Raw genomic sequence first — 94,922 nt, 5'->3', positions numbered from 1 at the left:
AGATGATCGAAGCACCTCCGATACTACCTGAAACATCCAACCTTTTGATTAACAAAAGGTTTTTCGTTTCGACTACGTCGGAAGTGGGGCGCATTATAAGGGGATCTGAGAGGGCGTCAACCGTTAATTTCATCAAATTGAAATATCGGGGGAAAAGACCGCGTCAGGGCCTCAAGGTGTTCGCCACGACCCTTGCAGCGCCTGTGAGACCGAGCGCCGCCCGCGCGGCGCATCGCGGCACAAGGCCGCTCCTACATTTGTTGCAACGTGCCGAACCTGTCAGGCCATGGTTGCCAGCCTTGTTGGTCCGGCGCGGTTTCGGCGTGGGCACCACTGCCGCTCCGCACGACTTGAGGCATGCACCAAGGCTGGCGCCGCCTCATTCACAGGAATGATTGGCCCGAAACAGATGTAGGAGCGGCCTTGTGCCGCGATGCGCCGCGCGGGCGGCGCTCGATCTCATAGGCGCCAGAGAATCTTCGGCGGACACCTCTGAAACACAACACAACCCCAAGGCAGGCACCTCCCAGCCCTCACACCACCCACCAACCCTATCCCAACCTTGCCAACCCACCCTCCCGTTGCGCACTATATTGCGCACCCTAGCGCGCACAATAATCGGAAACCCCCATGAACACCCCAAACCGCAGCCTGACCGCCACGCTGTTCCCCATCGGTCTGCTGCTGATCGCCATGGCCTCCATCCAGTCCGGGGCATCACTGGCCAAGAGCATGTTCCCCATCGTCGGCGCCCAGGGCACCACTGCCCTGCGCCTTATCTTCGCCAGCGTCATCATGCTTCTGCTACTACGCCCCTGGCGCGCACGCCTGGACGCCAGCACCCTGCGCAGTGTGATCATCTACGGCATGGCCCTGGGCGGCATGAACTTCCTCTTCTATATGTCTTTGCGCAGTGTGCCACTGGGTATCGCCGTCGCCCTCGAGTTCACTGGCCCACTGGCCGTGGCGCTATGGGCCTCGCGACGGGCGCTGGACTTCCTGTGGATCGCCCTGGCGGTCGCCGGCCTGCTGCTGCTGATTCCTGTCGGCCAGACCGGTGGCGGGCTGGACCCAGTCGGTGCCGCCTATGCCCTGGGGGCAGGCGTGTGCTGGGCGCTGTACATCCTCTATGGACAGAAAGCCGGTGCCGAGAACGGCATCCAGACCGCAGCCCTGGGCGTTGTGATCGCCGCGCTGTTCGTCGCCCCCATCGGTATCGTCCACGCCGGCAGTGCCCTGCTGACACCCGCGCTCCTGCCAGTGGCCCTGGGCGTGGCCATTCTGTCGACAGCCCTCCCCTACAGCCTGGAAATGGTCGCCCTGACCCGCATGCCCGCCCGTACCTTCGGCACGCTGATGAGCATCGAACCGGCCTTTGGCGCGTTGTCCGGCCTACTCTTCCTGGGTGAGAAACTCACCCTTTGGCAATGGCTGGCGATTCTTGCCATCATCACCGCGTCGGTGGGGGCGACACTTTCCATGAAACGGGACACAGCACCGCCCGTTGCCGCCGACTGATTTGAGAAATATTTGCATTTAGCTGACCTGCAACCTTGTACCACCCGGCCTGGCTGATTAAGCTGTCACCCAATCATCATCTTGACGCTATCTACTGGGCGGCACATGGACGCCGGGGATCATCAGGGAAGAGGCAAAGCGCAAACGACAGGTCCGTTAAAGCAGTCGGGCCGATAAGGACAGGAATGAAACGTATTTTGCTCATTCTGGGCATCCTGGCCATCGCGGGATGCGCCGCGACAGCCAACACCGAGGTGAAACGGGGGAAGAAGGGCCTGCACATCAACTGCTCGGGGCTCTCCTCGTCGTGGGACAAGTGTTATAGCAAAGCCGCCAGCGCCTGCAGCAGCAAGGGCTACAAGGTCATCGCCCGCTCCGGCGACACCGACGAAGAGCCTGGCGACTATGTATTCGGTATCAACCCCGCCGGTTACACCAGCCGCAGCATGATCGTGATCTGCAAATAACGAAAAGGGCAGCCAAGGGCTGCCCTTTCGCTTTCAGGCCCGCCTGTTTCAGATCGGCGCAGTACGCTGCTCCAACCATGCCAACGCGTCCCCAGCCAGCAACGGGGCCAGCCGTTCGCGCACCGTCTGGTGATAGCGATTCAACCAGGCAATGTCCTCGCTACCGAGCTTCTCGACGAGCAGGCAGCGCGTATCGATCGGGCACAGGGTCAGCGTTTCGAACTCAAGGAACTCACCGAACTCGCTGCTACCCGCCTGGCGGTTGACCACCAGGTTCTCGATGCGCACGCCCCATTCGCCCGACCGGTAGGTCCCCGGCTCGATCGAACTGATCATGCCCGGCTGCATCGCTGTCTGCGGCGCCGGCGCAGCTTGGTAGGCAATCACTTGCGGGCCTTCGTGCACATTCATGAAGTAGCCGACACCATGACCGGTGCCATGACCGTAATCGACCTGATCCGCCCAGATCGGCGCTCGCGCGATGGCATCCAGCAACGGCGAAAGAATGCCTCGCGGGAATCGCGCGCGCGACAACGCGATCATGCCCTTGAGCACCCGCGAGCAGTCGGCCTTCTGTGCCTGGCTAGGCTCACCGATCGGCACCATACGGGTAATGTCCGTAGTGCCCCCCAGGTACTGTCCCCCGGAGTCGATCAACAATAGGCCATTACCCTCGATCACGGCATGGGACTCGTCCGTAGCTCGGTAATGTGGCATCGCGCCATTAGCGTTGTACGCGGCAATGGTCGAAAAGCTCAACGACACATAACCAGGACGACGGGCCCGGGCCGCGCTCAGTTGCTCGTCGATGGTCAGCTCGGTGATCCGCTCCTGCCCCTGGTTCGTCTCGAACCAGGCGAAGAACTCGCACAGCGCCGCGCCATCCTGCTCCATGGCCTGGCGAATATGGACGAGGTCCCCCTCCCCCTTGCGCGACTTGCTCAGGGTAGTCGGGTTGATGCTCTCGACCAGCCGCACCTGCTCGTGCAGGTTGTCCAGCAGGCCACGGGTGACCCGCGCCGGATCTACCAGCAGACTCGCCGCAGCCGGAATCGCGGCCAGCGCGTCATTGACCCCAACGTAGTCGCGAACCTCGATACCATCGGCCGCCAGTACCTGGCGCAGGTGGCTATCGACCTTGTCACGCCCGACAAACAGGAACGCCTTGTCCTGGCTGACCAGGGCGAAGGAAACGAACACGGGGTTGTAGGAGACATCGCTACCCCGCAGGTTGAACAGCCAGGCGATGTCGTCGAGGGTGGCGATGAAATGCCAGTCGGCGCCCTTCTCCCGCAGTGTGCTGCGCAACTCGGCGAGCTTTTGCGCACGGTTGACCGTGGCATGGGGTGGCAGGTGCTGGTACACCGGATTGCCCGGCAGCGAGGGGCGCCCCCCCCACACCTGGTCCAGCAAGTCGAGATCCGTGCGCAATGTCGCGCCACGCGCCTGCAGACGCTCGCCCAGTTGCCGCGCCGAGGCCAGGGCCATGACCGCGCCGTCCACCGCGACGGTGCCGGACACTTGCGCACCCAGCCACTCCAGCGCCCCGGGCTCCCCGGGGCGCAGTTTCATCAACTCGATGCCGCTGCCGGCCAGTTCCTTGTCCGCCTGTTCCCAGTAACGACTGTCAGCCCACAGCCCGGCAAAGTCCGCCGTCACCACCAGCGTCCCCACCGAACCAAGGAACCCGGACAGCCACTGCCGACCTTGCCAATAGCCCGGCAGGTACTCGGACAGGTGCGGGTCGGCCGAAGGCACCAGCAGGGCATCCACGCCCTCCCGGGTCATGACCTCGCGCACGCGGGCAAGGCGCGCCGGGACGGATTCGTGAAGGGGGGACTGACTGTTCATGCGCACTCCTGCGGATAGGTGTCGACGGGTCCAGGGCGTTGATAATGGAACAGCCGGCTGGCGCCCGCAATCTCCACGACCGTAACAAGGCATGCATTGCCCCAACTGCCCTGACGACCGTCGATCCATCCTCCTGAACTAAACCGGCTGCGGGCCTTCACAACCCTTACATACCGTGCGTACGCGAGGCCGAGCATGCCCCACTCACGCGAACCGAAAAGCGCCGTCGTGCTGCTCGACACCCGCGAGCACACACCCGAGCATGAACGCGCAGTCCACCTGAAGATCGCCGATCACCTGGCGCGTCTGCTGGATGTCGAGCGGGTCGAGCCTTCGCCCACGCAATCCGATGCGACCGGCTACTACTATGTACCGACCCAGACCCTGGTCGATCAGGAGCGTCACGCAGCGCTGGGCATTCACGACGAACAGGATCTGTTCGGTGGCATGGTCAGCCATCCGCACATGGCCACCAAAGCCATCTCCCACCCGCTGCCGGCCGACGCCAGCTTTCCGCCCGGCTGGACCGATGCCTTTGCCCAGCATGCCAGCGACGCCCTGCTGCGCGGCTATACCGTGTTCTCCAGGGCCGACGCCCGCCGCGCCGCCGAACTGCTGCTGCGCGATGGGCCGGTAAGGATCAAGCCGGTACTGGCCTGCGCCGGCCGGGGCCAGGAGGTGATCATCGACAGGCTGGCCCTGGAGCCGCTGCTGGAGGCGATGGATGAACAACAACTGAGCTTGTGGGGATTGGTACTGGAAGAAGACCTCGACGAGGTCGAGACCTTCAGCGTAGGGCAGGTACGCGTGGCCGGGCTAACCTTGAGCTATCACGGCACCCAGCACCTCACCCGCGATCATGCGGGCACCGAGGTGTATGGTGGCTCCGACCTGGTGATCGTGCGCGGCGACTACCAGCAACTGCTGCAACTGCCGCTCGAGGACCACCTGCGCCTGGCCATCAACCAGGCCATGACCTACGAAGAGGCCGCCGAACGCTACTTCCCGGGCTTCATCGCCTCACGTCGCAACTACGACATAGCCCGCGGCCAGGACCATCACGGCCATCTGCGCAGCGGCGTGCTTGAACAGTCCTGGCGCCTGGGCGGTGCCAGCCCCGCCGAGGTCCTTGCGCTGCAGGCCTTCGCCGCCGATCCGGCGCTGCAACGGCTACGCGCCTCGACTCACGAGGTATTCGGCGACACGCAACTGCCCGCCGACGCCACCCTGTTCTATCAGGGCCATGACAGTGAACTTGGACAACTCAGCAAATATGCACGGATACGCGACCATGACCATCGAGAGTGAAACCGTGGAACTGCACGTCGAGGGTGACAGCATCGTCGGCACCCTGGTCAGCCCGGGCAGCCGCATGCCGGGGATCCTCTTCGTCCATGGCTGGGGCGGCAGCCAGCAACGCGACCTGGCCCGTGCCCGGCAGATCACCGGGCTCGGCTGCGTGTGCATGACCTTCGACCTGCGCGGACATGAAAAGACCGAGAGCCAGCGCCTGACCGTCACCCGCGAGCAGAACCTGGCCGACCTGCTGGCCGCCTACGACCGGTTGGCCAGCCACCCGTCGGTCGATCCCGGCGCCATCGCCGTGATCGGCAGCAGCTATGGCGGCTACCTGGCGACCCTGCTCACCCGTCACCGGCCAGTCAAATGGCTGGCGTTGAGGGTACCGGCCCTCTATTGGGACGATGAATGGGAGGCGCCCAAGCAGGCCCTCGACCGCCAGCGGCTCAACGCCTACCGCCTGCGTGACCTCGGGCCGGCCGACAACCGCGCCTTGGCCGCCTGCGCCGAATTCGCCGGCGACGTGCTGCTGGTGGAATCCGAACAGGACGACTATGTGCCGCACAGCACGCTGATGAGCTACCGCTCGGCCTTCGTCGGCGCCCACTCGATGACCCACCGCCTGGTCGACGGCGCCGACCACGCGCTGTCCAGCGAGGAAAGCCAGAAAGCCTACAGCGCCATACTCACGGCGTGGATCAGCGAGATGGTCATCGGCGCGCGCCTGGACCGCTACCCGCACTACGCGCCCTGGTATGCCTGAGTGCTACCCAGCTGACAATGCAGGCCGCCATCGGCGCCACGCACCAGGCTGCGCAGCGTCTGGTACGCGGCGAAGTTCACCCCGCGGGCCTGGTGCTCGCCCAGCAGGTCGAGGAACGGCTCCTCGATGAAGCAGCCGGCGGCGGCGACCCAGGCCTGGCGCGATTGCCAGCGCAGGTGCTGGAGCACTCGACGACCGTCGTCGCTGACCTGGATGCTGACGCTCAGCAGACCATCGCAGCGTTGCGCGAGGTGCTCGCTGCGCACCACCAGGGCCTCGGCCAGGGCGTCCTGGCGCAACGGTGGCACGTCGTACTCGATCATCTGGGTGAACCACAGGGAATGGGTGTTGGCCGCCATGACGCATCTCCTCGTTTCGGGCTCTTGCAGCAGATGGTCGTGGAGGGTAAAACCTCCAGCTAACTCAAGGTCAAGGATTTTATTGCCGATGAAGCCCCCTTCCGCCCAGGAGCGCCTGCTCAGCGTCGGCCAGCTGGCCGCGCGCAGCGGCGTGGCCGTGACCGCCCTGCACTTCTACGAGACCAAGGGACTGATCCACAGCACTCGCAACGCCGGCAACCAGCGCCGCTATCCACGGGCCATGCTGCGCCGGGTGGCGGTGATCAAGATGGCCCAGCGCCTGGGCATCGCCCTGGCCGACATCGCCAGCGCCCTGGAGGCCCTGCCCTGCGATCACACCCCTACCGCCGACGACTGGCAGCGCCTGTCGGCGCGCTGGCGCGACGACCTGAGCCGGCGCATCGACGAGCTGGTGATGCTGCGCGATCAGCTCGACGGCTGCATCGGCTGTGGCTGCATGTCGTTGAAGGAATGCCCGCTGCGCAACCATCACGACCGCCTCGCCGATGAAGGCCCGGGGCCGCACCCAACCACCAGCGAAACTCAGCCGCTGATGACCGCGAAACGCCGACGGTAATCGCTGGGGGTCATCCCGGTCAGGCGCTGGAACACCTTGCGAAAGGCGCTGGGGTCCTGATAGCCGACGCCCCAGGCGATCTGGTCGACGCTGCGCCGGGTGAACTCCAGCAAGCGGCAGGCCCGGCCGACCCGCACCTGCTGCGCGTATTCGGTGGGGCGCAGGCCGGTGGCGGCGCGAAAGCGACGCAGGAAGGTGCGCGGCTCGAGGCCCGCGCAACCGGCCATGTCGGCCAGGCTGGCATCCCGGGCCTCCTCTGCCTGCAACCAGTGCTGCACCTTCAGCACCGCCTCGTCACCATGGTCCAGGCGCGGCTGGAACAGGGCGCCGGGCAACGGCGCCGGCGAGGGCTCGACCGCAAGATAGCGGGCCGTCTCGCGGGCCAGGGTGTGGCCGAGGAAGCGCTCGATCAGGTGCAGGCCGAGGTCGGTCCAGGCCATCAGCCCGGCGGAGGTGACGATGTCGCCGTCGTCGAGCAGCGGCTGGCTGCCCTGTACCCGCACCCTGGGAAAGCGTTCGGTAAGGGCCTGGGCATAGTTCCAGTGGGTGCAGGCCGCCCGACCATCCAGCAGGCCGCTGCCGGCCATCAGGAACACACCGATGCACACCGAGGCCAGCACGGTGCCCTGGCCGTGCACCTGGCAGAGCGCGGCGCGATGGGCCTGCAACACCTCGGCCGAAGGGGTCGCCGCCAGGCTCGGCGGAATCATCAGCGCCCGCAGCGCATGGCCGTTCGCCGGCAGGCTGTCATGCACCACCTGCAACTGACCCGCTCCATCGAGCTGCCAATGGGTCACTCGCAGTACTGGCAGATCATGGGCGCCCAGCTGCGCGGCGACCCGGTTGGCCACCGCGAACAGGTCGGTCAGGCCGTGCACCGCCGCGCTCTGCGCGCCGGGATAGATCAGCACGCCGATTTCCAGGCTGTCAGTTTTTGCCGTCATTGTGTCGCTCGCGCCTATCCTCGATCGGGTCGCCCAAGCCTATAACTATCGGCAGTTCATCACTACTGCCGCAGGAGGCACCATGAGCAAGCGCGCCCTGATCATCATCGATATCCAGAACGACTACTTCCCCGGTGGCAAATGGACCCTGGACGGCGCCGAGGCGGCGGCCGACAACGCCGCCCGGTTGCTGGCCGCAGCCCGCGAGCGGGGCGACCTGGTGGTGCATGTGCGCCATGAGTTCGAAAGTGCCGACGCGCCCTTCTTCGTGCCAGGGTCGGTCGGCGCGCAGATCCATCCCAAGGTCGCGCCGGCGGCCGGCGAGACGGTGGTGCTCAAGCACAAGGTCAACAGCTTCCGCGACACCCAGCTGAAGGCGCTGCTCGACCAGCACGACATCAAGGCACTGACTATCGCCGGCAGCATGAGCCACATGTGCATCGATGCCGCGACCCGCGCCGCCGCCGACTTCGGCTATGAAGTCAGCGTGGCCCACGATGCCTGCGCAACATTGGCGTTGGAGTTCGACGGCAAGCGGGTGGCGGCGGCCGATGTGCACGCCTCAGCAATGGCCGCGCTGGCGTTCGCCTATGCCAGGGTCGCCAGTACCGACGAGCTGCTGGCCGTTTGAGGGCTCAGATCACCACGTTACGCACGAAACGCACCGGCTCCTGGCCATCGTTGCGGTAGGCGTAGCGGCAGTCGCTGGGGAAGACGAAGAACTCGCCCTTGCCCAGTTGCCGCTCTCCTTCTTCTATGATCAGGGTCAAGCGGCCTTCGCTCACATAGATCTGCTCGCTCCAGCCGGCGGCGTCGGCTTCACTGGCGTAGCACTCGCCCGGGGCCAGGGTCCACTCCCACAACTCGACCTCGCGGCGCGCCGGGCTGCTGCCGAGCAGCACGGCGCGGCTGGCAGGGTGCACACCTGCCCAGGCCAGCTCTTCGATGCGACTGGGGTCGCGCCGGTCCGGCGCCTGGATCAGGGTGCTGAACGCCACCCCCAGCGCTTCGGCGATCAGGTCCAGGGTGGTGAGGCTGACATTCTTCTCGCCGGCCTCGATGGCCACCAGCATCCGCCGGCTGACCCCGGAACGCTCGGCCAGGACGGCCTGGCTCAGGCCGGCGTCGCCACGCAGGCGACGAACGTTCTGGCTGACATGCTGCAGCACCGATGCCCGGTGCTCGGAATCTTTGTGCACTATATTGCTCACTGGTAGGGGATGCGCAGTATACTGCCCACTTTGCGGCGAATTGTGCGCCGCCCCTTCCGAGTGCGCAAGACCATGAGCCAGGCCCCCACCCGCAAACCCACCGTCAGCTTGCGCCTGAGCAAGGCCGAACTGGTGCTGGTGTTCATCACCATGCTCTGGGGTGGCACCTTCCTGATCGTACACAACGTCATGACCGTCAGCGGGCCGATGTTCTTCGTCGGCCTGCGCTTTGCCGCCGCCGCGCTGTTCGTCGGCCTGGTGTCGGCCCGTTCGCTGTCGGGGCTGACCTTCATCGAGCTCAAGGCCGGCGTGCTCATCGGCGTGTCGATCATGCTTGGCTACGGCTTGCAGACCATGGGCCTGCAGACCATCAGCAGCAGCCAGTCGGCATTCATCACCGCGCTCTACGTGCCCTTCGTGCCGCTGCTGCAATGGCTGGTGCTGGGCCGGCGCCCGGGCCTGATGCCGAGCCTGGGCATCGGCCTGGCCTTCGTCGGCCTGATGCTGCTGGCCGGCCCCGAGGGCGGCGCGCTGCACTTCAGCGAAGGCGAACTGGTGACCCTGGTCAGCGCCGTGGCGATTGCCGGCGAAATCATCCTGATCAGCCGCTACGCCGGCAAGGTCGATGTGCGCCGGGTCACCGTGGTGCAACTGGCCACCGCCTCGGCGCTGTCGTTCCTGATGATCGTGCCGACCCAGGAGCAACTGCCCGGTTTTTCCTGGCTGCTGCTGGCAAGCGCGGTGGGCCTGGGGGCCATGAGCGCGGTGATCCAGGTGGCGATGAACTGGGCGCAGCAGTCGGTTTCGCCGACCCGCGCTACCCTGATCTACGCTGGCGAGCCGGTGTGGGCCGGTATCGTCGGGCGTATCGCCGGCGAGCGCCTGCCGGGCGTGGCGCTGATCGGCGGGCTGCTGATCGTGCTGGCAGTGGTGGTGAGCGAGCTGAAGATCCGACGCCAGGATGAGGCCAGCGCCTTGCAGGATGATGAGGCGCGCGAGCGCGAGGCGGGATTGTAGGCAAGGCAACCACCCTGTGTAGGAGCGGCCTTGCGCCGCGAAAAGGGCTGCAAAGCAGCCCCGGCGATTGAACACTGAATCCCCGGGGCCGCCATGCGGCCCTTTCGCGGCACAAGGCCGCTCCTACACAGGGAACGCACAACCCCACGGGCACACGATCAGCCGCTATGCTCTGAAAGAAACTGTTATAAAAAAACAGCTTGTCACAGCACATTTGTAGGATCCTGCAAACCCTTGCGTGTTGGTGATCAACCGTCCGGCACGTATGATCCTTGGCAAACTTCTCAGAACAGAACGCTATGTCATTGATTGTGCTATTGCTTCTGCCCTTCCTGGGCAGTTGCCTGGCGGCTGTACTGCCGCACAACGCACGCAACGCCGAGTCCATTCTTGCCGGGCTCGTGGCCCTGGTCGGCACCGTCCAGGTGGCGTTGCTGTACCCCCAGATTGCCGATGGCGGGGTGATCCGCGAAGAGTTCCTCTGGTTACCGAGCCTGGGCCTGAACCTGGTTCTGCGCATGGACGGCTTCGCCTGGCTGTTCAGCCTGCTGGTGCTGGGCATCGGTACCCTGGTGTCGCTGTACGCCCGCTACTACATGTCGCCCCAGGACCCGGTGCCGCGCTTCTTCGCCTTCTTCCTGGCGTTCATGGGTGCCATGCTCGGCCTGGTGATCTCCGGCAACCTGATCCAGCTGGTGTTCTTCTGGGAGCTGACCAGCCTGTTCTCCTTCCTGCTGATCGGCTACTGGCACCACCGCGCCGACGCCCGCCGCGGCGCCTACATGGCGTTGATGGTCACGGGGGCCGGCGGCTTGTGCCTGCTGGTCGGGGCCCTGCTGCTCGGCCATGTGGTCGGCAGCTATGACCTGGACAAGGTCCTGGCTGCCGGCGACACCATCCGCCAGCATGCGCTGTACCCGGTGCTGCTGCCCCTTATCCTGATCGGCGCCCTGAGCAAGAGCGCGCAATTCCCCTTCCAGTTCTGGCTGCCCCATGCCATGGCGGCCCCAACCCCCGTCTCGGCTTACCTGCACTCGGCGACCATGGTCAAGGCCGGGGTGTTCCTGCTGGCCCGCCTGTGGCCGGCGCTGTCGGGCAGCGAGGAATGGTTCTGGATCGTCGGCGGCGCCGGCGCCGCCACCCTGCTGCTCGGCGCCTTCGCCGCGATGTTCCAGAACGACCTCAAGGGCCTGCTGGCCTATTCGACCATCAGCCACCTGGGCCTGATCACCCTGCTGCTGGGCCTGAACAGCCCGCTGGCGGCGGTCGCTGCGGTGTTCCACATCCTCAACCACGCCACCTTCAAGGCCTCGCTGTTCATGGCGGCGGGGATCATCGACCACGAGAGCGGCACCCGTGACATCCGCCGCCTGAGCGGCCTGTTCCGCCTGGTGCCGTTCACCGCGACCCTGGCGATGGTCGCCAGCGCCTCGATGGCCGGCGTGCCGTTGATGAACGGTTTCCTGTCCAAGGAGATGTTCTTCGCCGAGACCGTATTCATCACCTCCACGGCCTGGGTCGAAGCGGCCCTGCCGGTGATCGCCACCCTCGCCGGGACCTTCAGCGTGGCCTACGCGCTGCGCTTCACCGTCGACGTGTTCTTCGGCCCACCGGCCCAGGACCTGCCGCACACGCCCCACGAGCCGCCGCGCTGGATGCGCGCGCCGGTCGAGCTGCTGGTGCTCACCTGCCTGGTGGTGGGCATCTTCCCGGCGCAATCGGTCGGTCCATTGCTGGCAGCAGCCGCGACACCCGTGGTGGGCGGCGTGCTGCCGGAATACAGCCTGGCCATCTGGCACGGCTGGAACGCGCCGCTGATGATGAGCCTGATCGCCATGACCGGCGGCATCGTGCTCTATCTGCTGTTGCGCAAGCAGCTGCAGCGCGGCCGCTTCCCCCACCCGCCGCTAATCGAGCGCTTCAACGGCAAGCGCCTGTTCGAGCACGGCCTGGTGCGCCTGATGCTGCTGGCCCGCCGCGTCGAGCGCCTGCTGACCACCCGGCGCCTGCAGACCCAGCTGTTCATGCTGGTACTGGCAGCCTTCGTCGCCGGCCTGGTGCCGCTGCTGTACAGCGGCCTGAGCTGGGGCGACCGGCCGAAGATCCCGGGCTCCGGGGTGTTCGTCGCCCTCTGGCTGATCGCCATCGCCTGCGCCATCGGCGCCGCCTACCAGGCCAAGTACCATCGACTGGCGGCCTTGATCATGGTCGGTGTCTGCGGCCTTATGACCTGCATCACCTTCGTCTGGTTCTCCGCGCCGGACCTGGCGCTGACCCAGCTGGCGGTCGAGGTGGTCACCACCGTGCTGATCCTGCTCGGCCTGCGCTGGCTGCCACGGCGTATCGAAGGCGTGTCGCCGCTGCCCGGCAGCCAGGACCGCGCACGCCTGCGACGCCTGCGCGACCTGGTGCTGGCAGTGCTGGTCGGCGGCGGCATGGCGTTGCTGTCCTACGCCATGCTGACCCGCCCGACACCCAACGACATCTCCTCGTTCTACCTCAGCCGCGCCCTGCCCCAGGGCGGCGGCAGCAACGTGGTCAACGTGATGCTGGTGGACTTCCGCGGCTTCGACACCCTCGGCGAGGTCACCGTGCTGGTGGCCGTGGCGCTGACCGTGTTCGCCCTGCTGCGCCGCTTCCGCCCGCCGAAGGAGAGCATGCAGTTGCCGGCCCAGCAGCGTCAGCTGGCGCCGGACGTGGTCACCGACCTGGTCAACCCGCGCCAGGCCACCGACACCGCGCTCGGCTTCATGATGGTGCCGGCCGCCCTGGTGCGCCTGCTGCTGCCAATCGCCCTGCTGGTGTCGATGTACCTGTTCATGCGCGGCCACAACCAGCCGGGCGGCGGTTTCGTCGCCGGCCTGGTGATGTCGGTGGCGTTCATCCTGCAGTACATGGTCGCCGGCACCCAGTGGGTCGAGGCGCAGATGAGCCTGCGTCCGCTGCGCTGGATGGGCACCGGCCTGCTCTGCGCCACCCTCACCGGTGCCGGGGCGATGCTGCTGGGCTATCCGTTCCTGACCACTCACACCGCCCACCTGCACCTGCCACTGCTGGGTGACGTGCACGTGGCCAGCGCGCTGTTCTTCGACATCGGCGTGTACACCGTGGTGGTCGGCTCGACCCTGCTGATCCTCACCGCCCTGGCCCACCAGTCGGTGCGTGCCTACCGCCCCGCCAAGTCCAGCCAAGCAGGAGCCGCCTGATGGAAGAAGTCATTGCAGTCGCCATCGGTGTCCTGGCCGCCTCCGGGGTCTGGCTGGTCCTGCGCCCGCGGACCTACCAGGTGATCATGGGCCTGTGCCTGCTGTCCTACGGGGTCAACCTGTTCATCTTCAGCATGGGCAGCCTGTTCATCGGCAAGGAGCCGATCATCAAGGACGGCGTGCCCCACGACCTGCTGCACTACACCGACCCGCTGCCCCAGGCGCTGGTGCTCACCGCGATCGTCATCAGCTTCGCCATGACCGCGCTGTTCCTGGTGGTGCTGCTGGCCTCCCGCGGCCTGACCGGGACCGACCACGTCGATGGCCGGGAGCGTGAGGAATGAGCGGGATGAACCAACTGATCATCGCGCCGATCCTGCTGCCGTTGATTACCGCATCGTTGATGCTGTTGATCGGCGAGAAGCACCGCTGGCTGAAGGCGCGCCTGAACCTGCTGTCCACCGCCCTCGGCCTGGGCATCGCCGTCACCTTGCTGATGTGGGTGCGCACCCAGGGCCAGGCCGAGTCCATCGGCGTCTACCTGCCGGGCAACTGGCCGGCGCCGTTTGGTATCGCTCTGGTGGTCGATCACCTGTCGGCGCTGCTGCTCACCCTGACCGGCATCGTCGGCCTGAGCGCCCTGCTGTTCGCCCGGGCACGCTGGGACGGCGCCGGGGCCAGCTTCCACGCACTGTTCCAGATCCAGCTGATGGGCTTGTACGGCGCCTTCCTCACCGCCGACCTGTTCAACCTGTTCGTGTTCTTCGAGGTGCTGCTGGCGGCCTCCTACGGCCTGCTGCTGCATGGCTCGGGGCGGGCGCGGGTCAAGGCCGGGCTGCACTACATCGCCATCAACCTGTTCGCTTCCTCGCTGTTCCTGGTTGGTGCGGCCATGCTCTATGGCGTGACCGGCACCCTGAACATGGCCGACCTGGCGCTGAAGGTGCCGCTGGTGCCGGAAGCCGACCGCGGCCTGCTGCATGCCGGCGCGGCGATCCTGGCCATCGCCTTCCTGGCCAAGGCCGGGATGTGGCCGTTGAACTTCTGGCTGGTGCCGGCCTATTCATCGGCCAGCGCGCCGGTGGCCGCGCTGTTCGCAATCATGACCAAGGTCGGGCTGTACGCCATCCTGCGCATGTGGACGCTGCTGTTCTCCGGCCAGGCCGGCGCCTCGGCGTTCTTCGGCGGCGACTGGCTGGTGTACGGCGGCCTGGCGACACTGGCCGTGGCGGCCATGTCGATCCTCGCCGCTCAGCGCCTGGAGCGCCTGGCGGCCCTGAGCATCCTGATGTCCGCCGGTACGCTGCTGGCCGCCGTCGGCTTCGGCCAGTCGATCCTGACCGGCGCCGCGCTGTTCTACCTGGCAAGCTCCACGCTGGCCCTGTGCGCGCTGTTCCTGCTGGCCGAGCTGGTGGAGCGTTCGCGCTCGGCCAACGAGGCGCCACTGGACGAGGAAGAGGATGCGATGCCCTCGCCGCTGGAGTCGCTGCATCCGCCCAAGGGTATCAACCTGGACGACGAGCAACAGGTGGTGATCGGCCAGATCATTCCCTGGACCATGGCCTTCCTGGGCCTGAGCTTCATCGCCTGCGCCCTGCTGATCATCGGCATGCCGCCGCTGTCGGGCTTCATCGGCAAGCTCAACCTGATCAGCGCACTGTTCAATCCGCAAGGTCTGGGCGTTGCCCCGGAGCAACCGTTGGGCGCCGCTGGCTGGACCTTGGTCACCCTGCTGGTGCTGTCCGGCATGGCCTCGCTGATCGCCTTCGGCCGTGTCGGCATCCAGCGCTTCTGGAAGCCCGAGGAGCGCCCCTCCCCGGTGTTGCGTCGCTATGAATGCGTGCCCATCGTCATCCTCCTGGGCCTGTGCATCTTCCTCAGCCTCAAGGCCGAACCACTGCTGCGCTACACCCAGGACACCGCCGCCAGCCTGCGCACGCCGGAAGCCTACATCAATGCCGTGATGTCGACGCGGCCAGTACCTGGCCCGACCACCGCCGGCCTGGAGGTGCAGCCATGAACCGACTGTTCCCCGCGCCATTGCTGTCCGTCGCGCTGTTCGTGCTGTGGCTGCTGCTCAATCTGTCGGTCAGCCCGGGCAACCTGCTGCTGGGCGCCCTGCTGGGCATCCTCGCGCCGATCCTGATGGCGCCGCTGCGCCCGCAGCATGCCCACGTGCGTCGGCCCTGGGTGATCGCCAAGCTGATCGGCCGGGTCGGCCTCGACGTGATCCATTCCAACCTGCAAGTCGCCCGTGGTGTCCTGCGCGCCGGCAGCACGCCACCGCGCTCGGCATTCGTGCACATCCCGCTGGACCTGCGCGACGCCCACGGCCTGGCGGCCCTGTCGATGATCACCACCGTGGTGCCCGGCACCATCTGGTCGGAGCTGGCCCTGGACCGCAGCGTACTGCTGCTGCACGTGTTCGACCTGGACGACGAACCAGCATTCATCGAGCACTTCAAACACACCTATGAACGCCCGCTGATGGAGATCTTCGAATGAGCGGCCTGCTTGCCAATGCCGTCCTCGCCAGCCTGTTCATCTTCGCCCTGGCCATGGGCCTGACGCTGATCCGGCTGTTTCGCGGTCCATCCGCCCAGGATCGGGTACTGGCACTGGACTACCTGTACATCCTGGGCATGCTGATGATGCTGGTGCTGGGCATCCGCTACGCCAGCGACACCTACTTCGAAGGCGCCCTGCTGATAGCCCTGTTCGGCTTCGTCGGCTCTTTCGCCCTGGCCAAGTTCCTCCTGCGTGGCGAGGTGATCGAATGAACGAATCCGTGGTATTGCCGTTCTGGCTTGAGCTGATCACGGCAGCCCTGCTGCTCATCGGCAGCCTGTTCGCGCTGATTGGCGCCATCGGCCTGGTGCGCCTGAAGGAGTACTTCCAGCGCATGCACCCGCCCGCGCTGGCCTCGACCATCGGCGCCTGGTGCGTGGCGCTGGCCTCGATCCTGTACTTCTCGGTGCTCAAGCAGAGCCCGGTGCTGCACGCCTGGCTGATTCCGATCCTGCTGTCGATCACCGTGCCGGTGACCACCCTGCTGCTGGCCAGGGCCGCGCTGTTTCGCAAGCGCACCTCGGGCGAGGACGTACCGGAAGAAGTCAGCAGCGGGCGTGATCGCGGTAACTGAAGTGGCCTCAAGCCACGCACGCCCGTTGTAGGAGCGGCCTTGCGCCGCGAATGGGCCGGAAAGCGGCCCCAGGGTTTCAGCGTTGACGCATAAATTGCCGGGGCTGCTTTGCAGCCCTTTCGCGGCGCAAGGCCGCTCCTACAGGGGAATGCGCAACCCCAACCGTCAGGCCTGGCTCAAGCGCTGCAGCTCGCGTCGCACCATGGCGACGAAGGGCGGTGAGCTCATCTGGTAGAGCTCGCCGGCCACCCAGCCCAGCCACGCCCCCTGCAGTTCATCCCGGCGCGCCAGCAGGCGCTCGGCCTGCTCGAGGGCCCGGGCCTGATGCTCACGGTGGAAGTCGGCCCGCGAGGCGGGCGTGTCCTCGTCGCTCACTCGCTGGCCTTGAAGGTGGTCAGCTCGCCCTTGCGCCACTTGGCGACCTTGCCGGTCACCGCCTTGAGCAGCTTGCCCAGGCCTTCCTGGACCTGCTGCTGGGCCGCGAACACCAGCATCACGCCCTGCCCTTCACGGAACACGATGGCCTCGCCTTCCGGCACCGAAACGAAGGCGTAGTCGCCCTGCCCGTACACATTGAACTTGATCTCGCGAAAACGCAGTTCGAGCTTGCCGCCTTCGCGGCTGGGCAGCACCGCGGCGCGGAAGTGGTCACCCACTTTCAGCTCAAGGCGCTGTTTGTCATCGACCACCATGGCGTCATCGGTATCGATCTCGGCCATGTACAGGCCGTCGGGGTTCTGCTCGGTGACATACACGAAGCGCCCCTGGAACAACTTGACCAGCTTGGCGCGCAAATCGCCCAGGGCAAACAACGCATGGGTATCCAGAGTACTGACTGCCAATGAAAAGCTCCTCACATCAATTACAGCAAGCCGCACCGCACACGCCGCTGGGCGTTGGGGTGGCAGCCACACAAAGTCGAAGTCCAAAGGACCATGGATTCAATAAGCGAAGATCCACGCACACGAACGATACGCCAAGCAGGGAACACTTCCCCGCTGGAACATCCGGCGTGCTTCGGCAAACTATCCGCAAATAGGAAACGTATAACCTGACGGCAAAGGGGTCAGGAAGATGCGACTACTGAGGGCGACACTTCAGCATGAGTGTGCCCCAACCCTTCGTCGCGCATTACAGGTACAGGAATATGCACGAAAACACCGAATTCCGTCGAGAGGCAAGTAACATTTCTTGGCGTACGGCTATGCCAGGCACATCCCGATACAGCGTTGTGGCCGCCGGTATCGGCTTCTTTCACATCACTGAAATCACCTCTGGCAAGGTCCGCGGATTCCGCCAGCGCTACCAGGACGCCTGGGAGCTTGCACGCCACCTGGAGCGCTGAAGCTTCACGCCGCCTGGCTCCTGCCCAGTTGCTGTTGCCATGCAGCCTGGCACTCCAGGGCCTCATCACGGCTGGCGAAGGCCGTGCCACGACGTTCGCCGTCAACCAGTACCACCCAGCACGCCCTTTTGCCCAGGGCCTGCAAGGACCGTGGCACACCACTGCCGATCATCACGGCCACATCGACTCGGCTAGTCATCATCCCCTCCGGAATTTAATTAGCAACCTAACGATGTGCGCATGATACGACCTGGGTACCCCACGAATAAAGCGCAAGGCGGTACAGCAGTGTTGCACTCCAGGCAACAAAATCGCCTCAATCGAGCCCGGGTTCAGGCCGGTACCCCAGGCGCAGGCCACCCCAGTGTCGTCCCGCGACGAAGATCGGCACCGACAGGTCGTGCATCAGCTCACCGGTGTCTCGCGTGTAGGTTTGCAGCAGCACCCGCTGCTGGTGACTGCCGCAGCGAGCGCCGGTACGATCATCGAACATGCGCTTGCTGCGGTTGTGCGCCGTGTCATGGGCGGCATCGCCGGTCAGCGGCTGGTTGAACGCATTATTGTGGGTCGGCACGTAGCCCTGCTGGGTACAGGCAATGGCGTAGACCATACCGTCGTGCTGCAGCAACGGTTCCTGGAGCTGCGGCAACACCGTGTCGGTGTAGTGGTCGAAGCGCGTACTGAAACGTGGTGGCTGCATGCCGGCAATCGGCCGGTACTGGCGATCGAACAGATCGTCCAGGCCGATGCGCCCCTGTTCGATATCCGTCTCGAAACATTCGCCGATCTGCCGCGCGCCCGCCTGCGCCAGTTCGAATACCCGCTGGTGGTAGGCGTCCAGGCCGACCTCGGCCAGCCGTTCGCTCAGGCTTTCCACCTGGCCCTCCATCTGCACCGCCGCCTTGGCCAGGCGCCGGGTCTGCTGGTCGCTGACCTCCAGGTCGCCGCGCACCTGGGCCACGGCCTGGAACAGGGTGTCGAGCTGAGCCTGGTTGACCTGCGTGCCCCCGGCGATCTCGCTCACCTGCCCCTCGACACTGGCCGCCAGGCTGGCAATCTGCGCCAGTTGCCCGCCAGCCTGCTCGACCTGGCCGACCCCCTTGCCCAGGTCCTCGGCCAGCGTGCGGATCTGCGCCACCACCTGGGCGGTGCGCGCCTGGATGTCCGCAACCATCTGGCCGACCTCCTCGGTGGCACTGGCGGTACGCCCGGCAAGGCCGCGCACCTCGTCGGCCACCACCGCGAAGCCACGGCCATGCTCGCCGGCCCGCGCCGCCTCGATGGCGGCGTTGAGCGCCAGCAGGTTGGTCTGGCTGGCAATGCCCTGGATCACCAGGGTGACCCGGGCGATATCCTCGCTGCGCTGATGCAGGGCCTCGATCAGCTCGCGACTGGCCGAAGCGCGCACACTGAGCTCGCGCATGCACTGGATGGACTCGGCCAGCACCTCGCTGCCGACCACGCTGCTGCCGTGGGCGGAACGAGCGGCTTGCAGCGCCTGCTGGCTGAGCTGGGCAGTCTGCTCCTCGGTGGTGATCATGATCTCGGCACTGCCGACGATCTCCTGGGCAGCCCCCAGTTGCGACTGCACCCGGGCCGCCAGTTGCTGCACCGAATGCGCCACTGCGGCGGCCGACAAAGCATTGTGGCTGGTGCCGCGGGCCAGTTCCTGGAGCAGCGTGCCGTCCTGGGCCGGCGTCGATACCGGCTGCACGGCGGCCACCTTGCGCCCACGCGGCAGCCACAGCACCGCCAGCGCCATCGGCAAGGCCAGGTACAAGGGCAGCCCGGTGAACGCCATGGCCGCCAACACCGCGCACAGCGCGACGCCCTGCAACAGGGCGACGGCGGCCCCCGCACGGGTCGGGGTGGCCTGCGGCGCTGCGCCGGCCGGCAGAGATCCTTCTCGCATCATTGTCGTGGTCCATCCGCATGTCGTTATTGTGACGTCATTAAACGCCACTATAACGCCATTATCCACGCTCACTTGGATGCAGCCGGCCACCCGTTGATACAGGGCAAGAAAACACGAAGGCCCCAGGGATCGCTCCGTGGGGCCTTGCGCAAGGCGTTGGATCAGATCTGCCGCTGGTGGCGGTCGAGCTGCTCGTGACGCTCCTGGGCTTCGATGCAGTACTTGGTGGTCGGGCTGATCAGCAGGCGCTTCAGGCCGATCGGCTCACCGCTGTCGTCGCACCAGCCGAAGCTTTCGTCGGCGATGCGGTCCAGGGCCATCTCCAGCTGCGGCAGCAGGCGCTGGTCGCGGTCGATGGCGTTGACCAGCCAGGTGCGTTCTTCCTCGACCGACGCCACGTCAGCCGGATCCGAGGGGCTGTCCAGGCTTTCGATGGAGGTGCGGCTGAGTTCGATGCGCTCGTGCGTTTCGACTTTCATCGCTTGCAGCAGCTTGGTGAAGAACGCGAGCTGTTCGGCGTTCATGTAGTCATCGGCCGACATGGCCAGCAACTGTTCCTTGGTCATCGATTTCTCTATGAAAAAATGTGCATTGGGCGATTCGGGTGCCGCCGACGAAGCTTCGTCGGCCGCGGAATTCTTCAAGCGCCAACCGGCACTCTTTTACAGGGGGCGGCAGTCTAAGGTGCCGCGCCCGAGTGGGCAACAGAAATGACGGCGGATTTGGCCGAAACAGGTTGGGAATCCGCTGACTGGCACCGTGGAATAGTACGGATTGCGCGCCTGCAAGACGCCATTGGGTAATATGCCGAAATAATAATGGTTCTCTCGGGTAGTAGCCAGCTAGCGCACGAAACAGCAGGAAAACGCGCTTGATAGCGGCCCTCACAACGACCCGAAGCCCCATCATGAACGACAACCTGCACCAACGCCTGGCCAGCTTCAGCAACCTGGACTGCAAGGTCGCCAAACGCTTCAACGACCGCCCCACCCTGCTCGACGCCGCCGACGATATCCTGCGTGATCAATGGCGGCAGCGACAACTGGGCAATGCCCATGACCCGCTAGGCCTGTACCTTGTCAGTGCCCGAGCGCAATCCACCACACCCTGGATCCGACCGCTCTCCCAGGTCCTGGTGGAGCGCTACTGCCAGCGCGCCACCCTCAACCTGACCGTCGGCGAGGACTTTCTCAGCACCCGTCAGGACAGCGATCCGGCCTGGCAGGTGGACCTCGACCTGCATGCCGTCGAGTTGCTGATCGACGAAGCAGGCCCGCTGCTCGTGGATGGCTACCGGCAGGCACTGGTGGCTTACTGGGGCCGCCACGACAGCAGCGGACAGACCCCCTGGAGCTGGTATTCCAGCTACCTCAAGGACCAGTTCCTGCAGGCCAGAACCCAGACCCTGCCCGGCTTCGCACAGGCCATCGTGCGCCTGGTGCATGACTATCCGACACCGGCCCAGCGCAGCGACTGGTCCAATACCAAGGGCCTGCAAGTACTCAACCTGGGCGTGGACCTGAGCGCCGACAACAAGCTCGATGCCGACCTGTCCAGCGCCGTGCTGATCGAGCATGACGACGGCGATCCACAACGCGCGCTGACCCTGCTCTTTACCCTGACCGGCAAGCTGCTGCGCTTCAACTCCCGCCAGGTCATGCTTGAAGACATCGACCACGCCCTGGCCAAGGTCGTGCGATCCGGTCAACGCCAGATCGAAATAGCGGCCTCCACCGACCCGGTGTTCCAGGTCCAGGCCCTGGGCCTGCTCGAGCAGCAGTTGCGATTGGTGGAACACCTCGCCGGACGCTACCACGGCGAGTTCGATGCCATGGCCATGAACCGTGACCTGGATCGCCTGACCTCGCTGATCGACCTGTGCGACGAGGTCGAGACTGCCCAGCGCAAGACACTCAGTGAACAGCTACCCGACTGGTTGCGCAATGCCGACAGCCGTTCACTGATGCACTACAGCGAACTGCTGATCGATGTCGCCCAGCAATATCGAGACACCCAGGGGCAGTTCTGGCTCGACGGCATCGACGATGCCGAAGCATTCGCCAATCGCTGCCTCGCCGCCCGCATGGCCAGCGATCATCCCGCCGACGCGCCCGCGCCCGAAACCATTCGCCTCACCAACTACCAGACCATCGCCGCCGCCGCTGCGGGCCAGGACATGATCATCACCTCGGGCGAGGTCACGCCGGTGGTGCTGACCCTCGCCCAACTGGCCATCGGCAACCTCGGGCTGCTCAGGCCCGGACGCGTGGTGCTGAGCAGCACGAGCGGGGATGCCCTGCCGCAATGGCTGGACGAACCCTACCTGCGTCGCCTGGTCAGCGAACTGGACATCGCCAGCGCCTACCCGGCCATGCTGCGCGGTAAACTGCTGGATGATCCGCCCCGCCGGCAGCAGCGCCAGCACCTGCTGTACCAGCAACTGCGGGCCCAGCTCCCGGCCCTGGCCATGGAGCTTTACCTGCGCGGCAGCCTGCAGGACCCGACGATTCCAGGACATGTCGCCCAGGTGTTCGCCTCCGGCCCCGATGGGCTGCTACCACGCTGGATCCTGCGGCCATTGGGGTTCATCAAGACACCCGGTTCGGCGCCGGACCATCCCCTCAACACCTGGTTGATCGAGCCTGACGATCCGGGCAGCGCAGGCTGCCTGTTGTACCGCCCGCTGCATCAGGAGCCACTGGTGCACTTCGCCGATCGCATGGCGCTGTTCGTCGCGATCAGCGCAACGGGGCCGCTGCAGGACGACCTGCTGCAACGCCTGCCGGCCGAGGACCGTCGCTTCTATGCCCACGGCGGCTTCCTCGAACCGCATCTGTTCGTGCCGCTGGACGACACCAGCGCCGTGCCATTCAGCACGCCTGCGCCTGTCAGCCTGTCCATCGAGGATGCTGTCGCCCATGTCGACCAGGCCCTGTACGACGGCTGTGTGACCGAGTCGATCCAGCGCTTCGAGGCCCAGGCCAGCACCAGCGCGCAGACCCGCTGGAACAGCTGGAAAGAACTAGGCTGGCTGCTGTTCAACACCTTGCTGCCGCTGGCCGGCGGCACCCTGGGCAAAGTAGCCTGGCTGGTCCAGATGGAAGTGGCCCTGGCCGAGTTCGTCGAATCCGATGCCGAACGCAACCCCACCGGGCACGAACTGGCCCTGGTCAACCTGTTGCTGAACATCGCCCTGCTGCTGTTCTCCCACTCGCTCATACGGCTGCAACTGGAGCAGGGCATGACACCTCGGTCGCCCGTCGGGCTGACACCACCCCACGCCTCCGAAACCGGCCCCCTCCTGCCTGTCGCGGCAGCAGTGCCCTTCACCCAGCTGGATTTCACCTGGGCCCGCCCTGATCGGCGACTCAACGACACCCAACGCGACGCGCTCGAGGCGTTGCAGGCAACGGTCAAGGCCAGCGCGCTGGGAGCGCCGATACCCAACGGCAGGCTGCGTGGGCTCTATCTGCAGGACACCCGCTTCTTCACCCTGCAGGACGGCAATGTCTACGAGGTGGAACTGGTGGTACCGCAGCGGCTGCGCATCATCGGCCCGGACCTCACCCAGGGCCCATGGCTGCACCGCGACGAGATCGGCCGCTGGCAACTGGACCTGCGCCTGGGGCTCAAGGGCGGCATGCCATTGTCCGAGCAGATCCGCCGGATGCGCCTGGACAAGGAGACGGCCATGCAGGCGGCCAATGAGGCGATCATGGCGGACAAGGCACTGATGACGGACAGGATCCGGGAGTTGAGCACCATCGACAAGCTGGCCGCCACTGCCCTCGATGATGCGACCCTGGAGCGTTGCCAGGGCAAGGTGCAGGCCTTGTCGGCATTCTGGACCACCCATATAGAACACCTCAGGACCCGCAACGCCATGCAACCGGTGAAAGACTTTCGCAAGGTACATGCATTCGCGCTGTACCAGGACTGCTCCTGCCAGCAGCTCCTGCGTACCCTGCTGCAAAAACGCTACCAGCCCATCCGCGAGCAACTGGCGCAGATCGCCCGGCAACAGGACCAGGACGGCGAGGAGCTCAGCCGCGCCGACATCCGCATCGCGACCCAGCGCCTGGACACCATGCAACCGCTGCTCGAGCAGATGATCCACAACAACACCCTGCTACGCCAACGCCAGGAAGAACTGACCCGGCTGGCCGGCCAGCGACACCCCGATATCGTCCACTGGCGCGATCTGATGGCCGTCCCCTCCGCCACCGCGAACAAGGACCTGTTCCTGCGCTTCCTGCACCTCGAAAGCCTGCTCAACCGCCTGACCCTGGTCCATGGTCTGAGCAACGATACCGCCTACTGGCGCGACCGCTTCTGGCGCAGCTTCCAGCTCGGCATCATCCAGCGCAGCGAACTGTACAAGCTGGCCGATGCCGATCAGGAAGTGTCGGTGCGCTTGCTGCGCAGCATCCAGGGGCATTTCCAGGCCGCCGCGCGCCAGTTGGGCAACCTCGCGGAGCGCGTGCCCGGCGAGGCCGCGCAACAGACCCTGCAACGCCTGCGCGACGAACTGGAGCACATCCAGGGCCTGATTGCCCAGGACCTGGGCAATTTGCCCGACTACCCACCGGTCAGCTCCCTCAAGCAGTTGCGCAGCAAGGTTCCCGGCCTGATCGAAACCACCGAACATGGCCTGCTGCTGGCCGAGCCCCGCACGAACGACGCCAGCACCGTGGACATTCCGGGCCCCGACAGCAAGACCCCGGGCCAGACCTACCATCTCAAGCACGGTGAATGGGTCGAGGTCGCACCGGCGATTGTGGTCAACCGTGCGTCAGGCCTGAGCCTCAAGCGCCTGCTCAAGGGCAGCGACGGGCTTATCGCCGAAACCGCGCAGGAAGTGGCCCGCCTGCAACGGGCCTCGGACAGCTACCTGCCAGTGGAGATCGAGGAGTCCGTGCTGCACCAGCGTGACCGCCTGCTGGAACGGGTCGAGGACATCGAGGCGCGTCTGACAGCGGACAATGAAACCGACGAGGCGAGCCAGGGCAAGGATGCCGAAAGGGTGGCCAGGCACCTGCGCGATCTGGCCGCAGAGATGGCTCGCCAGGCGACCCGGATGCGTATGGACGCCGCCGTGGCGCGTCAACCGAGGATGGGCGAGGTGCAGTTCCTGTTGGAGCAAGGCGAAGTGCGGATCGCCCTGGTCGGTGGCCGCACCCGCCTGGCTAAGGTCAAGGGCCGCCCCGTCGACTACCTGGACGAATACAGCATCAGCCGGGGTGGCCAGGCGCTGTGGTACGCCCACTTCCACTACCCGGCAGCGGACACGGCCAAGGCCGACTTCACCGCCGGCCACCTGAAGACTGCTGCCCAGCGCCATGCCGCCGGCGGACGCCATACCGACGCCAGCGGCAAGGAGGTTGAGGTCTACCGGGCGCCCATCACCAGCGCCGCAGCCGAGCGCTACTTCTTCAACCTGTAGTGACATGGGGCGCCGTACAAACGGCGCCCGCGTGACATCAACGGTCCTTGAACTGCGCCTCGCGCTTGGCGATGAACGCGGCCATGCCTTCCTTCTGGTCTTCGGTAGCGAATGCAGCGTGGAATACCCGGCGCTCGAAGCGCACGCCCTCGCTCAGGGTGACTTCGAAGGCGCGGTTGACGCTTTCCTTGACCATCATGCTCACCGGGATCGACTTGCTGGCGATGGTCGCGGCCACTTTAAGCGCCTCTTCCACCAGCTCCGCCTGCGGCACGATACGCGCCACCAGGCCGGCGCGCTCGGCTTCCTCGGCGCCCATCAGGCGGCCGGTCAGGCACAGTTCCATGGCCTTGGCCTTGCCCACGGCGCGGGTCAGGCGCTGGGTGCCACCCATGCCCGGCAGCACGCCGAGATTGATTTCCGGCTGGCCGAACTTGGCGTTGTCGGCGGCCAGGATGAAATCGCACATCATCGCCAGCTCGCAGCCACCGCCCAGGGCGAAGCCCGACACCGCGGCGATGATCGGTTTGCGCCGGTTGGCGATGCGATCGGAATCGCTGAACAGGTCCTCGACGTAGATCTGCGGGTATTGCAGCTCGGCCATTTCCTTGATGTCGGCGCCGGCGGCAAAGGCCTTGGCGGAACCAGTCAGTACCACGCAGCCGATGTTCGGGTCACGCTCCAGCTGGTCCAGGGCCTGGTTGATCTCGCCGACGATCTGCGCGTTCAGCGCGTTGAGTGCCTGCGGGCGGTTGAGGGTGATCAGGCCGACCTTGCCGTGGATGTCCAACAGGATGGTTTCGAATGCCATGCAGTCTGCTCCTTCAAAGATTGCGCGCAATGACCATGCGCTGAATGTCGCTGGTGCCTTCGTAGATCTGGCAGACCCGCACGTCGCGGTAGATCCGCTCCAGCGGGAAGTCGCTCAGATAGCCATAACCGCCGAGGGTCTGCAAGGCGTCCGAACAGACCTTTTCGGCCATTTCCGAGGCGAAAAGCTTGGCCATCGACGCTTCCACCAGTGCCGGACGCCCGGCATCGCGCAGGGCGGCGGCGTGCAGCACCATCTGCCGGGCCACGGCAATCTTCGTTGCCATGTCGGCCAGGCGGAAGGCCACGGCCTGGTGCTCGATCAGTGGCTTGCCGAAGGTCTGCCGCTCGTTGGCGTAGTCGCGTGCTGCCTCAAAGGCGGCGCGGGCCATGCCCACCGACTGCGAGGCGATGCCGATGCGGCCGCCTTCAAGGTTGGCCAAGGCGATCTTGTAGCCCTGCCCTTCCTCACCCAGGCGATTGGCTACCGGCACCCGCACATTGTCGAAGACGATCTGGCAGGTGTCGGAGGCGTGCTGACCGAGCTTGTCCTCGACCCGTGCCACCTGGTAACCCGGTGAGTCGGTGGGCACGATGAAGGCGGTGATGCCGCGCTTGCCGGCGTCCGGGTCGGTCACGGCGAAGACAATCACCACCCCGGCGTTCTGCCCGGAGGTGATGAACTGCTTGCTGCCGTTGAGCACGTAGTGGTCGCCGTCCAGGCGGGCGCGGGTCTTCAGGCTGCTGGCGTCGGAGCCGGCCTGGGGCTCGGTCAGGGCGAAGGCGCCGAGCATCGAGCCGCTGGCCAATGGCGCGAGGAACTGCTGTTTCTGCGCCTCGCTGCCGAACTTGAGGATCGGCACGCAGCCCACCGAATTGTGCACGCTCATGATGGTCGAGCAGGCGCCGTCACCGGCGGCGATCTCTTCCAGGGCCATGGCATAGGCCACGTAGCCAGTGTCGCTGCCGCCGTATTGCTCCGGTACCAGCATGCCGAACAGGCCCAGGCCGGCCATCTCCTCGATGGCCTCCCTGGGGAAACGGTGTTCCTTGTCCCATTGCTCGGCAAACGGCTTCAGGCGCTCCTGGGCGAAGTCGCGCACGGCGTCGGCGATCTGTTGTTGCTCTTCAGTTACCAGCATGATTCACCTCAGTACAGGCACTCGACCGCCATGGCCGTCGCTTCGCCGCCGCCGATGCAGATGGCCGCCACGCCACGGCGCAGGTTGTTCTGGCGCAGGGCCGACAGCAGGGTCACGAGAATGCGCGCGCCCGAGGCGCCGATCGGGTGGCCCAGGGCGCAGGCGCCGCCGTGAATATTGACTTTGTCATGGGGCAGGTCGAGGTGCTTCATGGCCGCCAGGGTGACCACGGCGAAGGCCTCGTTGATCTCGAACAGGTCCACCTCGGCCAGGTTCCAGCCGGTACGCTTGAGCAGCTTGTCGATGGCACCGATGGGCGCGGTGGGGAACAGTGCCGGGGTGTCGGCGAAGGCCGCGTGGCCATGGATCACCGCCAGCGGCTTGAGGCCGCGTTTCTCGGCCTCGGAGCGACGCATCAGCACCAGCGCGGCGGCGCCGTCGGAAATCGAGCTGGAGTTGGCCGCGGTGACGGTGCCGCCCTCGCGGAAAGCCGGCTTGAGCTGCGGGATCTTGTCCAGACGCGCCTTGGGCGGCTGCTCGTCGTCCTTGATGATGCGCTTTTCCTTGCCATCGGTGACTTCCACCGGAACGATCTCGGCGGCGAAGCGGCCGCTCTTGATCGCGTCCTGGGCGCGGGTCAGCGAAGCGATGGCAAAGGCGTCCTGGGCCTCGCGGCTGAAGTCGCCCTTCTGCGCGCAGTCCTCGGCGAAGGTGCCCATCAGACGGCCCTTGTCGTAAGCGTCTTCCAGGCCGTCCATGAACATGTGGTCGATGATCTTGCCGTGCCCCATGCGGTAGCCGCCACGGGCCTTGTCCAGCAGGTAGGGGGCGTTGGTCATGCTTTCCATGCCACCGGCGACGATCACGTCGGCGCTGCCGGCCAGGAGCTGGTCATGAGCCATGATGGCGGCCTGCATGCCCGAGCCGCACATCTTGTTCAAGGTGGTGCAGGTGGTGTGCTTGTCCAGGCCGGCACCCAGCGCCGCCTGGCGTGCCGGTGCCTGGCCCTGCCCGGCCGGCAGCACGCAACCGAACAGCACCTGCTCGACACTGGCGGCATCGATACCGGCGCGCTCGACGGCGGCACGAATCGCCGCGCTGCCCAGCTGCGCCGCGGTCAGGCTCTTGAGGTCACCCTGCAGGCCGCCCATGGGCGTGCGCACGGCGCTGACGATGACAATCGGATCATTGGCGAGGGTCATGTTCGGTTCTCCTTACTTGGCAGCCATGCGCAGCGCGCCGTCGAGGCGGATCACCTCGCCGTTGAGCATGCTGTTCTCGATGATATGACGGGCCAGTGCTGCGTATTCCTGCGGGCGGCCCAGGCGTGGCGGGAACGGCACGCCGGCGGACAGCGAGGCACGGACTTCGTCGGTCATGCCGGCCATCATCGGGGTTTCGAAAATGCCGGGAGCGATGGTCATCACGCGGATGCCGAAGCGCGCCAGCTCACGGGCCGCCGGCAGGGTGAGGCTGGCGATGGCGCCCTTGGAGGCGGCATAGGCGGCCTGGCCGATCTGGCCGTCATAGGCGGCGATGGAGGCGGTATTGATGATCACGCCCCGCTCGCCACCCTCGTCCGCCGGTCCTTCGGCCATGGCCGCGGCGGCCAGGCGCAACAGGTTGAAACTGCCGATCAGGTTGACGTTGATGACCTTGGCGAAGCTGCCCAGGGCGTGCGGGCCGTTCTTGCCCAGGACCTTCTCGGCACCGACGATGCCGGCGCAGTTGACCAGCCCGTGCAGGCTGCCGAAGGCGCCGACCGCGGCATCGACCGCTGCCTTGGCGGCCTGCTCGTCGCTGATATCGGCCACCGCGAAGCGGGCATTGGCGCCCAGTTCGGCGGCCTTGTCTTCGACTGCCGCGGCGTTCAGGTCGACCAGCATGACCTTGGCGCCGGCCTCGATGAGCATTTGCGCGGTGGCGGCGCCCAGGCCCGAGGCCGCGCCGCTGACGATGAAATTCTTTTGAGTGATGTGCATGTCGGTCTTCCTTCAGGCGCCCGCAGCGATCGGCTGCGCGGCTTGTTGTCGGGCGATTTCCTGGTTGCGCAGGATGAAGCGTTGCAGCTTGCCGCTCGGGGTCTTGGGCAGCTCGCCGACGAATTCGATTTCACGCGGGTAGGCGTGGGCGTAGAGGCGCTGGCGTACATGCTGGCGCAGGGTTTCCTCAAGTTCGGCGCTGCCCTGGTAACCCTGGGCCAGCACCACGAAGGCCTTGATCAGTTCGGTGCGTTCCGGGTCGGGCTTGCCGATCACCGCCGCCTCGACCACTGCCGGGTGCTCGATCAGGGCGCTTTCCACATCGAATGGGCCGACCCGGTAGCCGGAGGTGGTGATCACATCGTCGCTGCGACCGACGAAGCTGATGCTGCCATCCTGGTTGAGCTCGACGGTGTCGCCGGACAGGTAGTACTTACCGCAAAAGGCCTTGGTCGGCAGCCCGTGGTAGCCGGCGAACCAGCACAGCGGCGACTGCTCGCGATCCACCGCGAGGATGCCAGGCTGGCCGACAGGCAGTTCGTTGCCCTGCTCGTCCACCACCACGATGCGGTGGCCGGGAATGGCGAAGCCGGCCGAACCCAGGTGCACCGGGTGCGCCAGCGCATGGTGGTTGCACAGCACCATGCCCAGCTCGGTCTGGCCATAGTGGTCGTGGATGGTCACCCCGAGCTCGTCGGCGAACCAGCGGATCACTTCCGGGTTGAGCGGTTCGCCGGCACTGCTGACCACCCGTAGGCGCCCTTTGATCGGCGCCGAGAATGCGCTGCCCGCCGCGATCAGCAACCTGTAGGCCGTGGGCGAGCCTGCCAGGTTGGTGATGCCCAGCTTGTCGATGACCCGCGCGCAGCTTTCAACGCTGAACGGGCCGTCGTAGAAAGTGGTGGCGTGGCCCAGCGACAGCGGTCCGGTAACCGCGTAGTACAAGCCGTAGGCCCAGCCGGGGTCGGCCAGGTTCCAGAAGTTGTCTTCCGGGCGCAGGCCGATGGCGTCGCGCATGTAGCCCTGGAACGCGACGATGGCGCGCAGTGGCACTTCCAGCGGCTTGGCCGGGCCGGTGGTGCCCGAGGTGAACATCAACAGGAAAGGATCGTCGCCGGTACGCATCACCGGCGCGCAATCGCCGGCGGCGGCCTCGAGACTGCGATGGAAGTCCAGTTCGCCCTCGACGGCGGCGACCGTGACGATGGTCGGGCAGTCCGCCACCTCATCGAGCTTGGGCCGGTTGTTGCGATCGGTGATCACCACCTTGGCGTGGGACTGCTCGAGGCGGTGCTCGATGGCCTTCGGGCCGAATGCGGTAAACAGGGGTTGGTAGACCGCGCCCAGGCGCCAGGTGGCAAGGATGGTCACCAGCAATTCGGGGGTACGCGGCATGAGCCCGGCGACCCGGTCGCCGGCCTCGACGCCCTGGGCCTTGAGCACGTTGGCAAAGCGCGCGGCCAGGGCCTGCAGTTGATCGAAGGTGTAGCGCCCGCTGTTGCCATCCCGGTCTTCCCAGACCAGGGCGGGTTTGTTGCTGCCGGTGTGGCGGTCGCAGCACTCGACACAGGCGTTGAGGGCCTCGAGGTTGCCATGCAGCGCCGCGGCGGCGGCCCGGGCATGGTCGAACGAACGGGCGGCCTCGGCGTAATCGCGCATCGTCAGACTCCTGGTTTCTTATTGTTGGAGTGCACCATCGGTCTGACGATGTTCGCGCCGAGAGGCGCAGCCGGCAATGGCCAAAGCTGTCAATCCGGCTGAGCGGATTCGCCATCCTCCGGGCCGAGCTTAACGCCCACGGCCTCAAGGTCCAGCACTTCCTGGGTCAGCGTGACCATCATCGCGCGCTCACTGGCCTCGCGCTCCGCCGCCACGGCATTGCAGGCCTTCAGGTACGCATCGCTGCTCAAGGCCTGCTCATCCAACGCGGCAAGCTTTTCAGCGAACTCTTCGTCATGCTGGGCAAAGAGCTCGCCATGCCGCACTTTCAGGTAATCACGCCAGAATTCACGATTGGCCAGGCTCTGCACCAGGTGCCCATCTGTCTCGTCCGCCAGCACCGCATCGACCGCCCGCTCTTTCAACGCAGGAGTGATGTCCGCCAACGCACCATACAGCATCGACCTGGGCTGCCCGATCAGACCCAGCGTATCGGCCAACTCAACCCGCAAGCCAAGCACGACCTCCAGCTCGTCGACCTCCTGCCCCGCTGCCTCCCGCAACATCACCTCCTGCCTGGCGAACTCATCGAGACGGTCCAGGCGAAACAGGGCCCGCCCCAACTTCAACAGTTCGTCACCATTGCTGCCCACCTTGCCCTCCACTTCGGCATGGTGAACCAGTGCCCGCATCCACAACCTGCTGAAGCGTTCCGCGACACTGTCATGGCAGGTGAGCTGGATACCGGCATGGGTGAAGAGGTCGTCGCGCAATACGCTGTCGGAGTCGACATCCTCGATCAACTGCCAGACCTGCTCGCCCAGGTATTCGGGGGCCTGGAGGAAATCCTGGGTCCTGGTGAGGGTGGCCAACAGCAGGAACAATTGTGCGCTGCCTTCGAGTTGTTGCACGCGCTGCCACATGGCACGTCGTTCAGCACGCCCCTGCGGCTCACCCGTCTCGAGCCAGCGTTGCAAGGGGTCGATAACCTCCGGCAACTGCGCGTCGACCGGTTCGTCAGCGTCCCCGGCCATGAATGCGGTCAACGTTGGCAGTGGCACCGGGTTGCCGTCCAGGTTCACGCGACGCCTGAAGGTCCGCGAAGTTGCCATCAGGCCATTGGGAACCGTGGAAATCAGGTTGAAGCGCAGATCGGCCAGGATCAGTTGAGTGCATCGCTCGATACCTGTCGGCACACTTCTCAGGGAGCATCGGTTCGCCCTGAGGAATTGCAGCTCGGTAAGACGGGAGAAGTCCAGCTCCAGCGAACGCAGCGGATTGAAGTCGAGCACCAGGGTCTCCAGGCCTTCAAGGCTGGACAAGGTGGCGACGCCCGAGGCATTCATCTGGATGCGATTCGACCTCATCTCCAGCCGCCTGAGCCTGGGCAACTGGGCAATCTGCTCAGGCACCGTAGTCAGCAGGTTATTGTTCAGGCTCAAGGTTTCCAGGGAATCGAAGCAGCCCAGGAACATCGGCGACATGCTCATCAGGTCCATGCCGGACATGCGCAACTCGTAGATGTGCCCCATGTCGATTTCCGCGGGCAGGTCTGGTAACGAGCCGATGCGCCAGCCCTCGATGCTCAGGATACGCCCGACACGGTCCTGGCTGTAGCTGCGAATGGTTTCACCCTCATGACGCCAGGCGCTGCGCAGGCGATTGGAGAACTGCCGGCGCCGATTGCGCAGTGCACGGCTGCGCGGCTCACGTTCCCAGACGCTTAGCGTATCTTCCAGGTAGGTGAAGTTGGTTTCCTGGGACAACAGCTCCTCGATGGCATCCCCCGTGCGCAACTGCCACTCCTGGATCATCCTTTCCACTTCGACAATGCTCAGCGAGGGGTAAAGCGCCCTGACACGCAGCCTCAGGGTGTCCATGGTCCCCGAGCGCCTGGAGAGCGAACCGCCAAGGGTGTAGCCGACTCGCCCATCGGGCAAGCGCTTGCCAGGGTTGAACCTGGGGGCCACTGCCCGCCAGCCTAACCGATTGATGATTGCGTCTCGTGATTTTGGCAGTTCGCCGATGATCGCTTGGCGCAGTTGCTCGGCTGGTGACTGCCCAGTGAGCTTGAGGGCCTGCTTTCCCTCCTGTCCGAGCAAGCCCACCAGGGCCTGGAACAACCCGCCCGGCGCGTCGATGTCCTGCTCCAGCGCCAGCCCCTGGTGGTCATAAAGGTGGAACTGGCCCGACCGCCAGACCAGCACAGTGCGTTTCTCGCGCAGACCTTGAGGGTCCAGCACACTGATCAGTCGGCCAAACGCCGAACCCTCGCGCAGCTCCAGGTTCAGCGACGCAGGCCAGTTGGCGAGTCTGGGCAGCAAGGCCAGCACCAGCTCGCCAGTCCCATCGGTGTAGCTGGTATCCAGCAGAAGACCTTCCAGTGCCCGTGTCAGTCGTGCTTGCCCGAGCAGCGAGCGAACCTGTTTGAGGATCGCCATCGGCAACCGAGACTCGCTGATGGCCACCCGTCGCAGCATCGCGTCGGCGCTCTGCACCGCTTCGGTGGCGTAGGCCAGGGGCAAGCCGGGAAACTCGCTTTGCAACTGCTGCAGCAGCGCGTCCGCTGCAGGTTCATCGTCCGGCAATGCCTCCAGCGGATCCTCGGCGAGCAAAAGGTCTTCCGCCAGGTGGTTGTGCAGCGCCTCACGCAGCTCATACCGTCGCGTCAGCAACTGCCTGCCGATGGCTTGGTCATCCAGCGTATGCATGTCCGCACAGGCTCTGCACCATGCCAGCACCTGGGTGTCCTCGAGGAGCGCACCGGGCTTTTCCAGTGCGCTGAACAGCGCCGAAACCCGACTCGCCGCCATATAGCGCCTCAAGGTATCCCGCAGGGCGATCGGCGCCTGGCGGTTCTCCACCAGCACCCCACGCAATGCCTCCTTGTCGACGCCGGCAGCTTGCAGTATTCGTCCGGCCGTTTCGGCGCAAAGCGGCGGGTCCAGCGGCCACAGACGGTTGAGCATCCGCGTGCTGTCGTCCCACTCCAGAGGTCGCTCCAGGCGAATGCGCCAGCAACGCTCGCCATTGAAATCGACCGGCGGCCCGTAAGCGTCGGCGCGCTCGGCATGGCGCAAACTCCAGGGTTTGCCTGGCGCCTCCCGTTGCAGTTCGTAGTACTTGTCGTCGACACGCAACCAGCGCCGGGAGCCCTCGCCGTACAAGCCGTTGTCCAACAGCCGCGCCGCCCCCGGGTCAGATTCGTACACCTGCAGGTCCGCCTGCCACAGGCGCGAGCCCTGGCTTGTCCTGACCGGATCGAGCAGGTCAACGAACGAACTGCGCTTGAGCACGCTTGCCACCGCCGTGGCACCTGCAGCGGTGGCCGCTGTGATCGCCACGGTCTCGGCGACGCTGAACAGATGCTCCAGCGCTTCATGCTGGTGCCCCTCGCTCCAGTCGACAGCGCCTTCATACACATGCGCGAGGGTATCCATTACCAGGGTCGCGAACAGTGCCACACCGACGATAGGAATACCCAGCCCCGCCAGTCCGAGCACGGTGAAACCGATCCCTGACCAGGTGGCCAGGCGCTCGTTGGCGGCCTGCTGATCGGCGTCCGCGTTCGAGACCAGCAGCAGCTTGCCGTCATCCCTGAACCGCTCTACCTGGGTAGTGGCCAGTGTGGTGAAGATGTCCTGCCCGGAAGCGGCACCTTTCATTTGCAGATCTGGCACCTCATCACTCAGGCGCACGTCCAGCAACTGACTGAAGGCAGCGCGGTCACGCAGCCGAATCCGTTCGCGAAAGTCCCGACGGATATCCGCGTTTTCCAGCTCACTTGCCAGCGCCTGCTCCATGCACTGGGCTGAATCGAAACGGCGCAGGGAGTTCTGCCCATCATCGGGCACGTAGAGGATCACGCCCTTGTCCGTACCCTGCGCGTCACGCAACTGGATCTTCAAGGCGTTCTCGACGGTGAACCCCAGCATGCGCAGTTCACCCGCGCCGGCGAAGCACTGTTGACCTGGCTGATCTGCCTTGCCGCTCGAAAGCTGGTCAAGGGCCATGTACTCCTCGACGCTGATCTGCGCACGACACAGGGCAAGCTCGCACATCAGGACAAATGCGGCTCGTTTATGCTCAGCAAGCAAAGTTCGATTGGCCGGGCTGAACACCTGAGCGATCAATACCTGGTACTGCTTGCCCAGATCCAGCTTGCGGCAGGCATCGGCAACACCCTCTGGACTGGACATGACAGCCGAAGCGCCGCTGTTCACCAATCCTGTGGCAACAAAGAACGAGGCGGATGTAGGGAAGTTCTGCATCAGCCGCAGCCGTGCCGGAGAACGCAACTCGCGTGGCTCGACACTAGGCGTGGACAGGATCGGCGTCACCCCGTACCAGGCGTCGACCCACTCCAGCGCATCCAGCGCGGGCCCGTCGGGCAACAGGGTCTTGAGCATCGGTTGGAAATGCTGCTCGGCGAACTGTTGCGCCGATACCAAAGCAGTTGTAGCCCGCGCCAGTTGCTTACGACTCTTTTCATGGACCTGGAACGCCTTGTGCAGTGCTCTCAGGCGCTCCACGGAAGCCTGTGTGAACCAGTCCGGCAGTCTTGCACCAATGAATTTGTCCAGAAGTACGCGAAGTTGCGCATTCCTGCCTGCTTCGGTTGGCGAGAGGGTATTAGAAGTCATGCTGTAAGGACCTTGTGCTTTAAGGTACCTCACAGTGCACAAGCCGCCAGCGCCGCTTCAGCGGGAAGACTCACCCACCCGCTACGCCACCTTCATGCATGACCAGCGAACGATAATGGCCCGGGTTACAACCGAACCACTTGCGAAACGCCTTGTAGAACGAGCTGCTGTCGGCAAAACCCAGGCGCTCGGCGATATCACCCAATCCCAGTTGCGCCTCGGCCAGCCAGGCAATGGCCAGCTCCCGACGCACGCCATCCTTGATGCCCTGGTAGCTCTGGCCCTCTTCCGACAGACGCCGGCGCAACGTCGACACCGACATGTGCAGGGTGGCGGCCACCTGCTCGGCGTCCGGCCAGCCCCCCGGCGGCATTTCCAGCAAGCGGTGGCGGATCTGCCGGGCCAGACTGGCCGGGTCGCGGAACTTGACCAGGATGTTGCCCGGGGCCTCGGCCAGGAAGCGCTGCAACTCCTCGTCACTGCGTCTGACCGGCAGTTCAAGGCATTCGGCGGCGATGATCATCCGCGTGCGCGGGCGCTCGAACTGCAGGTTCTCGGAAAACATCACCCGGTAGTCGTCGCAAAACGGCGGCTCGGCGCAGCGCAGGTCGATGGCCAGGATCGGGATGCGCCGCCCGGCCAGCCAACAGGCCAGGCCGTGCACGATCATCCAGAAGGTGAAGTAGGTGAACGCCCGGCGCGGCGTATCGCCGGGTTCGTTGATGACGATCTCGGCCAGGCTCTGCTGGCGCACCAGGCCCGGCTGCAGGTCTTCGAGCATCAGCGACAGGAACGCCAGCAGGTTGTCCAGGGCCGCGCCCAGGGTCGGCTGGGCCATGGCGCTGCGGGCCATGAAGGCCAGGCTGCCGCTGCGCAGGCCGCGCCGGTCCATGGCGAAGAACTCGTCGTTGCAGCGCCGCGCCAACAGGCGCCAGAGCCGGGCGTAGGACTCCGCCGTGACCCGCGCCTCGGGCAGGTCCAACTGCTCGGCCGCGATCCCGGCACGCGCCAGCAGCCCGGCGTCGGGCTCGCCGGCCGGGCAGGTCTGCAACAGGGCTTCGCGCACCAGTTGCATGGAAATGGTGTCCTTCTCGCTCATCGACAATCCAGTCTGCGCTGTGGCCGCCATCTTAGGCCGCCATGGGGAAAACGTCAGCCGCCAATCACTGACCGGCGGCCAGGCTCAGGAACGCCTGGATCAGGCGCAACTCACGGCGGCGCTCCAGGCAACCGACCATGTGCTGGTTGACCAGACCCTGGCCGCCCAGGGGGCGGGCCACCACCCGCGGGTCATGGGCCACTTCGGTGGAGGACACCACGCCGATGCCCAGCTCCGCCGCCACCGCCTCGGTGACCGCTTCGCGGCTGTCCAGTTCCAGCAGCACCCGGGGTTGCACGCCAGCGTCGGCGCAGGCCTTGTCGAAGGTGCGCCGGGTGGTCGAGCTGGGCTCGCGCAGCACCATGATCTGCCTGTCCAGCTCGGCCAGCGGCAAGTCACCCCCGGCACCCGCCCAGGCATGCCCCACCGGCAACAGTGCACACAACCGCGATTCGCATAACGCCTGCAGGTGCAGGCCCTTGCGCGGCTCGATCTCGGTCAGCACGGCCACATCGGCATGTTCCGACAGCAACGCGGCCAGGGTTTCCTGGGCATTGCCCAGGCGCAGGTTGACGGTGATGCCGGGGTAGCGCTCGCGCAGTTGCGCCAGCATCGGCATCACCCGGTGCGGGCCGTCCGCCGCCACCTCCAGGCGCCCGGTCAGCAACTGCCGGTTGGCCTCGAGCATGGCCTGGGCTTCCTCGGCCAGGCCGAACATGGCCCGGGTGATGGCCGCCAGGCGCGTGCCCTCCTCGGTCAGCTCGACCCGCCGGGCGGTACGGCGCAGCAAGGTGATCTGGTAGTGCTCCTCCAACGCCTTCACATGCCCGGTCACCGCCGGCTGGCTGATGAACAGGCGCTCGGCGGCGCGGGTGAAGCTGCCCTCGCGGGCGACGGCGTCGAAGGCGCGGAGCTGGAACAGGTTCATATCTATCGGCCTGACTTATGGCTGGCATATCTACAAACAATTTGATTGATGACACGGCGAATTGCAACCTAGCCCCACTAAGTTTCCAGCCCACCGCAAGTGAGGAACCCCGGAATGAGCAACGCCCCGATCCTGCTGACCCCCGGTCCCCTGACCACCTCGATCCGCACCCGCCAGGCCATGCTCGTGGACTGGGGCTCGTGGGATCGCGACTTCAACCAGCTGACCGCCAGCGTGTGCGAACAACTGCTGGCCATCATCGACGGCAGCGCCAGCCACCACTGCGTGCCCCTGCAAGGCAGCGGCACCTTCGCCGTCGAGGCCGCCATCGGCACCCTGGTACCCCGTGACGGCAAGGTGCTGGTGCTGATCAACGGCGCCTACGGCCAGCGCCTGGCGAAGATCTGCAAGGTGCTGGGCCGCGCCTACAGCACCTTCGAGACCGCCGAGGACCAGCCGACCACCGCCGCCGACGTCGACCGCCTGCTGGCCGCCGACCCCGCCGTGACCCATGTGGCGCTGATCCACTGCGAGACCAGCACCGGCATCCTCAACCCGCTGCCCGAGATCGCCCAGGTGATCCAGCGCCACGGCAAGCGCCTGATCATCGACGCCATGAGCTCGTTCGGTGCGCTGCCGATCGATGCTCGTGAAATTCCCTTCGAAGCGCTGATCGCCGCCTCCGGCAAGTGCCTGGAAGGCGTGCCGGGCATGGGCTTCGTCTTCGCCGAAAAAACCGCCCTGGCCGCCGCCGAGGGCAACGCCCACTCCCTGGCCATGGACCTGCACGACCAGCACGCCTACATGGCCAAGACCGGCCAGTGGCGCTTCACCCCGCCGACCCACGTGGTCGCCGCCCTGCACGAAGCGCTGCAGCAATACAACGAAGAAGGTGGACTGCCCGCTCGCCACCAACGCTACGCCGACAATTGCAAGACCTTGCTCGACGGCATGGCGAAGATCGGTCTGAAGAGCTTCCTGCCCGCCGACATCCAGGCACCGATCATCGTCACCTTCCACGCGCCGAAGGATCCGCGCTACCAGTTCAAGGACTTCTATGAGCGGGTCAAGGCCAAGGGCTTCATCCTCTACCCGGGCAAGCTGACCCAGGTCGAGACCTTCCGCGTCGGCTGCATCGGCGTGGTTGGCGCCGATGGCATGCAGGCCGCCGTGAACGCCGTGGCCGAGGTGCTGCGGGAAATGGAAGTGCTGGACATCTGACCCTCTGCCCACCCAATTCAAGGAAAACGCGCACATGAACTACAGCAACCCCACCCAGCTGCAAGCCGCCATCCTCGACTGGGCCGGCACCGTGGTCGACTTCGGCTCCTTCGCCCCGACCCAGATCTTCGTCGAAGCCTTCGCCGAGTTCGACGTGCAGGTGTCCATCGAAGAAGCCCGTGGCCCGATGGGCATGGGCAAGTGGGACCATATCCGCACCCTGTGCGACGTGCCGGAAATCGCCGAGCGCTACCGCAAGGTGTTCGGCCGCACGCCCACCGACGACGATGTCACCGCCATCTACGAGCGCTTCATGCCGCTGCAGATCGAGAAGATCGCCGTGCACTCGGCACTGATCCCAGGCGCTCTGGACACCCTGACCGGGCTGCGCAAGGACGGCCTGAAAATCGGCTCCTGCTCCGGCTACCCGAAGGTGGTGATGGACAAGGTGGTCGAACTGGCCGCGCAGAACGGCTACGTGGCCGACCATGTGGTGGCCACCGACGAGACGCCGAACGGTCGCCCGTGGCCGGCCCAGGCGCTGGCCAACGTGATTGCCCTGGGCATCGACGATGTGGCCGCCTGCGTGAAAGTCGACGATACCGTGCCGGGGATCCTCGAAGGCCGCCGCGCCGGGATGTGGACCGTGGCGCTGGTGTGCTCGGGCAATGCCCTGGGGCTGACCTGGGAAGGCTACCGGGCGTTGAGCGCGGAGAAGCTGGAGAGCGAGCGCAAGCGGATCCACGCGATGTTTGCCGGGTCGCGCCCGCACTACCTGATCGACACCATCAATGAACTGCCCGAGGTGATCGCCGATATCAACCGGCGGTTGGCCAAGGGGGAGATGCCGCAGAGCGCATGATGTCGAAAAGCATCGCGGGGCAAGCCCGCTCCCACGCCCAGCATACATGCATGCCTGGCGTGGGAGCGGGCTTGCCCCGCGATGCTTTTGGGGGGATCAGACTGCCCGGTTCAACTTCACCCACGACGCGAACCTGTCGATAAAGCCCTGCAGGAAGGGCCGGGTCTTGTCATTGAGCTTGCCGCTGTCATCGAACAACGTCGCCGCCCCACCGATATAAGCCTCGGGCATCTGCATGCACGGCATGTCGAGGAACACCAGCGACTGGCGCACCGCGTGATTGGCGCCAAACCCGCCGATCGCCCCCGGCGACACGCTGGCCACCGCCGCCGGCTTTCCGCTCCATACGCTCTGCCCATAGGGCCGCGAACCCACGTCGATGGCGTTCTTCAACCCGCCCGGCACCGAACGGTTGTACTCCGGGGTGACGAACAACACCGCGTCGCTGCGGCGGATTTCGTCGCGAAAATGCTTCCACGCCTCGGGTGCGCCCTCGGCCTCGACATCCTCGTTGTACAACGGCAGGTCGCCGATCTCGACGATCCGCAGGGCAAGGCTGGACGGCGCCAGCTCAGACAGCGCGCGGGCCACCTTGCGGTTGTAGGACTCCTTGCGCAAGCTGCCGACGACGACCGCAACCGAATAGACCTGGCTCATGGCGTTTTGCAACCTCTGCTCTGGGAATGGGACCTGTTAGTTATAGATGACCGTTCCTCGGCTTCCCGGTTTTTTTCCATTCGGCTGAAAACTTCCCGGGCGTTTCACTGGTCTATGCCTACAGACATTTCCTACACGATTCAGAGGTTTCCACCTAAATGGCAGCAGTAATGGTCGGCCAGTTCCACGCCCGCGACGCCGAAGGCCGTATCTACCCCGTCCACGAATTCCAGGAATCCACCCTGCAGGCCGACGGCAGCACCCTCGGCGCGCCGGTCACCAGCTATCGGCTGGCCATCGGCGACCGCGTCAACCACCTGGGCGACGACCGCTTCGAGCTGGCCCAGACCGGCGTCGAGATCATCCGCATTCCTTGACGCAATCGACGGTGTACAGCGTCCCCTCGCGTTGCAGGCCATGCACGTCGGCGACGAAACCCGGGAAGCCCTGGTCGAAGGCCCGGGCGCACTCCAGGTAGACCAGGATCGAGCGGGTCGCCTCGGTGAAGCGCTCGCCCGGCATGATCAAGGGGATCCCCGGCGGATACGGCACCAGCATCACCGCCGCGACCCGGCCCAGCAGCTGCTCGATCGGCACCGCCTCCACCTCCCCGCGCACCATCCGGTCATAGGCCTCGGCCGGGGTCATCGCCACTTCGGGCAAACGGGTGAACAGCAACTTGAGCTGCCTGGACGTGGCATTGCTGCGGTAGAAGGCATGCAGTTGCTGGCACAGGTCGCGCAGCCCCAGCCCCTGGTAGCGTGACGGCTGCGGCGTCAGCGCGCTGGGCAGGCAGTCGGCCAGCGCGGTATTGGCGTCGTAGTGGCGCTTGAACTCCAGCAGTTCGGTCAGCAGCGTGCTCCACTTGCCCTTGGTGATGCCCATCGAGAACAGCACCAGGAAGCTGTACAGACCGGTCTTCTCCACCACCAGCCCCCGTTCCCAGAGGAACTTGCCGACCACCGCGGCCGGAATGCCGTGCTCGCCCGCCCCACCACCGGCTCCCGGCATCACCAGGGTGACCTTGAGCGGATCGAGCAGCACATAGTCGTCGCTCAGCTCGGCAAAGCCATGCCACTCGGCCCCCGGCTGCAACAGCCAGTCCGCCGCCTCCAGGCGCTCGCCGCCCTGCGCCAGCGGGGGCTGCCAGATGCTGAACCACCAGTCGTCGGCGGCGATGTGCTCGCGCAGGTTGGCCAGCGCCCGGCGAAAGCTCAGGGCCTCGTCGAACATCTCCTGCAGCAGCGAGCGCCCGGCCGGGCCTTCCATCATCGCCGAGGCCACATCCAGCGAGGCGAGGATGCTGTACTGCGGCGAGGTGGAGATATGCATCATGAACGCTTCGTTGAAGCGGTCGCGGTCCAGCTGGCGGGCGGCGCCGTCCTGCACATGGATCATCGACGCCTGGCTGAAGGCGGCCAGCAGCTTGTGGGTGGAATGGGTGCTGAACAGCAGCGGCCCCTCATCGCCGCGCGGCGTGCCCATGGCATAGCGGCCGGTGAAGAACTCGTGGAAGGCGGCGTAGGCGAACCAGGCCTCGTCGAAGTGCAGCACCTCGGCACTGGCGCCGAGGGTCTGCTTGATGAGCCCGGCGTGGTAGCACAGCCCGTCGTAGGTGGAGTTGGTGACCACCGCCAGCTTGATCTTCGCCGGCCGCCCCTGGGCCAGCGGGTGGGCCTGGATCTTTGCCTGTATGGACGCCGGGGTGAATTCGCTGAGCGGGATCGGCCCGATGATGCCCAGCTCGTTGCGCTCCGGGCACAGGTAGAGGGGGATGGCGCCGGTCATGATGATCGCATGCACCACCGACTTGTGGCAGTTGCGGTCCACCAGCACCAGGTCACCGCGCCCGACCATGGCGTGCCAGACGATCTTGTTGGCGGTGGAGGTGCCGTTGATGACGAAGAAGGTATGGTCGGCGCCGAAGTTGCGCGCCGCCCGCGCCTCGGCGGCGGCCAGGGGGCCGGTATGGTCGAGCAGCGAGCCCAGCTCGGGCACCGACACGGACAGGTCCGAGCGCAGGGTGTTTTCGCCGAAGAACTGGTGAAAGGCCTGCCCCACCGGGCTCTTGTGATAGGCCACGCCGCCGCCGTGGCCTGGGGTGTGCCAGGAGTAGTTCGACTGCGCGGTGTGTTGCACCAGGGCCTTGAAGAACGGTGGCAGCAAACCGTCGAGGTAAGTGTGCGCGGCCCGCGCCACCTGGCGGGCGAGAAAGGGCACGGTGTCTTCGAACAGGTAGAGAATGCCGCGCAACTGGTTGAGCTCACCCATGGCCTCGGCCGGGGCGTTCTCCAGGGTGACCTGCTCGCCCAAGGCGAAGATCGGCAGGTTGGGTGCGCGCAGCCGGGCCAGGCGGATCAGCTCGGCCATGTTCTGCAGCAGGCGGCTATTGTCGCCGACACCCTCGGCGGCGATCAGCATGCAGGCCAGGCCATGATGCGTGGCGGCCACCAGGCGCGCCTCTGCCTGGTCGGCGGCGGCGAGGATGGCGAAGCCGTCCCTGGCCAGTTCGTCGGCGATGCCACGCACCCGTTCGCCGGCGACGCTGTCGGCCTTGATCGCCCGATGGACGATGAGGATGGGGAACTGGAGGTCCTTGTACATCGGGCGGCTACCTCTGCGGGGGCTTCCCCCTCAGGGTAGTTGAGGCTGGTGTCGTCAGTGCCGGCCTCTTCGCGGGTAAACCCGCTCCCACAGGTTCGGGGGGGTTGCCTGTGGGAGCGGGTTTACCCGCGAAAGGGCCGGTACTGTCAGAGAATCAGCTGGCGGGGGCCTCGGTCAGCACCTGCCACATCGCCGGCCCACCCGCCGACTTGGCGACGGCCGCCAAACGCTCGGCATGGGCCTCGAGCTCTTCCTCGCTAGCCATGATCACCTTACCCGCCGCACGACCGGTAATCCGACGGATCTCACTGCCGGTGCTGCCCTGCCCATCCTCGCCCTGCGCGCCATCCCCCGCCAGCGACAGGCTGGTCTGGCCGCCGGTCATCGCCAGGTAGACGTCGGCCAGCAGTTCCGAGTCGAGCAATGCGCCGTGCAGTTCACGGCCAGAGTTGTCGATACCGTAGCGTTTGCACAGCGCATCGAGGCTGTTGCGCTGCCCCGGATGGCGCGAGCGCGCCATCATCAGGGTGTCGAGGATCGGGCAGTGCTGCGAGATGTCGGCGCGATCCTGCTGACCGATCAGCGCGAACTCGTTGTTGATGAAGCCGACGTCGAACGCCGCGTTGTGGATGACCAGGGTGGCGCCCTGGATGAAGTCGAAGAACTCCTCGGCCACATCGCCGAAACGCGGTTTGCCGACCAGGAAGGCGTCGGTGATGCCGTGGACGTTGATCGCACCCTCGTCACTCTCGCGGTCGGGCTGCAGGTAGACATGGAAGTGCCGCCCGGTCAGGCGCCGGCCCACGACCTCGACGCAACCGATCTCGATGATGCGGTGGCCTTCGGCCACCGGCATGCCGGTGGTCTCGGTGTCGAGGATGACGAACCGTTTGTCTTGCTGCTGCTCCACGGGTGACTCCAACTTGCGGGGCTTGAATTCGGGGCGGGAGTATACCGGAATCGGGGCCGCTTTGCGGCCCATCGCGGCACAAGACCGCTCCTACTGGGACCGTGTAAATCCTGTAGGAGCGGCCTTGTGCCGCGAAAGGGCTGCGCAGCAGCCCCAGTTGGCTCAACGCTGAGCCCGCACCTCATCGACCCCACGATTGGCCAACTGGTCGGCCCGCTCGTTGCCCGGGTGGCCGATGTGCCCGCGCACCCACTTCCAGGTCACCTTGTGCCGGTTGACCTGTTCATCGAGGGCCATCCACAGGTCGGCGTTCTTCACCGGCTCCTTGGCGGCGGTCTTCCAGCCGCGCTTCTTCCAGTTGGTCATCCACTCGTTGATGCCCTTCATCACGTACTGGGAGTCGGTGGTCAGCACCACCTCGCACTCGCGCTTGAGCGCCTTCAGGCCCTCGATCGCGGCCATCAGCTCCATGCGGTTGTTGGTGGTCTCGCGCTCGCCGCCCCACAGTTCCTTCTCGACGCCCTTGAAAACCATCAGGACGCCCCAGCCGCCCGGGCCGGGATTGCCCTTGCAGGCACCATCGGTGTAGATCTCGACGCTATCGCTCATGTACCACTCGTGTTCAGTGCTTTTCGGAATCGGGGTGGGTGGCGCTGCGATTGACCTTGGCCAACGGCAGCGGCAGCAGCTTGCCCATCGGCTCGCGGCGCTCAAGGCGCAGCGGCCGCAGGCCGACCACCATCTTGCGCGCCACCAGCAGGTAGACACCGCCACCGGCGCCCTGCCAGCCCCCGGCCACCCGCTCCCAACCGGCCAGGCGCTGTTGCCAGGCCGGCGAGGCAAGCGGCGGACGATAGCACCCGAAGCGGCGTTTCTCCAGCGCGAAGCCCAGCAGGTTGAGCCAGTCGCCGACCCGCGACGCCGAGATGCAGCGGGCCTTGCGCAAGGCGCCCTGGCTGAAGAAATGCCGCACCCCCCAACTGCTCCACGGATTGATGCCGACAATCAGCAGGTGACCGCCCGGGCGCACCGCGCTGGCCGCCTCCCGGAGCAATCCGTGGGGAGAGAGGCTGAAGTCCAGGCCGTGCTGCAGCACCACCACGTCGGCGGCATGTTCCGACAGCGGCCAGGCCTGCTCCTCGCAGACGATCTCCACCCCCGGCAACGGCGCGCCCAGGCGCACGTTGCGCTGCACCTGCGGGGCGTTGGGCGGCGGTTCGACGCAGGGGCCGTAGTGCACCAGGTAGCCACCGAAGAAGCGCCGCAGCTCTTCTTCGAGCAACTTTTCCTCTTCCTTGAGCATCAACTGCCCAAGGGGGCCATTGAACCAGTCGCGGGCCAGGCTGATGAGCTCGACCCAGTCGGGGTCGGCCTGGGCGAAGGCTTGGTCGGTCATTGCATTCTCCCTCGAAGGTTCTCCGGCCGCGCCATCGCGGCTAAGATGCCCTCAATGTCCAGGCTTGGCGATACGGATCCGCACATGATACAGATCGATGCCCTACCCGCTTTCAACGACAACTACATCTGGTTGTTACAGGATACTGCCAATCGCCGCTGCGCAGTGGTCGATCCCGGCGATGCCGGGCCGGTGCTCGCCTGGCTCGGCCAACATCCAGACTGGGCGCTGGAGGCGATCCTGGTCACCCACCACCACCATGACCATGTCGGCGGCGTCGAAGTCCTGAAGCAGGCCACCAGCGCCACTGTCTACGGCCCGGCCAGCGAACGCATCCCGGCCCGCGACGTTGCCCTGGAGGACGGCGCGCAGGTCAAGGCACTGGGCCTGAGGTTCGAGGTCATGGCCATGCCCGGCCACACCTTGGGGCACATCGCCTATTACACTGCGCAATCGCCCACGCCGCTACTGTTCAGTGGCGACACCCTGTTCGCCGCCGGATGCGGGCGCCTGTTCGAAGGCACGCCCGAGCAGATGCACCATTCGCTGCAGCGCCTGGCCGCCCTGCCGGCCGAGACCGAAGTGTACTGCGCCCACGAATACACCCTGAGCAACCTGCGCTTCGCCCGTGCCGTGGAACCGGAAAACCCGCACGTTCTGCAACGGTTCGAAGACGTTACCCGCCTGCGCGCCGACAATCGCATCAGCCTGCCCTCCACCATAGGTCTGGAGCGCCTGACCAACCCGTTTTTGCGCACCGCTGAAACATTCGTTAAACAAAAAGCAGACGAATGGAAGGGACATTCCAACCCCACCCAAGCCACTGTTTTTGCTGCCTTGAGGTCTTGGAAGGACGTGTTCTGATAACCTCAAGATATATCGTGACATAAGCCCAAAGGTTGACCCGGCCGGGGCCGGTTTCTAGAATCGCCCAACTTTTTTGCCCGGATAACCGTTCCAGCCGATGTCTTCCCCTAGCCGCAGAACCGCTCATTCGGTCGCCCTGACGCGACTGGCACAGATCAGTGCACTGGCGCTGGCCGCCACCCTGGTCGGCTGCCAGAGCACCCGTCAGCTCGACGAATCCGACAGCGTTCGCGCGCACAACTACCAGGCGCGGATCAAGCACAAGCCCGCGCCACTGGTGGTCAAGCCCAAGGAAGCGCCGCCCCAGGACGTCTGGGAGCGCATGCGCCAGGGCTTCGCCCTGCAGGACGGCATGGACGTCAACCCGCGCATCGAACAGCAGCGCCTATGGTTCGCCAGCAACCCGTCGTTCCTCGAGAACGCCGGCGAGCGCGGCAGCCTCTACCTGCACTACATCGTCGAGCGCCTCGAAGAACGCGACATGCCGCTGGAACTGGCCCTGCTGCCGGCCATCGAGAGCGCCTACAACCCGATGGCCTACTCCCGCGCGCACGCCGCCGGCATGTGGCAGTTCATCCCGTCCACCGGGCGCCACTTCAAGCTGCGCCAGACCAATTTTTACGATGGCCGTCGCGACGTCACCGCCTCGACCAATGCGGCGCTGGACTACCTGAACCGCCTGCACGACATGTTCAACGGCGACTGGCTGCTGGCCCTGGCGGCCTACAATGCCGGCGAAGGCACCGTCAGCCGCGCCATCGAGCGCAACGAGCGCCTGGGCCTGCCGACCGACTACTGGAACCTGCCGCTGCCGCAGGAAACCCGCGACTACGTGCCCAAGCTGCTGGCCCTGTCGCAGGTGGTCAACACCCCGGCCGCCTACGGGATCAACCTGAACCCGATCGCCAACGAACCCTATTTCGAAGCCGTCGCCATCAACGACCGCCTCGACCTGTCGCGCGTCGCGGCCTTCGCCGACATCGACGAAGACGAGCTGATCCAGCTCAACCCCGCCTTCAAGAAGCGCATGACCGTGGACGGCCCGCAGCAGTTGCTGGTGCCTACCGCCAAGGCACAGTTGCTGAGCGACCGCATGTCCAACCTCAAGCCCGAGGAACTGGTCGCCCTGCAGCCGAACAAGGCCGTGTTCCAGGCCGCCCTGGCCGATGCCAAGGCGCCGGCGGCGCGCAGCTACCGGGTCAAGCGCGGCGACAACCTGGGCAGCATCGCCAAGGCCAACCGCGTCGCGGTCAAGGACATCCAGCGCTGGAACAGCCTGCGCGGCAACAGCCTCAAGGTCGGCCAGGTGCTGGCCCTGCGTGGCGGCAACGCGCCGAGCGCGGCGGCCAACCGCGTGGCCGATGCCAAGCAGCGTTCCACCCAGTACAAGGTGCGCAAGGGCGACTCGTACTACCTGGTGGCCAAGCGTTTCAACGTCGAGATGAAACACCTCAAGCGCTGGAACCCGCGCAGCGGGCATGCGCTCAAGCCGGGGCAGACGCTGACCGTTTACCTGTCGCGTTGATGTGAATCCCGGGGGCGCTTCGCGCCCCTTTCGCGGCACAAGGCCGCTCCTACAGGGATTACGCAGACTCTGTAGGAGCGGCCTTGTGCCGCGAAAGGGCTGCGAAGCAGCCCCAATCAGCCACATCCATCTGACCGGCTCGCACCCTTTTTCCATTCCAGACAAGCTGTTACTGTACCCCGAACCAAGCCCAACGCCTTCTGGATCGGATGCCGACTTGATACGTCCCCTCCTGCTGTCTCTCAGCCTGGCCTTGAGCTTCCCCGCCGTCGCGATGGTGAGCGAAAGCCACGGATACGCGCAGTTCGGCACGCTCAAGTACCCGGCCAGCTTCACCCACTTCGACTGGGTCAATCCGCAAGCCCCCAAAGGCGGCACCTTGCGGGCCATGGCCTTCGGCACCTTCGACACGCTCAACCCCTACACCTTCAAGGGCTCGAGCCCGGTCACCACGCCCAACTTCCTGCAGTACGGCATCAACGAGCTCAACGAGCCGCTGATGGTCGGCACCGGCATGTACGACCCCTCCGGCGACGAGCCCACCTCCAGCTACGGCCTGATCGCCCGCTCCGTCGAGTACAGCGAGGACCGCAGCTGGGTGGTGTTCAACCTGCGCCCCGAGGCGCACTTCCACGACGGCGTGCCGATCACCGCCGCCGATGTCGCCTTCAGCTACCGCACCCTGCTCAAGGACGGCCACCCGATCTACCGCACCAACCTGCAGGAAGTGGCCCGGGTCGACATCCTCGGCCCGCTGCGCATCCGCTTCGTGTTCAAGCGCGCCGGCAACCCGCTGCTGATCCTGCGCCTGGGCGAGATGCCGGTGCTGCCCAGGCACTACTGGGAAAAGCGCGACTTCAAGGCCACCACCTTCGAGCCGCCTTTGGGCAGCGGCCCCTACCGCATCACCGAGGTGCAACCCGGCCGCCGGCTGGTGTTCGAGCGGGTGAAGGACTACTGGGGCAAGGACCTGGCCGTGAACCGCGGCAAGTACAACTTCAAGCGCGTCGAATACGAGTTCTACCGTGACGCCACCGTGGCCTTCGAGGCCTTCAAGGCCGGCGAGTTCGACCTCTACATCGAGCACCAGGCGAAGAACTGGGCCAACGGCTACAACTTCCCCGCCGTGCGCCGCGGTGAGGTGATCAAGGCGCAGATCCCGCACAAGATCCCGACACAGACCCAAGGCCTGTTCATGAACAGCCGCCGCGCCACCTTCAGCGACCCGCGGGTACGCCAGGCGCTGGGCCTGATGCTAGATTTCGAGTGGACCAACCGCGCGCTGTTCAACGGCGCCTACCGGCGCGCCACCAGCTACTACCCCAACAGTGATTTCACCGCCACAGGCCTGCCCACCGGCAAGGAATGGCTGCTGCTCAAGCCGTTCCGCGACCAACTGCCCGAGAAGCTGTTCACCCAGCCCTACCAGGTCAGCCACACCGACGGCAGCGGCATCAGCCGCCCGGCCCTGCGCCAGGCCCTGGCGCTGTTCGCCCAGGCCGGCTGGAAGCTCAACGGCCAGCGCCTGGTGGACAGCAAGGGCCAGCAATTCGGTATGGAACTGCTGCTGGTGAATCCGAACCTCGAACGCATCCTGCAACCTTATGTCGAAAATCTGGCCAGCATCGGCATCGATGCGCGCTTGCGCACCGTCGACCGCGCCCAGTACAAACAACGGCTCGACCAGTTCGATTTCGACATGATCCTGATGACCCTGAACCAGACCCTGAGCCCGGGCCTCGAACAGTGGCTGTATTTCCACTCGAGCCAAGCCGCCACCAAGGGCAGCAAGAACTATGCTGGGGTCAAGGACCCGGTGGTCGACCACCTGCTCGACACCCTGCTCGCCGCCCGCACGCGTGATGACCAGATCGCCGCGGCGCGTGCCCTGGACCGCGTGCTCTCATGGCAGTACTACATGATCCCCAACTGGTACCTCGACAATCACCGCCTGGCCTACCGCAACCGGTTCGCCTTCGTCACCACGCCGCCCTACACCCTCGGGCTGAACAGCTGGTGGATCAAGAAGACTTCGGAGAAAGCCAAATGACGCCCACCTTGCGCCGCCTGGCCGGCAGCCTGTTGCTGGCCTGCCTCACGCTCCCGGCCGTGGCCGCCCCGCAGCACGCCCTGACCCTGTACGACGAGCCGCCAAAATACCCGGCCAACTTCAAGCACTTCGAATACGTCAATCCTGACGCGCCCAAGGGCGGCACCTTCCGCCAGTCCAGCTTCGGCGGCTTCGACAGCCTCAACCCGTTCATCAACAAGGGCGTGCCCGCCGACAACGTCGGCAGCATCTACGACACCCTGATGCGCCAGAGCCTGGACGAGCCCTTCACCGAATACGGCCTGGTGGCCGGCAAGATCGAAAAGGCCCCCGACAACAGCTGGGTGCGCTTCTACCTGCGCCCCGAAGCACGCTTCCACGACGGCCAGCCGATGCGCGCCGAGGACGTGGTGTTCACTTTCAACGCCCTGATCAAGGACGGCGCGCCGCTGTACCGCCAGTACTACGCCGACGTCACCGAGGTGGTCGCCGAAGCCCCGCTCAAGGTGCTGTTCAAGTTCAAGCACACCAACAACCGCGAGTTGCCGCTGATCCTCGGCCAGCTGCCGGTGCTGCCCAAGCACTGGTACGAGGGCCGTGACTTCAACCGCGGCAACCTGGAGATCCCACTGGGCAGCGGCCCGTACAAGGTCGTCGAGGTGAAGGCCGGCCGCTCGATCCGCTACGAGCGGGTCAAGGACTACTGGGCCAAGGACCTGCCGATCAACCGCGGCTTCTACAACTTCGACGTGATGACCTTCGACTCGTACCGCGACAACACCGTCGCCCTCGAAGCCCTCAAGGCCGGCCAGTTCGACTACGCCCTGGAAGTCAGCGCGAAGAACTGGGCCACCGCCTACGACGTGCCCGCCGTGCGCGACGGCCGCCTGATCAAGGAAGAGATCCCCAACGGCAACCCGGTGGGCATGCAGGGCTTCATCTTCAACCTGCGCAAACCCGTGTTCCAGGACATCCGCGTGCGCCACGCCATCAGCCTGCTGATGGACTTCGAATGGACCAACAAGCAGCTGTTCAACGGCGCCTACACCCGCACCGGCAGCTACTTCGAGAACTCCGAGATGGCCGCCAGCGGCCTGCCCTCGCCCGCCGAGCTGAAGATCCTCGAACCACTGCGCGCCAAGGTGCCCGACGAGGTGTTCAACGGCGCCTTCCGCAACCCCGTCACCGACGGCAGCGGCATGATCCGCGACCAGCAGCGCCAGGCCTACAAGCTGCTGCAGGACGCCGGCTGGAAGATCGTCGACGACAAGATGGTCGACAAGGACGGCAAGCCGGTGACCATCGAGTTCCTGCTGGCCCAGACCCAGTTCGAGCGCGTACTGCTGCCGTTCAAGCGCAACCTCGCGGACCTGGGCATCAACCTCGAGATCCGCCGGGTAGATGTATCGCAGTACATCAACCGCCTGCGCTCGCGGGACTACGACATGATCGTCGGCGGTTTCGCGCAATCGAACTCGCCCGGCAACGAGCAGCGTGAATACTGGAACAGCGCCGCCGCCGACAACCCCGGCAGCCGCAACTTCATCGGCCTGCGTGACCCGGCCATCGACCAGTTGGTGGAGCAGTTGATCAACGCTGACTCCCGGCAGAGCCTGATCGACCATTGCCGTGCCCTGGACCGGGTACTGCTGTGGGGCTACTACGTGATCCCCAACTGGCACATCAAGACTTCCCGCGTGGCCTACTGGAACCACATCGGCCACCCCGCCGTGTCGCCCAAGTACGACATCGGCATCGACACCTGGTGGATCAAGCCCGACGTCACGCCTGCCGTGAGCGAAGCCCCCGCCGCGGAAGAGGCCAACTGACATGCTGGCCTATATCCTGCGGCGCCTGCTGCTGATCATCCCGACCCTGTTCGGCATCCTTATCATCAACTTCATCATCGTCCAGGCCGCCCCCGGCGGCCCGGTCGAGCAGATGATCGCCAAGCTCGAAGGCTTCGAAGGCGCCACCAGCCGCATCGCCGGCGGCGGCGCCGAAGTGTCGGTGGCCGGCTCCAACTACCGCGGCGCGCAAGGCCTGGACCCGGCGCTGATCGCCGAAATCGAGCGCATGTACGGCTTCGACAAGTCGGCGCCCGAACGGCTGTGGATCATGGTAAAGAACTACGCCCAACTGGACTTTGGCAACAGCTTCTTCCGCGACGCCAAGGTCATCGACCTGATCGCCGAGAAGATGCCCGTGTCCATTTCGCTGGGGCTATGGAGCACGCTGATCATGTACCTGGTGTCGATCCCCCTGGGGATCGCCAAGGCCGTGCGCCACGGCAGCCACTTCGACGTCTGGACCAGCTCGGCGATCATCGTCGGCTACGCCATCCCCGCGTTCCTGTTCGCCATCCTGCTGATCGTGCTGTTCGCCGGCGGCAGCTACTTCGACTGGTTCCCGCTGCGCGGGCTGACCTCCAACAACTTCGACGAGCTCTCCACCACCGGCAAGGTGCTCGACTACTTCTGGCACCTGGTACTGCCGATCACCGCGCTGGTGATCGGCAACTTCGCCACCATGACCCTGCTGACCAAGAACAGCTTCCTCGACGAGATCAACAAGCAGTACGTGGTCACCGCCAAGGCCAAGGGCCTGAGCCGCACCCGCGTGCTCTACGGCCATGTGTTCCGCAACGCCATGCTGCTGGTGATCGCCGGCTTCCCCTCGGCGTTCATCGGCATCTTCTTCACCGGCTCCTTGCTGATCGAGGTGATCTTCAGCCTCGACGGCCTGGGCCTGATGAGTTTCGAGGCGGCGATCAACCGCGACTACCCGGTGGTGTTCGGCACCTTGTTCATCTTCACCCTGCTTGGTCTGGTGGTGAAGCTGATCGGCGACCTCACCTACACCCTGGTCGATCCACGTATCGACTTCGCCAGCCGGGAGCACTGACATGGCCCTGTCCCCCCTCAATCGCCGTCGCTTCGAGCGCTTCAAGGCCAACCGCCGCGGCTGGTGGTCGCTGTGGATCTTCCTGGTGCTGTTCGTGCTGAGCCTGGGCGCCGAGTTCATCGCCAACGACAAGCCGATTGCCGTGCGCTACGACGGCGAATGGTACTTCCCCGCCTTCAAGCGCTACCCGGAGACGACCTTTGGCGGCGAGTTCCCGCTGGAGGCCAACTACAAGAGCCCGTACATCCGCGAGCTGATGGAGAAGAAGGACGCCTTCGTGCTGTGGGCGCCGATCCCCTACAGCTACCAGAGCATCAACTATGACCTGAAAGTACCGGCCCCCGCACCGCCCTCCACCGACAACCTGCTCGGCACCGACGACCAGGGCCGCGACGTGCTGGCCCGGGTGATCTACGGCTTCCGTATCTCGGTGCTGTTCGCCCTGACGCTGACCATCGCCAGCTCCATCGTCGGCGTGATCGCCGGCGCCTTGCAGGGCTTCTACGGCGGCTGGGTGGACCTCGCCGGCCAGCGCTTTTTGGAGATCTGGTCCGGCCTGCCGGTGCTGTACCTGCTGATCATCCTCGCCAGCTTCGTGCAGCCCAACTTCTGGTGGTTGCTGGGCATCATGCTGCTGTTCTCGTGGATGAGCCTGGTTGATGTGGTGCGCGCCGAGTTCCTGCGCGGGCGCAACCTCGAATACGTACGCGCCGCCCGTGCCTTGGGGATGAGCAACGGCCCGATCATGTACCGCCACATCCTGCCCAACGCCATGATCTCGACCATGACCTTCATGCCGTTCATCCTCACCGGCGCCATCGGCACCCTCACCGCCCTGGACTTCCTCGGCTTCGGCCTGCCCGCAGGTTCCCCGTCGCTGGGCGAGCTGGTGGCCCAGGGCAAGTCCAACCTGCAAGCCCCGTGGCTGGGCATCAGCGCCTTCGCCGTGCTGGCGGTGATGCTGAGCCTGCTGGTATTCATCGGCGAATCCGCCCGCGACGCCTTCGACCCGAGGAAATGACATGAGCCAAGACACCCTGATCGAAGTCCGCGACCTGGCGGTGGAGTTCGTCACTGGCGAGCAGGTCAACCGCGTGGTCGACGGCATCAGCTTCGACATCCGCAAGGGCGAGACCCTGGCCCTGGTCGGCGAAAGCGGCTCGGGCAAGTCGGTGACCGCCCATTCGATTTTGCGCCTGCTGCCCTACCCGCTGGCCCGGCATCCCTCCGGCACCATCCATTACGAAGGCAAAGACCTGCTGCACCTGGGCGAGAAGCCCATGCAGCGGATTCGCGGCAACCGCATTGCGATGATCTTCCAGGAGCCGATGACCTCGCTGAACCCGCTGCACAGCATCGAGAAGCAGATCAACGAGATCCTGTTGCTGCACAAGGGACTCACCGGCAAGGCCGCCACCGCCCGCACACTTGAGCTGCTGGAACTGGTCGGCATTCCCGAGCCGCACAAGCGCCTGAAAGCCCTGCCCCATGAGCTGTCCGGTGGCCAGCGCCAGCGGGTGATGATCGCCATGGCCCTGGCCAACGAACCCGAACTGCTGATCGCTGACGAGCCCACCACGGCGCTCGACGTGACCGTGCAGTTGAAGATTCTCGACCTGCTCAAGGAGCTGCAGGCGCGCCTCGGGATGGCCCTGCTGCTGATCAGCCACGACCTCAACCTGGTGCGCCGCATCGCCCACCGCGTGTGCGTGATGCAGTGCGGCAAGATCGTCGAGCAGGCCGACTGCGCCACGCTGTTCAGCAAGCCGCAGCATCCGTATACACAGATGCTGATCAATGCCGAGCCCAGCGGCGCACCTGCCGCAAATGCCGAAGGGGCGCCGTTGCTGGAGGTGAAGGACCTGAAGGTGTGGTTCCCGATCAAGAAGGGGCTGCTGCGCCGGACCGTGGACCATGTGAAGGCGGTGGACGGGGTGAACTTCAGCCTGCCACAGGGGCAGACGCTGGGGATCGTTGGCGAAAGTGGATCGGGCAAGTCGACCTTGGGGTTGGCCATCTTGCGGTTGATTTCCAGCCAGGGAGGGATTCGCTTCCATGGGCAGAATCTTGAAGGGCTGAACCAGAAAGCCGTGCGGCCGCTGCGGCGGGAGATGCAGGTGGTGTTTCAGGATCCCTTTGGCAGCCTGAGCCCGCGCATGTGCGTGGCGGATATCGTCGGCGAGGGTTTACGGATTCACAAGATCGGCACGCCGGCTGAGCAGGAAGCGGCGATTATTGCGGCGTTGGAGGAAGTGGGGCTGGATCCACGGACGCGGCATCGGTATCCCCATGAGTTTTCTGGGGGGCAACGGCAGCGGATTGCGATTGCTCGGGCGTTGGTGCTGAAGCCCGCGCTGATATTGCTGGATGAGCCGACCTCGGCGCTGGATCGGACGGTGCAGCGGCAGGTGGTTGAGCTTTTGCGGAATTTGCAGGTCAAGTACAACCTGACGTATCTGTTTATCAGTCATGACCTGGCGGTGGTCAAGGCGTTGAGTCATCAGTTGATGGTGATCAAGCATGGGCAGGTGGTGGAACAGGGGGATGCGGGGGCTATATTTCATGAGCCGCGGCATGGGTATACGAGGCAGTTGTTGGAAGCTGCGTTTTTGGGGACGACGTCGACCGCCTGAAGCATCGTAGCCAACTCAAATGTCATCGGACGCGCAACCGCTGTCCGCCTTGTTGGTATTACGCTGTATCGCGGTGGGTCGTCCAGAAAAATCAGATTAAAACCCTATGCTGTAGTCCATTTCCCAAACATACTTCTGCCGCCTTTTTTCCGTTGCGGTCTCCCTGGCGGGGCTCTAGTCTCGGCCTATCGTTGCACATCAACGATACAGCTTTGACAGGCTGTGACGGCAAATTGCACGCAGCTCAACCTTTATGGCAGCTGTACGTGCGGGCACGCTTGCGTGCGCCGGAACTTTGCAATTTCCGCCGGTCTGTCAACCCACGTACATCTGCCACCCTACTGTTTGACAGCAGGCAGGTGGCCGCACCACCAAAGGGAAGTTGCTATGTTAAAGATCGTCCCCGACCCACCCCACAACCACCACTCCCTCGAAGACACCATCATCCAGGCCACGGAGTACGCCCTGTGCGCGCAGACCGTGGCGCATCAGGCTGTTCTGCTGCATCCCAAGTCGCCCGTGTCGATTCTGGTCTTGGCCGCGATGCATGAAATGGAGGCGCTGCGGGTGCTGCTCGAATCGGCGTTGATTCAGGTGCAGATGCCGCAGGTGGAGCCTCGGACTTTGCACTAGGGCTTAAGTCATTTGTTGGCTGGGCTGACGCAATCGCGGGGCAAGCCCGCTCCCACGCTGTAATCCAAACACGCTGTGATCCATCGCTGCGATCCAAGCGCAGCACCCAACATGCGGCGTGATACATGTACCCGTGGGAGCGGGCTTGTCCCGCGATTGCGCAAGCCCAGGCACCGATCATTTCAGGGAGATTGAGCAATGAGCACAGACGACACCACGCCCCACACCACGGTGGGCAAGACCAAGTTCTATCAGGGTGAAGGGCATACCGACCCGCTGTTCTGTATCGAACCCGGCATCCCGTGCCAACACGCACGGGAACAGGCTTCGGAGTTGATGGGCTGCGTGTGCGACCTGACCATCACCGGGATCATGGAGGAGAAGCCTCAGCTGATCTGGGCATCGTATTACCTGAGCGCGCTGGCCAAGGCGCTGATGGATGATGCGGAGTTGGGGATGAAGCACTGACGCCACAGGCAAACGCGGACCCTGTAGGAGCGGCCTTGTGTCGCGAAAGGGCCGCAAAGCGGCCCCAGGTTCCTGATGTGTTGCGAAGATTGCTGGGGCTGCTACGCAGCCCTTTCCGACCGGTCCGACGCCTCGGCAAGGCCGCTCCTACACCGGCTAAGCTTTGGGCATAAATTCGGGATGTCTCCATGGAATGTCATATCCGCCGCGCTCAGCGCGAAGACGCAGAAGCCATCAGCCGCATCGTGATCACGGCATTGCGCGAATCCAACTCGCAGGATTACCCGGCAGAGGTGATCGCCCAGGTAGAACAGAACTTTTCACCTGCGGCGGTCAGTGCATTGCTCGATAGCCGAATGGTATTCGTAGCCGTCAACCAAAACGAATTGCTGGGGACGGCAAGCCTGGATGGCGAGGTTGTCAGGACAGTGTTCGTCGCTCCAATCCATCATCGGACAGGTGTCGGCAAACGGTTGATGGAGGCCGTTCATGCTGCAGCGATCAGGGCAGGTGTCATGGCACTGCGCGTTCCTTCATCCATCACCGCCCAAGGGTTCTACGCGCGGTTGGGGTATCGGAAGCTTCGTGATGAATTCCATGGCGTGGAGCGCACCATTGTCATGGAAAAGTCCACGCTGACCATGACGGAGGCGGCCCTCGCGATTAACGTTTCTTGCGAGCATCTGGCAAAGCTGCTGGATGAGGGAGCAATCCCCCATTCCAGCGCTGAAGGTGAACGGGCTATCACGTTCTCCGAGCTGATTGCCTACAAGGACAAGCGAGACGAAGCCAGTCGTGGAGCGATGGATGAATTGGCAACCCAAGCCCAAAACCTGAAAATGGGTTATGAGTGAGTCCGTTCACATGCGCTCGGCTAACCTTGCAGGGTGTTCATTCGAGCGTCGCAGTGTTTGGCACCGGCATTGCCGGTGATCGCGGGGCAAGCCCGCTCCCACGCTGCATTCCATTCTTCGCAACACATCAGAAACCGGGGGCCGCTTTGCGGCCCTTTCGCGACACAAGGCCGCTCCTACAGGTTGCGCGTAGGTTTGAATGGGTTGTCAGGGCAAAACGGCCTGCAGACGCTGGTCGATTGCCTGCCTCAACTCATGAACATACCGCTCGAAACATTCGATGGCCTGCTCCAGCGTCACTTCGGGACCTGACTCGCAAACCACCCAACAGGACCATAGTGAGAAGACCGATCTGGCGCGGCAGTAGCGCAGCGCGAGGATCGGCTCCTCTTCTTCGTCCATCGAGGCGTAGTAAAAATCCTGAGCCCCATGGGTGGCGACGGCTTTCAACCATTGCGTCACCACGTTCGCCAATTCGAGCAGCAAGCAGTACTCCACCTGCAAGAAAACCTGCCCTTGCACTTCAATGCTCAGGCGGCCCTCGGTAAAGGCCGCCGCGTTGTAGCCCGACATGTCGTCCGGCAATGTGAGCAATTCAAAGTCGATCTTCATCGGTGTTCGCCTGCCCTGAACGTCTATCAGCGCTTGCCCAGCATCGCCTGGCGCTCCCGCCAGATTTCCTGCACGAACGGATCAGTCACGCCATACAGGCCATGCCCCCGGCGAATGATCAGGTTCGCCGCCAGCAACTCATTGGCCACCGGCTGGATCTCCTCCACCCGCACTTCACGCCCCACGAACGTCGAATACTCCCCCGCCGCCTCGCTGGAAAACACACCCCGCGTCTCGCCATCCACGGAGGCGATCCGGGCGAAAATGGCCTGGGCCAGCACGCCCAGTTCCTCGACCTTCATCAGTTCCAGGTCGGCCGCCGCCGAACGCAGCGTGGCCGCGATCACCGGCAGCACCACATCCGCCCCAGAACCGAGGCTGGGCGAGTGAATCAACTGACGCAGGGCACGGATGAACTCTTCAGGCCGGCTGCCCAGTGTCTTGAACGCTTCGGTCGCCACCTCCAGCGAGGGCAGGTTGTCGAGGCCATCTGCGGCGAGCCGCTGGAGCCAGAACGCGACATAGCCCTCGTCCAGCACCGGATAAGCCACGTTGGTGGCGCCGGCAAACGCCTGGTTACGCCGGGCGGTCAGCTCGTTGACCATGGCCCGGTGCGAGCCGGTGCCGATGAACAGGAAATGCCCAGGCGTCGCGGGCCTTGGGTTGATGGCGTCACGTGCGGCCTTCAGGGCCAGCATCATCTGCTGCCCGTCTTCTGTGGTGATGGCATGCTGCACTTCGTCGACGATCAGCACGACTGTCGCCTTGGCCTGGTCCACCGCTTCGGTCAGCGCTTCGGCGAGTGTCACGCCGCCTGCCTCACCCAGGGTATCGAGGTTGAAACCGAACTTGAAACCGGCCAGCTCCACCTCGGCGCCACGCACGCGCTTGAGACGTTGCATGAACGACGAGGTCGGTGTCTGCAATTCGTGCAGGGCTTTGCGCACGGCAGCCAGCACCAGCTTCACCGGGCTTGTCTGGGTGTCGCTCCACAGGTCGACGTAGATCACCAGTGCGCCCTGTGCCTCCAGGGCCGGGATCAGATCGTTCTTGAGGAAGGTGGTCTTGCCCGTCCGGCGCAGGCCGGACAGGAACAACCCGGAACGCAGGCCGATATCCAGTGCAGAGGGCTTGAGCAGTTGCCTGGCCATATCGGCCGCCAGTTCCGGGCGCAGGAAAATGTCAGCCATGGGTTTATCCTAAATTATGAGTTACCAATAATTATTGGCCTGGAATAATTCCGTGTAAAGCTGCAGTGGCATACGCATCACCTCAAGACTCAACCTCCATAAGCCCCGGCGTGGACTTGCTGAACCCCGCCGTCAGCCACATCAGGTACAACCCGCCACACACCAGCCAAGCCACCCCGGCCAGTATCACCACCGTGCTCAGCAGCGACAGCAGATACAGGTTCACCCCAATCGCCAGCAGCGGAAACACCACGAACCCCACCCCGCTCAACCGCTGCTTGCGCCGCTCACGCAGGTAGTACGCAATCACGCAGACATTCACCGCCGCAAACGCCAGGAACGCGCCGAAGTTGATCAGCGAAGCGGCCGAGCTCACATCCGCGCCGATCCCGATCAACCCCAGCCCGGCAATCAGCAGCAGGTTGAACACCGGCGTGCGCGCTCTGCCCTGCAGCTTGGCGAAATAACGCGGCGGCAGCACGCCTTCGCGGCCCATGAAGTACAGCAAGCGGCTGGCGCTGACCTGCACCGCCAGGCACGAGGCGAAGCCGGCGACGATGCCGCCGAGGTTGACGAAGTCGGCGAAGAACTGCCCACCCACCTCGATCGACAGTGCGTAGGTCGCAGTCTCTGGGTCGGCGAACTGGCCGCCGGGGTGGCTCAGTTGCATCAGGTAGGCCACCGCCGTGAACAGCAGCCCGCCCACGCTGATCACCAGCAGCACCGCACGTGGGATGTCGCGCTTGGGCTGCTCGGCCTCCTCGGCCAGGGTGGTCACGGCGTCGAAACCGAGGAACGAATAGGCGGCGATGGCGGCGGCGGCGGTGAGGCCGGTCAAGGTGCTGTGCTCGTTCCAAACGGGGTGGGTGAAGCCGACCTGGGGCTGGCCGGCCACATAGCGCAGGCAGTAGCCAATGAACAACAGCACCAGGGCCACGCTCAGGACCGTAAGCACTTTGTTCAGGCGGTCGGTCAGGGTCATGCCGCTGACGGTCACCGCCGTGGTCAGGCCGATGTTGATCAGCAGCCAGCCCCAGGTGGGCACCTGCGGGAACTGGGCGTTGAGGAACACCGACTGCAACAGCCAGGCGACCATGGGCATGAACAGGTAGGCCAGCAGCACCGCCCAGCCGACCACGAAGCCGCAACCGGGGCCGAGCAGGCGCTTGGCGTAGTAGTAGGCCGAGCCGGACACCGGGAACAGGCGCGACAGCTTGGCGTAGCTCAGGGCCGACAGCAGCATGGCGCCAGTGGCCAGCAGGAAGGCGCTGGGGGCGATGCCGTCGCTGCGTTCGGAGATCACGCCGAAGATCACCATGGCCAGGCTCGGGCACATGTAGGCCAGGCCGAAGGCGGTAAGGGAAGTCAGGGAAAGTTTTGAAGGGGTGGCGTCAGGCATGGGTGGCCTCCTGGCGCGCAGGGGCAATGCCACGGGCCAGGCCGTGAGCGAAATGAGCCATGGGTCATCCTCTTGTGATTGTTCTAGGAAATTGCCAAGCCGGTCTGCAGCACGCTAAGCAGATGCAGCAGGTGCAGGTGCAGGGAATACAGCGTGGGAGCGGGCTTGCCCCGCGATGCAGGCAATGTGGTGGATGGCACCGGCCTTGCCGGTGATCGCGGGGCAAGCCCGCTCCCACGCTGCGACCACGAAGTCCGCTCTCACGCGGCTTCCAGGTGGTCACGCGCAAGGAAGCTGCCAGCCCAGTATGCGGATCCCCGTGGGGATTCCTATAACGTCGAAGGATTAACCTGGGGGTAATGGCGCGGGGGAATCACGGCGCCGGTTGCAGGCTGGCGAGGTCTTCGCCGGCCAGGAACAGCAGCGAAAAAAGCTCGCTCTGGGAGTTCACGTCCAGCTTGCGGTACACGTTGCGTCGATGGACCTTCACCGTCTCGGCCGACAGCTTGAGCTTGATGGCCGTCTCCTTGTTCGAATGCCCCGACAGGATCAACCGCACCACGTCCAGCTCCCGCGCCGTGAGCACCGACTCAAGTTGCCGGCGCGCCTCGTCGCGCCCCTGGGCCAGGCCCAGCGCGGGCTTGGCCGGTGCGCGCTCGGGCACTTGTTCGAAGTGCAGGCGCTGGCGCAGCAGACCGATCAGCCAGGGGCGTACCAGCTCCAGCTGGGCGATGGCCTGGGCGTCGAAACGTGAGCGCCCGCCCAGCGACAGGCACAGTGTGCGCCCATCGCCCAGGGCCAGGTTGAACTGCACCTCGTCGGCGACCACGTTGTGGGTGAAGTACAGGCGGTAGTAGTCGGTCTGCTGGAACTGCTCCGGGGCCACGTCGGCCAGGCGCACCAGGCCGGTCAGCGGCCGCTCGCGGTTGCTGATGTAGAACGGGTCGAGCAGGTACAGGCCGTTGGCGTACACACTCACCAGCGGGTCGATGCCCTCGCGCTCGTAAGGGCTCTGGTCGAAGATCAGCGGCTTGTCGTGGCTGAACAGCAGCGCCACCCAGGTATCCACCTCGACGAAGTCGCCGAGCAGCATCGCCAGTGTGCGCCAGAAGCTCGGCCGGTCGAGGTGCTCGATGCATTGGCCCACACCCTGGTGCCACGAAAGATCCTGCAGGCTCAAGCTCATGCCCTACCCCCGGGTTAACCCGTCGAAGTGATTGTTTTGCCAGTGATTGTTTTCATACTTGCACCACCCTTCGCAAATGTCACTCGCCCGCGGAAGGGTCGGGCCCAGCGAGACGGATTGCCCATGAAGATCGAAGTGGTACAGACGACAACCCGCGACGGCGACACCGCCCACAACCTGCGCGGTATCCTCGAGGCCCTGGCCCAGTGCGCGCCGGACACCGATATCCTGCTGTTCCCCGAGTCGCACCTGACCGGTTTTCTCACCGCGGACGACGTCGGCATGCTGTCCGAAGCCATCGACGGCGATGCCGTGCAGGCGGTGGTCGCGGCGGCGCGCCAGCGCAGTATCGCGGTGGTGCTGGGGCTGTACGAGAACGACGGTGGCACCTTCTACAACACCACCCTGTTCATCGCCCCTGAAGGCATCCTGCTCACCTACCGCAAGACCCACCTGTGGTTGCCGGAGCACGGCATCGTCGTTCCGGGCAATCGCTTCGCCACCGTCGAATGGCGCGGCGTGCGCCTGGGTCTGTTGATCTGCTACGACAGCGAATTCCCCGAGACGGCGCGGGCACTGAAGGCCTTGGGCGCGCAGTTGATGCTGATCACCGATGGCCTGGCCGAACCGGAGGATCATGTGCACCGGGTGTCGGTGATGGCCAGGACGATGGAGAACCAGGTGTTCGCCGTGGTCGCCAACCGCGTGGGCGATGGGCCGGATGGCTGCGTGTTCGTGGGGGCGAGCCTGGCGGTGGACCCGTATGGCCGCACGCTGTTCGAGGCTGGGCGCGGCGAGTCGAGGCATAGCGTGACCCTGGACCTGTCGCTGATCGGCAAGGCCCGCGCCTTCCATGACTACAGCGCCAACCAGCGCATCCAGTTGCCGGGTGAGCGGATCGAGCATGCCAGTGGCGTATGGGAGCTGGTTATCGATTAAGGGAAAACACGACAGGGCAGGACGCAGAGGATTTCGGATAAAGCTGCCGTAGCCAGAATGAGGCTATCGGCAGCACAGGCACCCACTGACCCGCGGCTGATCAGGATCGTTTCCGAGAAACGTGACCATGACTTCCATTCCCGTTCGTGGGGCAGTGCTTTCACAGCACCATTCGGACTCCACCGACAACCAGCAACAGCTCTTGTCGTCGAACCTGTCCTCAGGATCCCAGGGAAACTTGACCTGAATCCGGGCAAGGCGCCGATCACACCGGCTCTCGTCATCCTCCACGGCAATGACCACGGCGGTCTGATTCTCCACCACCCGGGGCTTGGCATGAACCAGGGGCGGACGATAAAGCACGCCCCACGGCAGCACCGTCTGGCCATCGGCAAACACAAGCACATGGCCTTGGGCACTGTGCTGGAAGTGGAAGCGAATGCCCTCCTCTTCACACAAGCGCTGGACGAAGTGCAGATCCGTTTCGCCATACTGGGTGCAGTAGTCGCGCTCGGGGTAGCTCGCACTCAGCTCGAAGCGATAGGCGTCTCCCACGATCCCATGCTCTTCCAATACCAAGGCGACGATCCTGGGCACTGAGAACTGTTGAAAGATCCGCTGGTTGATGCGGTGACGCAGGTAGGACAAATGCGGCACCAGAGTCAACCTGTAACGCGCCGAACACGGGGCCTGCCCCATCGGCGCGATGTGGTAGATCCGCCCATGGATGCCATTGCCGTTCATGTCGAAGCTGAAGAAGGCCTCGAGGTCGAGGAAGCGTTCAAGGTCCAGGCTAGGCCGTTCGCTGGCCAGTTCCACGTTGAAGAAGAAAGGCCTGTTGGCCACCGCTTCCCCGGTGTAGCCGAGCACCTGGAAATCGTGCTCCACACCTTTGATCGTCAAGTTCAAGTATGTCTTATGGGCTGGGCTGAACATCCGCTGTTCTCCTCCGGCATAAGATGAAATCAGGTGCGCAAGACCATCGCCCGCTACTGCCAAACAGCCGGGTTCCACGAAACGATGGTATTCGCGGGGCGCTGAAGCAATCGGCCGCAGGCAACCCTGTTCAACGCGCTGCCCGATACACCCTTGCACCAGGCAGCTGGCGACACATCAGCTCAGGTCAAACGCCACTCTTCACCTTGGTCCAGACCCGTGTGCGGATCCGCTCCAGTTTCAACGGCAGCGGCTCGAGCGGGATCAACGTGGCAACCGTCTTCTTGTCGGGGTAGATCCACGGGTTGTCCCGCAGCGCCTGTTCGACGAACTGGGTGGCGTCCTTGTTGGCGTTGGGGTACAGGGTGTGGTTCGAAGTCTTGGCGATCACTTCCGGGCGCATCATGTAGTTGATGAACGCCATGCCGGCCTTGGGATGGGGCGCATCCTTGAGCAGTACCAGGTTTTCCGACCACACCAGCGCGCCTTCGCGCGGCAGGCTGTAGTTGATTCTGCGCCCGGTGTTGTTCTTCTCGTTGAGGGCCTGCGCGGCCAGGGCGCCGTTGGCCCAACCGACCACCGCGCAGATGTTGCCGTCGGCCATGTCGGTGTCGATGCGCGACGAGTCGAAATACAGCACGTACGGGCGGATCTTCATCAGCAGGTCTTGCGCCTTCTGGTAGTCCGCCGGGTTGCTGCTGTTGCTGGGCAGGCCCAGGTAGTTCAGGGCAATCGAGATGATCTCGCTGGGTGAGTCGAGCATCGCCACGCCACAGGATTTGAGCTTGCTGATGTTCTCTTCCTTGAAGATCAGGTCCCAACTGTCCACCGGCGCCTGGTCGCCCAACGCGGCCTTGACCTTGTCGACGTCGTAGCCGATGCCGGTGGTGCCCCACAGGTAGGGCACGGCGTAGCGGTTGCCGGGGTCGTTGACCGCCAGCTGGGCGAGGATATCGGGGTCGATATGCGAAAGATTGCCCAACTGTGCGCGGTCCAGCGGCTGCAGCACGCCCGCGGCGATCAGGCTGGGCAGCACATTGGAGGTCGCCACCACCACGTCGTAACCGGTGCGCCCGGCCATGACCTTGCTCTGCATGATGTCGGCGCTGTCGAACGCGTCCATGTGCACGCGGGTGCCGGTTTCCTGTTCGAACGCCTTCGGCGTCTCCGGCGCAAGCAGCCCGAACCAGTTGTACAGGTGCATCCCGGGCTCGGCGGCCAGCACCGATGTGCTGATCCCTGCGCAAAGCAGCGAGGCCGAAAAAAGGGTTCGCAAACGTGACCTTGTCATGCAACATCCTTATCGAATCGATGTATCTTCACGGCCATCCTAGGCCCAGTGAGCGACTATACCGGGCAGGACCGGATAGTAAATACCTCGGAATACTTACCTCTGACCCGCGAATGCCTAACCCAAAAGGGGTAGATAATGCCGTTCGACCTGCAAAGCCTGGCCTGGCACCGATCGATCGGCAAGCTGATCATGCAGCTGGACCGTCCGGCGTTCTGGAGTTCGCTGGTTAGGGTGTTGAACGAGTACGTGCAGATCGACAACTGGGTGGTGCTGATCTTCGCCAACCAGCAAGTGGAAGTGGTGAGCTTGCCCGAGGTGGCGGATGCCGAAGAGGTCAACGCGTTCATCCATCGTTATGTGAAGGGGCTCTACCTGCTGGACCCGTTCTACATCGCCAACCGGGAAAACCCGCAGAGCGGTTTCTTCCACCTGCTGGATATCGCGCCGGAGTACTTTCTCGAAACCGAGTACTACCATCAGTATTTCGCGCACTACATCTCGGCCGATGAGGCGCAGTACAACGTTCAACTCGACGCTGACCGCACGCTGTGCATCTCCATTGGCAGCAAGGCGCGCTTCAGCCAGGAGCAAATCACCATCCTCGACCTCATCAAGCCCTGGGTGACGGCCTTGATGCACCAGCGCATGGCCTTCGAGGTGGACGTCGAGAAGGACCTTGCCGAGGCACCGCCCTGGCAGGAAACACTGAACCAGCTGGGCGCGCAGATCACCACCCGTGAAAGCGATGTACTTAGGCTGCTGCTGAGCGGCTTCTCCAACAAAGAGATTGCCGGAAAACTCTCGCTCTCGGCGGAAACGGTGAAAGTGCACCGCCGGAACATTTACGCCAAGTTGAACATCAAGTCACAGTCTGAATTGTTTGCTCGGTTCTTTGTGCCCAAGCCGGATGCATTCTGTACCCGTTGAAGTCAGGCTTTTTGACTGACGCTGCTCCCTGTCCATCCGGTGCTTTGCAGCAACAACAGGGCAAACACCGCGCAGCCCAGCAATGGCCATCCCAGAAACACCTTGAACCACAGCGACCCTGGAAACCAGCACATGATCGCCAGGTTCGCTACGCCCCCGCAGCCCAGCCCCGCCCAGGCCGAGCCGATCCATTCCGGCGCCCGGGTGCTGCGCAGGAAATGCCGGTACAGCTTTAGCCCTGTGTTCACGCCGACAAGGCCTACGATCAACACAATGACCAACCCAATGCGATTCAGTTGATAGTCCCAAGGGTCATTGAACCCGTTATAGATCATCCCCGGGAGCAAGAACACGGCGAATGTGGTGCAGTATCCCGTTACCAAAAACACGGGCAGCACCACGACCAACCCCAATAGCCGAATGGCCAGTTTCCTGAGTACGGAAGGGGTATCGCTCATATCGACTGTCCTTGTCATTCGAGAACCAACGGCCCGCAGCCTCATGGCTCGGCGGCGCAAACTACCACAGCCGGGCTTCATGCACGAGCGCGTGCCAGTCCGGTGATGGGCTGCGTAGCAGCCCCAATGCCGCTTGCTGGATCCTGCACCGAATACAGGCTGTCGATGACCAGCGCCGCCAGCCCGATCAGGCACAGTACCCCGACGCCATAACTCACCGTCCGCCACGGCTGGATGCCCGCCAGGTAAGTCACCGTATGCGACACCCTCGCCACGGTGAATACCCCGCACAGCCAAGCCGTCATGACAACGGGCGCCTCCAGCACCACCGCCAGGCCGCCCAGCGCGAGGAACATCGGAATGTTCTCCAGATCGTTGCGCCAGGCCTGCATGGCCCGCGTGACCTGCGGCAGCTCCGCAGGGCAAGCCAAACGCTTGAACACCGCCGCATCCTCGCTGTTGGTGAAGGCCAGGAAGCGCAGGCGGAAGTAACCCTGGTAGCAGGAAATCGCCAGCATCTTGAAGAACAGCACCACTACGCAGCAGGCGTAGACCGCGAGAGCGCCGCTCATGCCCCGCGTCTCTGCGCAAAGCCCTTGACCACGATGTACAGCAGCGGCCCCAGGGAAACAAACACCGCTGTCAGCAACAGATAGGGCATGACGCCGAGCAACGATCCGCCTCGCTGGCGCTGGTCGCTGACCATCCACACACAGCCCAGCCCAGCCATCACATACAGGTCAATAACGACTTGAGCTGTATCCGGCCGGGATATCAGTTCAAGGCCAAAGGCGATAAGCGATTGATCAACAATCATAAGGGTCCAGCCGGTGTACAGGGTAAACAACACCAATACGGGCAGCGTGATCCATTCAGCTTTCATTGTCCGACTCCTTGGCAGGGACCTGTAGGAGCGGGCTTGCCCCGCGATGCAGGCGCCGCGGAGCCTGGCACCCGTGACGCGGGTGATCGCGGGGCAAGCCCGCTCCCACGCAGCCCCAGTCAAATCAAAGAATTATGTTTTGTTCCATGACCGCGATCCTGCTTTCACGGTAGTGATAGAGTCGTCCCCGCCTCAATGACCTCACAGGTCATGGACGCTTCAGCCAAGGACAGCCAGAGTCGATGCATGAGCCCTTCTCCGTTTCACGCCACGCAAACACCCGCCTTCAACGATGCCGGAGAGCACCTGCGCCGTCTGCGTCGTAAGGCCGGCCTCAGCCAGCTCGACCTGGCGCTGTTGGCGGGCCTGTCGCAACGCCACCTCAGCTGTGTGGAAACCGGTCGCGCCAAGGCCAGCCCAAGCACACTGCATGCCCTGCTCAGCGCGTTGGCAGTGCCGCTCGAACACTGCAACGAAGTGTTCCTCGCAGCAGGCTACGCGCCGCGCTATGCAGCCACGGCACCCGACGCTCCGGCCATGAAGATGGTGCTCGACGCGCTGGAGCACATCCTGCAGGCCAACAACCCCGCACCGGCCATCGTCATCGCCAGCAACTGGGACATCACTGCGGCCAATGCCAGTGCCGGGTTGCTGTTCACCATGGCCGGGGTACCGACGAGCAGCACCTCGGGCCTCAACCTGCTGGACACACTGCTACGCCCGGGCGGACTGGGGGATCATCTGGTCAATGCCGATGAGATACGGGCGATCGCCTGGCAGCGGGCGGCCAGGGAGGCGATGGGCAATCGTGACCTGGCGCGGCGGCTACAAGGCTTGCCCGTGCCTCCCGCCATAGCGCCGGACACGCCGCTGTCACCGGTGGTGCTGACGCGGGTACGGGCAGGCGAAGGTGAGCTGAGGTTTCTGTCCACCTTCACCTCCTTCGGCATGCCTCAGGACATCACGGTGGCCTCGCTGCGCATCGAACACCTGGTGCCGGCCGACGGCACCACGTGGCGAACTATGACGGCGGCCTATGATCAATGGCTGGCTCGGCATCACCGACGATGAACCCGATGATGATCGAGCCGCAACATCTGGCCAAACTACGGGGATTCAAGCCTGTGCGCCCTGCCCCGCCACCTCTGCGCCATCCAGCACCATGCCCTCGCGCATCCGCTGCGCATCCCGGCTGAAACACCGCGAGGCCGCCAGCAGGAACACCATGGTCAGCAACAGGGCCACGGGGATCAGGTACATCGCGTCATGCAGACCCTGGGCCTTGAACGCTTCGCTCATCGCCACCTCGCCCGCCGCCGCCATGGCCGCTCCGGCAAAGTGGTCCGACAGCCCACCGACCACCACTGGCCCCAGGCCGCCACCCAGCAGGTAGAGCCCGGCGAAGAACAGCGCCATGGCCGTGGCCCGCAGGCGCGGCTGCACCACATCCTGGATGGCGGTGTACACGCAGGTGTAGAAGTTGTACGAGAACAACCAGCCGATCCCGAACACCGCCACAAACACGCCCAACTCGATACGCCCGGCATGCAGCGCCCAGGCGGTGCACAAGGTAGCGCCCAACATGCTCAGCGCGGCGAACACCAGACGGCCGTTAGCAAAACGCTGGTGCACCTTGTCGGCCACCCAGCCGCCAAGGGTCAGCCCCACCAGGCCGCTCAGGCCGACGATCATCCCGGTGGCCACCGCGGCGTCGTGCAGCGCCAGCGCAAAGTAGCGCTGCAACATCGGCACCATGAACGAATTGCAGGCATACGAGGCGAAGTTGAAGGTCAGCCCCGCCAGCACCAGCCAGGCGAAGGTAGGCACGCTCAGCACCCGACGCAGGGGGCGGTCCAGTGGTGCCTGGGCGGTGGCCACCGTCTCCGCGGCGCCGCGCGCGGGCTCGCGGATCATGAAGATGAACAGCGCCAGCAGCACACCGGGCACGGCGGCGATGAAGAACGGCGCGCGCCAGCTGTCGAAGGCCTGGACCATCGCACCGATGGTGAAGAACGCCAGCAGCAGGCCCAGCGGCAAGCCGAGCATGAAGATGCCCATCGCCCGCGCCCGCCGTCCGGCGGGGAACAGGTCGCCGATCAGCGAGTTGGCGGCCGGCGCGTAGCTGGCCTCGCCGATGCCCACGCCCATGCGCACCAGCAAAAAGCTCCAGAAACTGCCGACCATGCCGTTGACCGCCGTCAGCCCGCTCCACGCCAGCAGGCCCCAGCCCATGAGTCGACTGCGCGAGCCGGTGTCGGCGATGCGCGCCAGCGGCAGGCCGGCGATGGCATAGACCAGGGTGAAGGCGGTGCCGATGATGCCGATCTGGAAGTCGCTCAGGTGCCACTCCAGGCGGATCGGCTCGATGACGATGGCGGGGATGGTGCGGTCGAAGAAGTTGAACAGGTTGGCCAGGAACAGCAGGAACAGGATGCGCCAGGCGTTGGATGCTTGGGTGGCGGTGGGCATAGTCGGGTCCCTCGTTATTGTTGTTCGGGGCTTCCAGCACGCCTTTGCAATCTAGAGGGACATCAGGCCATCGTCTGCCAACATTGATCGCGCTGATAGCAGCCGATGGACCTCGGCAAGCCCGCCATCAATGCCCACAACCGACGCCTGGACGCGCACCGTCCACCCAGGATGGACACTCACCAAAGCGCGATGTCGTAGGTCAGGTACACACGGTTGCTGTCGCGACCTCGGGCGAAGTCGGAACGATAGACATAGTTACGCAACCTCACCCCCAGGCCTTTGAGCGGGCCACCCTGGACCACGTAGGCCAGTTCGGCGTCACGCTCCCATTCCTTGATACCCGCCTCCCCGGCGCGACCGTTGTCGCCGCTGAGGTAACGCGTCATGAAGGTCAGCCCGGGCACCCCTGCGGCGGCGAAGTTGTAGGCATAGCTGGCCATCCAGGTTTTTTCCTGCTCCTCGATGAACTTGCCGATACCGACGTTGCTGAACGAATACACCGTTGCGCCGCTGATATAGGGCAGCCCCGCCTCGCCATCAAGCACCTGGTAGCCGGCACCGACCGTATGCCCGGAATGCGCATACGCCAGTTGCCCGCTGTACAGGTCGTTGTCGATGGCGCCGCCATGGGCGGCACCGCTGTCGCGGCTTCTGAAGTAGCGCAGGTCGGTGGTCAGCACACCGCCGGCCAGCGGCAGGTCATGCACCAGGCCGGCGAAGTCCTGGCGATAGAAGCCGTCGAGCTGGGCGTGGAAGTAGCTCAGGCGCAGCGGCTTGCCCACCGCATAATCGGCACCGACGTAGGAGAAATCACCGGACGCGTTGCCGCTGTAGCCATCCAGGTACAAGCCGGTGCTGTCCGAGGAGTCGCGCAACTTGAACTTGTCCAGGTGACCGGCGGTGAGGCTCAACCCATCGATGTCGGTGCTGGTCAGCTGCGTGCCCTGGTAAGTCTGCGGCAACAACCGCGCGTCGTTGTAGACCAGCACCGGGGTCTTGGGCAGCAAGGTGCCGTGCTTGATCACGGTCTGGCCCAGGCGCGCCTTGGCGGTCAGGCCGGCGCTGCTGAATTCGTCCGCGGCCCGACCGTCGTCGTGCACCGGCAACAGGCCGCTGCCGCTGCGACCGCGTCCGGAGTCCAACCGCACGCCCACCAGGGCCAGGGCATCGAGCCCAACGCCCAAGGTGCCTTGGGTGAACCCGGACTGGTAGTCGAGCAAAAAGCCCTGCGCCCACTCGGTCCGCTCATGCTTGGCGGAGGCCGCCGCGCGTGGGGACAGGCCCTGCTCGTCACGGAAGTTCTCGTTGAAATAGACGTTGCGCAGCTGCAGCTTGAGCTTGCCGTCGTCGACGAATCCGCCAGCGCCGGCAACGGGCAACCAGCCGCAGAGCAGGCCACAGGTGGCCCCACGGAAAACACTTCGGAACATGATCGGTACTCTGTTGTTGTTCTTGGATGAGCGGTGGGTGGGCGCCGCGCGGCGCCCGGTGATTCACACGAAGAAAGACAAGGCACCTGTGAGCAGCGCCAGCGCGGTGATCACCAGCGAGGTAAGCACCGCCCACTTGACGGTGGCTTTCTGGAAGTCGCCGATATCGCGGTCGACCATCCCCACCAGCAACAGGGTCGAGGCTACCAACGGGCTCATCAGGTGCACCGGCTGCCCCAGTACCGAGGCCCGGGCGATTTCCACCGGGTCGATGCCATAGGCCGCGGCCGCGTTGGCCAGGATCGGCACCACCCCGAAGTAGTAGGCGTCATTGGACAGTACGAAGGTCAGCGGCATGCTGGTCAGCGCCACCACCAGCGGGAACCAGTGGCTCCAGGCGTCGGGGATCCAGTCCACCAAGGTCTGGGCGAGGGCGTCGACCATTTTGGTGCCGGAGAAGATGCCGGCGAATATGCCGGCGGCGAACACCAGCAGCACGACGGTCATGGCATTGCCCGAATGGGCGAGAATGCGCTCCTTCTGCAGCTCCAGTTGCGGATAGTTGATCATCAACGCGGCGACGAAACCGATCATGAACAGCAGCGCGGAATGCATCACGCCCATCACCAGCGCGGTCATCACGGCGATCACCAGCATCAGGTTCACATAGGCCAGGCGCGGACGCTTGTGTGGGTTGTCGCCTAGGATCTCCTTGATGTAGCAATTGCCGCCCCCTGACGCCAGGGTGACATTGCCGATGCGCCGACGCTCGGCGCGCCCCAACAGATAGGCGGTGAACACCACCCAGGCCGCGCCGCCGATCACGGTGGGCAGCATCGGGATGAAGTATTCGGTCGCATCCAGGCCAAGGGCGGCGATCGCGCGGGTGGCAGGCCCGCCCCAGGGGCTCATGCCGCTCATGATACTCAGCGATAGCATCGACACCGTGGCCAAAATCATCGGGTTCATGCCGATGCGTTTGTACAGCGGCAGCATCGCCGCGCAGGTGATCATGTAGGTGGTGGTGCCGTCGCCGTCGAGGGCAACCAGCAACGACAGCAGCGCGGTGCCTATGGCGATCTTGATCGGATCGCCGTTCACCCGCTTGAGAATCTTGCGGATCAAAGGGTCGAACAGGCCGGCATCGATCATCAGGCCGAAGAACAGGATGGCGAACAGCAGCAACGCCGCCGAGGGTGCCACCATCTTCAGGCCATCGAGCATCATCTTGCCGAGCTCGGGAGCGAAACCGCCGATCACGGCAAAAACGATGGGTACCACTGTGAGCGCGACGATCGGCGACAGGCGTTTGCTCATGATCAGGTAGGTGAACGTCACCACCATGATCAGGCCCAGGAGTGCGAGCATGGTTTTTTCTCTTGTTTTTATTCTGTGTTTGGCCGCCCGACGCGCAGGCGGCCCCCTGCCCCACCCGGCATCGCAGGGATGCTGGGGGGAAGTCTACTGCAACATGGGAGCGATAACCGGTTGGTCAGCCGTGCCGGGGAGGCTGCGCGGACCACTCGGGGTGAGCGTCGACGGCTTCGTCGGCCGCCGATGGCGCGCCGTCGAGGCGGCGCAGCAAGGTTTCGCGATCGCAGGCATGCTCCGACAGCGAGATGACCACGGTGGCCACGGCGTTGCTGGCCAGGCTGGTCAGGGCCCGCGCCTCGGACATGAAGCGATCGATACCGATCAACAAGGCAAGCCCGGCCAGCGGTATGTCGTGAATGACCGTGAGGGTCGAGGCCAACGCCACGAAGCCGCTGCCGGTCACGCCGGCGGCCCCCTTGGACGACAGCAGCATGATTGCCAGCATGGTTACCGTCTGCCCGAGGGTCAGGTCGATGTTGCAGGCCTGCGCGATGAACACGGCCGCCAGCGACAGGTAGATGGCGGTGCCATCGAGGTTGAAGGAATACCCGGTTGGCAGCACCAAACCCACCACGCCTTTGCGACAACCGAGCCGCTCGAGCTTTTCGAGCATGCGCGGCAGCACCGGCTCGGTGGACGAGGTACCCAGCACCACCAGAAATTCTTCGCGGAAATAGCGCAGCAGCTTCCAGAGGCTGAAGCCATGGGCGCGACAGATGCCGCCCAGCACAACCAGGACGAAGAAGGCGCAAGCGATGTACAGCGTGCCCACCAGCTTGGCCAGGGCGCCGAGGGAGGTGACGCCGTATTGCCCGACGGTGAAGGCCAGCGCACCGAACGCACCGACCGGGGCGAAACGCATCAGGTAACCGAAGATACGGAACACCATGATCGAGACCGACTCCAGCACCGCAAGGACGGGCCGGCCCTTCTCGCCCATGGACGACAGGGCGAAGCCGCTGAGTACGGCGATGAACAGCACCGGCAGCACCTCACCCTTGTTGAAGGCACCGATGAATGTCTCCGGAATGATGTGCATGAAGAAGTCGACCACGCCCAGTTTCGCCGCCGAGGCGGCGTATTGGCCCAGGCCCTCTGTACTCAGGGTGGCAGGATCGATGTTCATGCCGGCGCCGGGCCGGAACAGGTACACCGCCGCCAGGCCGATCACCAGGCTGATCACGGTCAGCAGCAGGAACAACAGCAAGGTCTTGCTCATCAGGCGCCCCAGGGAGCGCTTGTCGGTCATGCCGGCTATGCCGGTGACGATGGTGCAGAACACCACTGGCGCGATCATCATCTTGATCAACTTGATGAAGGCGTCGCCCAGGGGTTTGAGGGCAACGGCCTGTTGCGCCCAGAAGTGGCCGACCACCACGCCCAGCAGGACGGCGCAGAGGATCTGGAAATACAGGGATCTGGCAAGTTTCATGAGGCATCACCCATTGTTGAAATTGTGCGGATGCGCTTGTTGCTGAAGCCACGCTGATGGTGGCGGCGGCCTGGGTCTATCCCGCCAGCCTGCGCGAGGACGGGGCATAGACGAACCCTGAGAAAAGCCGACGGGCGGTACGCACCACCGATGCCTGCAGGGTCTTGCCATCGACGCCGCTACGCGACAGCGCCACGTCGATGCCACCACTGGGATGTTCGATGCGCACCTGCTCCAAGTGTTGTGCCCCCTCGCCGAGCAGGTCGCCGACCACCGTACCGGCGCTGACGCAAGCCGTGGCCAACCCGACGGCGCCGGTGATCGCCAGGGCCCGGTGGCAATTGTGCGGCATGAAATAGCGCACCTGCACTGTACCGTCATGCCGAGGTGGCGCGACCAGCACCGGCTTGGGAATCACCATGCCGCTGACATCACCCAGGCCCATGGCCTTGCCAGCCTTCAGGCGCAAGGCTTCCAGGCGCTGCAGCAAGGCATTGTCGGCATCCAGCTCGGCCGGGGTTTCCGAGCCGGTCACGCCCAGTTGCCGGGCGTCGACGATCATCATGGGCATCGCCATGTCGATGCAGGTGACCGGCACGCCGTCGATCACATCCTGAGGTTTGCCCGTAGGGAACAGCTTGCCGGTCTTGCTGCCCACTGCATCGAGGAACGTCAGGTGCACCGGGGCCGCCGTGCCAGGGACGCCGTCGATCGCCGTGCGCCCTTCGTAGCGCACGATGCCACCAGGCGTTTGCACCAGTGAATCGACGAAGGTTCCGGTATTGAGGTTGCGGATGCGTACCAGGGTCTTGCCGTCGTTGGCCTTGACCAGCCCTTGCTCGATGGCGAACGGCCCGACGGCGCACAGCATGTTGCCGCAGTTGGGCGCGGTGTCGACGCGCCGCTGGGCGACCATCACCTGGACGAACAGATAGTCGACATCGGCATCGGCGTGCAACGACGGGCTGATGATCGCCACTTTGCTGGTCTGCGGGCTGCCGCCACCGATGCCGTCGATTTCCAGCTCGTGTCCGGAGCCCATCAGGTTGATCAGCAACTCGTCGCGCTCGACCACGTTTGCAGGCAGGTCCCAGGCGTGGAAGAACGGCCCTTTGGAGGTACCGCCGCGCATGAGTACGCAAGGAATTCGTTGCATGATTTCGCACTCTTGTTGATCAATGGACATCATTGATGTTGTGAGCAAAAGAGTGACAGGGATGGATAAATCAATCCAATGCAAATATCGTAGTCATTATTGCGATGCAAGCATCAATAATCGAACGGCCCACTGAGCGATGCCTGATGGAATATGAACTGCAAGATATAAGATCTTTCGTGAAAATCGCCGAACTTGGCAGCTTTCACGAGGCTGCAGAAGCGCTGCACTTGTCCCAACCCGCCCTGAGCCGACGAATCAAGAAGCTCGAGGAAGGGCTCGGTACTTCGTTACTCGAACGCACTACGCGCCGGGTCAGCCTGACGAGCGTGGGTCGGGATTTCCTGCCCAAGGCCAGGCGCCTGCTGGATGATTTCGAGGATTCGATCCTGAGCATCCGCGAACTGGCCGAGCGCCAGACGGGGCAGGTCACCCTCGCTTGCATTCCCACGGCAGCGTTCTACTTTCTGCCCTCGGTGATCCGCGACTACAACGCGCAGTACCCGAAGATCCGCATCCGCCTGCTGGACCTCAGTGCCAACGATGGGCTGGAAGCCGTACTGCGCGCAGAGGCCGATTTTGGCATCAACATGATGAGTGGCCAGCATCCGGACATCGAGTTCGTCTCGCTGGTACAGGAGCATTTTGTGCTCGCATGCCGCCGGGACCACCCGTTGGCCAAGCGCGAGTCGGTGACCTGGGCCGAACTGGCCGACTACCGCTTGATCGGGGTCGGTCGCCTGAGCGGCAACCGCATGTTGCTCGATCATGCGCTAGCCGGCCTGAACCTTCGTCCTCAATGGTTCTACGAGGTCCAGCACCTGTCGACCTCGCTGGGCATGGTCGAGGCCGGGCTGGGGGTCTCGGCCATGCCTAGCCTGGCCATGCCCAGCGCCGACCATCCGACGTTGGTCAGCGTGCCGCTGGGCGAGCCGCAGGTCAGCCGCACGCTGGGCTTGGTGTTTCGTCGCGGTGCGTCGCTGTCGCCGGCGGCCGAAAAGTTCGTATCGATCCTCTTGCAGCAATGGCCCAATCGCTGACCCCTGGACCGATGGCATGCCGGATCCGCGCAAAGTTCATCAGCACCTGCGCCGCGGAGTGCATAACGTATGCGGCTGTTGACCGCCCTTGAAATCCAGGGTGCTCTGTTCACTTGTCCCTGCGGAGTTTTCCTTGGCCTCGCCTGCTCATGAACGTTCGCTCGATGGGTTGAATTTTTTCCTGGCCGATGTCCGTGATGGGCTTGGGCCCTACCTGGCGATCTACCTGCTGGCGGTGCACCATTGGGAGCCCGGCAGCATCGGCCTGGTCATGACCTTGGCCAGCGTCACGGCATTGCTGACCCAGACGCCAGCTGGCGCGCTGATCGACAGGACCACGGCCAAGCGCGCCGTGATGGCCATCGCCGCGCTGCTGGTGACCGGCAGTTGCCTGGTGCTGCCCTGGGTCACCAGCGTCGCGCTGGTGACGTTGACCCAAGCCATCAGCGCGCTCGCCGGTTCCGTGTTCGCACCGGCCATCGCTGCCATTTCACTGGGCCTGACCGGGCCCCGGGCATTCACCCGGCGCATGGGCCGCAACGAAACCTTCAACCATGCCGGCAATGCCTGCTCGGCGGTGCTCGCCGGCGGGCTGGCCTACCTGTTCGGACCGGTGGCGGTGTTCTACCTGATGGCGGCGATGACTGTGGCCAGCCTGATCGCCATCAGCCGAGTGCCGGCGACAGCCATCGACCATGACCTCGCGCGCGGCCTTGACCCGCGGCCGCCGGGCCAGCATGCCCACCCCGCCGGCCTTGCCGTACTGTTGCACAATCGCCCCTTGCTGCTGTTCGCCGTGTGCTGCGCGCTGTTCCATCTGGCCAACGCGGCAATGCTTCCGCTGGTGAGCCAGAAGCTGGCTCAGGCCAACCTGCAGTTGGCCACGCCGCTGACCTCGGCGTGCATCGTCGCGGCGCAGCTGGTGATGGTGCCCATGGCGCTGCTGGCCGGCGCCAGGGCCGACCGCTGGGGACGCAAGCCGCTGTTGCTCGCCGGCTTTCTGATCCTGCCGCTGCGTGGCGTGCTTTACGTGATGTCGGACGATCCGTTCTGGCTGGTGGCCGTGCAATTGCTCGATGGCATCGGCGCCGGACTGTTCGGGGCATTGTTCCCGGTAGTGGTCAAGGACCTCACCCAAGGCAGCGGGCGCTTCAATGTCAGCCTTGGCGCATTGTCCACGGCCTTCGGCCTGGGCGCGGCGCTAAGTCCCGGTGTCGCGGGGCTGGTGGTACAGTCCGCAGGCTACGACGCGGCATTCCTGACATTGGCGGGCATCGCGACTGCAGCGTTGCTTCTGCTTTGGCTGGCCATGCCGGAGACCCGCCGACCTGCCAGCGATGCCAACGCCGAGCAAGCCCCTCCCCTTCACTCCCCTTCCGGAAACTGAGTCCTCGCATGCCTGTCGCTGAGTCATCCCTGATCATCTGGTCGGTTGCGGCCGCGGCCACCGCCCTGGTCATCCTTCGGCCGGGACGCGTGCCCGAATATGTCTGGGCGATGGGCGCCGCCTTAGGGCTGACGGCCTGCGGCCTGATCCCATGGCGCCTGGCCTTGGCGGCAATCGCCGAAGGAGGCGATGTCTACCTGTTCCTGACCGGCATGATGGTGCTGGCCGAGCTGGCTCGCCAGGAAGGCTTGTTCGACTGGCTGGCCAGGTACGCGGTGCAGCATGCCAGGGGCTCGGGCCAACGCCTGTTCGACCTGGTATTCCTGGTCGGTACACTGGTCACCGTGTTCCTGTCCAATGACGCCACCGCTGTGGTGCTGACACCGGCCGTGTATGCGGCGTGCAAGGCGGCCAAGGCCGAGCCGCTGCCCTACCTGTTCATCTGCGCCTTCATCGCCAATGCCGCCAGCTTCGTGCTGCCCATCTCCAACCCGGCCAACCTGGTAGTCTTCGGCAGCCAGATGCCACCGCTGCTGGAATGGCTGCGCCAGCTCACCCTGCCCTCGCTGGGCGCCATCGCCATGACCTACCTGGTACTGCGCGTGACCCAGCGCAAGTGCATCCGTCAGCCGCTGGCCGTGGCCATCGAGATGCGCCCCCTGTCGGCCGGCGCCCGGCTTTGCGCGCTGGGCCTGATGTTCACCGGCACCCTGCTGTTGACGGTATCGGCACTGGACGTGCCGCTAGGGCTGCCGACATTTTGCGCAGGCATGGCCACCACCGGGTTGATCCACCTGCGTCAGCGGCGCAACCCGGCGCCGTTGCTGCGTCACGTGGCCTGGGGGGTCCTGCCCTTGGTCGCAGGATTGTTCGTGCTGGTGGAAGCCGTGGCCCACACCGGCGTGATCGACCGTCTTGCCCAATCGTTGGCCGCCCTGGCGCAACAGTCGGCAGGCACGGCAAGCTGGACGGCGGGCGTGACTGCGGCCGTGGCCAGCAACCTGATGAACAATCTGCCCACCGGCCTGATCGCCGGTTCCATCGGCCACCTCGTCGAACTGCCCCGGCAGACCACCGCCGCCTTGCTTATCGGCGTCGACCTGGGACCGAACCTGTCGATCACCGGCTCCCTGGCCACGCTGCTGTGGCTGGTGGCGATCCGCCGCGAGGGCGAGCATGTCGGCGCATCGAGTTTCTTGCGTCTGGGCGTGCTGGTAATGCCCCCGGCACTGCTGGCGGCACTGTTGCTGCTGGCCGTCTGAACCCGGCCTTCAGAACACCACCGAACGCCGCTGCTCCGCTGTCGCCACCACCCTGCCGCGCTTGAGCACCATCAGCCGCGCGGGCAGGTCGAGGATCACGTCGCTGACACGGTGGGTGTCCATCAGCACCAGGTCCGCGTCGTTGCCCACCGCCAAGCCATGGCTCTGCAAACCCAGGGCCTTGGCCGGGTTGCTGGTGAGCATCGGCAGCACCGTGGCCTGGTCGTCCGCCCCGCCCAGGTGACAGGCGGGGATGGCCAGCTGCGCGATATGCAGCAGGTCGCCGGTGCCGTAGGGAGTGAAGGCATTGCGGATGTTGTTGGTGGCCAGGCACACGTTCACTCCGCCATCGCGCAAGGCTCGCACCGGGGTCAGGGTGCGCCGCACATTGTGGCTGTCGCCACGGGCGCCCAGGTGCAGGTCGGTGGCCGGCAAGCACATCACGCTGATGTCGGCTTCGCGCAGCAGCGCGATGATACGCGACTGGCGCGCTGGTTCGACGGCCGCCAGGCTGGTCAGGTGGCCGACGCTGACGCGCCCTTGGTAGCCTGCCGCGAGGGTCCGGCGGGCCACGTATTCGATGGTCATGTGCTCGGCGTCGTCGGCGAAGTCCTGGTGCAGGTCGATGTCCTTGCCATAGCGCTGGGCCAGGTCGAAGACGAAATCAATGTGCTCGTGGGGCGATACGTCGTTGTAGGGAATGCCACCGACCACATCGGCGCCCTTCTCCATCGCCTCGACCATCATCGCTTTCATGCCGGGCACCTTGAGGATGCCTTCCTGGGGAAAGGCGACCACCTGGATATCGATGACATCGCGGAATGTTTCCCGTAGCTCCAGCACCACATCCAGGCCCGTGAAACCCTGGGCGGGGTCGAACTCGGCGTGGGCACGGACATGGGTGGTGCCGGCCTGCACCAGCGCGCGCAACACCTGCGTCGAGCGCTCGCGGATGTCTTCGCGGGTGAGCGTGGGCTTGAGCTCGGCGGTGACGGCGATCGCTTCCTTCAAGGTGCCGGAGCGGTTGGCCTTGCGTTGCATGACATTGGCTTTTTCCAGGTGCAGGTGGCCTTCGACGAAGCCTGGGATCAGGACATTGCCATTGCCTTGGATTTCCTGGGTTGCCGTTGCGGTGATCGTCGGGGCGATTTCAGTGATCTTGCCGTTGTGCACGGCCACATCCATCAAGGGTTTTGCATCGTCGATGCGGACATTTCTGATGATCAGGTCCATGCCGTCGTTTCTCGTAATCAGTCATTACGGTCGACACCCTGTACTCGCGATGTTGGACAACGCGGTGGATGGCACCGGCCTTGCCGGTGTTCGCGGGGCAAGCCCGCTCCTACAGGGGGCCAATATCGTCTGTAGAAATGGCCCGGCCACCCAGTGGAGACCGGGCCATGTCCCTATGAGCGAATCAGAACGGTTTGGTCGGCAGGTACTTGCCATCCAGGGTGATCACAGCGCGGGAACCGCCTTCCGGATCATCGACCTTCTTCACATCCAGCTTGAAGTTGATGGCGCTGATGATGCCGTCGCCGAACTTCTCGTGGACCAGCGCCTTGAGCGTGGTGCCGTACACCTGCAGCATCTCGTAGAAGCGATAGATCGTCGGGTCGGTCGGCACGCCACCTTCGATACTGCCGCGCAGTGGGATGGTCTGCAGCAGTGCGATGCCGTCGGCGTCCAGACCGAGCTTGTCACCCACCACCTGGGCGGCGCTGGCCGGCAGCGGGTGCTGGCCCAGCAGCGCGGCGGTGACGAAGGCTTCGGACAGGCCGGTGCCATCGGTGATCTGGGCGAACGACAGGTCCTTGCGGGCCTTGGCCAGGAGGATGACCTCGCTCAGGGCAAGACGGGCGTTCTGGCTGATTTGCGACTGGATCATGGGAGTGTCTCCTTGGGTTGAAAATCGGGTTCAGGCAACGTGCCGGGAAGCGTGGGAAACAGCGCGGACGCCTGGGTTGTCCGCCAGGGATACGAACTGGCCGGTGCGTCCGTCGAAGGCGTCGATGCGGCCGCTCTCGATGTCGTAGATCCAGCCATGCAGGGCCACGCGGCCCTCTTCCAGGGCCAGGCGCACCGAGGGGTGGGTCTGGATGTTGGCCAGCTGGGCGATCACGTTCTCTCGCACCATGGCCTCGACCTTGGCGTGAGGGGTTTGATGCGGGCGGGCTTCGTTGACCACACGGGCGGAGTCGGCGTAGCGCAACCAGCCGGCCACGGCGGGCATGTGGTCCAGGCACTTGCAGGTGGCGATGGCAGTCATGGCGCCGCAGTCGGAGTGACCGCAGATTACGATATCGGCCACTTGCAGGGCGGCGACGGCATACTCGACCGAGGCCGACACCCCGCCGGGTTCAGGGCCGTAGGACGGCACGATGTTGCCGGCGTTGCGGATGACGAACAGGTCGCCCGGCTCGCGCTGGGTGACCAGCTCGGGCACCAGGCGGCTGTCGGAGCAGGAGATGAACAGCGCCCGCGGGCTTTGCTGGGTGGCCAGGTCCTTGAACAGCTTGACTCGCTCGGGGAAGGCGTCGCGCTGGAACTTCAGGAAGCCGTCGATGATGTCTTGCATGGCTGATGCCTCAGTGTCGCGGTGTGTGAGGCAAAGGTTAGGCGGTGCGTTACATAAGGTAAAAGTCTCATTTATGATGAATGGCATCAGATTATCTTATGGAGAGAAGCATGCTCGCCCGGCATATCCAGTACTTTCTCGCGGTCGCGCAACACCATAGCTTCACTCGGGCGGCGGCAGCCCTGCACGTCTCCCAGCCCGCGCTTTCGCAGCAGGTCAGGCAACTGGAGGAAAGCCTGGGGGCGCAGTTGTTCGATCGCTCGGGGCGCACGACTCGGCTGACCGATGCCGGCGAGGTCTATCTGCGCTATGCGAAACGGGCGTCGCAGGAACTGCAGGAGGCCAGGCGCGCGATCCATGATGTGAGCGACCTCAGCCGAGGGTCATTGCGGGTGGCGGTGACGCCGACCTTTACCAGCTATCTGGTCGGCCCCTTGGTCGAGGCCTTCCACAGCCGGTACCCGAATATCACCCTGAACTTGCGCGAAATCGCCCAGGAGCACATGGAGGAACTGCTGCTGGCGGACGAACTGGATGTCGGTATCGCCTTCGATGAGCCCCACGCCCAGGACATCGACACCTACCCATTGCTGGTCGAGACACTGGCGCTGGTGGTCGGCAGCCAGCACCCATTGGCCCATGCACGCGCCATCGGGCTACAGGCGCTGAACGACGAGTCGATGATCCTGCTCAGCGCCGAATTCGCCACTCGGGAGCAGATCGAGCGCTATTGCCGGCAGCACGGCATACGCCCGCAGGTGCGGATGGAGGCCAATGCTATCGGCGCGGTCATCGAAGTGGTGCGCAGGACGACGCTGTCGACGCTGCTCCCCGCCAACATCGTCCTGGCGCATGACGACCTGACCGCCATCGCCCTCGACCCCTTGCGCCTGCAACGCACGGCCGTGCTCATGCAGCGCAGGGGTGTCTACCAGGCCGCGGCGGCGCAGGCCTTCCTGGCGCTGGCCAAGGAGGTGGCCGCACAGCTGGAGCGCAGCTGAGGCTCAGCTCAATTGCGCAATCAGCACCGCATTGGTGTAGATCAGGCTGCCGTCGCTGGCCCGATGCCCGACCAGGTGGAACTGGCCGCGCTCATCGTCGCTCAGGTAGACACGCAGGCGGCAGTCGGACAAGGGGCCATAGCCTTCAGGCAAGACCAGGTTCAGTGTGTCCATGTCGACATCCACCATCGCTTCGCGCTCGTGGCTCTGCTGCAGGCGCTCTTCGGCCTGCTCCAGCGCCGTGTGGGCGGCGCCCTGGATATTGAAATGGATGTCGCCCACCGGGGTGGATCTGCGATCACCGTCACCTTTGCACCAGCCTTCGATCGTCAGGGTACTCATGATCAATCCTCATGCTGTGGAGCGTTTCTGATCACTGCTGAAGGGGTTGACCCTGACGGGAATCGAATCGTTCAGGTTTCCGGGGTACCTCCCGTTCAGGGCGCGAGCACGATGCCACGGGCTGCTTCGGCCGGATCACCGGCACCGCGCTCGAGCAGATAGCGCGCAGGCGGCTTGCCCATGGCCTTGCGGAACATGGTGACGAAGCCACTGGCGCTTTCGTAACCCAACGCCAGGGCCACCGCCTGCACACTCTCGCCCTTGGCAAGGCGTTGCAACGAAAGGATCACATGAAGCTGCCGCCGCCAGCGGCCGAAACTCATGCCGACTTCCTGCAGCAACAGCCGGCTCATGCTGCGCTCGCTCATGCCGATGCGCCGGGCCCATTCGCCGATCGGCGCTGTGCTCGCCGGGTCGGCCAGCAGCCGCTGCGCCAGCTGGCGCAGCCTGCGGTCCTGGGGCATGGGCAGGTGCAGATCCTCGACGGGGGCGGCGCACAATTCGTCCAGCAACGTGGCGATCAGTCGCGCCTCGGGCCCGCGCTCGGCGTACAGCGCCTCGAAGCCCGTCGCCTTGAGCAACAGTTCGCGCAACAGTGGCGACACCGCCAGCGTGCAGCAGGTGGTCGGCAGATACTCGACCGCCTCCGGCTCGACGAACAGGCAATGGCATTCGGTTTCTCCCGAACCACGGGTCGAATGCAGCAGCCCCCCTGGGATCCACACCGCGCACTGCGGCGGCACGATCCACACCCCGGTCTCCACCTCACAGTTGAGAATGCCGCGCACCGTGTAGATCAACTGCGCCTTGCGATGACGGTGAGGGGCAAGCTCCCAGTCCTTGCCTACGCGGGACGCGCACAAGGCGATGACCTGACGTGGAATGCCATCGACATCCCATGGGCTGGCCAGGGTTTCGGGGGTGATTGATTCCACGATGCTGCTCATTGCTCGAAGCTGACGCATTGGCCGAAATGAAAAACAGAATGACAAGATTTCGCAATGACGTCCATGAGTCACGTGGTTATCGTGCATCTGGGTCGCCGATGTCGGTTTTCCAGAACGGCGACCACGCATCAACACACGCAGAGGATCAGACAGATGCTTTTGGATTCCACCTATTTTCCGCTGGTCTGGATGGATACCGGTAATACCACCATCGATACCCGCGATGAAGGTTTCGCAGTCTTCGAAACGCTGCTGGCAGGCGCCGAACCGTTCGTCTTGCTGGACGCGGAACGCGCCAGGCAAAAAGCCAATGGACATACCCATGACGAACAGAAACAACTGTCACTGTGGATGAAGCGCCACAAGGCCGCGCTGCGCACCTACGTCCGGGGGCAGATCCTCATCGAGCCGGATGCCGACAAACAGGAGGCCGCTCAATTGTTCGCAGCCAAGTTCGAAGCCTTCTGGGGCTACCCCCTGCATATCGTCGCCACCCAGGAAGAAGCCTTCAAAGTGGCGAACCAGCTGCTGGCGAAGTGAACACAGGGAGGGCTCGCCATGGGTCTGGTCGCAATCAACACCGTCGAGATCATCCCGGCCATCGGTTCGGCAGCGGTGCTCCAGGAGAGGCTGGAAGGCTTGTTGGAGGTGTTGAACCGTACCTCGGGATGCGTGGTGTACAGCCTCAAGTACGCAGCCTTGCCGAGTGAACGCTGGATCATCACCGGCCACTGGGACTGTGTCGAACAGATGACCGCGCACTTCAAGCTACCGTGCCTGGCCATGCTCTTCGATCTGACCGCGCAACGGCTGGCGACGGGGCTTTGCTTCCGAACGTTCAAGGCCATGGCGCATTGAGCGATCAGGTGGCGCCATGGAAGGCCTTCGCCAATGCCGCCTGCATGTCCCGCGCCTGCGCCCTCAATGCCTGGCAAAACGGTTCCAGCACCGCCGATGCCGGGCGCAGCTCCGGCCGGATCAACATCACCTGGTACGGCACCGAGAGGCTCAAGCGGCGAATCGGCAAGCCCCCCTGCCCCGCTTCCAGCCCGCTTAGCGGATTGATGATCGCCACCCCCAGGCCCTGCCGGACCATCGCGCACACCGACGCCGCGCTGGTGGTCTCGATGATCGTGCGTCGGTTCACCCCTGCTTCGCGGAAGTGCCGGTCAAGCTGTTGCCGGTAACTGTCCAGGCTGGCCAGGTTGATGAAGTCGACCTCGTGGAAATCCTGCAGCGCCAGCACCGGCTTGGCCTGCAATGGGTGGTCTTCGGGCAGCACGCAGACCATGTCGGCACTGAACAGCAGCTCCCCGACCGCCCCCCTGGGCACCTGCCCGGTTTCGGTCAGGCCCAGGTCGTGCTGCTGGGCCACCAGCGACTCCTCCAGCAGCGGCGACTCCTGGGCGGTGATGCTTACGCTCACGCCCGGGTGTTGCTGGTGAAACGCCTTGCAGGCCTTGGGCAGCAGGGTTTGCGAGAACAGTGGCAGGCAGGTGATGGCCAGCCGGCCCTGTTCGAAGTTGCGGATGGCCTGGGCGAAGCGATCGATGCGCTCCAGGCCGACGAAGGCGCGCTCGACCTCCTCGATCAGCAGCAAGGCCTGGGCCGTGGGTGCCAGGCGCCCGCCTTCGCGTTCGAACAGGTTCAAACCGGTGACCTGCTCCATGCGCGCCAGCTCGCGACTGACGGTGGGCTGCGAGGTGAACAGCAGGCGCGCGGCGCCGGTGACACTGCCGGCAGCCATGATGGCGCGGAACACTTCGATATGGCGGATGGAGAGTTTCATGGGGGCATGCAACACCTGAACGTTTGGCAGGGACCTGTAGGAGCGGGCTTGTCCCGCGAACACCGGCAACGCGGTGGATGGCACCGGCTTTGCCGGTGTTCGCGGGACGAGCCCGCTCCTACAGCAGTCGAATGTATATCAAATACGGATGACCTTCTGAAAATTATCTATTTTTATGAATCATCCAACTCACTCAATATCGGTGCATCCATTACAAGGAACACCACCATGACCACCACCCTCCTGGCCCAGGCCGTCCGCCAACACGGCTCGCCACTGTGGGCCTACGACGCCCAGACCATCCACCAGCGCATCGACCAGCTCCTGCAGCACTTTGACACGGTCCGCTTCGCGCAGAAGGCCAACCCCAACCTGCATGTCCTGCGCCTGATGCGCGAACGTGGCCTGGTGCTCGATGCCGTGTCGCTGGGTGAGATGGAGCGGGCTTTCGCGGCCGGGGCGACGGTGGACGGTGACCCGGCCGGCGTGGTGCTGACCTGCGACGTGCTGGACCAGCCGACCCTGGCCCGAGTGGTCGAGACGAAGATCGAAGTGAACGCCGGCTCCATTGACATGCTCCGCCAGCTGGGCGAGCACTCCCCCGGGCACCGGGTATGGCTGCGCATCAACCCGGGCTTCGGCCATGGCCACAGCCGCAAGACCAACACCGGTGGCGAGAACAGCAAGCACGGCATCTGGCACGAGCAACTGCCCGAGGCGCTGGCTTGCGTGAAAGAAAACGGCCTGCACCTGGTCGGCGTGCACATGCATATCGGCTCGGGGGTGGACTACGAGCATCTGGAACAGGTGGCCGGCGCCATGGTCGGGCTGATCGGCAAGCTGGGCGTGGACATCGAGGCCTTCTCCATCGGTGGCGGGCTGTCCACGCCATACCGCAGCGACGACCAGCCGGTGGACCTGCAACGCTACGCCCGCACCTGGGCGGTGGCGCGGGCGGAAGTTGAAACCATGCTCGGTCATCCCGTGCGCATGGAGATCGAGCCGGGGCGCTTCCTGGTGGCGGAGTCGGGTTGCCTGGTGGCCGAGGTGCGTGCCGTCAAGCAGATGGGCGACAGGCACTACATACTGGTCGATGCCGGCTTCAACGACCTGATGCGCCCGGCGATGTACGGGGCCTACCACCGCATGAGCCTGTTCGATGCCGTGGGCCGGCCAGTGAGCCGTCCGCTGCAACCGACCGTGGTGGCCGGGCCGCTGTGCGAGTCGGGGGATGTATTTACCCAGAACGACGAGGAGCTGACCCCGCAGCAACTGCCAGAGGCCAAGGTGGGTGACCTGCTGGTGATTCATGACGCGGGGGCTTACGGGGCTTCGATGTCGTCGAACTACAACAGTCGCCCGTTGCTGCCTGAGTTTCTGGTCGAGCAGGGCAACCTGCGCATGATCCGTCGGCGCCAGACCGTGCAGGAGCTTTTGGCACTGGAACTGGGTATTTAGCGCCCAGCTCTACCTGTGGGAGCGGGCTTGCCCCGCGATACGATGCGTGGCACCGGCTTCGCCGGTGGTCGCGGGGCAAGCCCGCTCCTACAGGGCCGGCGTCACCAGCCGGTACCCTACCCCCGCCTCGGTGACGATGAACCGCGGCGCCGTGGGATCGTCCCCCAACTTCTGCCGCAGGTGCCCCACCACGATGCGCAGGTAGTGGGTGTCGTCCACATGGGTCGGCCCCCAGATGTCCTTCAGCAGCTGCTGCTGGGTGATCACACGCCCCGGGTGTCCGGCCAGTTGCGCCAGCAGCGCATACTCCTTGCGCGTCAGCGCCACTTCCACGCCATCCAGGGTCACCTTGCGAAAGGCGAAGTCCACTACCAATGGCCCGAAGCTCGCGGCAGACGTCGCACTACCGACCTGCGGCGCCTGGCGCAGCAAGGCCCGCACCCGGGCGAGGAACTCCTGGATGCCGAATGGCTTGGTCACGTAGTCGTTGGCCCCGCCATCCAGTGCATCGACCTTCTGCACCTCGCTGGCACGTACCGACAGCACCATCACCGGCACCGTGCTCCATTCACGCAACTCGCGCAACACCTGCTGGCCGTCCATGTCCGGCAAGCCCAGGTCGAGCACCACCAGGTCAGGCTTGTTCAGCGCGGCCTGGGCCAGGCCCTCGCTGCCGGTAGCGGCCTCAAGCACCTTGTAGCCCTGGGACGCCAGGCTGATGCGCAGGAACTTGCGGATCTGCGGCTCGTCGTCGATGACCAGCAGAGTGGCGGCTTGGCTCATGGGGCTTCACTTTCAGTATCGGGTTGGGTCGGCAGCGGCAAGCATAGAGTGATGCAGGTGCCGTGGCCATCGATGCCATCATCGACCAGGATGCGGCCGCCATGGGCGCCGATCATGCCCTGGCAGATCGCCAGGCCCAGACCGGTGCCCTGCCCGCCCCGGTCGCCGCGGGCAGCGGTGTAGAACATGTCGAAGATCTTTTCGCGCTCGTCCGGGGGAATGCCTGGGCCTTCGTCGGCGACAGCGAAGCACAGCTGCTCGTCGCGCACCGAGACCTGCAGCTCCAGGCGGCCCTGCGGCGGGGAGAAACGGGCGGCGTTCTCCAGCACGTTGATCAGCGCCTGCTCGATCAACGCCGCGTGCACGAACAGCAGCGGCAGCTCCGGCGGTACTTCGGTGTGCACGCGCAGGGGCGCCAGCACCACGCGCAGGCGATTGAGGGCACTGCCGACGATATCGGCCGGGGCCACCCAGTCGCGGGCCAGCTTGAGGGTGCCGTGGCCCAGGCGGGTCATGTCCAGCAGGTTCTGGATGTAGCGATCCAGGCGCTCGGCTTCGTTGCGGGTGCCTTCGAGCAGTTCGCGGCGGTCGTCCGGGGGAATCGCGTCGCCCAGGGCCAGCAGGCTGTCGATGCTGCCGCGCATGGAGGTCAGCGGGGTGCGCAGGTCGTGGGATACCGAGGCGAGCAAGGCGCTGCGCAGTTGCTCGGTTTCACCATGCAGGCGCGCGGCTTCCAGTTGCTCGCCAAGGCGTGCGCGGGCCAGGGCCTGGGCCAGGGGTTGCGCCAGGGCCTTGAGCAGACGGCGGCGCTGGGCACTCAGCGGCTCGCCATCGCGGGGACGTATGCCGAGCAGCGCCAGGGGTTGCTCTTCCACGGCCAACGGCCACCACCACCAACGACCGTGAGGCAAGGTATCGCTGCCAAAGCCTGCGGCCTGGCCATGCTGCCAGGCCCATTCGGCGGCGGCGCGCTCGTTGTCGGTGAAGGCATGGTTGCCACCGCTGGCGACTTGCAGCAAGCCATCGGCACTGCGCTCCAGCAGGCACACCTGCACGTCCTGCCAGCCGTCCATATGCTGGCCGGCGGCGCTGAACACGGCCTGGCGGTCGGTGGCCACGGTCAGGCGCCGCGACAGGTCGAGCAGCTGGTTGGTCTGCGCCTGGGTCTCGCGCAGGGCCTGCAGCTGGCGGCGCTGGCGGGCGGCCAGGTTGCCAGTGAGCGCCGCCATCAACAGGAAGAACACCAGGGTCAGCACATCCTCCTCGCGCTGGATAGCGAAGGAGAAGTTCGGCGGGATGAACAGGAAGTCGTAGGTCAGGAACGACAACGCCGCGCAGGCCAGCGCCGGGCCCAGGCTGCTGCGCACCGCCACCAGCAGCACGGCGGCGAGGAACACCAGGGAGATGTTGGGCAACGCCAGCATGCTCGACACGGCCCAGGCCAGGCCGGTGGCCAGCACGGTGGCGAACAGCGCCAGCAGGTAGTGACGCCACACCCACACACGCTTGACCGCCGCCCGCGCCGCTTGCGGCTGGGCGTCGCGGTCGAGGACGTTGATCTCCAGGCCGTGGCTCTCACGCAATAAACGGGCAGCGACACCGGCGCCGAAGAAGCGCCGACGCAGCAGGTCGCGGGACTGCCCTACCAGTACCAGACTGGCGCGACGCTCGGCGGCGTGCTGGATCAGCGTACGGGCCACTTCACCGGCACGTAGCAGCACCACTTCGCCGCCCAGGCGCTCGGCCAGTTGCTGGGCGGCCTGCAGGCGATGGCGGGCGGTCTCGTCGCGCAGGCGGCCGTTGTCCACATGCACCACGCTCCACGGCAGATGCCGGCGCTGGGCCACGCGGCAGGCGTGGCGCACCAGTCGTTCGGCCTGGTCGTCGCCATCGATGCCCACCAGCAGGCGCCCACGCAAGGCCGGGGCTTCCTGGCCGCGCTGGCGGTAGCCGCTGGCAAGGTCGGCATCGACCTGGGCGGCGGCGGTCTGCATGGCCAGCTCGCGCAGGGCGGTGAGGTTGGTCTGGGAGAAATAGGCCTCGATGGCCGCCCGCGCCTGCTCGGGCACGTAGACCTTGCCCTCGCGCAGGCGCTCGAGCAACTCGCGGGGCGGCAGGTCGATCAGTACCAGCTCGAAGGCTTCCTGCAGCACCCAGTCGGGCAAGGTCTCGCGCACCTGCACGCCGGTAATGTCGCGGACCTTGTCGTTGAGGCTTTCCAGGTGCTGGACATTGACCGTGGTGTACACATCGATGCCGGCGGCGAGCAGCTCCTGCACGTCCTGCCAGCGCTTGGCGTGGCGGCTGCCGGGGGCGTTGGTGTGGGCCAGTTCGTCGACCAGCACCAGAGGTGGCGCGGCCTTGAGCAGGCCGTCGAGGTCCATTTCCTCAAGCATCACGCCGCGGTATTCGCTGCGCAACAGCGGTTGCTGGGCCAGGCCGCCGAGCAGAGCCTCGGTCTCGGCGCGGCCGTGGGTCTCGACCACCCCGGCCACCACGCGCACGCCCTGGCGTTGCTGGGCGTGGGCGGCCTGCAGCATGGAAAAGGTCTTGCCGACCCCGGGCGCGGCGCCGAGAAATACCTTGAGCCTGCCCCGGCCTTCCCGGGGCAGGCCCGCCAACAACGCGTCGGCGCGGGCGGAGTCACTCATGCTTCATCCTTCACTAATTACCAATTTTGGCCTGCTACGCAGGCCTTCGCGGGTAAACCCGCTCCCACAGGTTCGGCACAACTCTGAAGGTCAGCGCAGTACCTGTGGGAGCGGGTTTACCCGCGAAGGGCCGCACAGCGGCCCCGACTTCAATGGCTCGGTGCCAGACGCTCAAGCGCCTGGTTCAGCGCCAGCACATTCACCACCGGTGGCCCGACCAGTGGTCGCAGGGTGGCCTCATTCACCAGCGCTTGCAAGCGCTCCTCCGAGACCTGCCGCGCCGCCGCCACGCGCGGCAGCTGGTAAGCAATCGCCTCGGGCGGCAGGTGCGGGTCCAGCCCACTGCCCGAGGTGGTCAGCAGCGCCTGGGGTACCGGTCCCTGCTGTGCCTGATATTGCGCGGCGGCATCGGTCCTGACCCGCTCGGCCAATGCCGGATTGCTCGGCGCCAGGTTGCTCGCGCCGCTGGCCACGGTGGCATAGGCCCCCGCCGAAGGCCGCGACTTGAACCAGGCGTCGCCCTTGAACTCCTGGGCAATCAGCGCCGAGCCACGCACCTCACCGCGCTCGTCGTGCACCAGGCTGCCATTGGCCTGGTCAGGGAAGGCGACCTGGGCAATACCGGTCACCGCCAGGGGATACAGCGCGCCGGTGACCACGGTCATCAGCAGGACCAGGCTCAGGGCCGGGCGTACATAAGCGGTCATGTCAGTCTCCTCAGACCAGGTGCAGCGCAGTGAGCAGCATGTCGATCAGCTTGATCCCGGCGAACGGCACGACGATGCCCCCCAGCCCGTAGATCAGCAGGTTGCGGCGCAGCAGGTGGGCGGCGCTGGCGGCCTGCACCCGCACCCCGCGCAGGGCCAGGGGGATCAGCACGATGATGATCAGCGCGTTGAACACGATGGCCGAGAGGATCGCGCTCTGCGGGCTGGCCAGGTGCATCAGGTTGAGCACGCCCAGCTGCGGGTAGATGGCGGCGAACAGCGCCGGCAGGATGGCGAAGTACTTGGCCACGTCGTTGGCGATGGAGAAGGTGGTCAGCGCACCGCGGGTAACCAGCAGCTCCTTGCCCACCTGCACCACGTCCAGCAGCTTGGTCGGGTCGCTGTCCAGGTCGACCATGTTGGCGGCCTCGCGGGCGGCCTGGGTGCCGTCGTTCATGGCCATGCCCACATCGGCCTGAGCCAGCGCCGGGGCGTCGTTGGCGCCATCACCGCACATGGCGACCAGACGGCCGTCGTTCTGCTCCTGGCGGATGCGCGCCAGCTTCTTCTCGGGGGTGGCTTCGGCCAGCACGTCGTCCACGCCGGCCTCGGCGGCGATGGCGGCGGCGGTCAGCGGGTTGTCGCCGGTAACCATCACGGTGCGGATACCGAGCTTGCGCAGTTCGGCGAAGCGTTCACGGATGCCGGGCTTGACCACGTCCTTGAGATGGATCACGCCGAGCAGGTGCGTGTCGACGCACACCAGCAGCGGAGTGCCGCCGCTCTGGGCGATGCGCTCCACTTCACGGGCCAGGGCGGCGGGCAGCTCCAGGCGTTGCAGGCCACAGAAGGCCAGCACCGCGTCGACGGCGCCCTTGCGGTAGCGGCGCTGCTGGAAATCGATGCCCGACAGACGGGTCTCGGCGCTGAAGGCGATGGCTGCGTACTGCTCGGTCAAAGGCTCGGCGAAATCGTGCAACTGGCGCAAGTACTCGACGATCGACTTGCCCTCGGCGGTGTCGTCGGCCAGCGAGGCGAGCAAGGCGCCCTCCCCCAGCTCCTTGGCGGTCACCCCGGAGGCGGCGTGCAGGGCGCTGCAGCGGCGGTTGCCGAAGGTGATGGTGCCAGTCTTGTCGAGCATCAGGGTGTGCACGTCGCCGGCTGCTTCCACCGCACGGCCGGAGCGGGCGATCACGTTCAGGCGCACCAGGCGGTCCATGCCGGCGATGCCGATGGCCGACAGCAGGCCGCCGATGGTGGTGGGGATCAAGGTCACCAGCAGCGCGGCGAGGAAGATCAGCGGCAGCTCGCCACCGGCGAAGCGGGCGAACGGCTGCAGGGTGACCACCACGATCAGGAAGATCAGGGTCAGGCCGATCAGCAGGATGTCCAGGGCAATCTCGTTGGGGGTTTTCTGGCGCTTGGCGCCTTCGACCAGGGCGATCATGCGGTCCAGGGTCGACTCGCCCGGGTTGCTGGTGATGCGGATCAGCAGCCAGTCGGAGACCAGGCGGGTGTTGCCGGTGACCGCCGAGCGGTCGCCGCCGGACTCGCGGATCACCGGGGCGGACTCGCCGGTGATCGCCGACTCGTTGACCGCGGCGATGCCTTCGAGCACCTCGCCGTCGCCGGGGATCATCTCGCCGGCCACCACGCGCACCACATCGTCCTTGCGCAGCTGGGTGGCGGCGACGCTCTCGAAGCTGCCGTCGCTCTTGCGGCGCTTGGCGGTCAGGCCCTGGCTGCCGGCCTTGAGGCTGTCGGCGCGGGCCTTGCCGCGGCCCTCGGCCAGGGCTTCGGCGAAGTTGGCGAACAACACGGTGAACCACAGCCAGACGGCGATCTGCACCGCCACGCCGGTGCTCACGCCGCTGCCGGGCACCAGGCACAGCACGGTGGTGAGCACGGCGGTGAGGGCCACCACCAGCATCACCGGGGCGCGCTTGAGCTGGCGCGGGTCGAGCTTGACGAAAGCCTGGACCAGCGCCGGGCGCCACAACGCGCTGAAGCGGGTCTGGTCCTTGGCGCCTTGACGCGCCTTCACTTCGGGAATGGGCATGTTCATTGTGTATTCCTCAGAAACCCAGGCTCAGGTGTTCGGCAATCGGCCCCAGGGCCAGGGTCGGCAGGAAGGTCAGGCCACCGACCAGCAGGATGGTCACCAGCAGCAGCGTGGTGAACAGCGGGCCGTGGGTGGGGAAGCTGTTGAGGCCTTGCGGCGCGCTCTTCTTCGCCGCCAGGCTGCCGGCCAGGGCCAGCACCGGCAGGATGTAGCCGAAACGGCCGATCAGCATGGCCAGGCCGATCATCACGTTGTGGTACACCGTGTTGGCGCCGAAACCGGCGAAGGCCGAGCCGTTGTTGGCGGTGCCGGAGGTGTAGGCGTAGAGCAGCTGGCTGAAACCGTGGGCGCCGGGGTTGGTCACCGCGCCGGCCGGCCCAGGCAGGCTGGCGGCGATGGCGCCGAGGATCAGCACGCCCACCGGCATCACCAGCAGGCTCGCCACCAGCAGTTGCACTTCACGGGCCTGGAGTTTCTTGCCCAGGTACTCCGGGGTGCGGCCGATCATCAGGCCGGCCAGGAATACCGCGATCAACACGAACAGCAGCATGCCGTAGAGGCCGGCGCCGACGCCGCCGAAGATCACTTCGCCAAGCATCATGTTGACCATCGCCACCATGCCGGTAATCGGGTTGAGGCTGTCGTGCATGGCGTTGACCGAGCCGTTGGAGGCGGAGGTGGTGGTCACCGTCCACAACACGGAGCCGGTGGTACCGAAGCGGCTCTCCTTGCCTTCCAGCGGCGCGCTCTGCTGTACCTGGGCGCTTTCCAGGGCCGGGTTGGGCTGATGTTCCGACCACAGCGCGGTGCTGCCGCCGATCAGGAACAGCGCCAGCATGCAGGCGATGATCGCGCGGCTCTGGCGCAGGTCCTTGACGTAATGGCCGAAGGTGAACACCAGGGCCACCGGAATCAGGATGATCGAGGCCACCTCGAACAGGTTGCTCCAGGCCGTGGGGTTCTCGAACGGGTGCGCCGAGTTGACACCGAAGAAGCCGCCACCGTTGGTGCCCAGCTGCTTGATGGCGATCTGGCTGGCGGCCGGGCCCAGCGGTATGGTCTGGTTGGTGCCTTGCATAGTCACGGCATGGACGTAGTCGGCGAAGGTCTGCGGCACGCCCTGCCAGACCAGCAGCAGCGCCAGCACCAGGCACAGCGGCAGCAGGCCGTAGAGGGTGGCGCGGGTCAGGTCGACCCAGAAGTTGCCCAGGGTGCTGGCCGAGCGACGGGCGATACCCCGGCACAGGGCGACCAGCACGGCAAGGCCGGTGGCGGCGCTGACGAAGTTCTGCACGGTCAGGCCGATCATCTGGCTCAGGTAGCTGACCGAGGCTTCACCGCTGTAGGCCTGCCAGTTGGTGTTGGTCATGAAACTGACCGCGGTGTTGAACGCCAGCGACCATTCCTGGCCCGGCAGGTGCTGCGGGTTGAGCGGCAGGCTGCCCTGCAGTTGCAGGACACCGAACACCATCAAAAAACCGACCAGGTTGAAAGCCAGCAGGGCCAGGGTGTACTGCTTCCAGCTCTGCTCCTGGTCGGCGCGCACGCCGGCAACGCGGTAGCAGCCCCGCTCCACCGGGCCGAGGAGCGGCGACAGCCAGGTGCGCTGGCCTTCCATCACCTTGTAGTAGAAGCGACCGAGCCAGGGCGCCGGCAGCAGCACGATGGCGAAGAACGCCAGCAGCAGCAGGTAATCGTAACTGTGCATGGTCGCCCCTTAGCCGCGGTCGGCGCGCAGCAGCGCCACCAGCAGGTAAACCGCCAACGCCACCGCCAATAGCAGTGACAGCCCGTCGAGCATGTACATGAGTGAATCTCCCCTTGGTGCGGCGTGAGGGCCGCTTTGGGGAAATTGTCCGAGGGAGGGGCGTAAAGGGGCGAGATCGGGGGTGGGGCCGGGGCATAAAGAATGCGTAAAGATCAGATACACCGGATCGCTTCACGGGCCCATTCGCGGGTAAACCCGCTCCCACAGGTGCTGCGCCAAGCTCAAGGGCTGCGCTGTACCTGTGGGAGCGGGTTTACCCGCGAAGAGGCCCGAAAGGTCAACGTTGCGGCGTGTGCTGCGCCGAATTGCGGCTCCAGTCCAGCAGCAGGCTGTACCCCACCGCCAACAGGGTCGGCCCGATAAACAGGCCAATGAAACCGAACGCGATCAGGCCGCCGAACACCCCCAGCAGCACGATCACCAGCGGCAGGTTGCCGCCCCGGCTGATCAGGTAGGGTTTGAGCACGTTGTCCACGCCACTGATGATGAACGTGCCCCACACCCCCAGGAATACCGCCATGCCGTAGTCACCCTTCCATACCAGCCAGGCGGTGG

86 protein-coding genes (1 of these 86 only partly in view) are annotated in these 94,922 nt (G+C 65.0%); 37 read left to right on the top strand and 49 right to left on the bottom strand.

The annotated features are described in order from the left end of the window. Positions 1–630 precede the first annotated feature (630 nt). Together rhtA and POF53_RS07350 are read left to right on the top strand one after the other, a co-directional pair. Entirely contained in the window at positions 631–1,518 is an 888-nt protein-coding gene (rhtA, locus tag POF53_RS07355; RefSeq protein WP_203651943.1) for a threonine/homoserine exporter RhtA, read from the top strand. A 185-nt stretch (positions 1,519–1,703) separates the two neighbouring features. Then, the gene (locus tag POF53_RS07350; protein ID WP_186714886.1) at positions 1,704–1,985 is read left to right on the top strand and encodes a hypothetical protein; all 282 of its coding nucleotides are present in this window, start codon (positions 1,704–1,706) and stop codon (positions 1,983–1,985) included. Between the two features lie 48 nt (positions 1,986–2,033). On the opposite strand, the gene POF53_RS07345 is transcribed toward POF53_RS07350, so the two are convergent. Next, on the bottom strand, positions 2,034–3,836 hold the full coding sequence (locus POF53_RS07345) for an aminopeptidase P family protein (protein ID WP_498967029.1): 1,803 nt from the start codon (positions 3,834–3,836) through the stop codon (positions 2,034–2,036). 195 nt (positions 3,837–4,031) lie between these two features. Here POF53_RS07345 and POF53_RS07340 point away from each other — a divergent pair, with 195 nt between their 5' ends. Together POF53_RS07340 and POF53_RS07335 are read left to right on the top strand one after the other, a co-directional pair. Next, positions 4,032–5,144 carry a DUF3182 family protein gene (locus POF53_RS07340; protein WP_254464478.1) on the top strand — a complete coding sequence of 371 codons (1,113 nt, stop codon included), beginning with the start codon at positions 4,032–4,034 and terminating at the stop codon, positions 5,142–5,144. Beyond that, entirely contained in the window at positions 5,128–5,898 is a 771-nt protein-coding gene (locus POF53_RS07335) for an alpha/beta hydrolase family protein (protein ID WP_203651938.1), read from the top strand. Before POF53_RS07340 ends, POF53_RS07335 begins: the two co-directional genes overlap by 17 nt. On the opposite strand, the gene POF53_RS07330 is transcribed toward POF53_RS07335, so the two are convergent. Then, on the bottom strand, positions 5,877–6,257 hold the full coding sequence (locus POF53_RS07330; RefSeq protein WP_203651937.1) for an antibiotic biosynthesis monooxygenase: 381 nt from the start codon (positions 6,255–6,257) through the stop codon (positions 5,877–5,879). The genes POF53_RS07335 and POF53_RS07330 overlap by 22 nt on opposite strands. Before the next feature lie 88 nt (positions 6,258–6,345). Between POF53_RS07330 and soxR the strand changes: the two genes are divergently transcribed. Then, positions 6,346–6,834, top strand: a complete 489-nt coding sequence (gene soxR / locus POF53_RS07325; protein ID WP_232856325.1) for a redox-sensitive transcriptional activator SoxR — start codon at positions 6,346–6,348, stop codon at positions 6,832–6,834. Here the strand turns inward: soxR and POF53_RS07320 are convergent. Next, positions 6,801–7,778, bottom strand: a complete 978-nt coding sequence (locus POF53_RS07320; RefSeq protein WP_232856326.1) for a GlxA family transcriptional regulator — start codon at positions 7,776–7,778, stop codon at positions 6,801–6,803. The two genes, soxR and POF53_RS07320, sit on opposite strands and share 34 nt — an antisense overlap. 82 nt (positions 7,779–7,860) lie before the next feature. Between POF53_RS07320 and POF53_RS07315 the strand changes: the two genes are divergently transcribed. Beyond that, complete coding sequence (locus POF53_RS07315; protein WP_498967026.1) at positions 7,861–8,409, top strand: cysteine hydrolase family protein; 549 nt, start codon at positions 7,861–7,863, stop codon at positions 8,407–8,409. A 4-nt stretch (positions 8,410–8,413) separates the two neighbouring features. Here the strand turns inward: POF53_RS07315 and POF53_RS07310 are convergent, their stop codons facing one another. Then, positions 8,414–8,977: a helix-turn-helix domain-containing protein gene (locus POF53_RS07310; protein WP_254464475.1), complete on the bottom strand. Its 564-nt coding sequence runs from the start codon at positions 8,975–8,977 to the stop codon at positions 8,414–8,416. A gap of 84 nt (positions 8,978–9,061) precedes the next feature. Here POF53_RS07310 and POF53_RS07305 point away from each other — a divergent pair, with 84 nt between their 5' ends. The 7 genes from POF53_RS07305 (at position 9,062) to POF53_RS07275 (ending at position 16,354) form a co-directional block, all read left to right on the top strand. Beyond that, a complete protein-coding gene (locus tag POF53_RS07305; RefSeq protein ID WP_254464474.1) occupies positions 9,062–10,006 on the top strand; it encodes a DMT family transporter in 945 nt (314 codons plus the stop codon). A 299-nt stretch (positions 10,007–10,305) separates the two neighbouring features. Beyond that, positions 10,306–13,212, top strand: a complete 2,907-nt coding sequence (locus tag POF53_RS07300) for a monovalent cation/H+ antiporter subunit A (protein ID WP_254464473.1) — start codon at positions 10,306–10,308, stop codon at positions 13,210–13,212. Next, positions 13,212–13,556 carry a Na+/H+ antiporter subunit C gene (locus POF53_RS07295; protein ID WP_028690551.1) on the top strand — a complete coding sequence of 115 codons (345 nt, stop codon included), beginning with the start codon at positions 13,212–13,214 and terminating at the stop codon, positions 13,554–13,556. The genes POF53_RS07300 and POF53_RS07295 overlap by 1 nt, the downstream gene beginning before the upstream one ends. 5 nt (positions 13,557–13,561) lie before the next feature. Continuing rightward, positions 13,562–15,232: a monovalent cation/H+ antiporter subunit D gene (locus POF53_RS07290; protein WP_498967023.1), complete on the top strand. Its 1,671-nt coding sequence runs from the start codon at positions 13,562–13,564 to the stop codon at positions 15,230–15,232. Further along, complete coding sequence (locus tag POF53_RS07285) at positions 15,229–15,717, top strand: Na+/H+ antiporter subunit E (RefSeq protein WP_203651929.1); 489 nt, start codon at positions 15,229–15,231, stop codon at positions 15,715–15,717. Before POF53_RS07290 ends, POF53_RS07285 begins: the two co-directional genes overlap by 4 nt. Then, entirely contained in the window at positions 15,714–15,992 is a 279-nt protein-coding gene (locus POF53_RS07280; RefSeq protein ID WP_011534656.1) for a K+/H+ antiporter subunit F, read from the top strand. The genes POF53_RS07285 and POF53_RS07280 overlap by 4 nt, the downstream gene beginning before the upstream one ends. Continuing rightward, positions 15,989–16,354, top strand: a complete 366-nt coding sequence (locus POF53_RS07275; RefSeq protein ID WP_203651928.1) for a Na+/H+ antiporter subunit G — start codon at positions 15,989–15,991, stop codon at positions 16,352–16,354. The genes POF53_RS07280 and POF53_RS07275 overlap by 4 nt, the downstream gene beginning before the upstream one ends. Positions 16,355–16,519: 165 nt before the next feature. Here POF53_RS07275 and POF53_RS07270 read toward each other — a convergent pair whose 3' ends face one another. The 5 genes from POF53_RS07270 to POF53_RS07250 all read right to left on the bottom strand — a co-directional run bounded on the left by POF53_RS07270 (position 16,520) and on the right by POF53_RS07250 (position 20,180). Continuing rightward, positions 16,520–16,729, bottom strand: a complete 210-nt coding sequence (locus tag POF53_RS07270) for a hypothetical protein (RefSeq protein ID WP_498967020.1) — start codon at positions 16,727–16,729, stop codon at positions 16,520–16,522. Further along, positions 16,726–17,196 carry a hypothetical protein gene (locus POF53_RS07265; RefSeq protein ID WP_028690546.1) on the bottom strand — a complete coding sequence of 157 codons (471 nt, stop codon included), beginning with the start codon at positions 17,194–17,196 and terminating at the stop codon, positions 16,726–16,728. Before POF53_RS07265 ends, POF53_RS07270 begins: the two co-directional genes overlap by 4 nt. Before the next feature lie 507 nt (positions 17,197–17,703). Continuing rightward, positions 17,704–17,898 (bottom strand): hypothetical protein, encoded by a 195-nt coding sequence (locus POF53_RS07260; protein WP_203651925.1) that lies wholly within the window; start codon positions 17,896–17,898, stop codon positions 17,704–17,706. Between the two features lie 117 nt (positions 17,899–18,015). Further along, positions 18,016–19,614, bottom strand: a complete 1,599-nt coding sequence (locus POF53_RS07255) for a methyl-accepting chemotaxis protein (RefSeq protein ID WP_203651924.1) — start codon at positions 19,612–19,614, stop codon at positions 18,016–18,018. A 161-nt stretch (positions 19,615–19,775) separates the two neighbouring features. Then, positions 19,776–20,180 (bottom strand): TraR/DksA family transcriptional regulator, encoded by a 405-nt coding sequence (locus POF53_RS07250; RefSeq protein ID WP_050704989.1) that lies wholly within the window; start codon positions 20,178–20,180, stop codon positions 19,776–19,778. A gap of 341 nt (positions 20,181–20,521) precedes the next feature. Here POF53_RS07250 and POF53_RS07245 point away from each other — a divergent pair, with 341 nt between their 5' ends. Continuing rightward, a complete protein-coding gene (locus POF53_RS07245; protein WP_498967016.1) occupies positions 20,522–25,057 on the top strand; it encodes a hypothetical protein in 4,536 nt (1,511 codons plus the stop codon). Positions 25,058–25,094: 37 nt separating this feature from the next. Here the strand turns inward: POF53_RS07245 and POF53_RS07240 are convergent, their stop codons facing one another. The 8 genes from POF53_RS07240 to POF53_RS07205 all read right to left on the bottom strand — a co-directional run bounded on the left by POF53_RS07240 (position 25,095) and on the right by POF53_RS07205 (position 37,320). After that, complete coding sequence (locus POF53_RS07240) at positions 25,095–25,868, bottom strand: enoyl-CoA hydratase (protein ID WP_198743228.1); 774 nt, start codon at positions 25,866–25,868, stop codon at positions 25,095–25,097. Positions 25,869–25,881: 13 nt separating this feature from the next. Then, a complete protein-coding gene (locus POF53_RS07235; protein WP_203651921.1) occupies positions 25,882–27,009 on the bottom strand; it encodes an acyl-CoA dehydrogenase in 1,128 nt (375 codons plus the stop codon). Positions 27,010–27,017: 8 nt separating this feature from the next. Next, entirely contained in the window at positions 27,018–28,211 is a 1,194-nt protein-coding gene (locus POF53_RS07230; protein WP_498967013.1) for an acetyl-CoA C-acyltransferase, read from the bottom strand. A gap of 12 nt (positions 28,212–28,223) precedes the next feature. Then, entirely contained in the window at positions 28,224–28,991 is a 768-nt protein-coding gene (locus POF53_RS07225; RefSeq protein WP_498967011.1) for an SDR family NAD(P)-dependent oxidoreductase, read from the bottom strand. 12 nt (positions 28,992–29,003) lie between these two features. Then, complete coding sequence (locus POF53_RS07220; RefSeq protein ID WP_498967009.1) at positions 29,004–30,650, bottom strand: AMP-binding protein; 1,647 nt, start codon at positions 30,648–30,650, stop codon at positions 29,004–29,006. Between the two features lie 89 nt (positions 30,651–30,739). Beyond that, positions 30,740–35,182, bottom strand: coding sequence for an NEL-type E3 ubiquitin ligase domain-containing protein (locus POF53_RS07215; RefSeq protein WP_232856334.1), 4,443 nt, complete (start codon positions 35,180–35,182; stop codon positions 30,740–30,742). A 181-nt stretch (positions 35,183–35,363) separates the two neighbouring features. Then, positions 35,364–36,392, bottom strand: a complete 1,029-nt coding sequence (locus tag POF53_RS07210) for an AraC family transcriptional regulator (protein ID WP_498967007.1) — start codon at positions 36,390–36,392, stop codon at positions 35,364–35,366. Between the two features lie 64 nt (positions 36,393–36,456). Further along, positions 36,457–37,320, bottom strand: a complete 864-nt coding sequence (locus POF53_RS07205) for a LysR substrate-binding domain-containing protein (protein WP_203651913.1) — start codon at positions 37,318–37,320, stop codon at positions 36,457–36,459. 114 nt (positions 37,321–37,434) lie between these two features. On the opposite strand from POF53_RS07205, the gene POF53_RS07200 reads away from it, so the two are divergent. Beyond that, on the top strand, positions 37,435–38,541 hold the full coding sequence (locus tag POF53_RS07200; protein WP_203651911.1) for a 2-aminoethylphosphonate--pyruvate transaminase: 1,107 nt from the start codon (positions 37,435–37,437) through the stop codon (positions 38,539–38,541). Positions 38,542–38,575: 34 nt separating this feature from the next. Next, complete coding sequence (phnX, locus tag POF53_RS07195; RefSeq protein WP_232856336.1) at positions 38,576–39,403, top strand: phosphonoacetaldehyde hydrolase; 828 nt, start codon at positions 38,576–38,578, stop codon at positions 39,401–39,403. A gap of 96 nt (positions 39,404–39,499) precedes the next feature. Here the strand turns inward: phnX and POF53_RS07190 are convergent, their stop codons facing one another. Next, on the bottom strand, positions 39,500–40,060 hold the full coding sequence (locus POF53_RS07190; protein WP_232856337.1) for an NADPH-dependent FMN reductase: 561 nt from the start codon (positions 40,058–40,060) through the stop codon (positions 39,500–39,502). A 158-nt stretch (positions 40,061–40,218) separates the two neighbouring features. Here POF53_RS07190 and POF53_RS07185 point away from each other — a divergent pair, with 158 nt between their 5' ends. Then, positions 40,219–40,437 (top strand): hypothetical protein, encoded by a 219-nt coding sequence (locus tag POF53_RS07185; protein ID WP_028690532.1) that lies wholly within the window; start codon positions 40,219–40,221, stop codon positions 40,435–40,437. Here POF53_RS07185 and POF53_RS07180 read toward each other — a convergent pair. The 4 genes from POF53_RS07180 to POF53_RS07165 form a co-directional block, all read right to left on the bottom strand. Then, positions 40,421–42,664, bottom strand: a complete 2,244-nt coding sequence (locus POF53_RS07180; RefSeq protein ID WP_498967003.1) for an Orn/Lys/Arg family decarboxylase — start codon at positions 42,662–42,664, stop codon at positions 40,421–40,423. The two genes, POF53_RS07185 and POF53_RS07180, sit on opposite strands and share 17 nt — an antisense overlap. Before the next feature lie 154 nt (positions 42,665–42,818). Then, positions 42,819–43,574 (bottom strand): DNA polymerase III subunit epsilon, encoded by a 756-nt coding sequence (gene dnaQ / locus POF53_RS07175; protein ID WP_254464468.1) that lies wholly within the window; start codon positions 43,572–43,574, stop codon positions 42,819–42,821. Between the two features lie 162 nt (positions 43,575–43,736). Continuing rightward, positions 43,737–44,183, bottom strand: a complete 447-nt coding sequence (gene rnhA / locus POF53_RS07170; RefSeq protein ID WP_028690529.1) for a ribonuclease HI — start codon at positions 44,181–44,183, stop codon at positions 43,737–43,739. A 13-nt stretch (positions 44,184–44,196) separates the two neighbouring features. After that, entirely contained in the window at positions 44,197–44,970 is a 774-nt protein-coding gene (locus POF53_RS07165) for a class I SAM-dependent methyltransferase (RefSeq protein ID WP_254464467.1), read from the bottom strand. An 84-nt stretch (positions 44,971–45,054) separates the two neighbouring features. Here POF53_RS07165 and gloB point away from each other — a divergent pair, with 84 nt between their 5' ends. The 10 genes from gloB to POF53_RS07115 all read left to right on the top strand — a co-directional run bounded on the left by gloB (position 45,055) and on the right by POF53_RS07115 (position 56,904). Beyond that, a complete protein-coding gene (gloB, locus tag POF53_RS07160; protein WP_232856340.1) occupies positions 45,055–45,834 on the top strand; it encodes a hydroxyacylglutathione hydrolase in 780 nt (259 codons plus the stop codon). 100 nt (positions 45,835–45,934) lie between these two features. Continuing rightward, complete coding sequence (locus POF53_RS07155) at positions 45,935–47,362, top strand: lytic transglycosylase domain-containing protein (protein WP_203651896.1); 1,428 nt, start codon at positions 45,935–45,937, stop codon at positions 47,360–47,362. 217 nt (positions 47,363–47,579) lie between these two features. After that, entirely contained in the window at positions 47,580–49,412 is a 1,833-nt protein-coding gene (locus POF53_RS07150; RefSeq protein WP_254464466.1) for an extracellular solute-binding protein, read from the top strand. Further along, a complete protein-coding gene (locus tag POF53_RS07145; RefSeq protein ID WP_254464465.1) occupies positions 49,409–51,241 on the top strand; it encodes an extracellular solute-binding protein in 1,833 nt (610 codons plus the stop codon). Before POF53_RS07150 ends, POF53_RS07145 begins: the two co-directional genes overlap by 4 nt. Position 51,242: 1 nt before the next feature. After that, complete coding sequence (locus POF53_RS07140) at positions 51,243–52,316, top strand: microcin C ABC transporter permease YejB (RefSeq protein WP_046854817.1); 1,074 nt, start codon at positions 51,243–51,245, stop codon at positions 52,314–52,316. Between the two features lies 1 nt (position 52,317). Then, entirely contained in the window at positions 52,318–53,337 is a 1,020-nt protein-coding gene (locus POF53_RS07135) for an ABC transporter permease (RefSeq protein ID WP_254464464.1), read from the top strand. Position 53,338: 1 nt separating this feature from the next. Then, entirely contained in the window at positions 53,339–54,949 is a 1,611-nt protein-coding gene (locus tag POF53_RS07130; RefSeq protein ID WP_498966999.1) for an ABC transporter ATP-binding protein, read from the top strand. A 387-nt stretch (positions 54,950–55,336) separates the two neighbouring features. Continuing rightward, positions 55,337–55,582: a hypothetical protein gene (locus POF53_RS07125; protein WP_102683700.1), complete on the top strand. Its 246-nt coding sequence runs from the start codon at positions 55,337–55,339 to the stop codon at positions 55,580–55,582. A gap of 198 nt (positions 55,583–55,780) precedes the next feature. Then, on the top strand, positions 55,781–56,050 hold the full coding sequence (locus POF53_RS07120) for a DUF3077 domain-containing protein (RefSeq protein WP_062363628.1): 270 nt from the start codon (positions 55,781–55,783) through the stop codon (positions 56,048–56,050). Positions 56,051–56,238: 188 nt separating this feature from the next. Further along, positions 56,239–56,904, top strand: coding sequence for a GNAT family N-acetyltransferase (locus POF53_RS07115; RefSeq protein ID WP_498966996.1), 666 nt, complete (start codon positions 56,239–56,241; stop codon positions 56,902–56,904). Positions 56,905–57,111: 207 nt separating this feature from the next. Here the strand turns inward: POF53_RS07115 and POF53_RS07110 are convergent, their stop codons facing one another. The 4 genes from POF53_RS07110 to POF53_RS07095 form a co-directional block, all read right to left on the bottom strand. Continuing rightward, positions 57,112–57,516 carry a DUF7878 domain-containing protein gene (locus POF53_RS07110; protein WP_232856345.1) on the bottom strand — a complete coding sequence of 135 codons (405 nt, stop codon included), beginning with the start codon at positions 57,514–57,516 and terminating at the stop codon, positions 57,112–57,114. Between the two features lie 26 nt (positions 57,517–57,542). Next, positions 57,543–58,706, bottom strand: a complete 1,164-nt coding sequence (locus POF53_RS07105; RefSeq protein WP_232856346.1) for an AAA family ATPase — start codon at positions 58,704–58,706, stop codon at positions 57,543–57,545. Positions 58,707–58,788: 82 nt separating this feature from the next. Continuing rightward, the gene (locus POF53_RS07100) at positions 58,789–60,105 is read right to left on the bottom strand and encodes an APC family permease (RefSeq protein WP_498966993.1); all 1,317 of its coding nucleotides are present in this window, start codon (positions 60,103–60,105) and stop codon (positions 58,789–58,791) included. A 373-nt stretch (positions 60,106–60,478) separates the two neighbouring features. Beyond that, positions 60,479–61,291: a LuxR C-terminal-related transcriptional regulator gene (locus POF53_RS07095; RefSeq protein ID WP_232856348.1), complete on the bottom strand. Its 813-nt coding sequence runs from the start codon at positions 61,289–61,291 to the stop codon at positions 60,479–60,481. A 123-nt stretch (positions 61,292–61,414) separates the two neighbouring features. Here POF53_RS07095 and POF53_RS07090 point away from each other — a divergent pair, with 123 nt between their 5' ends. Continuing rightward, entirely contained in the window at positions 61,415–62,230 is an 816-nt protein-coding gene (locus tag POF53_RS07090; RefSeq protein ID WP_498966991.1) for a carbon-nitrogen hydrolase family protein, read from the top strand. 63 nt (positions 62,231–62,293) lie between these two features. On the opposite strand, the gene POF53_RS07085 is transcribed toward POF53_RS07090, so the two are convergent. Further along, positions 62,294–63,166, bottom strand: a complete 873-nt coding sequence (locus tag POF53_RS07085) for a contractile injection system protein, VgrG/Pvc8 family (protein WP_232856350.1) — start codon at positions 63,164–63,166, stop codon at positions 62,294–62,296. A 187-nt stretch (positions 63,167–63,353) separates the two neighbouring features. Next, positions 63,354–64,370: a polyamine ABC transporter substrate-binding protein gene (locus tag POF53_RS07080; protein ID WP_498966988.1), complete on the bottom strand. Its 1,017-nt coding sequence runs from the start codon at positions 64,368–64,370 to the stop codon at positions 63,354–63,356. 225 nt (positions 64,371–64,595) lie between these two features. Between POF53_RS07080 and POF53_RS07075 the strand changes: the two genes are divergently transcribed. Continuing rightward, positions 64,596–65,387: a helix-turn-helix transcriptional regulator gene (locus tag POF53_RS07075; protein ID WP_203651874.1), complete on the top strand. Its 792-nt coding sequence runs from the start codon at positions 64,596–64,598 to the stop codon at positions 65,385–65,387. Between the two features lie 2 nt (positions 65,388–65,389). Here POF53_RS07075 and POF53_RS07070 read toward each other — a convergent pair whose 3' ends face one another. The 3 genes from POF53_RS07070 to POF53_RS07060 form a co-directional block, all read right to left on the bottom strand. Beyond that, positions 65,390–65,845 (bottom strand): hypothetical protein, encoded by a 456-nt coding sequence (locus POF53_RS07070; RefSeq protein WP_498966985.1) that lies wholly within the window; start codon positions 65,843–65,845, stop codon positions 65,390–65,392. Positions 65,846–65,922: 77 nt separating this feature from the next. Next, the gene (locus POF53_RS07065) at positions 65,923–66,417 is read right to left on the bottom strand and encodes an MAPEG family protein (protein WP_498966983.1); all 495 of its coding nucleotides are present in this window, start codon (positions 66,415–66,417) and stop codon (positions 65,923–65,925) included. Further along, entirely contained in the window at positions 66,414–66,728 is a 315-nt protein-coding gene (locus POF53_RS07060) for a DUF2834 domain-containing protein (protein ID WP_232856353.1), read from the bottom strand. Before POF53_RS07060 ends, POF53_RS07065 begins: the two co-directional genes overlap by 4 nt. 246 nt (positions 66,729–66,974) lie before the next feature. Between POF53_RS07060 and POF53_RS07055 the strand changes: the two genes are divergently transcribed. Next, a complete protein-coding gene (locus POF53_RS07055) occupies positions 66,975–67,799 on the top strand; it encodes a helix-turn-helix domain-containing protein (RefSeq protein WP_232856354.1) in 825 nt (274 codons plus the stop codon). A gap of 45 nt (positions 67,800–67,844) precedes the next feature. Here the strand turns inward: POF53_RS07055 and POF53_RS07050 are convergent, their stop codons facing one another. The 5 genes from POF53_RS07050 to POF53_RS07030 form a co-directional block, all read right to left on the bottom strand. Continuing rightward, positions 67,845–69,197 carry a spinster family MFS transporter gene (locus POF53_RS07050; RefSeq protein ID WP_498966980.1) on the bottom strand — a complete coding sequence of 451 codons (1,353 nt, stop codon included), beginning with the start codon at positions 69,195–69,197 and terminating at the stop codon, positions 67,845–67,847. Between the two features lie 179 nt (positions 69,198–69,376). Then, a complete protein-coding gene (locus tag POF53_RS07045) occupies positions 69,377–70,630 on the bottom strand; it encodes an OprD family porin (protein ID WP_232856356.1) in 1,254 nt (417 codons plus the stop codon). 63 nt (positions 70,631–70,693) lie between these two features. Next, positions 70,694–71,998 (bottom strand): CitMHS family transporter, encoded by a 1,305-nt coding sequence (locus tag POF53_RS07040; protein WP_050704953.1) that lies wholly within the window; start codon positions 71,996–71,998, stop codon positions 70,694–70,696. 124 nt (positions 71,999–72,122) lie between these two features. Then, positions 72,123–73,436: a C4-dicarboxylate transporter DctA gene (dctA, locus tag POF53_RS07035; RefSeq protein ID WP_028690501.1), complete on the bottom strand. Its 1,314-nt coding sequence runs from the start codon at positions 73,434–73,436 to the stop codon at positions 72,123–72,125. A 76-nt stretch (positions 73,437–73,512) separates the two neighbouring features. Then, entirely contained in the window at positions 73,513–74,592 is a 1,080-nt protein-coding gene (locus tag POF53_RS07030) for a 4-oxalomesaconate tautomerase (RefSeq protein ID WP_028690500.1), read from the bottom strand. Positions 74,593–74,696: 104 nt separating this feature from the next. Here POF53_RS07030 and POF53_RS07025 point away from each other — a divergent pair, with 104 nt between their 5' ends. From POF53_RS07025 to POF53_RS07015, 3 genes are all read left to right on the top strand, one after another. Further along, on the top strand, positions 74,697–75,632 hold the full coding sequence (locus POF53_RS07025) for a LysR family transcriptional regulator (RefSeq protein ID WP_498966976.1): 936 nt from the start codon (positions 74,697–74,699) through the stop codon (positions 75,630–75,632). Between the two features lie 133 nt (positions 75,633–75,765). Continuing rightward, complete coding sequence (locus POF53_RS07020) at positions 75,766–77,019, top strand: MFS transporter (RefSeq protein WP_254464451.1); 1,254 nt, start codon at positions 75,766–75,768, stop codon at positions 77,017–77,019. An 8-nt stretch (positions 77,020–77,027) separates the two neighbouring features. After that, positions 77,028–78,281, top strand: coding sequence for an arsenic transporter (locus POF53_RS07015; RefSeq protein ID WP_498966974.1), 1,254 nt, complete (start codon positions 77,028–77,030; stop codon positions 78,279–78,281). 9 nt (positions 78,282–78,290) lie between these two features. On the opposite strand, the gene POF53_RS07010 is transcribed toward POF53_RS07015, so the two are convergent. From POF53_RS07010 to POF53_RS07000, 3 genes are all read right to left on the bottom strand, one after another. After that, entirely contained in the window at positions 78,291–79,514 is a 1,224-nt protein-coding gene (locus POF53_RS07010) for an amidohydrolase family protein (RefSeq protein WP_498966972.1), read from the bottom strand. A 184-nt stretch (positions 79,515–79,698) separates the two neighbouring features. Next, on the bottom strand, positions 79,699–80,169 hold the full coding sequence (gene cynS / locus POF53_RS07005) for a cyanase (RefSeq protein ID WP_186714928.1): 471 nt from the start codon (positions 80,167–80,169) through the stop codon (positions 79,699–79,701). Positions 80,170–80,199: 30 nt separating this feature from the next. Next, entirely contained in the window at positions 80,200–80,859 is a 660-nt protein-coding gene (locus POF53_RS07000; protein WP_186714929.1) for a carbonic anhydrase, read from the bottom strand. A gap of 110 nt (positions 80,860–80,969) precedes the next feature. Between POF53_RS07000 and cynR the strand changes: the two genes are divergently transcribed. After that, entirely contained in the window at positions 80,970–81,860 is an 891-nt protein-coding gene (gene cynR, locus POF53_RS06995) for a transcriptional regulator CynR (RefSeq protein WP_254464450.1), read from the top strand. A 3-nt stretch (positions 81,861–81,863) separates the two neighbouring features. Here the strand turns inward: cynR and POF53_RS06990 are convergent, their stop codons facing one another. Both POF53_RS06990 and POF53_RS06985 read right to left on the bottom strand, forming a co-directional pair. Next, complete coding sequence (locus tag POF53_RS06990; RefSeq protein WP_498966969.1) at positions 81,864–82,202, bottom strand: hypothetical protein; 339 nt, start codon at positions 82,200–82,202, stop codon at positions 81,864–81,866. A gap of 95 nt (positions 82,203–82,297) precedes the next feature. After that, positions 82,298–83,137 (bottom strand): AraC family transcriptional regulator, encoded by an 840-nt coding sequence (locus POF53_RS06985; protein WP_442799891.1) that lies wholly within the window; start codon positions 83,135–83,137, stop codon positions 82,298–82,300. A 165-nt stretch (positions 83,138–83,302) separates the two neighbouring features. Between POF53_RS06985 and POF53_RS06980 the strand changes: the two genes are divergently transcribed. After that, the gene (locus POF53_RS06980; RefSeq protein WP_232856362.1) at positions 83,303–83,689 is read left to right on the top strand and encodes a hypothetical protein; all 387 of its coding nucleotides are present in this window, start codon (positions 83,303–83,305) and stop codon (positions 83,687–83,689) included. An 18-nt stretch (positions 83,690–83,707) separates the two neighbouring features. Next, entirely contained in the window at positions 83,708–84,007 is a 300-nt protein-coding gene (locus POF53_RS06975) for a hypothetical protein (protein WP_234560528.1), read from the top strand. 4 nt (positions 84,008–84,011) lie between these two features. On the opposite strand, the gene POF53_RS06970 is transcribed toward POF53_RS06975, so the two are convergent. Further along, the gene (locus tag POF53_RS06970) at positions 84,012–84,938 is read right to left on the bottom strand and encodes a LysR family transcriptional regulator (RefSeq protein WP_234560529.1); all 927 of its coding nucleotides are present in this window, start codon (positions 84,936–84,938) and stop codon (positions 84,012–84,014) included. Between the two features lie 228 nt (positions 84,939–85,166). Between POF53_RS06970 and lysA the strand changes: the two genes are divergently transcribed. Continuing rightward, the gene (gene lysA / locus POF53_RS06965) at positions 85,167–86,396 is read left to right on the top strand and encodes a diaminopimelate decarboxylase (protein ID WP_254464446.1); all 1,230 of its coding nucleotides are present in this window, start codon (positions 85,167–85,169) and stop codon (positions 86,394–86,396) included. A gap of 87 nt (positions 86,397–86,483) precedes the next feature. Here lysA and POF53_RS06960 read toward each other — a convergent pair whose 3' ends face one another. From POF53_RS06960 to POF53_RS06930, 7 genes are all read right to left on the bottom strand, one after another. Next, entirely contained in the window at positions 86,484–87,179 is a 696-nt protein-coding gene (locus POF53_RS06960; RefSeq protein ID WP_232856366.1) for a response regulator, read from the bottom strand. Further along, positions 87,176–89,830, bottom strand: coding sequence for a DUF4118 domain-containing protein (locus POF53_RS06955; protein ID WP_254464445.1), 2,655 nt, complete (start codon positions 89,828–89,830; stop codon positions 87,176–87,178). Before POF53_RS06955 ends, POF53_RS06960 begins: the two co-directional genes overlap by 4 nt. A gap of 149 nt (positions 89,831–89,979) precedes the next feature. After that, a complete protein-coding gene (kdpC, locus tag POF53_RS06950) occupies positions 89,980–90,537 on the bottom strand; it encodes a potassium-transporting ATPase subunit KdpC (protein ID WP_498966964.1) in 558 nt (185 codons plus the stop codon). Positions 90,538–90,547: 10 nt separating this feature from the next. Next, positions 90,548–92,596, bottom strand: coding sequence for a potassium-transporting ATPase subunit KdpB (kdpB, locus tag POF53_RS06945; protein ID WP_498967037.1), 2,049 nt, complete (start codon positions 92,594–92,596; stop codon positions 90,548–90,550). 16 nt (positions 92,597–92,612) lie between these two features. Continuing rightward, on the bottom strand, positions 92,613–94,307 hold the full coding sequence (gene kdpA, locus POF53_RS06940; RefSeq protein ID WP_498966962.1) for a potassium-transporting ATPase subunit KdpA: 1,695 nt from the start codon (positions 94,305–94,307) through the stop codon (positions 92,613–92,615). A 9-nt stretch (positions 94,308–94,316) separates the two neighbouring features. Continuing rightward, positions 94,317–94,406, bottom strand: a complete 90-nt coding sequence (gene kdpF, locus POF53_RS06935) for a K(+)-transporting ATPase subunit F (RefSeq protein ID WP_011534724.1) — start codon at positions 94,404–94,406, stop codon at positions 94,317–94,319. Positions 94,407–94,644: 238 nt separating this feature from the next. Beyond that, positions 94,645–94,922, bottom strand: the end of a protein-coding gene (locus POF53_RS06930) for an AI-2E family transporter (RefSeq protein WP_254464442.1). The gene runs 775 nt beyond the window's last position; the window shows 278 of its 1,053 coding nt (coding positions 776–1,053); its start codon lies beyond the right edge, outside the window; its stop codon occupies positions 94,645–94,647.

The sequence above is a fragment of the Mitsuaria sp. RG genome, assembly GCF_028369275.1.
Taxonomy (GTDB): domain Bacteria; phylum Pseudomonadota; class Gammaproteobacteria; order Pseudomonadales; family Pseudomonadaceae; genus Aquipseudomonas; species Aquipseudomonas peradeniyensis.
This window is presented reverse-complemented; position numbering and strand designations above follow the sequence as displayed.

What these genes read in the sequence shown, in the direction of transcription:
- rhtA (WP_203651943.1), top strand. Translation starts at nt 631, where the DNA reads ATGAACACCCCAAACCGCAGCCTGACCGCCACGCTGTTCCCCATCGGT.
- POF53_RS07350 (WP_186714886.1), top strand. Translation starts at nt 1,704, where the DNA reads ATGAAACGTATTTTGCTCATTCTGGGCATCCTGGCCATCGCGGGATGC.
- POF53_RS07345 (WP_498967029.1), bottom strand. Translation starts at nt 3,836, where the DNA reads ATGAACAGTCAGTCCCCCCTTCACGAATCCGTCCCGGCGCGCCTTGCC.
- POF53_RS07340 (WP_254464478.1), top strand. Translation starts at nt 4,032, where the DNA reads ATGCCCCACTCACGCGAACCGAAAAGCGCCGTCGTGCTGCTCGACACC.
- POF53_RS07335 (WP_203651938.1), top strand. Translation starts at nt 5,128, where the DNA reads ATGACCATCGAGAGTGAAACCGTGGAACTGCACGTCGAGGGTGACAGC.
- POF53_RS07330 (WP_203651937.1), bottom strand. Translation starts at nt 6,257, where the DNA reads ATGGCGGCCAACACCCATTCCCTGTGGTTCACCCAGATGATCGAGTAC.
- soxR (WP_232856325.1), top strand. Translation starts at nt 6,346, where the DNA reads ATGAAGCCCCCTTCCGCCCAGGAGCGCCTGCTCAGCGTCGGCCAGCTG.
- POF53_RS07320 (WP_232856326.1), bottom strand. Translation starts at nt 7,778, where the DNA reads ATGACGGCAAAAACTGACAGCCTGGAAATCGGCGTGCTGATCTATCCC.
- POF53_RS07315 (WP_498967026.1), top strand. Translation starts at nt 7,861, where the DNA reads ATGAGCAAGCGCGCCCTGATCATCATCGATATCCAGAACGACTACTTC.
- POF53_RS07305 (WP_254464474.1), top strand. Translation starts at nt 9,062, where the DNA reads ATGAGCCAGGCCCCCACCCGCAAACCCACCGTCAGCTTGCGCCTGAGC.
- POF53_RS07300 (WP_254464473.1), top strand. Translation starts at nt 10,306, where the DNA reads ATGTCATTGATTGTGCTATTGCTTCTGCCCTTCCTGGGCAGTTGCCTG.
- POF53_RS07295 (WP_028690551.1), top strand. Translation starts at nt 13,212, where the DNA reads ATGGAAGAAGTCATTGCAGTCGCCATCGGTGTCCTGGCCGCCTCCGGG.
- POF53_RS07290 (WP_498967023.1), top strand. Translation starts at nt 13,562, where the DNA reads ATGAACCAACTGATCATCGCGCCGATCCTGCTGCCGTTGATTACCGCA.
- POF53_RS07285 (WP_203651929.1), top strand. Translation starts at nt 15,229, where the DNA reads ATGAACCGACTGTTCCCCGCGCCATTGCTGTCCGTCGCGCTGTTCGTG.
- POF53_RS07280 (WP_011534656.1), top strand. Translation starts at nt 15,714, where the DNA reads ATGAGCGGCCTGCTTGCCAATGCCGTCCTCGCCAGCCTGTTCATCTTC.
- POF53_RS07275 (WP_203651928.1), top strand. Translation starts at nt 15,989, where the DNA reads ATGAACGAATCCGTGGTATTGCCGTTCTGGCTTGAGCTGATCACGGCA.
- POF53_RS07260 (WP_203651925.1), bottom strand. Translation starts at nt 17,898, where the DNA reads ATGACTAGCCGAGTCGATGTGGCCGTGATGATCGGCAGTGGTGTGCCA.
- POF53_RS07255 (WP_203651924.1), bottom strand. Translation starts at nt 19,614, where the DNA reads ATGATGCGAGAAGGATCTCTGCCGGCCGGCGCAGCGCCGCAGGCCACC.
- POF53_RS07250 (WP_050704989.1), bottom strand. Translation starts at nt 20,180, where the DNA reads ATGACCAAGGAACAGTTGCTGGCCATGTCGGCCGATGACTACATGAAC.
- POF53_RS07245 (WP_498967016.1), top strand. Translation starts at nt 20,522, where the DNA reads ATGAACGACAACCTGCACCAACGCCTGGCCAGCTTCAGCAACCTGGAC.
- POF53_RS07240 (WP_198743228.1), bottom strand. Translation starts at nt 25,868, where the DNA reads ATGGCATTCGAAACCATCCTGTTGGACATCCACGGCAAGGTCGGCCTG.
- POF53_RS07235 (WP_203651921.1), bottom strand. Translation starts at nt 27,009, where the DNA reads ATGCTGGTAACTGAAGAGCAACAACAGATCGCCGACGCCGTGCGCGAC.
- POF53_RS07230 (WP_498967013.1), bottom strand. Translation starts at nt 28,211, where the DNA reads ATGACCCTCGCCAATGATCCGATTGTCATCGTCAGCGCCGTGCGCACG.
- POF53_RS07225 (WP_498967011.1), bottom strand. Translation starts at nt 28,991, where the DNA reads ATGCACATCACTCAAAAGAATTTCATCGTCAGCGGCGCGGCCTCGGGC.
- POF53_RS07220 (WP_498967009.1), bottom strand. Translation starts at nt 30,650, where the DNA reads ATGCGCGATTACGCCGAGGCCGCCCGTTCGTTCGACCATGCCCGGGCC.
- POF53_RS07210 (WP_498967007.1), bottom strand. Translation starts at nt 36,392, where the DNA reads ATGAGCGAGAAGGACACCATTTCCATGCAACTGGTGCGCGAAGCCCTG.
- POF53_RS07205 (WP_203651913.1), bottom strand. Translation starts at nt 37,320, where the DNA reads ATGAACCTGTTCCAGCTCCGCGCCTTCGACGCCGTCGCCCGCGAGGGC.
- POF53_RS07200 (WP_203651911.1), top strand. Translation starts at nt 37,435, where the DNA reads ATGAGCAACGCCCCGATCCTGCTGACCCCCGGTCCCCTGACCACCTCG.
- phnX (WP_232856336.1), top strand. Translation starts at nt 38,576, where the DNA reads ATGAACTACAGCAACCCCACCCAGCTGCAAGCCGCCATCCTCGACTGG.
- POF53_RS07190 (WP_232856337.1), bottom strand. Translation starts at nt 40,060, where the DNA reads ATGAGCCAGGTCTATTCGGTTGCGGTCGTCGTCGGCAGCTTGCGCAAG.
- POF53_RS07185 (WP_028690532.1), top strand. Translation starts at nt 40,219, where the DNA reads ATGGCAGCAGTAATGGTCGGCCAGTTCCACGCCCGCGACGCCGAAGGC.
- POF53_RS07180 (WP_498967003.1), bottom strand. Translation starts at nt 42,664, where the DNA reads ATGTACAAGGACCTCCAGTTCCCCATCCTCATCGTCCATCGGGCGATC.
- rnhA (WP_028690529.1), bottom strand. Translation starts at nt 44,183, where the DNA reads ATGAGCGATAGCGTCGAGATCTACACCGATGGTGCCTGCAAGGGCAAT.
- POF53_RS07165 (WP_254464467.1), bottom strand. Translation starts at nt 44,970, where the DNA reads ATGACCGACCAAGCCTTCGCCCAGGCCGACCCCGACTGGGTCGAGCTC.
- gloB (WP_232856340.1), top strand. Translation starts at nt 45,055, where the DNA reads ATGATACAGATCGATGCCCTACCCGCTTTCAACGACAACTACATCTGG.
- POF53_RS07155 (WP_203651896.1), top strand. Translation starts at nt 45,935, where the DNA reads ATGTCTTCCCCTAGCCGCAGAACCGCTCATTCGGTCGCCCTGACGCGA.
- POF53_RS07145 (WP_254464465.1), top strand. Translation starts at nt 49,409, where the DNA reads ATGACGCCCACCTTGCGCCGCCTGGCCGGCAGCCTGTTGCTGGCCTGC.
- POF53_RS07140 (WP_046854817.1), top strand. Translation starts at nt 51,243, where the DNA reads ATGCTGGCCTATATCCTGCGGCGCCTGCTGCTGATCATCCCGACCCTG.
- POF53_RS07135 (WP_254464464.1), top strand. Translation starts at nt 52,318, where the DNA reads ATGGCCCTGTCCCCCCTCAATCGCCGTCGCTTCGAGCGCTTCAAGGCC.
- POF53_RS07130 (WP_498966999.1), top strand. Translation starts at nt 53,339, where the DNA reads ATGAGCCAAGACACCCTGATCGAAGTCCGCGACCTGGCGGTGGAGTTC.
- POF53_RS07125 (WP_102683700.1), top strand. Translation starts at nt 55,337, where the DNA reads ATGTTAAAGATCGTCCCCGACCCACCCCACAACCACCACTCCCTCGAA.
- POF53_RS07120 (WP_062363628.1), top strand. Translation starts at nt 55,781, where the DNA reads ATGAGCACAGACGACACCACGCCCCACACCACGGTGGGCAAGACCAAG.
- POF53_RS07115 (WP_498966996.1), top strand. Translation starts at nt 56,239, where the DNA reads ATGGAATGTCATATCCGCCGCGCTCAGCGCGAAGACGCAGAAGCCATC.
- POF53_RS07110 (WP_232856345.1), bottom strand. Translation starts at nt 57,516, where the DNA reads ATGAAGATCGACTTTGAATTGCTCACATTGCCGGACGACATGTCGGGC.
- POF53_RS07105 (WP_232856346.1), bottom strand. Translation starts at nt 58,706, where the DNA reads ATGGCTGACATTTTCCTGCGCCCGGAACTGGCGGCCGATATGGCCAGG.
- POF53_RS07100 (WP_498966993.1), bottom strand. Translation starts at nt 60,105, where the DNA reads ATGCCTGACGCCACCCCTTCAAAACTTTCCCTGACTTCCCTTACCGCC.
- POF53_RS07095 (WP_232856348.1), bottom strand. Translation starts at nt 61,291, where the DNA reads ATGAGCTTGAGCCTGCAGGATCTTTCGTGGCACCAGGGTGTGGGCCAA.
- POF53_RS07090 (WP_498966991.1), top strand. Translation starts at nt 61,415, where the DNA reads ATGAAGATCGAAGTGGTACAGACGACAACCCGCGACGGCGACACCGCC.
- POF53_RS07085 (WP_232856350.1), bottom strand. Translation starts at nt 63,166, where the DNA reads ATGTTCAGCCCAGCCCATAAGACATACTTGAACTTGACGATCAAAGGT.
- POF53_RS07080 (WP_498966988.1), bottom strand. Translation starts at nt 64,370, where the DNA reads ATGCACCTGTACAACTGGTTCGGGCTGCTTGCGCCGGAGACGCCGAAG.
- POF53_RS07075 (WP_203651874.1), top strand. Translation starts at nt 64,596, where the DNA reads ATGCCGTTCGACCTGCAAAGCCTGGCCTGGCACCGATCGATCGGCAAG.
- POF53_RS07070 (WP_498966985.1), bottom strand. Translation starts at nt 65,845, where the DNA reads ATGAGCGATACCCCTTCCGTACTCAGGAAACTGGCCATTCGGCTATTG.
- POF53_RS07065 (WP_498966983.1), bottom strand. Translation starts at nt 66,417, where the DNA reads ATGAGCGGCGCTCTCGCGGTCTACGCCTGCTGCGTAGTGGTGCTGTTC.
- POF53_RS07060 (WP_232856353.1), bottom strand. Translation starts at nt 66,728, where the DNA reads ATGAAAGCTGAATGGATCACGCTGCCCGTATTGGTGTTGTTTACCCTG.
- POF53_RS07055 (WP_232856354.1), top strand. Translation starts at nt 66,975, where the DNA reads ATGAGCCCTTCTCCGTTTCACGCCACGCAAACACCCGCCTTCAACGAT.
- POF53_RS07050 (WP_498966980.1), bottom strand. Translation starts at nt 69,197, where the DNA reads ATGCCCACCGCCACCCAAGCATCCAACGCCTGGCGCATCCTGTTCCTG.
- POF53_RS07045 (WP_232856356.1), bottom strand. Translation starts at nt 70,630, where the DNA reads ATGTTCCGAAGTGTTTTCCGTGGGGCCACCTGTGGCCTGCTCTGCGGC.
- POF53_RS07040 (WP_050704953.1), bottom strand. Translation starts at nt 71,998, where the DNA reads ATGCTCGCACTCCTGGGCCTGATCATGGTGGTGACGTTCACCTACCTG.
- dctA (WP_028690501.1), bottom strand. Translation starts at nt 73,436, where the DNA reads ATGAAACTTGCCAGATCCCTGTATTTCCAGATCCTCTGCGCCGTCCTG.
- POF53_RS07030 (WP_028690500.1), bottom strand. Translation starts at nt 74,592, where the DNA reads ATGCAACGAATTCCTTGCGTACTCATGCGCGGCGGTACCTCCAAAGGG.
- POF53_RS07025 (WP_498966976.1), top strand. Translation starts at nt 74,697, where the DNA reads ATGCAAGCATCAATAATCGAACGGCCCACTGAGCGATGCCTGATGGAA.
- POF53_RS07015 (WP_498966974.1), top strand. Translation starts at nt 77,028, where the DNA reads ATGCCTGTCGCTGAGTCATCCCTGATCATCTGGTCGGTTGCGGCCGCG.
- POF53_RS07010 (WP_498966972.1), bottom strand. Translation starts at nt 79,514, where the DNA reads ATGGACCTGATCATCAGAAATGTCCGCATCGACGATGCAAAACCCTTG.
- cynS (WP_186714928.1), bottom strand. Translation starts at nt 80,169, where the DNA reads ATGATCCAGTCGCAAATCAGCCAGAACGCCCGTCTTGCCCTGAGCGAG.
- POF53_RS07000 (WP_186714929.1), bottom strand. Translation starts at nt 80,859, where the DNA reads ATGCAAGACATCATCGACGGCTTCCTGAAGTTCCAGCGCGACGCCTTC.
- cynR (WP_254464450.1), top strand. Translation starts at nt 80,970, where the DNA reads ATGCTCGCCCGGCATATCCAGTACTTTCTCGCGGTCGCGCAACACCAT.
- POF53_RS06990 (WP_498966969.1), bottom strand. Translation starts at nt 82,202, where the DNA reads ATGAGTACCCTGACGATCGAAGGCTGGTGCAAAGGTGACGGTGATCGC.
- POF53_RS06980 (WP_232856362.1), top strand. Translation starts at nt 83,303, where the DNA reads ATGCTTTTGGATTCCACCTATTTTCCGCTGGTCTGGATGGATACCGGT.
- POF53_RS06975 (WP_234560528.1), top strand. Translation starts at nt 83,708, where the DNA reads ATGGGTCTGGTCGCAATCAACACCGTCGAGATCATCCCGGCCATCGGT.
- POF53_RS06970 (WP_234560529.1), bottom strand. Translation starts at nt 84,938, where the DNA reads ATGAAACTCTCCATCCGCCATATCGAAGTGTTCCGCGCCATCATGGCT.
- lysA (WP_254464446.1), top strand. Translation starts at nt 85,167, where the DNA reads ATGACCACCACCCTCCTGGCCCAGGCCGTCCGCCAACACGGCTCGCCA.
- POF53_RS06960 (WP_232856366.1), bottom strand. Translation starts at nt 87,179, where the DNA reads ATGAGCCAAGCCGCCACTCTGCTGGTCATCGACGACGAGCCGCAGATC.
- POF53_RS06955 (WP_254464445.1), bottom strand. Translation starts at nt 89,830, where the DNA reads ATGAGTGACTCCGCCCGCGCCGACGCGTTGTTGGCGGGCCTGCCCCGG.
- kdpC (WP_498966964.1), bottom strand. Translation starts at nt 90,537, where the DNA reads ATGACCGCTTATGTACGCCCGGCCCTGAGCCTGGTCCTGCTGATGACC.
- kdpB (WP_498967037.1), bottom strand. Translation starts at nt 92,596, where the DNA reads ATGCCCATTCCCGAAGTGAAGGCGCGTCAAGGCGCCAAGGACCAGACC.
- kdpA (WP_498966962.1), bottom strand. Translation starts at nt 94,307, where the DNA reads ATGCACAGTTACGATTACCTGCTGCTGCTGGCGTTCTTCGCCATCGTG.
- kdpF (WP_011534724.1), bottom strand. Translation starts at nt 94,406, where the DNA reads ATGTACATGCTCGACGGGCTGTCACTGCTATTGGCGGTGGCGTTGGCG.